This window comes from Alistipes senegalensis JC50, from assembly GCF_025145645.1.
Taxonomy (GTDB): domain Bacteria; phylum Bacteroidota; class Bacteroidia; order Bacteroidales; family Rikenellaceae; genus Alistipes; species Alistipes senegalensis.
Map to the genome: position 1 here is coordinate 3,863,114 of NZ_CP102252.1, position 115,343 is coordinate 3,978,456.

The 115,343-nt window shown below is 52.9% G+C and carries 102 protein-coding genes and 2 tRNA genes (2 of these 104 running past the window's edge); 66 read left to right on the forward strand and 38 right to left on the reverse strand.

Annotated features, from left to right (window positions below; all coding sequences use genetic code 11):
• A protein-coding gene (locus NQ519_RS15445; RefSeq protein WP_227901073.1) for a DUF4276 family protein crosses the window boundary here: on the forward strand, positions 1–349 show its 3' portion. The gene continues 143 nt to the left of window position 1, outside the view; the window shows 349 of its 492 coding nt (coding positions 144–492); its start codon lies beyond the left edge, outside the window; its stop codon occupies positions 347–349.
• On the opposite strand, the gene NQ519_RS15450 is transcribed toward NQ519_RS15445, so the two are convergent.
• Entirely contained in the window at positions 346–1,314 is a 969-nt protein-coding gene (locus NQ519_RS15450) for an IS110 family RNA-guided transposase (RefSeq protein ID WP_009597560.1), read from the reverse strand. The two genes, NQ519_RS15445 and NQ519_RS15450, sit on opposite strands and share 4 nt — an antisense overlap.
• Positions 1,315–1,528: 214 nt before the next feature.
• On the opposite strand from NQ519_RS15450, the gene NQ519_RS15455 reads away from it, so the two are divergent.
• The 16 genes from NQ519_RS15455 to NQ519_RS15530 all read left to right on the forward strand — a co-directional run bounded on the left by NQ519_RS15455 (position 1,529) and on the right by NQ519_RS15530 (position 15,050).
• Complete coding sequence (locus tag NQ519_RS15455) at positions 1,529–1,723, forward strand: hypothetical protein (protein ID WP_227901072.1); 195 nt, start codon at positions 1,529–1,531, stop codon at positions 1,721–1,723.
• Between the two features lie 167 nt (positions 1,724–1,890).
• Positions 1,891–2,823 carry a hypothetical protein gene (locus NQ519_RS15460; RefSeq protein ID WP_019150260.1) on the forward strand — a complete coding sequence of 311 codons (933 nt, stop codon included), beginning with the start codon at positions 1,891–1,893 and terminating at the stop codon, positions 2,821–2,823.
• 320 nt (positions 2,824–3,143) lie between these two features.
• On the forward strand, positions 3,144–3,497 hold the full coding sequence (locus tag NQ519_RS15465; RefSeq protein WP_019150259.1) for a hypothetical protein: 354 nt from the start codon (positions 3,144–3,146) through the stop codon (positions 3,495–3,497).
• Positions 3,498–3,501: 4 nt separating this feature from the next.
• Positions 3,502–5,283 (forward strand): hypothetical protein, encoded by a 1,782-nt coding sequence (locus tag NQ519_RS15470; protein ID WP_044118704.1) that lies wholly within the window; start codon positions 3,502–3,504, stop codon positions 5,281–5,283.
• A 726-nt stretch (positions 5,284–6,009) separates the two neighbouring features.
• Complete coding sequence (locus tag NQ519_RS15475; RefSeq protein ID WP_026076422.1) at positions 6,010–6,396, forward strand: DUF6908 domain-containing protein; 387 nt, start codon at positions 6,010–6,012, stop codon at positions 6,394–6,396.
• A complete protein-coding gene (locus tag NQ519_RS15480; protein WP_026076421.1) occupies positions 6,393–6,674 on the forward strand; it encodes a hypothetical protein in 282 nt (93 codons plus the stop codon). Before NQ519_RS15475 ends, NQ519_RS15480 begins: the two co-directional genes overlap by 4 nt.
• A 149-nt stretch (positions 6,675–6,823) precedes the next feature.
• Entirely contained in the window at positions 6,824–7,177 is a 354-nt protein-coding gene (locus NQ519_RS15485) for a hypothetical protein (RefSeq protein ID WP_130064086.1), read from the forward strand.
• 403 nt (positions 7,178–7,580) lie between these two features.
• Entirely contained in the window at positions 7,581–8,306 is a 726-nt protein-coding gene (locus NQ519_RS15490) for an NAD-dependent deacylase (protein ID WP_019150253.1), read from the forward strand.
• 136 nt (positions 8,307–8,442) lie between these two features.
• Positions 8,443–9,147, forward strand: coding sequence for a hypothetical protein (locus tag NQ519_RS15495; RefSeq protein WP_147513158.1), 705 nt, complete (start codon positions 8,443–8,445; stop codon positions 9,145–9,147).
• Between the two features lie 21 nt (positions 9,148–9,168).
• On the forward strand, positions 9,169–9,774 hold the full coding sequence (locus NQ519_RS15500; RefSeq protein WP_083870976.1) for a zinc-ribbon domain-containing protein: 606 nt from the start codon (positions 9,169–9,171) through the stop codon (positions 9,772–9,774).
• A 289-nt stretch (positions 9,775–10,063) separates the two neighbouring features.
• Positions 10,064–10,480 carry a hypothetical protein gene (locus tag NQ519_RS15505; protein ID WP_147513157.1) on the forward strand — a complete coding sequence of 139 codons (417 nt, stop codon included), beginning with the start codon at positions 10,064–10,066 and terminating at the stop codon, positions 10,478–10,480.
• 69 nt (positions 10,481–10,549) lie between these two features.
• The gene (locus tag NQ519_RS15510; protein WP_019150250.1) at positions 10,550–11,035 is read left to right on the forward strand and encodes a hypothetical protein; all 486 of its coding nucleotides are present in this window, start codon (positions 10,550–10,552) and stop codon (positions 11,033–11,035) included.
• 127 nt (positions 11,036–11,162) lie between these two features.
• Complete coding sequence (locus NQ519_RS15515) at positions 11,163–11,585, forward strand: hypothetical protein (protein WP_019150249.1); 423 nt, start codon at positions 11,163–11,165, stop codon at positions 11,583–11,585.
• A gap of 91 nt (positions 11,586–11,676) precedes the next feature.
• The gene (locus NQ519_RS15520; RefSeq protein ID WP_019150248.1) at positions 11,677–13,002 is read left to right on the forward strand and encodes an ADP-ribosylglycohydrolase family protein; all 1,326 of its coding nucleotides are present in this window, start codon (positions 11,677–11,679) and stop codon (positions 13,000–13,002) included.
• A 468-nt stretch (positions 13,003–13,470) separates the two neighbouring features.
• Positions 13,471–13,572 (forward strand) — tRNA-Gly (locus tag NQ519_RS15525).
• 254 nt (positions 13,573–13,826) lie between these two features.
• Positions 13,827–15,050 carry a site-specific integrase gene (locus NQ519_RS15530; RefSeq protein WP_019150247.1) on the forward strand — a complete coding sequence of 408 codons (1,224 nt, stop codon included), beginning with the start codon at positions 13,827–13,829 and terminating at the stop codon, positions 15,048–15,050.
• A gap of 76 nt (positions 15,051–15,126) precedes the next feature.
• Here the strand turns inward: NQ519_RS15530 and NQ519_RS15535 are convergent, their stop codons facing one another.
• Both NQ519_RS15535 and NQ519_RS15540 read right to left on the reverse strand, forming a co-directional pair.
• Positions 15,127–15,411: a helix-turn-helix domain-containing protein gene (locus NQ519_RS15535; RefSeq protein ID WP_227901071.1), complete on the reverse strand. Its 285-nt coding sequence runs from the start codon at positions 15,409–15,411 to the stop codon at positions 15,127–15,129.
• A 22-nt stretch (positions 15,412–15,433) separates the two neighbouring features.
• Entirely contained in the window at positions 15,434–15,601 is a 168-nt protein-coding gene (locus NQ519_RS15540; RefSeq protein WP_044118606.1) for a helix-turn-helix domain-containing protein, read from the reverse strand.
• Between the two features lie 1,183 nt (positions 15,602–16,784).
• Here NQ519_RS15540 and NQ519_RS15545 point away from each other — a divergent pair.
• The 3 genes from NQ519_RS15545 (at position 16,785) to NQ519_RS15555 (ending at position 19,946) form a co-directional block, all read left to right on the forward strand.
• Entirely contained in the window at positions 16,785–17,141 is a 357-nt protein-coding gene (locus NQ519_RS15545; RefSeq protein ID WP_019150245.1) for a plasmid mobilization protein, read from the forward strand.
• Positions 17,142–17,143: 2 nt separating this feature from the next.
• Positions 17,144–18,574: a relaxase/mobilization nuclease domain-containing protein gene (locus tag NQ519_RS15550; RefSeq protein WP_019150244.1), complete on the forward strand. Its 1,431-nt coding sequence runs from the start codon at positions 17,144–17,146 to the stop codon at positions 18,572–18,574.
• 163 nt (positions 18,575–18,737) lie between these two features.
• Positions 18,738–19,946 (forward strand): ATP-dependent nuclease, encoded by a 1,209-nt coding sequence (locus tag NQ519_RS15555; RefSeq protein WP_227901070.1) that lies wholly within the window; start codon positions 18,738–18,740, stop codon positions 19,944–19,946.
• A gap of 1 nt (position 19,947) precedes the next feature.
• Here the strand turns inward: NQ519_RS15555 and NQ519_RS15560 are convergent, their stop codons facing one another.
• Positions 19,948–20,925: an IS982 family transposase gene (locus NQ519_RS15560; protein WP_009598283.1), complete on the reverse strand. Its 978-nt coding sequence runs from the start codon at positions 20,923–20,925 to the stop codon at positions 19,948–19,950.
• 391 nt (positions 20,926–21,316) lie between these two features.
• On the opposite strand from NQ519_RS15560, the gene NQ519_RS15565 reads away from it, so the two are divergent.
• Complete coding sequence (locus NQ519_RS15565; protein ID WP_147513156.1) at positions 21,317–21,607, forward strand: hypothetical protein; 291 nt, start codon at positions 21,317–21,319, stop codon at positions 21,605–21,607.
• Between the two features lie 59 nt (positions 21,608–21,666).
• Here NQ519_RS15565 and NQ519_RS15570 read toward each other — a convergent pair whose 3' ends face one another.
• Both NQ519_RS15570 and NQ519_RS15575 read right to left on the reverse strand, forming a co-directional pair.
• Positions 21,667–22,947 (reverse strand): AbiH family protein, encoded by a 1,281-nt coding sequence (locus NQ519_RS15570; RefSeq protein WP_019150241.1) that lies wholly within the window; start codon positions 22,945–22,947, stop codon positions 21,667–21,669.
• Positions 22,948–22,959: 12 nt separating this feature from the next.
• Positions 22,960–23,862 carry a HEPN domain-containing protein gene (locus NQ519_RS15575; RefSeq protein WP_019150240.1) on the reverse strand — a complete coding sequence of 301 codons (903 nt, stop codon included), beginning with the start codon at positions 23,860–23,862 and terminating at the stop codon, positions 22,960–22,962.
• A gap of 702 nt (positions 23,863–24,564) precedes the next feature.
• Between NQ519_RS15575 and NQ519_RS15580 the strand changes: the two genes are divergently transcribed.
• Together NQ519_RS15580 and NQ519_RS15585 are read left to right on the forward strand one after the other, a co-directional pair.
• Complete coding sequence (locus NQ519_RS15580) at positions 24,565–25,530, forward strand: hypothetical protein (RefSeq protein WP_019150239.1); 966 nt, start codon at positions 24,565–24,567, stop codon at positions 25,528–25,530.
• A gap of 444 nt (positions 25,531–25,974) precedes the next feature.
• On the forward strand, positions 25,975–27,336 hold the full coding sequence (locus tag NQ519_RS15585) for an MATE family efflux transporter (RefSeq protein WP_019150238.1): 1,362 nt from the start codon (positions 25,975–25,977) through the stop codon (positions 27,334–27,336).
• 16 nt (positions 27,337–27,352) lie between these two features.
• Here the strand turns inward: NQ519_RS15585 and NQ519_RS15590 are convergent, their stop codons facing one another.
• Positions 27,353–28,171, reverse strand: coding sequence for a helix-turn-helix domain-containing protein (locus NQ519_RS15590; RefSeq protein WP_083870968.1), 819 nt, complete (start codon positions 28,169–28,171; stop codon positions 27,353–27,355).
• A gap of 145 nt (positions 28,172–28,316) precedes the next feature.
• Between NQ519_RS15590 and NQ519_RS15595 the strand changes: the two genes are divergently transcribed.
• The 3 genes from NQ519_RS15595 to NQ519_RS15605 are packed head-to-tail and all read left to right on the forward strand — an operon-like array spanning position 28,317 to position 33,984.
• Positions 28,317–29,432 carry an efflux RND transporter periplasmic adaptor subunit gene (locus NQ519_RS15595; protein WP_044118603.1) on the forward strand — a complete coding sequence of 372 codons (1,116 nt, stop codon included), beginning with the start codon at positions 28,317–28,319 and terminating at the stop codon, positions 29,430–29,432.
• Positions 29,429–32,614 (forward strand): efflux RND transporter permease subunit, encoded by a 3,186-nt coding sequence (locus NQ519_RS15600; RefSeq protein ID WP_019150235.1) that lies wholly within the window; start codon positions 29,429–29,431, stop codon positions 32,612–32,614. The genes NQ519_RS15595 and NQ519_RS15600 overlap by 4 nt, the downstream gene beginning before the upstream one ends.
• Entirely contained in the window at positions 32,614–33,984 is a 1,371-nt protein-coding gene (locus tag NQ519_RS15605; protein ID WP_019150234.1) for a TolC family protein, read from the forward strand. Before NQ519_RS15600 ends, NQ519_RS15605 begins: the two co-directional genes overlap by 1 nt.
• A gap of 109 nt (positions 33,985–34,093) precedes the next feature.
• Here the strand turns inward: NQ519_RS15605 and NQ519_RS15610 are convergent, their stop codons facing one another.
• On the reverse strand, positions 34,094–35,173 hold the full coding sequence (locus NQ519_RS15610; RefSeq protein ID WP_019150233.1) for a DUF2971 domain-containing protein: 1,080 nt from the start codon (positions 35,171–35,173) through the stop codon (positions 34,094–34,096).
• A gap of 698 nt (positions 35,174–35,871) precedes the next feature.
• On the opposite strand from NQ519_RS15610, the gene nusG reads away from it, so the two are divergent.
• From nusG to NQ519_RS15725, 23 genes are all read left to right on the forward strand, one after another.
• Positions 35,872–36,903 (forward strand): transcription termination/antitermination protein NusG, encoded by a 1,032-nt coding sequence (gene nusG, locus NQ519_RS15615; RefSeq protein WP_371173654.1) that lies wholly within the window; start codon positions 35,872–35,874, stop codon positions 36,901–36,903.
• Positions 36,904–36,927: 24 nt separating this feature from the next.
• Entirely contained in the window at positions 36,928–37,347 is a 420-nt protein-coding gene (locus tag NQ519_RS15620; RefSeq protein WP_044118602.1) for a hypothetical protein, read from the forward strand.
• Positions 37,348–37,437: 90 nt separating this feature from the next.
• Positions 37,438–38,604 (forward strand): MraY family glycosyltransferase, encoded by a 1,167-nt coding sequence (locus NQ519_RS15625; protein WP_019150229.1) that lies wholly within the window; start codon positions 37,438–37,440, stop codon positions 38,602–38,604.
• A gap of 40 nt (positions 38,605–38,644) precedes the next feature.
• A complete protein-coding gene (locus NQ519_RS15630) occupies positions 38,645–39,442 on the forward strand; it encodes a polysaccharide biosynthesis/export family protein (RefSeq protein ID WP_026076417.1) in 798 nt (265 codons plus the stop codon).
• Positions 39,443–39,453: 11 nt separating this feature from the next.
• Positions 39,454–41,883, forward strand: coding sequence for a GumC family protein (locus NQ519_RS15635; protein ID WP_019150227.1), 2,430 nt, complete (start codon positions 39,454–39,456; stop codon positions 41,881–41,883).
• The gene (locus NQ519_RS15640) at positions 41,876–42,595 is read left to right on the forward strand and encodes a tyrosine-protein phosphatase (protein ID WP_044118601.1); all 720 of its coding nucleotides are present in this window, start codon (positions 41,876–41,878) and stop codon (positions 42,593–42,595) included. The genes NQ519_RS15635 and NQ519_RS15640 overlap by 8 nt, the downstream gene beginning before the upstream one ends.
• 289 nt (positions 42,596–42,884) lie before the next feature.
• Positions 42,885–44,312 (forward strand): lipopolysaccharide biosynthesis protein, encoded by a 1,428-nt coding sequence (locus tag NQ519_RS15645; RefSeq protein ID WP_019150225.1) that lies wholly within the window; start codon positions 42,885–42,887, stop codon positions 44,310–44,312.
• Entirely contained in the window at positions 44,309–45,397 is a 1,089-nt protein-coding gene (locus NQ519_RS15650; RefSeq protein ID WP_019150224.1) for a glycosyltransferase family 2 protein, read from the forward strand. The genes NQ519_RS15645 and NQ519_RS15650 overlap by 4 nt, the downstream gene beginning before the upstream one ends.
• Positions 45,381–46,256: a polysaccharide pyruvyl transferase family protein gene (locus NQ519_RS15655; protein WP_019150223.1), complete on the forward strand. Its 876-nt coding sequence runs from the start codon at positions 45,381–45,383 to the stop codon at positions 46,254–46,256. The genes NQ519_RS15650 and NQ519_RS15655 overlap by 17 nt, the downstream gene beginning before the upstream one ends.
• Positions 46,257–46,262: 6 nt before the next feature.
• Positions 46,263–47,429, forward strand: a complete 1,167-nt coding sequence (locus NQ519_RS15660; protein WP_019150222.1) for a hypothetical protein — start codon at positions 46,263–46,265, stop codon at positions 47,427–47,429.
• The gene (locus NQ519_RS15665; protein WP_019150221.1) at positions 47,429–48,403 is read left to right on the forward strand and encodes an acyltransferase family protein; all 975 of its coding nucleotides are present in this window, start codon (positions 47,429–47,431) and stop codon (positions 48,401–48,403) included. The genes NQ519_RS15660 and NQ519_RS15665 overlap by 1 nt, the downstream gene beginning before the upstream one ends.
• On the forward strand, positions 48,375–49,562 hold the full coding sequence (locus tag NQ519_RS15670; protein ID WP_083870966.1) for a glycosyltransferase: 1,188 nt from the start codon (positions 48,375–48,377) through the stop codon (positions 49,560–49,562). The genes NQ519_RS15665 and NQ519_RS15670 overlap by 29 nt, the downstream gene beginning before the upstream one ends.
• On the forward strand, positions 49,541–50,779 hold the full coding sequence (locus NQ519_RS15675) for a glycosyltransferase family 4 protein (RefSeq protein WP_083870964.1): 1,239 nt from the start codon (positions 49,541–49,543) through the stop codon (positions 50,777–50,779). The genes NQ519_RS15670 and NQ519_RS15675 overlap by 22 nt, the downstream gene beginning before the upstream one ends.
• Before the next feature lie 75 nt (positions 50,780–50,854).
• Positions 50,855–51,934, forward strand: a complete 1,080-nt coding sequence (locus tag NQ519_RS15680) for an O-antigen ligase family protein (RefSeq protein WP_147513155.1) — start codon at positions 50,855–50,857, stop codon at positions 51,932–51,934.
• A gap of 72 nt (positions 51,935–52,006) precedes the next feature.
• Positions 52,007–52,990 (forward strand): acyltransferase family protein, encoded by a 984-nt coding sequence (locus tag NQ519_RS15685; protein WP_083870963.1) that lies wholly within the window; start codon positions 52,007–52,009, stop codon positions 52,988–52,990.
• A 7-nt stretch (positions 52,991–52,997) separates the two neighbouring features.
• A complete protein-coding gene (locus NQ519_RS15690) occupies positions 52,998–54,173 on the forward strand; it encodes a glycosyltransferase (RefSeq protein ID WP_026076416.1) in 1,176 nt (391 codons plus the stop codon).
• A gap of 22 nt (positions 54,174–54,195) precedes the next feature.
• The gene (locus tag NQ519_RS15695) at positions 54,196–55,020 is read left to right on the forward strand and encodes an alpha-1,2-fucosyltransferase (RefSeq protein WP_044118600.1); all 825 of its coding nucleotides are present in this window, start codon (positions 54,196–54,198) and stop codon (positions 55,018–55,020) included.
• 16 nt (positions 55,021–55,036) lie between these two features.
• Positions 55,037–56,194 (forward strand): glycosyltransferase, encoded by a 1,158-nt coding sequence (locus tag NQ519_RS15700; RefSeq protein WP_019150215.1) that lies wholly within the window; start codon positions 55,037–55,039, stop codon positions 56,192–56,194.
• Positions 56,195–56,298: 104 nt separating this feature from the next.
• Positions 56,299–56,751, forward strand: coding sequence for a serine acetyltransferase (locus NQ519_RS15705; RefSeq protein WP_227901069.1), 453 nt, complete (start codon positions 56,299–56,301; stop codon positions 56,749–56,751).
• A gap of 15 nt (positions 56,752–56,766) precedes the next feature.
• Entirely contained in the window at positions 56,767–57,327 is a 561-nt protein-coding gene (locus NQ519_RS15710; protein WP_083870960.1) for a putative colanic acid biosynthesis acetyltransferase, read from the forward strand.
• Positions 57,328–57,364: 37 nt separating this feature from the next.
• Positions 57,365–58,147: a glycosyltransferase family 2 protein gene (locus NQ519_RS15715; RefSeq protein WP_026076414.1), complete on the forward strand. Its 783-nt coding sequence runs from the start codon at positions 57,365–57,367 to the stop codon at positions 58,145–58,147.
• Positions 58,148–58,175: 28 nt separating this feature from the next.
• Complete coding sequence (gene gmd / locus NQ519_RS15720) at positions 58,176–59,264, forward strand: GDP-mannose 4,6-dehydratase (RefSeq protein WP_019150213.1); 1,089 nt, start codon at positions 58,176–58,178, stop codon at positions 59,262–59,264.
• Between the two features lie 7 nt (positions 59,265–59,271).
• Positions 59,272–60,216: a GDP-L-fucose synthase family protein gene (locus NQ519_RS15725; RefSeq protein WP_019150212.1), complete on the forward strand. Its 945-nt coding sequence runs from the start codon at positions 59,272–59,274 to the stop codon at positions 60,214–60,216.
• 144 nt (positions 60,217–60,360) lie between these two features.
• On the opposite strand, the gene NQ519_RS15730 is transcribed toward NQ519_RS15725, so the two are convergent.
• Positions 60,361–60,792: a GlcG/HbpS family heme-binding protein gene (locus NQ519_RS15730; protein ID WP_019150211.1), complete on the reverse strand. Its 432-nt coding sequence runs from the start codon at positions 60,790–60,792 to the stop codon at positions 60,361–60,363.
• Between the two features lie 175 nt (positions 60,793–60,967).
• Between NQ519_RS15730 and NQ519_RS15735 the strand changes: the two genes are divergently transcribed.
• Positions 60,968–61,327, forward strand: coding sequence for a winged helix-turn-helix transcriptional regulator (locus NQ519_RS15735; protein WP_019150210.1), 360 nt, complete (start codon positions 60,968–60,970; stop codon positions 61,325–61,327).
• Positions 61,328–61,404: 77 nt separating this feature from the next.
• Here NQ519_RS15735 and NQ519_RS15740 read toward each other — a convergent pair whose 3' ends face one another.
• The 10 genes from NQ519_RS15740 to NQ519_RS15785 form a co-directional block, all read right to left on the reverse strand.
• On the reverse strand, positions 61,405–62,220 hold the full coding sequence (locus tag NQ519_RS15740; protein WP_083870958.1) for a carboxymuconolactone decarboxylase family protein: 816 nt from the start codon (positions 62,218–62,220) through the stop codon (positions 61,405–61,407).
• Positions 62,221–62,226: 6 nt separating this feature from the next.
• Complete coding sequence (locus NQ519_RS15745) at positions 62,227–63,150, reverse strand: flavin reductase (protein ID WP_019150208.1); 924 nt, start codon at positions 63,148–63,150, stop codon at positions 62,227–62,229.
• Between the two features lie 84 nt (positions 63,151–63,234).
• Positions 63,235–64,257, reverse strand: coding sequence for an alpha/beta hydrolase (locus NQ519_RS15750; protein ID WP_371173662.1), 1,023 nt, complete (start codon positions 64,255–64,257; stop codon positions 63,235–63,237).
• Between the two features lie 59 nt (positions 64,258–64,316).
• On the reverse strand, positions 64,317–65,000 hold the full coding sequence (locus tag NQ519_RS15755) for a RibD family protein (protein ID WP_019150206.1): 684 nt from the start codon (positions 64,998–65,000) through the stop codon (positions 64,317–64,319).
• Between the two features lie 28 nt (positions 65,001–65,028).
• Positions 65,029–66,186: an aldo/keto reductase gene (locus NQ519_RS15760; protein WP_026076410.1), complete on the reverse strand. Its 1,158-nt coding sequence runs from the start codon at positions 66,184–66,186 to the stop codon at positions 65,029–65,031.
• Between the two features lie 3 nt (positions 66,187–66,189).
• Positions 66,190–66,759: a DapH/DapD/GlmU-related protein gene (locus NQ519_RS15765; protein ID WP_019150204.1), complete on the reverse strand. Its 570-nt coding sequence runs from the start codon at positions 66,757–66,759 to the stop codon at positions 66,190–66,192.
• Between the two features lie 98 nt (positions 66,760–66,857).
• The gene (locus tag NQ519_RS15770) at positions 66,858–67,673 is read right to left on the reverse strand and encodes a helix-turn-helix transcriptional regulator (RefSeq protein ID WP_019150203.1); all 816 of its coding nucleotides are present in this window, start codon (positions 67,671–67,673) and stop codon (positions 66,858–66,860) included.
• Between the two features lie 63 nt (positions 67,674–67,736).
• Positions 67,737–68,381 (reverse strand): flavodoxin, encoded by a 645-nt coding sequence (locus NQ519_RS15775; protein ID WP_019150202.1) that lies wholly within the window; start codon positions 68,379–68,381, stop codon positions 67,737–67,739.
• Positions 68,382–68,423: 42 nt separating this feature from the next.
• Positions 68,424–68,888 carry a cupin domain-containing protein gene (locus tag NQ519_RS15780; RefSeq protein ID WP_019150201.1) on the reverse strand — a complete coding sequence of 155 codons (465 nt, stop codon included), beginning with the start codon at positions 68,886–68,888 and terminating at the stop codon, positions 68,424–68,426.
• 9 nt (positions 68,889–68,897) lie between these two features.
• Positions 68,898–70,574, reverse strand: a complete 1,677-nt coding sequence (locus NQ519_RS15785; protein ID WP_044118698.1) for an alpha/beta fold hydrolase — start codon at positions 70,572–70,574, stop codon at positions 68,898–68,900.
• A 285-nt stretch (positions 70,575–70,859) separates the two neighbouring features.
• Between NQ519_RS15785 and NQ519_RS15790 the strand changes: the two genes are divergently transcribed.
• Positions 70,860–71,759 carry a helix-turn-helix domain-containing protein gene (locus NQ519_RS15790; RefSeq protein WP_019150199.1) on the forward strand — a complete coding sequence of 300 codons (900 nt, stop codon included), beginning with the start codon at positions 70,860–70,862 and terminating at the stop codon, positions 71,757–71,759.
• A 96-nt stretch (positions 71,760–71,855) separates the two neighbouring features.
• On the opposite strand, the gene NQ519_RS15795 is transcribed toward NQ519_RS15790, so the two are convergent.
• Positions 71,856–72,710, reverse strand: a complete 855-nt coding sequence (locus tag NQ519_RS15795) for a phosphodiester glycosidase family protein (protein WP_026076407.1) — start codon at positions 72,708–72,710, stop codon at positions 71,856–71,858.
• A 174-nt stretch (positions 72,711–72,884) separates the two neighbouring features.
• Here NQ519_RS15795 and NQ519_RS15800 point away from each other — a divergent pair, with 174 nt between their 5' ends.
• From NQ519_RS15800 to NQ519_RS15815, 4 genes are all read left to right on the forward strand, one after another.
• Positions 72,885–75,110 carry a glycoside hydrolase family 3 N-terminal domain-containing protein gene (locus NQ519_RS15800; protein WP_019150197.1) on the forward strand — a complete coding sequence of 742 codons (2,226 nt, stop codon included), beginning with the start codon at positions 72,885–72,887 and terminating at the stop codon, positions 75,108–75,110.
• A gap of 12 nt (positions 75,111–75,122) precedes the next feature.
• Positions 75,123–77,120, forward strand: a complete 1,998-nt coding sequence (locus NQ519_RS15805; RefSeq protein WP_019150196.1) for a glycoside hydrolase family 97 protein — start codon at positions 75,123–75,125, stop codon at positions 77,118–77,120.
• 131 nt (positions 77,121–77,251) lie between these two features.
• Positions 77,252–77,743 carry a flavodoxin gene (locus tag NQ519_RS15810; protein ID WP_019150195.1) on the forward strand — a complete coding sequence of 164 codons (492 nt, stop codon included), beginning with the start codon at positions 77,252–77,254 and terminating at the stop codon, positions 77,741–77,743.
• Between the two features lie 2 nt (positions 77,744–77,745).
• On the forward strand, positions 77,746–78,102 hold the full coding sequence (locus NQ519_RS15815; RefSeq protein WP_019150194.1) for a DUF2023 family protein: 357 nt from the start codon (positions 77,746–77,748) through the stop codon (positions 78,100–78,102).
• Positions 78,103–78,146: 44 nt separating this feature from the next.
• Here the strand turns inward: NQ519_RS15815 and NQ519_RS15820 are convergent, their stop codons facing one another.
• A complete protein-coding gene (locus NQ519_RS15820; RefSeq protein ID WP_019150193.1) occupies positions 78,147–79,223 on the reverse strand; it encodes an MBL fold metallo-hydrolase in 1,077 nt (358 codons plus the stop codon).
• 233 nt (positions 79,224–79,456) lie between these two features.
• On the opposite strand from NQ519_RS15820, the gene NQ519_RS15825 reads away from it, so the two are divergent.
• Genes NQ519_RS15825 through NQ519_RS15835 form a run of 3 tightly spaced genes read left to right on the forward strand, consistent with a single transcriptional unit; the run spans position 79,457 to position 85,221 of the window.
• Complete coding sequence (locus tag NQ519_RS15825) at positions 79,457–80,722, forward strand: efflux RND transporter periplasmic adaptor subunit (protein WP_019150192.1); 1,266 nt, start codon at positions 79,457–79,459, stop codon at positions 80,720–80,722.
• A gap of 6 nt (positions 80,723–80,728) precedes the next feature.
• Positions 80,729–83,827 carry an efflux RND transporter permease subunit gene (locus tag NQ519_RS15830; RefSeq protein ID WP_019150191.1) on the forward strand — a complete coding sequence of 1,033 codons (3,099 nt, stop codon included), beginning with the start codon at positions 80,729–80,731 and terminating at the stop codon, positions 83,825–83,827.
• Positions 83,824–85,221 (forward strand): efflux transporter outer membrane subunit, encoded by a 1,398-nt coding sequence (locus NQ519_RS15835; protein ID WP_026076406.1) that lies wholly within the window; start codon positions 83,824–83,826, stop codon positions 85,219–85,221. Before NQ519_RS15830 ends, NQ519_RS15835 begins: the two co-directional genes overlap by 4 nt.
• Positions 85,222–85,230: 9 nt before the next feature.
• Here the strand turns inward: NQ519_RS15835 and NQ519_RS15840 are convergent, their stop codons facing one another.
• From NQ519_RS15840 to NQ519_RS15890, 11 genes are all read right to left on the reverse strand, one after another.
• The gene (locus NQ519_RS15840) at positions 85,231–85,809 is read right to left on the reverse strand and encodes a Crp/Fnr family transcriptional regulator (protein WP_019150189.1); all 579 of its coding nucleotides are present in this window, start codon (positions 85,807–85,809) and stop codon (positions 85,231–85,233) included.
• An 81-nt stretch (positions 85,810–85,890) separates the two neighbouring features.
• Positions 85,891–87,243, reverse strand: a complete 1,353-nt coding sequence (locus NQ519_RS15845; RefSeq protein WP_019150188.1) for an MATE family efflux transporter — start codon at positions 87,241–87,243, stop codon at positions 85,891–85,893.
• Between the two features lie 102 nt (positions 87,244–87,345).
• On the reverse strand, positions 87,346–88,725 hold the full coding sequence (locus tag NQ519_RS15850; RefSeq protein WP_019150187.1) for an aldo/keto reductase: 1,380 nt from the start codon (positions 88,723–88,725) through the stop codon (positions 87,346–87,348).
• A gap of 11 nt (positions 88,726–88,736) precedes the next feature.
• A complete protein-coding gene (locus tag NQ519_RS15855) occupies positions 88,737–90,218 on the reverse strand; it encodes a 4Fe-4S binding protein (RefSeq protein ID WP_019150186.1) in 1,482 nt (493 codons plus the stop codon).
• 28 nt (positions 90,219–90,246) lie between these two features.
• Positions 90,247–90,786: a flavodoxin family protein gene (locus tag NQ519_RS15860; RefSeq protein WP_026076405.1), complete on the reverse strand. Its 540-nt coding sequence runs from the start codon at positions 90,784–90,786 to the stop codon at positions 90,247–90,249.
• 30 nt (positions 90,787–90,816) lie between these two features.
• Positions 90,817–91,959, reverse strand: a complete 1,143-nt coding sequence (locus tag NQ519_RS15865; protein ID WP_083871052.1) for a cupin domain-containing carboxymuconolactone decarboxylase family protein — start codon at positions 91,957–91,959, stop codon at positions 90,817–90,819.
• Between the two features lie 87 nt (positions 91,960–92,046).
• Positions 92,047–93,804 (reverse strand): 1-deoxy-D-xylulose-5-phosphate synthase, encoded by a 1,758-nt coding sequence (locus NQ519_RS15870; protein ID WP_026076403.1) that lies wholly within the window; start codon positions 93,802–93,804, stop codon positions 92,047–92,049.
• Between the two features lie 248 nt (positions 93,805–94,052).
• On the reverse strand, positions 94,053–94,796 hold the full coding sequence (gene gpmA, locus NQ519_RS15875) for a 2,3-diphosphoglycerate-dependent phosphoglycerate mutase (protein ID WP_019150182.1): 744 nt from the start codon (positions 94,794–94,796) through the stop codon (positions 94,053–94,055).
• Positions 94,797–94,798: 2 nt separating this feature from the next.
• Positions 94,799–95,818 (reverse strand): 2-hydroxyacid dehydrogenase, encoded by a 1,020-nt coding sequence (locus NQ519_RS15880; protein WP_019150181.1) that lies wholly within the window; start codon positions 95,816–95,818, stop codon positions 94,799–94,801.
• A 48-nt stretch (positions 95,819–95,866) separates the two neighbouring features.
• Entirely contained in the window at positions 95,867–96,919 is a 1,053-nt protein-coding gene (locus NQ519_RS15885; protein ID WP_019150180.1) for a class I fructose-bisphosphate aldolase, read from the reverse strand.
• A gap of 77 nt (positions 96,920–96,996) precedes the next feature.
• Complete coding sequence (locus NQ519_RS15890) at positions 96,997–97,845, reverse strand: helix-turn-helix domain-containing protein (protein WP_019150179.1); 849 nt, start codon at positions 97,843–97,845, stop codon at positions 96,997–96,999.
• A gap of 165 nt (positions 97,846–98,010) precedes the next feature.
• On the opposite strand from NQ519_RS15890, the gene NQ519_RS15895 reads away from it, so the two are divergent.
• From NQ519_RS15895 to NQ519_RS15925, 7 genes are all read left to right on the forward strand, one after another.
• Positions 98,011–99,195, forward strand: a complete 1,185-nt coding sequence (locus NQ519_RS15895; RefSeq protein ID WP_026076402.1) for an efflux RND transporter periplasmic adaptor subunit — start codon at positions 98,011–98,013, stop codon at positions 99,193–99,195.
• 3 nt (positions 99,196–99,198) lie between these two features.
• Positions 99,199–102,384 (forward strand): efflux RND transporter permease subunit, encoded by a 3,186-nt coding sequence (locus tag NQ519_RS15900; RefSeq protein WP_019150177.1) that lies wholly within the window; start codon positions 99,199–99,201, stop codon positions 102,382–102,384.
• A 3-nt stretch (positions 102,385–102,387) separates the two neighbouring features.
• Positions 102,388–103,758: an efflux transporter outer membrane subunit gene (locus NQ519_RS15905; protein WP_019150176.1), complete on the forward strand. Its 1,371-nt coding sequence runs from the start codon at positions 102,388–102,390 to the stop codon at positions 103,756–103,758.
• Positions 103,758–104,336, forward strand: a complete 579-nt coding sequence (locus tag NQ519_RS15910; RefSeq protein WP_019150175.1) for a TetR/AcrR family transcriptional regulator — start codon at positions 103,758–103,760, stop codon at positions 104,334–104,336. The genes NQ519_RS15905 and NQ519_RS15910 overlap by 1 nt, the downstream gene beginning before the upstream one ends.
• Positions 104,337–104,692: 356 nt before the next feature.
• The gene (locus NQ519_RS15915) at positions 104,693–105,979 is read left to right on the forward strand and encodes an O-acetylhomoserine aminocarboxypropyltransferase/cysteine synthase family protein (RefSeq protein WP_019150174.1); all 1,287 of its coding nucleotides are present in this window, start codon (positions 104,693–104,695) and stop codon (positions 105,977–105,979) included.
• Positions 105,979–107,013: a homoserine O-acetyltransferase family protein gene (locus tag NQ519_RS15920; protein WP_019150173.1), complete on the forward strand. Its 1,035-nt coding sequence runs from the start codon at positions 105,979–105,981 to the stop codon at positions 107,011–107,013. The genes NQ519_RS15915 and NQ519_RS15920 overlap by 1 nt, the downstream gene beginning before the upstream one ends.
• 166 nt (positions 107,014–107,179) lie before the next feature.
• The gene (locus NQ519_RS15925; RefSeq protein ID WP_019150172.1) at positions 107,180–108,388 is read left to right on the forward strand and encodes a homoserine dehydrogenase; all 1,209 of its coding nucleotides are present in this window, start codon (positions 107,180–107,182) and stop codon (positions 108,386–108,388) included.
• Between the two features lie 40 nt (positions 108,389–108,428).
• Here NQ519_RS15925 and NQ519_RS15930 read toward each other — a convergent pair whose 3' ends face one another.
• The 4 genes from NQ519_RS15930 to NQ519_RS15945 all read right to left on the reverse strand — a co-directional run bounded on the left by NQ519_RS15930 (position 108,429) and on the right by NQ519_RS15945 (position 112,979).
• Complete coding sequence (locus NQ519_RS15930; RefSeq protein ID WP_019150171.1) at positions 108,429–109,751, reverse strand: fimbrillin family protein; 1,323 nt, start codon at positions 109,749–109,751, stop codon at positions 108,429–108,431.
• Between the two features lie 245 nt (positions 109,752–109,996).
• A tRNA-Asp gene (locus tag NQ519_RS15935) sits at positions 109,997–110,070 on the reverse strand.
• A 175-nt stretch (positions 110,071–110,245) separates the two neighbouring features.
• A complete protein-coding gene (locus NQ519_RS15940) occupies positions 110,246–111,448 on the reverse strand; it encodes an MFS transporter (RefSeq protein ID WP_019150170.1) in 1,203 nt (400 codons plus the stop codon).
• A gap of 100 nt (positions 111,449–111,548) precedes the next feature.
• Positions 111,549–112,979, reverse strand: a complete 1,431-nt coding sequence (locus NQ519_RS15945) for an FISUMP domain-containing protein (protein ID WP_019150169.1) — start codon at positions 112,977–112,979, stop codon at positions 111,549–111,551.
• A gap of 237 nt (positions 112,980–113,216) precedes the next feature.
• On the opposite strand from NQ519_RS15945, the gene NQ519_RS15950 reads away from it, so the two are divergent.
• Positions 113,217–113,984: a CDGSH iron-sulfur domain-containing protein gene (locus tag NQ519_RS15950; protein WP_019150168.1), complete on the forward strand. Its 768-nt coding sequence runs from the start codon at positions 113,217–113,219 to the stop codon at positions 113,982–113,984.
• Between the two features lie 37 nt (positions 113,985–114,021).
• Here the strand turns inward: NQ519_RS15950 and NQ519_RS15955 are convergent, their stop codons facing one another.
• Together NQ519_RS15955 and floA are read right to left on the reverse strand one after the other, a co-directional pair.
• Complete coding sequence (locus NQ519_RS15955) at positions 114,022–114,840, reverse strand: alpha/beta hydrolase (protein WP_019150167.1); 819 nt, start codon at positions 114,838–114,840, stop codon at positions 114,022–114,024.
• Positions 114,841–114,907: 67 nt separating this feature from the next.
• Positions 114,908–115,343: the 3' portion of a flotillin-like protein FloA gene (floA, locus tag NQ519_RS15960; RefSeq protein ID WP_026076400.1), read on the reverse strand. Its footprint extends 536 nt past the window's final position; 436 of the gene's 972 nt are visible here — the last part of the coding sequence; its start codon lies off the right edge, out of view; its stop codon occupies positions 114,908–114,910.

Genomic DNA, 115,343 nt, shown 5'->3' on the forward strand with positions numbered 1-115,343 from the left:
ATATAATAAATTAGCTTTAAGCATCCCTGTTATATTATTAACGGATTTAGATGATACTCTATGTGCACCAATGAAAAAGCAAGAGATTTTACATGGCATAGAGCAAAATCCATTATTTATTATAAATGTCGCAGTAGAAGAAGCTGAAGCATGGTTAATGGCAGATAAAAATAATTTCATATCTTATTTTTGTGTTGAAGATAAAATTCCTAATGCAGAAATGTGTAGGATGCATGGAAGAAATGAAAGAATAGAAACTATATATGAATATAAGCCAAGTTTATATATGACGAACTATATTAAAAAATGCGGAAAAAGAGTAATAATATCGGAGAATGGTTCCTGCTAAGGTCTGTTGGAGACGAATCCGTCGACATATTCTTTATCGTGCGCAACAACAGCAAAAGCCTGCCTGACGAGTTTATTTGCGACAGCGATCATAGCGAGTTTTCCCGACTTTCCGTTTTGCCTGAGCCTCGTATAAGTCTCTTTGCATTGGGCATTGAACCTACTGGCAGGCCAAGCGGCGATATAGAGAAGTCCTCTGGTGTATGCGTCTCCGTTTCGGTTGATATGCCCTTTGATGTTTACCGAAGTTCCGGATTGTTCGTAAGTGGGACAGATACCGAGATAGCGGGACACCTGCTTGGCATTCTGGAAGTAAGTGAATCCTCCGGTAGTGATGATGAGCGCCGTGGCGAGCGTTATGCCTATACCTTTGATGGTTGTCAGGAGTGCGAGTTGCCGGCTGAACTCGACTTCGACAAGATCCGTGAGTTCCGACTGAAGCCTGTCACGCTTCTTTTCAAGGAACTTGATCGTTTCGTCTACGGTATGAGTTGCACCTTTGTCCGGGACAGGCAGACATGCGAGAGAGCCACGAAGGTTCGACATGGCGGTAATCTGCTTAGTAAGTTGGCGAATGACGGTTCTTTTCTGTCGGAGCCGCAGGATGGCCTCTCCCTGGACCTTGAAAGGACGCGGGTTCATCTTCTCTCCGTACAAGGTAATGAGTCGTGCATCGCTCTTATCGGTCTTGATCGTAGAGAGCATGGCTTTGGCGAAGTTCTTTACCTTCAGCGGATTCTCCATGCTGACAGTAATTCCGGCGACATTGAGCATATACAGCAGCAAGGCACTGTAGTTCCCTGTCGCCTCCATAACACAGTGGATACTGCCATCTTTGGGGAGAGTCCCGATAAACTGTCTGATACCAGCGGTCGTGTTGTTAAAAGTACGGATCTCCCCGCCTTTGTCGGAGGAGTAAGCTACCACGAATGTAGCCTTGCTCACGTCGATTCCAATGTACCTCATGGCCGTTCGTTTTTTGGTTCTAACGACATCGCTTACATCTTGGTCCTTCATTGCGAATGCGGGCTCAAACACCTTACGAACTATCCGGATTCTGATGTAAAGAGTATGGGGTCAGAACATAATTCCCGGTTTAGAAGACCAATGAGAGATCGGACTTATTCCATACTCTGATGTCTTTACTATTCAAATTTAATTAACTAAGTACAAATATACAATGAGAGAAATTATTTCTACATCAACAAAACTTGAAGTACAAAAACAACTCACACCAAAAGAGGGAGCAAAAAAAGGACCTGAATATAATACTGCAATGACACCATTTATTCAGGAAGTGTGGAATCCAGAAAATGCTCGTTTAAATTCTTATAGTTTAGATAAAATGATTCACCATCTTCAATCTATTCATTAACTCGGACCGACTTTTCCGAGGGGTCTTAAAATAACCCCTCGGTCAAAGTTGGTCCTACTCTTTGAGGGATTATCCGCTTGCATCGGGTAGTCCCTTTTCTTTTTTCTGCGGTCGTCAGTTGCGACAGAAAGCGGAATTTTGTAAATTCGTTGAAACAATTACCGCTTATGAACGAACTTACAGGCTCGAAAAGCTGTTTGGCTACCGATACCCGCTCCTTACGGGAAATCGCCCCGTTGCTGGAAAACTATTTCGGCATCACGCTGGGTTACTTTACCAATGAAATAGAAGTGAGTACGGGCATCTCCGCCGCCAAAGCGATCCAAGAGGAACACGAAATACGGCTGCCGACCAACCGTTTCGATTATGACGCTTATATGGAACTGTTCGGAGAAACGCCCCTTTTGACCGACCGATTGCGTGAAGCCCTCTTGTTCGTGGCTTACATCATCACCGACCGCAAATTCAACGAGGAGGAGTTATACGAACGCGGATATTGGGAAGATTGGAACACCTATAAGGGCGAGTGGGCGAAACTGATGCTTTTTATGGAGCATATGGAACAACGGGCATCCATTCCCGCCAAGAAAGATGAATTATCCCCTACCTCAATCACCCTCCGAGCCGACAATGGAATCGTGGAAAAGAGTACCATCCCGAATACCGATAACTGGCTGTTCCGTCTGATCCGAAAGGAACTCGCCGATTATTTCCCCGACATTCAGACCGCCGAAGATGCACGGCAGGAATTGGAACGACGCAAACCGTCGGCAGGAGCCAAGCGAATGAATGCTATCTATACGATTGTCGAATATGGAATCTATCGAATGCTTCATGAAGAAAACGCCATACCCGAAAAACCCGATACGCCGAACGAACTTTGTGCATTGATTCACGACTTTACGCGTCTGACAGGATGCTATCCGACCAATAAAGGCTGGGACGGAAATTATAGTCCCGATTTGATTCGAGTAGGTTTGCAATATACGGGAAAAGCCGTGCGGAAAATCGGCGAAGAGCGCATCCCGAAATTCCCACCTATTAGCTTTGGAACAGTACATATTGTAACGGATAATATCATTCGGAACGAACTTTTCTGATGCTCATATATATAAGGATGTAAGGGATGCTTCACGGCGTCCCTTTTTTGTGTTCGAACCTCCCTCATCTGCCATGTCATGACACCGTGACATGACATATCAACTGGCAGATTTTCAGCAATTTTATGTGTTTTCGCAAGCCCTTTGACAGCAGACCTAATGAATAGGTCGGTTTTCGGGGACTATTGTCTATTTTTTAAAGTCTGCCAAAGGTGGGATTTGTGTGAGTTTTCTGTTCGCAATCGAGTTGGAAATAGAATCGACGAGGTTGTGGGAGGAAGCCGAAGCCCGTAGTAAAGTAGGCATAAAATTAAAACACAATGACTATTAAAAGTCAAATTAAGCGGGCGAATCTCGCCTATTTAGAAGAAGCCGTCAAGAACGGCTACCGCATGAGCATTGCGCTCGAATACGACGGCAACTATTATTACCGAGTGCGGGTGCACGAAGCAGATGCAACGGTCATGTTCCTGATGTACCTGAACGCCGATGTTTATGCGACAGTACAGCGGATGCTGGGTTGCCAGACGATTCTGTCCGTTGCAACTGGGCGATTCAATCTTTCGCACGCCAATAGTCTGGTCGCATTTCGCGGAATGTCCCCGCTGAAAATGCGGATGTTCCATGTACTGAATCACTTTTACAAGAATGTTTCACCTGCCTATGCACGATAACAAAATGCGAACCGAAATTCTTAACATTGACAAGGGCCAATGCCTGACCGATGTTCTGCCTGCGATTCCCGCAAACACGATTTTCGACAAAACCATCACGGGATGCGGTGCGACCCACAGCGAAATCGTAAATGCGGCACGCCATTCCATCATCATCGAGCCGAACATCCCCGTAATTCTCGGCAAGAAAGCGGAGCACCCGTTTCTGTTCGCCGTGTACGAGGGCATCACGAAAGAGGATGTGAAAGCCTATCTTGCGGGCGAGCATGACGGCTATCGCAAAATCATCACGACGCCCGAAGGCTTTGACAAAAAGGTGCTCCCTGCCATGCACGAGTTGGAAATCCCCGTCTATAAGGACTATTTCCTGTTGTTCGACGAGTGCGAAAAGGCCATACAGGATGTAGGCTACCGCGGGGACATCTACCTGCCTGTCGAGGATTTTTTCAAATTCGAGAACAAGGCGATGGTTTCGGCAACGCCCATCGTTCCGTCCGACCCGCGTTTCGAGGAAAACGGGTTTAAGATACTGAAACTCGTTCCGACCTATGACAGTCGGATCGAACTGACGCTTTGCACGACCAACAACACGGTCGCAGTCATGCGGAAACTGTTGAAGCGTCTGGAAAACGAAACGGTCTGCGTGTTTCTGAACTCCACGGAAACGATTTTGAGCCTTATCTATGCACTCGGACTGCAAGGCCGAAGCAGGGTCTTTTGCAGTGAAAAAAGCGTACGGAAACTCAAACAGATGAACTTCACCGATGCCAGCGAAACGCTCGATGAATTGGCTCCCGTCAATTTTCTGACCAGCCGTTTCTATGCGGCCGTGGACATCAAATTAGACTATAAGCCCCACGTAATCCTGCTGACGGATGTAATGCGTGCTCCCTTTTCGGCAGTAGACCCGCAGACAGAGGTCGTGCAGGCCATCGGGCGGTTCCGTAACGGCGTGGCGAGAGCATACCATATCGCCAATACAAGCGACAACCTGCAATGTCAGACCCGCGAAGCCCTCGAACGCCGACTGACGGGCGAAGAAAACATCTACAATCAAATCCGCCAGATACAGCCCGACGGCGAGGATGAAGCGCAGGCCCGCTTCCAAGCCCTGAACGGCATGGCCTACAAACGGTTCGTAACCCGCGACGGAAACCGCAACCATTTCATGTGGGACAATGCGTGGACGGATGAACAGATCAAGGCATACTATCGCTATCCGTCCACGCTGACCGCGGCCTATAAATCGGCTCCGTTTCGACTGACTGTCTGCACGGCCCATTACCCGATAACGGATGCGGACCGTCTGCGTCGGGAGAAAGCGAAAATGAATACCCACGAATTGTGGCGTGAGGTGGTCGGACAGCTTGCCAAACTCCAAACGGCTCACTCCGACATGGAACCTGCATTTCTGCAAGAAGAACTGGGAAATGAATTTGCAGCAATCGTACAGGCGTTCACGATTCTCGGTGCAAAACGGATGGAAGAATTGGGGTACAACCGCAGTAAGATTGAAGCGGCTATGACCCGCACCGAAGAAAACGTGTTGCTGACAGCCCCCAAGATGCAGGAAGCCGTTTACGCGCAATACCAAACGGGCGATTTGGTGGCCTGCTCGGAAATCAACAATTTCCTGCATCGGCTGATCGTGAACAACGGCATTCCGTTCGAGGGGCGGCGGGTGGATCGTAAGGTCGTGAAACTCTTTTTCGAGATCGAGGACGACACAAAACGCCTCGGCGGTCAAAAGGCATTTCTGCTCGGAAAAAAGATGTTCGAGTTTTAAGGGCATCGGACCGACTTTGCAAAGGGGACTTATATAAACCCCTTTGCGCAAGTTGGTCCTAAATAAAAACAACAATAATCATTTAATAATCAAAAATATAATCTGCCATGACGGGCTTTATTGCATTTCTGTTCGTTGTCTTTCTGATGTTGTCGGGTAAATACATTGTTATCGGACTTTTTATGCTTATTTTTCGCATTCTGCTAACCATTTACAGCATCATAGCTGAAATCCTTTCGGCAATATTCATTCCCTCCAAACCATTCTGACTTTATTTGGAAAGGGGCGAAGCCCCTGACCTGCAAACTGAATTAAACCAATTAAATATCAAACAAATATGAAACTCTTATCCGCATTGGCTTTGCTGTTTATCGGGCCGATCGTTTTGGCCGCAGGAATCAATTTCATCGGATGGTTAGGCGAAAAAATCTGGAAAGAATAAGCTAAATACCATTCCGCAGAATTCGGACCAATTTTGTCAAGGGGTCTTAATATAGACCTTTTGAAAAAATCGGTCCGTTTTTTATGACCGAGCGGACAATCCCTATTTTTCACCCCTCCCCCTTTTCAGATGGGAAACCGAATTTTTATCTATCCCATTAATAGGATTCCACATAAAACAGACCACCACCTATTTATGCCCGAAACCATATAACAGCATAAGATTATTGATATTACATGAAGTTGAATTACTACTGATAAGCGATAAACAAAAACTTAATCGCTATGAAAACATTAGACAAACGGGCGTCAGAGATTCTGCGAGCCTTGTTAGCCCTGCAAACATCCAAAATCGACAACACGGGCGAAGCCTATATGCCCGTTTATATCGAGATCATCGACCGCTCGGAAACCTACAAGCACATTTCGCTGGCACATTACGGGGAGCAGAACGGGGATATGATGCGCGACCCCGAAATGTTGTTTGCCCTGCACAAAGAAACACGGCAATTCATTCCGTACTACTACCGTAACGATTATATGGGAGTGGAACAGTACAGCGTAAAATGGACAGACGAGGGCATTTTGCTGAACCGCCGTTTGCAGGCCGACCATACCACATTTGCGAACCAATGGCTCCGTAACATAGCCGCTCAACAGGGGATTCGATGAATGCGCAACGAGTAGTACAGAATTGTGTTTTGAAAAATCAAAGCACGGTTATCGAGGAAATGATACGGGCAAACCTTATTTCCGAAGAATATCTTTATCCGTTCGCGGATGATGTCATGGAATGGTGGCTGATTGATTCATGGCTGGCCGAACGGCTGAAACGCGAGGGACAAATCATCATCGAGGAATACGGTTGCTACTGGTGGGGCAGACAATCCAGCGGGCAGGCGATTTACATGGATTATGTAATTCAGAGAATTTGCGGGGGAATCGACTGATTCCCTTGCAAATCTGAATCCGATTATTTACTTTTGCAGAAACAACAAAATAAAGGCAAGAAAACCATGTAGCACGACATAGATTATTACGCTTCAAAACGGGTTCCCCATCCTGTCCCGACTATATCATAAATCAAAACATTCAAAAAATGGGGACAGTCAAGAATGTAGAGTTGTCGATGCAATCCGTTCGGCGGCTATTGGAGCGTAATCATCTTGCCTACACAATTGAAAAGGATTCGATTCTTTTCAACCGACGATTCAACCGCAGGACGGGACAAAAATCCTATTATTACATCGGCTTTACAGAGGGCGAGAAGAAAATCGGTCGTCAAAGCATCGTGTTCGGATGTGTAGACTACAATGTTTACGACGAAGATTTTGCAATGGGTACATGCTTTCGCCAGACGATGTGTACCGACATGGCGTTTTTCGCATTCCATTTCCACGACCTCTTTCCCGATTTCTATCCGACCGACGAATACAACGATTGGAGCGAATGACACGAACGGCAGACTTTGCAGACGGACTGACAACCGACTGCAAGGTCTGTTTTTATGTAATGACTAAATAAATAAGGCTATGCCAGCACCATAGAATCAAAAATAAGGGCAACAACCCCGAAAAGGAGTTAGGGCTATGCGTTTTTCCGAAAATGTTTCCTAAATTTGTGGAACATACGAACTACGGAAGCGTAAGTTTATTCTCGATGTTGAATCTGGTAAATTTAATTGCGATGAGAATAAGCAGACCTAATCTCCCGCCATATCCATACGGATACGGGCGTGGGGTTGTTGCTTATTTTATCGCAGGGCTTACCAGAGCCTAACATCATAAATAAGCGTACAACCCTGCGCTTTCTTTTTTAACTAATCACATCTGGGGTTGGAGGTGTGCACTTAAGATATGGCGAACAAGTCTGCAAAGCAAAAATTAGTGGTCTTGACAGGAGCAGGCATTAGTGCCGAAAGTGGTTTAGCTACATTTAGAGATACCAACGGATTGTGGAAACAATATGATGCAAAAAAGTTAGCGTCTTTGGATGGATTCAAAGAAAATCCGCAGGCCGTTTTGGATTTTTATAATTATCGCAGAAACGAACTATTAAACGTGAAACCCAATTATGCTCATTTACTTTTAGCAGAGTTGGAAAAATACTATAAAGTTACAATCATTACTCAAAATGTGGATAATTTGCATGAACGCGCAGGAAGCACGCATATTATTCATCTGCACGGGGAACTTACCAAAGTAACTTCATCCAAAGACAAACTAAATCCACGTTATATAAAAGACTATCCTTTAAATATTCCTATCCGAATAGGAGACAAGGCAGGCGATGATTCACAATTAAGACCGTTCATAGTCTGGTTTGGCGAATCTGTCTATGCTATGGAAGTTGCGATTGATTGGATAATGGAAGCGGACATATTTGTTGTCATTGGTACATCTCTGACAGTATATCCTGCGGCCAATTTGGTTGAATATGTTCGTTCGGAAGCCATCAAATTCATTATCGACCCAACTGATTTATCAGATAAACTGCCTAATGGATTTTCGCATATACAAGATTATGCGGCCTCTGGTGTAAAAAGACTTGTAAATGAATTGGTTTTAAATAGAAAACTCTAAAATACAATTTTTCTATATTTACAAATAATATCATTTTCTCTGAATGTCTTACTAACATAAGTTTTCAACCCTGCGCTTTCTTTTTACTATTAACCTGCCATTTGAGGGTTGGAATGGCAAAAAAAAATTCATACTAATGCCTGTTCCACGTTGGTCTTTAATCAAAATTGCGAATGTAGATTTGTCTATTCTACAGGATTATTTGTCGTCTAATTATGTGCCTCTTGTTGCCCGCACTCCTGATTATAATGAATCGAGAGGAGTGTTTAAATATATTCAAGACTATATGCACAATGATTTTATGATTCAAGCAGAAAACTATTATTTTATTAATATGCTTGAGAATGACCCACATATCCTTTCTGATTTTGAAAGCTATTATTATATAAACGATTTCCAAGATATAAAAAACACCTATCAGAATTTTTCCAGAGGGTCAAAAATGGGATTGCATTCTGCAATGCAGGCATTGTGTGCAAATTATGCAGAATATCAAGACTTACACGGTACTATTCTGGTTTCTGACATGACAATGAGGAATTTTTTAATATGTGCGACAAGTGGCACATATCAACCTATTGGATTGACAGATAAAACCAAGCACCTGATTGAATACCTCAAAACTAAAGGGTTGAATGAACATATCATTGGCCATTGCTTAGGTAAAAAGTACACAGAGTATATTGATTGGAAATGGCAAAGGGTAACCTTCCAACTAACGGATTATCCCAATTACATTTCGGATGATTTAGAAAGACAATCTTATATTGCATTAGGTGGTAATCCAGAGAATTACCACGAGGGTTGCCTTGATAATTACATGGATTCAATCGGTTTATAATCATTTTAAAAGAGAAAGAATATGTTTTGTCGAAATTGTGGTGCAGAAATGGCCGACAATGCAAGAATTTGCATGAAATGCGGTGTTATGGCTGGAGACGGGGATAAGTTTTGCTCGAATTGTGGTGCAGAACCAGACCCCAAAGCAGTCATTTGTGTCAAGTGCGGATATGAACTAAAACCATTTTCATTATCGATTCAAGAAAGGCCAGAACGGCCAGCAATACCCCCTAAAGGTTATGATTTTGGCAGTGCTATTCGGGCTGGATTTAATAATTATGCAATATTTCAAGGCAGATCAACCCGTACAGAATTTTGGTACTGGACTTTATTTATTTTGATTGTAAATGGCTTGTTGCTTTGTGGACTTATCTCAGGAATCAGCATTGCGGATGAAACGCAAATTGGAATTTTTGGAGTAACCTATTATATCTTCAATTTAGGAACGTTGTTACCCTCCTTGGCTGTAACAATCCGCCGATTACATGATATAGGAAAAAGCGGATGGAATTTTCTGGTTGGTTTAATTCCAATTATAGGCACATTTATTTTAATAATATGGCTTTGCATGCCCAGCGATTACTATACGATATACAGGGATGTAACATTGAAAAACAGATTTCATTAAATGATAGAGGCTTATATAATTTCACTTGTTACTTGCATTTTAGGCTCTTTGATAGCTTACGGAGTGAGTGGTGAAAAATCCTATTTCAGTTTTGTGGACGGGAGCGAATTGGCTATTATGTTTCTTCCGTTTCTGAATACAATACTTGCAATGTTCTTTATTTTTAGAATTATTGTTTTAATAACAACGGGGAAATAAAAGCTTAAATATTACCGATTATGAAATTTTCTGAACATGATGTAGATAAATGCAAAAGCATCCGTTTACCTTTAATTGAGATATTAGCAATATGGAAAAAATATCACTTTTAATCTTTGCTCTCTTATGTGTTTCTTGTGTTAGTAAACAAGAATATCAAAGATTGGAACAAGAAAATATTAGGTTTAAAAATGAGATAATACTACTTCAAAAACAAGTAAAAGATTTTCAACAGCAAGTAAAACAAAAAGAATGGCAATTCATAAGAGATGAAATCTTATATACAGTAGATGCAGATGGGCATGTTGAAGATTCGAAATCAGGCGCACTTTACGTTAAAATGCTTAATGCAAATGCATTTTATGAAATGCGATTAGCAGGAACAATCGGGACGATAATTAGAATCCCTATATATGAGAATCCAGAATACTCACAATATGCAGATAAAGAATGCAATAGGCGATTCAAATATAAATCCAAGACTGGCTATTATTTGAATATAAACTAATTTAGGACCGACTTTGTCAGAGGGTCTTAATATAGACCTTTTGGAAAAGTTGGTCCGCCATTCCATTATATGAAAAAATACATACTCACCATACTCGCCTTGCTGATTGCAGGGTGTGGCATATATCTTTGGGCTAATTCCATATCGAAAAAAGAGCGGTTGGAATTGCTTAATGGAGAATACGAATTAGTCGATTGGCAGATTCGCCCGAAATCTGCTATTCATGCGGATTCTCTTACGGTGCATGATGTTCCCCAGCGTGGCGAACGCTTAACCCTACAAACGAACGATAACGGAGATTTCCGCTTAACGGCTAAATCATCATTACCAGTCCTGCAACAGTTAGCTGATTTGGAATGGCAACTACACTATGTTCGACGCACGTGGTTTGCATGGCGGCATCGTGTCATGGGGCTATATCATGCGGGCGAACATTCGGCAGATGTTTACTGGCATCGGGCACTTATCAATCAAAAGGATGTAGGCATTGCTTTACAACTACCTGACCCGACAAATGAAAAGATTAGCTGGTTTCTGATTTTACAGAAAAAATAATTTAGGACCGACTTTGTCAAGGGGTCTTAATATAGACCTTTTGAAAAAGTTGGTCAGACTATCCACGCGATAATAATTGCGTCACAGAAAATGAAGAACTGCATACTGATACTTACATTATAATATTATGTGGCTATATACTAAAAGGCAATATAAATCTGCCATTAAAGACAAAGACAAGGAAATGGAAGAAATACTTGATACATTTAGAGATGAAATTATCAAAGATCTGAAATCTCTTGTTAGGTCTGAAGACTATAATGAAAAGTATAAATTACTCTTAAGGCACAAAGGATACTACGAAGCCATAAAGAATGATTTAAATACACAAAGGAAGAGTCTTAATGACATTTTTAAAAAATATGATTTGTGTTTTCAGTATCAGGGTTTTTGGGGGTTGCTTGATAAAATTGTATATAAAAACAACCAACTGGAGTGTTGGGTAGACTACTATCATTCATTTCCTCCTGATTATGGCTGTTTCTCTTTGGATGAAATCCCTACAAGAGTACTATATAAAGCTCTAAGAATATTCAAAGGGATATTATAATCCGCAAGTAAATAGGCTATTTATTCGAGTGACATAATCTTCAAGGGCTATATAAACAGAATATTTCATAATTGCGTCACCTATCCTTTAAATGAATTACTCCACGTTGCAAAAGGGGATTAGAGAAACTTATAATGAAGCTATGGAGCGAGATAAGACAATAAACATAGACAAAGAGAAAATAACGGCACTTCGATCATGGCTTGAAAAATACCCCGAAGATGCGGATGCTTATATGGCACTTGCGAAAATATACCAGAGACAAGGAAAGTACGCCAGCGCTTCTATTGAGATTTGCAACGCTTTTAAATATCATACAGAGGATAATCTTTTTCCAAAATCAGCTCTTTACCGATTTCGAGCGGTCGAGTTGGGTGGAGGTTATGGAGGGAACGAAGAGGATTATAATATTGCCTACCAGTTAGCAGTTAAAGAAGTAACTGATATTCTCCACAAACGTGCTCGGATGAAACGCTCTTTGAGGTGGCTCTACGGCAGAAAATCCGATGATGAAACTTTAGATCGCTTTGATGCTTATTGTCAGGATTACCGTTTGATATTAAAGCATGATGAAACGGATGAACAAGCAATGATTAGTTTATTAAGTGAACTCATAAGAAAAAGAAAAACCAGAATCTACAAAGGCGGCCTTCTTGGGGCAATAATAGGCGATATTGTCGGTTCTCGGTTTGAGTGGAATAATCATAAATCGACAATCTTCAACCTGTTTACGCCGTCCAATAAATTTACAGACGATACGGTAATGACTATTGCTATTGCTGATTGGTTATTACATGGAGAATCATTAGTCGATGCAATGAAAGATTGGGCCGCAAAATATCCGAATCGTGGTTATGGGAGCAAGTTTTGGCAATGGCTGTTTATATGGAGAAATAAAGAGCCTTACAATAGCTATGGCAACGGTAGCGCAATGAGGGTCAGTCCTTGTGGATATTTTGCACAAACACTCGATGAAGCGTTGGATTTAGCAAAGCAATCGGCAGAATTGACACACAATCATCCCGAAGGAATCAAAGGAGCGCAAGCTATCGCCGCATCTGTTTTTTTGGCACGTCAACAAATAGCCAAAACGGAAATACGCGATTATATCGAATCTACTTTCGATTATAACCTACATCGAACCTGCAATGAAATACGACCGATTTATGAGTTTAACATGACGTGTCAAGGTTCATGTCCCGAAGCGATAATCGCCTTTTTGGAAAGTTCGGATTACGAATCGGCAATTCGTCTGGCAGTTTCTTTAGGAGGGGATAGTGATACCATTGCTTGCATGACAGGCGGCATCGCGGCGGCATACTATGGCATCCCTGATGAGATTGTTTATAATGCCAAAGAATATCTACCCGATGATATATTAACGATTATACTTGAGTTTGATAATCACATTCGATGATACGATGAAAACCTATCTACTCCCCATATTTGCCTTACTGATTGTTGGGTGAAGAAAAAGGACCGACTTTGACAAGGGGGCTTATAATAGACCCTTTGAAAAAGTTGGTCCGATTTTATCAAACAATGAATGAGATAGAATTAAAAATAGATAGCAATTAGTTTGGAGTTAAATTGCGTCGTATCTTAAAGAATAGGGAAAGAGGGCCGAAAAAATGCGGCGTTTTCCTTTGCTTTCAGTAGACAAACACAAATTCTCGGCTTAACGGTCGGGAATTTTTATTTGAAAACTATAAATTCACTATGCCAATGAATAACAAGAAAGAACGTGTTACAGAACTTATTTAGCCCATTAAACAATTCTTTAATTAACAATCATTTACAAACCAGTAGACAGACGCAAATGTTTAACCATCCGTTTAACCAATGCGAAAAACATGGTAAAACACATTCGAGAAAATCGTCGTAAAAGGAAATAGCTCAGTTGGTTACCCCTAAACGCGTAGCGTTTTGGGGGCTTGAGAGCGCAACCTTGCCAAGGTTGAGGTCGCGGGTCCGAGTCCCGTTTTCCGCTCTTGGGGCCTTGAGAAAGAGGCGGAAATAAAGAGCAAAAACCTTATGTATCAATGATATGTAAGGTTTTTTCGTTTTCAGGTCGAAGCTGAAAAAAGCAACGGAATGCAGGTTTTTACGACCTTATCGGTGACCTGTTTCGCTCACACCTAAAATAGGTCACTAATGTAAGTTATTGCATTAATTATCAGCTTTTTGCCCCGCAACAATTCTATGCTGTAAACGTATTACTCACAAACCATTTACAGCAGTATGGAAAGAAAGACTTTTAACGTGGTTTTCTTCTGCAAGAAGACCAAAGTAACGAAAAAGGGTAAGGCTCCGATCTATGTGCGCATCAAGACCTGCGGCACGGCTACGGAGATTTACACGCGATGCCAAATCGAACCGGAGCGTTGGAACCAACGGCTTGAACGGTCTCTCTATAAGGACGAGATAGACCAACAGATCAACAGCATCGTCGCCAGCTACCGGGCCAATGTCCTCGCGGCCTATGACCAGTTAATCAAGGAGGGCAAAGAGGCGACGTGCTTTGCTATCAAACACCGGCTTGAAAACCCCGCGGGCAATGCACGTCTGTTTCTTGCCGAGTTCGGGAAGTATTGCGACAAACGGCAGAAAGAGGTCGGAACACGTATCACCCAACTCACGGCGAACAAGTATCACCGCCTGCTTCGCTACCTGAAAGAGTATATGCAGGCGCAGTATAAAAAGGAAGATATTCCGCTGGACAGGGTGAATTACGAATACCTCGACGGACTGAACACCTTTATCCAGACGGCCCATAACTGCAAGACCAACGGTGCGGTCAATCTGTTGTGTTGCCTGAAAAACTTTATGCTGTACGCTATCCGCAACGAGTGGATCGAAAAGAATCCGTTTCAGTACTACAAACTGAAACCCGAACACAACAAGTCGAAAGACCATCTGACCAAAGCGGAATTGGATGTTTTGATAACCAAACCGATGCCCAACGAGCGGATAGAACGCATCCGGGACGTGTTCGCGTTCTGCTGTCTGACGGGACTTGCCTTTACGGATGCCGACCACCTGCGCCCGGAACATATCAGCGCGGATGATAGCGGGCAGTTGTGGATTCACAAGCCCCGCGAGAAAACCGCCGTAATGAGCCGCATCCCTTTGTTGCCGCACCCGGTGAAACTTCTGCGAAAGTACGAACACGACCCGAATTGCAGACAGCGCGGAAAGATGCTGCCCGTACCGAGCAATTCGAAGATGAACGCCTATCTGAAAGAACTGGCGGGCATCTGCAATATCGACAAGACGCTGACGACGCACGTCGCCCGGCATACGTTCGCCTGCCTTGCCGTGGAGTATGGGATGCCGATAGATGTGCTGGCGAAGATTTTAGGCCATACCAATACGAATATGACCCGGCATTACGCGAAATTCTCGGAGGGCTTGATCGGCCGGGAGATGCAGAAGATCGGCAGTATCTTCGCTAATCCGGCATGATAATACACGAAGAAAGGCGGGGCGCACGGGATTCGGAATGATCCCTGATGCGCCCCGCCTTTTCATTTACACCAACCTAAAATGGGTCTTGAGCAGGTCTGTAATTCTTTGTCAGCGTTTCCCGAATCGCTGATTCGGGATAGAGGATGTTACGCTCGCTTATTGCGACAAACGGTATCTGCCGCGTATCGCGGAGCGTCTGCAAGGTTCGGGGAGAGATGTGCAGCAGATCGCAAACCTCGCTGCCCGTCAGGTTGTTCTCCGCCCCGACCGGAGGATGATAGTTCTTATCGGCCAGTTGCAGGGTTTCTTCGGCCCGGTCGATCATAGCGAGCAACTCCCGGACTTCCTCGCTCTCCATCGTTAAATAGTCCGATTTCATGTTACACCCCTTTTCTGATTGTCCGCGTCCGCAGAAACCCGGTTACATCAGCTTCCCGGTAGAAGAACTTACCGCCGACATTCGAATAGGGCAGTACCCGCTTGTCGCGGTAGCTTTGGAGCGTGCGTTTGGAAATCCGCAATCGCTGACAAACCTCCGCCCCGTCCAGTCAGCCGTCGGGCGACGGCGGGTTATAACGCTTCCCGGTTCGTTGTGATTGAGCAGCCAATGTTTTCAGCCGTTCCGTGAGCGCTTTTCATACGCGCTCGTCCATACAAATACTTGTCATAAAAATTTGAATTAAATAGGTTAATAATAAATTTCATTTGCAAGGTAATACCGAACCGAAGGTTTCCGGATATATGGCCGCTCCATGCCGCCCAGACCGTCTGCCTTCGATGCTCCTGCAAATCCGACGGCAATATAAGGGACGCCCCGTTGTTTTGATGCTGTTTACGCCCTCGTTCTCCCTCAATCGCCCTAATTGGCCCCATGAATCGGGCGGATTCCGCAGCATAACTCCCCGGACTCTCTCCTCGGTACTCCTGCAAACTTGGCGGCAAGATAAGGGCAGCGTCCCGACTTGGTGCTGTCCGGGGAGTGAACGGTTATGAACGGTGCTAATTGACCCCGAAAACCGGACAAAATCAGCCGCAGTTTCGGGGTATCAGTGCCAAAATCAAACATCCGGAGGTTTTGTCCATACTACGGAGCAGTTCCGCGCAGCAGGGCGCAATAATATCAGGCATGTAACAGATTGGAAAATTGTGTATTATCTTCGCCGCAAATCTTAAAATCCGACACATTTATGACTACCCGAACCATCCATTCCACTCCGGCGATCTTCCGCCCGTCGTGAAGAGCCGCCCGCCCTGAAATCAGCTCTCCGATCTCCCGCCTTTCGGGGTACTGACTTTCCCGCTCTGTCCGCCTGCGCCTTTGCGTGAGCGTCGATGCGATACGTCCCGCCTTTGCCGCCCTAAGCCTCCGCCGACTATATCCGGCGGGTCTTGCGGGCCAGCTTCGGCGTGCCGTGTCCGGGGCTTCGGCCCCGGCATCGACCGCTCCCGAAACGGGAGGAAGCAAGGTTGTGTTTTCGTGCCACAAAAATCCGTCTCCGACGTTTTTTGCGACCACTTCAAACAACCTTGCTCTGCGAGGCCATCCCATTCGGACTGCTCCCGGTGCGGGTCGCATTCCGAAACGCCCGCCGCTCCCTGCGGTCGCCGCGGGCTTGGGATTCGGGGCGTCTGCGACGCGGGTTTACAACCGTGCCCGCTTCACGGGTTTTACCCGGTCATCCGGCAGCGGTCGGACGTGCGGCCATGCGCTGAACTAACACGGGTTCGCACATGGCCGAGAACCGAAAGAACAAGGGCGGCAGACCGCCCAAAACCGCCGCCGCAAAACACTCCGAAACCGTCCGTTTCCGCGTAACGGCCGCCCAGATGCAAACCCTGCAACAAAGCGCAGCGAAAAGCAGGCTGACCCTGTCGGAATACGCCCGGCAAATGGTGCTTGCCGGAAAAGTCATCGCCCCGGCCAGCCCCGAAGAACTGGGCCTGATTGCCGAGCTGACCCGCGAGAAGAACAACCTGAATCAACTTGCCAAAGTCCAGAACGCCGCAGGAGCCGCAACGCGGGAAGCGGAACTGATCCGGATCATCCGGTTTTACAATCGGATGATTGCCAAACTGAAAAGAGAGTAGCAATGATAGGAAAAATCGTAACGGGCAAATCGTTCGGCGGAGCCGTCGAGTATGTCCTCAGGAAAGAGAAAGTCCGCCTGCTGGATAGCGACGGGGTAGATACCGAAAGCATCCGGTCGATAATCGACGACTTCAATTTCCAGCGCAAGGCCCGCCGGGAGATCGCAAAGGTCGTGGGGCATATCTCGCTCTCGTTCCACCGGGACGATGCGCCGACGCTGACCGACGATCGGATGCGGGAACTGGCGGCGGCCTACATGGTGTGCATGGGAATCGCCGATACGCAGTATATCGTCGCCCGGCACAACGACACGGAACATCCCCACCTGCATATTATCTACAACCGGGTGAAATACGACCGGACGCTTGTGGCGGATAAGAACGAACGCCGCCGGAACGTCAAAGTCTGCAAACAGCTTAAACGCCGATACGGGCTGACATTCTCCAACGGCAGGCAGAACATAAAGACCGAACGGCTCCACGGCCCCGACAGAGTGCGGCAGGAGGTGTTCGACGCCATAACCCGCATCCTGCCCAAATGCGACCGGATCGCCGACCTGTCGGCCAAGCTGAAACGGCAGAGGATCGGCATGCAGTTCATCCACCGGGGCAACGACCCGAAGAAAGCGGTTCAGGGCGTAACCTTTACCAAAGACGGACTGACATTCAAAGGCTCGCAGGTAGACCGCAAATTTAGCTATGCCGGATTGTCGAAGACGATCCGCGAACGGGTCGAGACGTTGGCACGGGAAGCGGCCGACGAGGAGATCAAATACATGCGGGAAAGACGGCGGGAGCAGGAACGCAACACAACGCCGAAGCCGCGGAAAGAAGAAAAGCCGCAACCGCCGCAGGTCAAACGGGAAGAAGCGCCCCGCCTGCAACCTGCTACACAACAGCCGGAGCAAAGGCAATCAGCCCCGGCCATGCCGCAACCCTCCGCACCGCAGCAGGTCGAAATCGGCGGTACACGATTTACGCAGGAGCAATGGCGGAAGTTGCAGGAGAACCGGACGCTGCGGATAATCGTTCGCCGCAGCGATGCAAATATGCTGCGCGAATACTGGTTCGACAATGCAGGAGGGGTGCAATACACCCTTATCGCCCTGCGGCGCAGGGATGAAGCCTTTATCCGTGAATTGGTTACGGCGATAAAAGGCTGTCGGCTGACGGTGCAGGAACAGAAACAGTTGTATTCCGAGCAGGGGTTGATTAAGGCGTTCCGCAAGCAGGACGGAACGGTTTACCGATCCCGGTTCGGGGTGGAATCAAAGCCCGGACAGAAAGATATGCTGACCGAGTGCGTATTATCCGTGCAACAGCTGCAAGAGGTGAAGCCCGACACAAAGCCGCAGATGAAACCGGGACAGCAACAAAAACCGAGGCCGCAGGTCAAAACCTATTCACCGAGAAAACGGAGAAAAATATTATAATAATCATAAAATGCTGAGGGATGCAAATTATTTTACGTAAAAAATATCTTAGAACGCTACGATATATGATCTGGGGGTAAATGTTTATCTTTCGCATCATATCATTTTGTGTATTTGTATTTTTTATTATATTTTTGTTATAATCTTAAACAATTATTTACCCATGACGAATATCCTAAATCTACAGATTCAGAATTTGAGAGGCATTAAATCATTAACTATTGATTTAAACCTTAAGCCTGGAATTTATGCTATTACAGGTAAAAATGCAACAGGAAAGAGTACAATTATGGCTGCAATATCAACTATTTTTTATAGAAATACGATACATATGTATTTTCAAAGTAGCACTGCAGACTCTATTATTGAATGTAAATGTGACGATAAAGTATTAAAAATTACTAGACGAGATGAATCTCATTGGAATTTTGATGGTGATTTTGATTTGCATGGATTTTATGAGGGTAGTATTATTCACGGCAATAGATTTAGAGATACAAATTATTCTGCTTTAAATAATGCATTAAAAGTTACTATTGAGGATTTAACATTAGCAGATCCTTTTGTTAAAGAACATTTAGGCATTATTCTTCAGAATGATGCTAAATTCTATTCGTCGCTATATCGACTAAAAAGTAATAATAGTCGTTTTAAAAATAAATTTAAAGGTGGGTCACCATATTTCATTAAAGATGGTGATGAATTGATCAGTCAATTTAGTCTAAGTACTGGTGAAAATTTATTAATCCCATTATTGCATTCTATACACTACCAACTTGTGAAAAAAGCGCGAGAAGCTGGGTTTATTGTTCTTTTAGATGAAATAGAGTTGGCTTTACACCCGCAAGCATTGGTAAGATTGATCCAATTTCTTGAACAAATGTCTAGAGATCGAGGAATTGCTATTTATTTTTCGACTCACTCAACTGATTTAATTAAACATATAGCTCCTGCAAATATCTATTATCTACAAAAACATCCAAATGGAAGTGTTGAAGTTGTAAATCCATGCTATCCTTGTTATGCAACACGTAATATTTCCATGTTTGATGGATATGATTTACTCATTTTAGTTGAAGATAATCTTGCAAAAGGTATTGTAGAATGGGTGCAAAGAAAATATAATTTATGCAAATCTAAACTTATTTGCATTGTTCCCTGTGGCGGTTGGGAAAATACCCTTGCATTACAGTCAGAAATGTTCCATTCAGGGTTGCTAGGATATAATAAATCTATTATCAGTATTTTAGATGGTGATATAGCAGATGTATGCAATGAAAAATACATCCGAAAAGGGAAATATAAAGATTTGAATATTGCTTTTACCCCCATATCAAGCATTGAAAAATTCTTACTTGAACCCGTTGGTTGAATTAAAATAAAGCATCTTTAACAAGACCAATTTTACGATGGTTACAGAAGTTGATGTATTGCAGCACGGTCATAGCAGCGATTTTTGCGGCAGTACGTGTAAACAGTCCGCCTGTCTGCTTTGCATAATTGCGTACCATCATGAATTGGTCGTTAAGTTGAGAGAAAACGGTTTCGATTCGCTTCCTGAAACGCCTGTAAGCCCACGAAGGATTTCTCCAATTCTTTTGGTTCAAGCGATACGGGACTTCAAGCTTGATATGAGCCGTTTCGAAAAGGTCTTGTTGCACCTCAGCACTTAAATACCCCTTATCTCCAAGCATAAGACAGTCGTGATAATCCCACTTTGCATCATCCAGATAATGTATATCATGAACATTTGCAGCCGTTATATCATAAGAGTGAATAACACCACTTATTCCACAGATAGCGTGGAGCTTATACCCATAGTAATACATTTGTTGGGAGGCGCAAAAGCCTTTGGAAGGTGCGCTTTGCGGATTATCATTTCCCATAACGCAACGCTTGGCTCGTGCCAGCTGGCATACTTTGACAGGCTTGGAGTCTATCACAAAGACATTTTCCCCACCGTCTATGCTCTTGGCAATATCCCTGCGGATGTCTTCTGCAAGACAAGCCGTGAGTTTGCGACGGACGTTGAACTGTCTTCTGGATATAAGGTTAGGGATATGTTCGGGAGATTCAGCCAATCTCTTAAAGAGGTTGTTCTCGCTGTCATAACCGAATGCTTCGGCTGTAAGAGAAAGAGCTATAACTTCCAAATCAGAAAAGGTGGGAATAACTCCACGGCGAGATACATTGCCATGTTCATTTACACGATTTCCTGCAAATTTCTTGCAGATGTCGTTGATTTTTGTGAATTTTTCGATGAAGTTGTGCATACGACGGTTTGAACTCAATAGTTTGGATGCTATTAAGTTACTAAAAACCAGAAATATGCACAACCTTTCATTTGTCATTTTACTAACTTTTTAATTCAACCAACGGGTTACTAACTAAGAATTTCTATCATCTGTTATAATGAATCAGTATTCGCGCAGCATATTTGCATCGCTGCGGCGAACGCTTATTCGCAGCGTCCGGTTCTCCTGCAACTGCCGCCATTGCTCCTGCGTCAATCGCGTACCGCCGATTTCGACCTGCTGCGGCGCGCCTATCTAGAAGTCCGCTATAACAAATAGAATTTCATCGTCACCAAAGCCGACATCGACGCCCTCATCTCCAAGATCGAACTACTCCGCGATCTCACAAAAAAATATGCGCAAAGCAACTGGTTCTACAATGCAGGAGGGTTGCAATACACCCTTATCGCCCTGCGGCGCAGGAATGAAGCCTTTACACGTCTTGGTTATGGCAATCAAAGGCTGTCGGCTGACGGTGCAGGAACAGAAACAGTTGTATTCCGAACAGGGGTTGATTAAGGCGTTCCGCAAGCAGGACGGAACGGTTTACTGCTCCCGGTTCGGGGTGGAACCAAAGCCCGGACAGAAAGATATGCTGACCGAGTGCGTATTATCCGTGCAACAGCCGCAAGAGGTGAAACCCGACACAAGGCCGCTGGTGAAACCGGAACAGCAACAGAAAGAACGGCCGCAGGTCAGAAGCTACCCGACGAGAAAACGAGGACGGGGAATTCGTTAATGCAATGAACTCCTTGTTTTTGCTCTATCGACAGATTGTTTGATTTTTATGATAAAATTCTAAGTTAAAACTTCTTGATTGGTAATAGGAACTAATGGCGAACAATCCTCCCAATTTACTACCGTATCACGCATTCTTGCTTTGTCGTTGAAGTTACGGGAGATATTCCGTATTATATTGCTGTAATCATCTTTACCGGCTTCTATTTGGTGATAAAAGACCTTAACAGACACGCAATTATCATGTTCGAAAAGTGTGTTTAGCAAAGTCCGGTCGGAATTGCCGCAGGAATGCCCCATTACAAACACTTGATATAGCCCAGAGTGTATGAAATCTAATAATCGTCGATAGTTTCTTGTCTTATGATAGTTGATCGACTTGATATTCTCTAAAAAATCATTGTCCTGCAATTTTTCGATTGTCTTATAGTCATCATCCAACTCATCGCCATATCCAAAAATTATGGGATTATTTTTATTGTTCAGCTCTCCGTGGATATTGATAACTTCATAAGCTCCACCTTTAACATATAATTTTTCAGCTGTATTGGTGTAGTTGAAATTTAGTAATAATATCTTGTCAGGCACAAAGTCCGTGCCCATTGACTGCCTGATTTTTTTTCTCTCGATTTCCTTTACTGTTTCAAGCATATGTGGATAATATGTTTGTGGGTGTGTAGAAACAGGTTGATGAGATAGAGCAGATTCTACAACCGACTCTCGAAACAAGTCGCTTTTAGTAACCGCTATATTATCAAGACTTATTTTCGACTTAAACACATCTGTAATCGACTCTTTTGCCTCGATTACGGATTTGGATACCTCCGTAAGATATTTTTCCAGAAGTCCTTTAACAGCATCAAATTCTTTATTAAGTTTCTTGACACTTATGCTTCGCGTTTGAGCATCTTCCACTAAAAGCAATTTCTTTAATGCTTCATAATATTCATTTTCAATGTCAACCCAATTTACTAACGAACACTGATTCGATATATGCTCAAAGAAGTTATTTTTGAATTTTAACTCGGCGGAAAACGGTCGTTTATTACTCTTGTTCAATTTGTTGATAGATGAGCATAATACACCATATCGATTATGGGATTCACAAGATGAAATAACTCTGTCCGGGATCGAGGCTTTCCCATTGTATATTCGAATACTGATTAAATTGTCATTATAGGAATCTGGGATAGTTACAACCGATTTTCTGAAATAGTCCACATATTTATCATAGGTTGTAACGGCAACCTCACCCCAATACGAATCGATAAAATCCTTATAGCCAGTCTTCAAGCCATGCGCTAAGTCAAAACCATTACCTATAAGTATAATTCTATTCATAAAAAATGATTTCTACCGATGGGACGATCCTGCAAAACTGCAATATTCGGCGATCCGCTCTTTGCAGACCTTTTCCACAATGTCGCGCAATAGTTCGATCTTGGGGACGAGGGCGTCGATGTCGGCTTTGGTGACGATGAAGTTCTTTTTGTTGTAGCGTGCCTCCAGATAGGCGCGGCGCAGCAGGTCGAACAGGCGTTTTTCTTCGTCCGTGTCGCAGGGGAATACCTTTGCCAGTTCCAGCGTATAGGGCTTGCACTTCTCGATCAGGAATTGCAGGTCGTGTTCTTTATAACCGTAAAGAATATAAACCAACGGGATAGTTTTTAGAAAACTTTCTGTTGCTTGGTGCAACATGAAAGCAGTCATGTGATAATTTTCCTCTTGGTAGTAAAAATTTGCTCCTTTAAAGAAATCAAGGCCATCGGAAAACTTATCATCATAATACTCTTCCGCCATTTTCTTTATCTCGGCATAATCCAACTCTCCGGGTGTGGCTAACTGACATTCGCCCGAATCGTAGAGCATGATTCCCTTTGCGACGATCTCGACGTAGAAATAACGTCCCATCGTCAGGGCGTCGTTCAGCTTGGAGATGCTTTCGTTGATAATCTGGGGTCGGGGCAGGTTCTCGTCGTTCTTCCCGGCTGCAAACCGCTCCCTTATGCGGGCCTCTACCGTGCTTTCCCGTTCTCCCAGCCGACGCTTGGTAACGACCAGCAGATCGTAGTCGCTCATGTAGATTGTCCGCACGCCATAGTCGCGCCGTTCGTCGCGTTCGACATAGGTATTCGCCGCATAACTTCCGTATAGGATAATCATAACGACATCTTTCACCTCGTCGCGGATCAGTGCGGCCAATTCGCGTAAATCCCGCTGTTTGCGTTCGGGCAGAAAGTCGATGGAGTTCTTCATACCCACAAAATTAGCAAGATTTTTCCAAAAACACACGGCCCGTTGGTATTAGATTCGAAATTGTTCGTATATTTGTTTCACGATTCCTTGAAGCAGTTTCGTTGTATAGGGGCGGCAGAAGCCGTCCGGGAACAAACTGGCAAGCAACTACTATGCAAACTTTAAGGAATTATCTCGACTCGGCATAGCCGACGGACATAACATATAAAGGGTAAACAACTCTTTATACTCTTTGCAAACTTGGGAGCCTCTTCGGAGGTTGTTTAATTCGGGTATAATAGTTGTCAGTCCTTGTTATGTCCTGCCCTTTACGGGCGGGGCAGACAAGGGCGCAGGACAGCTTCCGAATTAAGGTTCCCAAGACCTGCGAAGAGGGCTGCAAATGCGCCCCTTTTTTATTTCCATCCGGGGCGCCTCACCACAACTCAACCCCGGTATTATGTCACGGCAAATCAATCGAAAAGAGGCGTTTTTGGCATCCGTCGGCCCTTGGTCGGCGGGCATTTCCGTGTCTGCCGGGGGCTTCACAAGGACGGCGGACATGGCCCTGAAATCTGGTAGTAACACGCAAGTAATCCCGTGCCCGGCCGTCCTTTTTATTTTGCGGATGCGGGCGGCCGAAACGAATTCTTCAATCTGTGAAGTTGCGTCACTTGATTGTTTCGGCTCCGCATCCGCTTTTTAATCCGACAACCACAAACTATGGAACCAGCCTTTACCCTCGGCATCCTGTACGGCTGCGGCTGCGGTTTCCGCACGGCGCAGTATTTCGAACAACTCGCCGCATACTATCTGAAATCCATGTCGCGCGTCCGGGTGCTGATCGCCCTGACGGGCAAAGCCGAGCGGTCGGTTGCGTCCTGCCTTTTGGAACAACGGGCGAAGCACTCCGGGTTGGAGGTAGCCGTCGTGCTGACGGCCCGGCAATGGCGGGAATATCTGCAAAACGTTTCGTACGGCAAAGCCGCCGAATGCAACCCGATTATCGACGCGGCGGATCGTCGGGAGGTGATGGAGCGGTGCGCGGAGCGTTTTTCGCCCCCGGATCTGTTCCGGCTGTTTATCGAGCGTTGCGACCTGCTTGTTTTTCAAGAACACCATGCCGGGGCGCAGATGGTCGGACTGCTGCGCGAACTGCTGACGGATATGGCCGTGCCGCTGCCCGTGCAATACGAACTGCTCCATCCCGGCTATGCGAGCCTGCATTATCCGGCCGACCGGAAGCAGTACCGAATATACGGAGGCCCTTATTACGATCCCTATCAGGAGATTCGGCAAAGCGTTGCCTACCTGCGGCGCAACAATTTCGTGATCCGGGCGGAACACCTGCCGACGGTCTTCGTGCGCAAATGGCGGTCCGAGCCGCCGCCGGGGTGGTATCATTACCTGACGACCCCGGACGATACGGACCTGATATTCCGCCTGCGGGAAACGCCGCGCCACGATCACCTTTCGCTCAAGGTGTTCGCATACGCCTATGCCGTAAGGCATGATATGTGGGCGGGAGGCCGGGCAACCCCGTCGGGGGCCGACGCGATAAGACGGTTCCGGCAATTCCGGCAACTGTTGGAGATCATAGCCGCCCGGCGGGAAGCGGGGGAGCGGGTGGAATCGTTCGACCTGATGGATTTCGACGGGTACGATAAATTACTCCGCCAACGCATATAGAATAAAAGATTTGTTTTTGTCTAAAAGATTGTGTATCTTTGTATTGACGCATAGAAATGCAGCAAGGTGCAAAAGGTGAGCTACTTATCGGTGACCTGAAAAACCAAAGAACGCCGTAACATATTGATACATAACGGAAAGAAACCCAAGGTTCGGTTTCCGTTTTCCGCTCACGAAAATCAACGAAGTGCGATTGATTCGCACTTCGTTGATTTTTTATTTACACACAATTTGCACACAACATGCGGATAAGTCAAGATAAAAAGAGAATCCAACATTTGATTATTTATGGGAAACATCCTACTTTTGCAACGTAAAAACAAAAAAGGAGTTTTGTAATCCTCATCGGAGGGCAAAGTTATAAAATGCCGGATAAGATGACTGGGTAAAACCAATCACTTATCCGGCATTTTTTGTCGTGCAGGAATATTAAAATTATGGAATATGAAAAGAGATGCCATTGATTTAGGAAATGCAAATGTGTTCAAGTTATTTAACCGATATTTCATTCCCACATTGCTGGGAATGCTTTGTATGTCGGCAGTAACGGCTATCGACGGTATTTTCGTAGGACATGGTGTCGGAAGCGACGGCATTGCCGCCATCAACATCTGTATTCCTCTATTGATGTTCTTCACGGGTGTGGGACTGATGGTCGGTGCCGGATGCTCCGTGGTCGCGTCCATACACATATCGCGTGGCAAGGAAAAAATAGCGAGAATGAATGTAACGCAAGCCTTGCTGTTTGCCACGCTGGTAACGTCGGTGCCATCGATCATCATCCTGTTGTTTCCCGATGCTACGGGCCGTCTGCTCGGTTCGTCAGAGCATCTGTTGCCATTTGTAAAAGACTATTTGCGGTGGTTCGTGCCTTCGCTGCTGTTCCAGATATGGGTTTCCATTGCGCTTTTTGTTATTCGGCTGGACGGTGCGCCACGATTGGCGATGTGGTGCAACATTATTCCGGCAGCTGTCAATATCGTATTGGACTGGCTGTTCGTGTTCCCATTGGGATTAGGGGTGATGGGTGCTGCGGCGGCTACGACAATAAGTCTGTTTATCGGAGGGTGCATCAGCATGGGTTATCTGCTCTTTCGCGCCAGACATTTGCGGCCTGTCATGCCCAAATGGAGCCGAAAAAGTTTGCGTCTGTCGCTGCGCAACATCGGTTACCAGTGCCGCATCGGTTCATCGGCACTACTAGGAGAAAGTACTATGGCCATATTGATGTTCATTGGCAATCAGGTATTCATGCGCTATCTGGGCGATGATGGCGTGGGCGCATTCGGCATCACATGCTACTATACCCCCTTTGTTTTCATGGTAGGTAATGCCATCGCCCAATCCGCACAACCTATTATCAGTTATAACTTCGGCGCCGGACTGCACAATCGTGTAGCGGCGACAGAGCGCATCGCCTTGCTCACTGCCATAGCATGCGGGACGGTGGTTACACTGCTTTTTACATACTGTCCGCAATATTTGGTCGGTCTGTTTATAGACCCTACGGTTCCTGCGGCACGAATCGCCATCAACGGGTTCCCGCTTTTCTCAACTGCGTTTGTCTTCTTCATTCTGAATCTGACCGCCGTAGGATACTATCAAAGCGTAGAGCGCATTCGCCCGGCCACCGCTTTTGCCTTGCTGCGCGGTATGCTCTTCCTCGTTCCGAGTTTTGTACTACTACCCAAAGTATTAGGCATTGAAGGCATCTGGTTGGCCTTGTCGCTTTCGGAGGCTACAACTACGATCTGTATCGCCGTGTTTTACCTCTACCCAAAAAGACGAAGCAAAGTGAAAAAATAATATACCAATATACCTCTTACCGTTTCCGAAACTCGCTGGGTGTCATGCCCGTATGACGGCGGAAATAGCGCCCCAGATAGGAGGTCGAATCGAAGTGGAACATGTTGGCGATCTCCTTGATCGTCATGTCCGTCGAGGTGAGCAGATGCTTGATCTCCATCACGATCTGCCAGTCGATGAGCTGCTTGGGAGTCGCCTCCGTGATTCGGGCGGTTATCTTCGAAAGGTAGTAGGGTGTGATGCAGAGCTTGTCGGCATAGAATTTCACCTCGTGCTGCGAATAGCAGTTCTCCGTCACCAGTTTGCAGAAGCAGTTGAAAAGGCGGCGCGAAGAGGGGATGGATTCGATATTCCCGGGCGGGGCATCGAAAACCAGCTTGACCTCCATTGCGAGAAACAGATTTTGCAGCTGATTCCGTATCATCATACGGGCCGACTTCGCGGCCGAGCATTGCGCGCAATGGTCGATATGGGCGTTCCATGTCTCCGACAATATCCGGTCCTCCCCGGTGGTCGGCAATATCGGCTGGTTGTAGATGCGTTCGAAAAATACCGACGAGAGAGGCAGGATGACTTCATCGGTGAGCGCGGAGGAAATTTCGATCAGCCGCACCCGAAAATCGCCGCCGGTTCCGTGTACGACGAACAGCGTGTCGGGAAAGATGACCGCAATGTCGCCGCGACGGAACACCCGTCGTTCGAGATTGGCCGAAACGATCGCCCGGCCTTGCAGGCAAAAGAGCAGCAAGCACCCCTTTGTCCGAATCGCGGAGCCGAGCGACCCGCTCAAATCCGACACTCCGATTCTATACTCCGCCTCCCGGTTTCGCTCCATAGTTTTTATTTTTCACGTACAAAGATAGCACAATTCGGCGAAACGACCCGATGTTGTTTCCAAAAGTCTCCTTGTTGTTTGGATTTGTATGCCGTCCGAACGTCGGGGAAACCGTAATTTTGCCCCGGAAAAACAAAAAGCAACCATGAAACAGAAACTATCGGGTGCGGCACTCTTATTGGCCGCGTGTATGGGATCGTGCCGGGAGGCCGCCGCTCCGCAGCAGCAGGTCGGCTATTCGGTGCTAACGGTCGAACCGACGAACGTAACGCTTACCGAATCCTACTCCGCCTCGGTGCGCGGACGGCAGGACATCGAAATCTATCCGCAGGTATCGGGAACGATTCAGCGCGTCTGCGTCAAAGAGGGCGAAAAAGTGCAACGCGGGCAATCGCTCTTCGTCATCGACCGGGTGCCCTACGAAGCGGCCCTGCGCACGGCCGTGGCCAATGTCCACGCCGCCGAAGCGCAGGTCGAAACGGCGCGAATCACTTACGAAAGCAAGCAGGAACTGTTCCGGCGGAATGTCGTTTCGGAGTTCGACCTTTCGACCGCCCGCAACGCGCTGGCCGTTGCCGAAGCCTCGCTCGAGCAGGCGCGGGCCGAGGAGACCAACGCCCGCAACAGCCTCTCCTATACGGAGGTGAAGAGTCCGGCCGACGGCGTGGTCGGCACGATTCCCTACCGGGTGGGCGCACTGGTCGGTCCGACGTCGGCACAGCCCCTCACGACCGTGGCCGACAATTCGGAGATGTACGTCTACTTCTCGATGTCCGAAAACCGCTTGCAGGAACTGGTCATGCGCTACGGTTCGCTCGACCGGACGCTCGAAGAGATGCCCACCGTGCAGCTGCGGCTGAACGACGGAAGCATTTATGCCGAGGAGGGGCGCATCGAAAGCATCAGCGGCGTGCTGAACCCCGAAACGGGCAGCGGATCGCTGCGCGCCGTATTCCCCAACCCGAACCGAGTGCTGTTCAGCGGCGGCACGGGCAACGTGGTGATTCCGCAGCAGGTGGAAAATGCCATTTCGATTCCGCAGGAAGCGACCTATGAATTGCAGGACAAAATCTTCGTCTATCGCGTCATCGACGGCCGGGCCGTCGCCACGCGCGTGGAGGTCAGCCCGATACACGACGGCGTGAACTACACCGTGACGAAAGGTCTCTCGGCAGGCGACCGGATCGTCACGACGGGCGTGGGCCTGCTCAACGACGGAGACGAAATCACGATAACCGATAACGCGGGAGGTGAGGTATGAATCTGCGATTTTTCATAGACCGTCCGGTCTTCTCGATCGTCATCTCCGTGACGATCGTCCTGCTGGGCATCATCGCCCTGACGACCCTTTCGGTCGAACAGTATCCCGACATTGCGCCGCCGACGGTACAGGTGACGACCTCCTATCCCGGAGCCAACGCCGAGACGGTGCAGAAGGCCGTCATCGTGCCGCTCGAAGAGGCGATCAACGGGGTCGAGAATATGTCGTACATCCACTCCGAAGCCTCCAACACGGGCGAGGTGACGGTGAACGTCTATTTCCGTCAGGGCGTCGATGCCGACATGGCCGCCGTGAACGTGCAGAACCGCGTGTCGAAGGCACAGGGCCTGCTGCCCGCCGAGGTGACGAAAATCGGCGTGCAGACCCTCAAGCAACAGAAGTCGCTGCTGAAGGTGGTGGCTTTGTACAGCCCCGATGACTCGTACGACATGCAGTTCATCAACAACTACATGAAGATCAACGTCGAGCCGCGCATGAAGCGTATCGCGGGAGTGGGGGAGTTCAACGTGCTGGCGTCGAACTACTCGATGCGCATCTGGCTCAAACCCGATGTCATGGCGCAGTACAAGCTGATACCCTCCGACGTGACTGCCGCCCTCGAAAAGCAGAACCTCGAATCGGCGACGGGCGCATTCGGCGAGAACCACGCGAACGCCTACGAATATACGATCAAATGGAGCGGCCGTCTTTCGACACCCGAGCAGTTCGAGCAGATCGTCATCCGCTCGCTGCCGAACGGCGATATTCTGCGTCTGAAGGACATCGCCCGCGTGGAGATGGGCGACGAGGCATACACCTATCGGGCCCTCACGGACGGACATGCCGGCTGTATCGGCGAGGCGTACCAGAGCGCAGGGTCGAACGCCACGGAGGTGGTGGAGAACATCGACGCCCTCATTGCCGAGCTGACCGAGGAGCTGCCCGACGGGCTGACGTTCGCCGACCTGCTGAGCGTCAACCGTTTCCTCTACGCCTCGATGGAGAACGTCCTGTGGACGCTCGTCGAAGCGATTCTGCTGGTCGTGCTGGTGGTCTATGTCTTCTTACAGGACATCCGTTCGACGCTGATTCCGACCATCGCCATCGTCGTCTCGCTGGTCGGCACGTTCGCCGTCATGTCGCTGCTGGGATTCTCGATCAACCTCTTAACGTTGTTCGCCCTCGTGCTGGCCATCGGTACGGTGGTCGATAACGCCATCGTGGTGGTCGAGGCCGTGCAGGCGCATTTCGACGTGGGCTACAAATCGGCCTACATGGCCACGAACGACGCCATGCAGGGCATCACGGGCGCGATCATCACCTCGACGCTAGTTTTCATGGCCGTCTTCATTCCCGTTTCGATGATGGGCGGCACGTCGGGTGTCTTCTACACGCAGTTCGGCATCACGATGGCCGTTGCCGTCGGTCTTTCGGCCGTCAACGCCCTGACGCTTTCGCCCGCGCTGTGCGCCCTGATGCTGCAACCCTATGTGGACGAGGAGGGCAACGTGCGCAAGAACTTCGCCGCGCGGTTCCGCAAGGCATTCAACGCCGCCTTCTCGGTCATGGTGCAGCGCTATGTGCGCGGCGTCATCTGGTTCGTGCGCCACCGCTTCGTGGCGTGGGGAATGCTCGCAGCGGCCGTCGTGCTGCTCGTCGTCCTGATGAAGAACACGCAGACGGGACTGGTTCCCGACGAGGACACCGGATCGGTCATGGTCAGCGTCACCACCAAGCCCGGCACGTCGCTCTACGCCACGACCCGCGTGCTGTCGCAGCTCGAAAAGGAGATTCAGCAAATGCCGCAGGTCGAGCACTACGCCACCGTGAGCGGCTATTCGTTCAGCGGTTCGGGTGCGAGCGCGGGCATGATCATCCTTTCGCTCCGCGACTGGTCGGAACGCTCCGGCGAGGGCGACGACGTGCAGTCGGTCATCGACCGCATCAACGCGCTCTCGACCAGGATTCCCGATGCGCAGATCTTCGCTGCGGCACCGCCCATGATTACGGGTTACGGCATGGTGAACGGCTTCGAGCTGCACGTGCAGGACAAGGCGGGCAAACCCGTCGCCGAGTTGGACGAGGCCACGCGCGGATTCATCGCGGCACTCTCCGCGCGTCCCGAAATCGGTGCGGCTTATTCGTCGTTCTCGTCGGGATACCCGCAATATACGCTCGACATCGACGCCGCGCGGTGCGAGCGGTCGGGCATCTCGCCGTCGGACGTGCTGGCAACCATATCGGGCTATTACGGAGGACAATACGTCTCGAACTTCAACCGTTTCTCGAAGCTCTACCGCGTGATGATCCAGGCCGACCCGTCGTACCGCGTGACGCCCGAGTCGCTGAACCACATCTACGTCCGCACATCCAACGGCGAAATGGCCCCGGTCGGGCAGTTCGCGCGGCTGACCAAGACCTACGGCCCCCAGTCGCTCAACCGTTTCAACCTCTACGGCTCGATCGCCGTGAACGGCGCGGCAGCCGACGGCTACTCGTCGGGCGATGCCATCCGCGCCATCGGCGAGACGGCGGCCGCGGCGCTGCCCAAAGGGTACAGCTACGAGTTCGGCGGCATCACGCGCGAGGAAAGCACCTCGACGAGCAACACGGTCGTGATTTTCGCCATCTGCTTCGTGCTGGTCTACCTGATTCTGAGCGCGCTGTACGAAAGTTTCCTTATCCCGCTGGCCGTCGTGCTGTCGCTGCCGTTCGGGCTGTTCGGCTCGTTCCTCTTCGCGCAGCTGATGGGACTGGAGAACAACATCTACATGCAAACGGGTATCATCATGCTGATCGGTCTGCTGGCCAAAACGGCGATTCTCATTACCGAATACGCCGTCAAACGCCGCGAGGCAGGCATGTCGCTCATCCAGGCCGCTGTCGGGGCTGCGAAAGTGCGTCTGCGCCCAATTCTGATGACCGCCCTGACGATGATCTTCGGTCTGCTGCCGCTGATGGTATCGACGGGCGTCGGCGCCAACGGCAACCGCACGCTCGGTTCGGGAGCCGTCGGAGGCATGCTCGTAGGAACGCTCGCCCTGCTGTTCATCGTGCCCGTGCTGTTCGTCGCTTTCCAATGGTTGCAGGAGAAGATTCGCCCCATGCAGTTCGAGCGGGCCGGCGAGTGGTCGATACGGGCCGAAATGGAGGATTTGCAAAACCGGAAAGAGGAGAAGTAATGAAAAAGATCATATTCATCGGAATCGCCGCATCGCTGTTCACGGCCTGCGGCATCTACAAACCCTACACCCGCCCCGAAGTGCGGACCGACGACCTCTACGGCGCAGAGTATGCGACAGCCGACACTGCATCCATTGCCGACATCGGGTGGCGCGAGCTATTCACCGACCGACTGCTGCAACGATTGATCGACACGGCGCTGGTTCACAACACCGATTTGCAGGTGGCGCGGCTGCGCATCACGGAGGCCGAAGCGACATTGAAAGCGGCGCGGCTGGCCTATCTGCCGTCGTTCAGCTTCGCGCCGACGGGCGGTACGAGCAGCTTCGACGGCGCGAAAGCCGCGTGGACGTACAACGTTCCCGTCACGGCGAGCTGGGAGGTCGATATTTTCAGTCGCCTGACCAACGCCAAACGACGTTCGCGTGCGGCTTTGCTGCAAAGCGAAGCCTACTGCGATGCGGTGCAGACGCAACTGATAGCCAATGTGGCCGACTACTACTATCGGTTGCTGAGCCTCGACGCGCAGGTGGCCGTCACGGAGCAAGCCGTGGAGCGTTACCGGGAACAGGTGCACGTCATGCGGGCGTTGAAAGCGGCCGGCAATGCCAATGAAGCCGCCGTCGTCCAGACCGAAGCGACGCTCTATGCCGCCGAAACATCGCTGCACGATCTGCGCAACTCGATCCGGCAAACGGAAAATTCGCTGACGCTTTTGCTGGGCGACACGCCGCATACGATCGAACGCAGCTGGCTGGAGGTGCAGTCGGTTCCGACGGAACTGGCCGTCGGCGTTCCGCTGCAACTTTTGGCCCGCCGTCCGGATATTCGCCAGAGCGAGCAGGCGCTCGTGCAGGCATACTATGCGACGGCCGAGGTCCGGGCCGCACTCTATCCGTCGCTGACGCTGAGCGGCTCGGCCGGCTGGACGAACAGCGCGGGGGCTATCGTCGCCAATCCGGGAAAACTGTTGCTCTCGGCGGCAGGTTCGCTGCTGCAACCGATTTTCAATGCGGGCCAGAACCGCGCCCGCGTGAAGATTGCCAAGGCGCAGCAGGAGGAGGCGCGCCTTGCGTTCCAGCAAGCCCTGCTCAACGCCGGCGCGGAGGTGAACAACGCCTTGACGCAGGTACAAACCGCACGCGCCAAAACGGACACCCGCCGCGAACAGCTCCGCTCGCTCGAACGGGCGGTCGAGAGTACGCAGCTCCTGATGCGGCACGGTTCGACGACCTATCTCGAAGTGCTGACGGCACAACAAGCCCTGCTTTCGGCCCGGCTCTCCGCCATCGCCGACCGCCTCTCCGAATTGCAGGGCATCGTCTCGCTCTACCATGCGTTGGGCGGAGAAAATAGATTATCTAAATAAGATAAATTTCCTCTATCTTGAATCCAAAATCAACGAGGTGCTGGAACGAAACTATTATAAGCCAAGTCTGTGAATGAATATAAACAAGAGTCGCAAATGCGACTCTTGTTTATATCGGTTTTATACTTAATTCAAAACTTCGGCTGTTATCATCCAATGCGACATCGTATTCCTTAATTTTATGTCGCTTAGCCCATATACTCAAATGTTCTTTTGTATCTGCGGCGATATACGGGCCATAATAGATTGCTTTCATCCTGTTTCCCGAAGTGATTTCCATGAACTTTGAATTATGGGACTTTTTACAGGTGCACATAAACCGCCATTCCCGTTCATGGCCATAACTGGCTGCATCCTTATACAAGAATGCTTTACGCCAGTATAATATGTCAGGAAATGAAGGCGATGACAGTCCTGTTGCCGTGGAAAATTCATTGACCAAGTTCCAGCTTGCAATTTCCGTTGCGTCGTATTTCGTATCGGAATAGATAACGGGATATAATGCCGGATAAACTTTCTCGTCCTGCTCTTCGGTTTCTTCTCCGACAATCGGGCCTCGTAAGTCATATTCCAACGCAAAACCTCTATACCCATCGGCATATCTGTCCCACATATGGGCCGAATGGACGTCCTCGGTAAAGCAGGCTATTTTTGTTTCCGTATTTTGACGGGCCGCACTGATTTGTTGAGTGGCAAGAGGTGAAATATTATCTAAAATCTGTTGTTGAATATGTTCTTTGCTGTATTCCCAACCAGCAATTATTTCCTCGTCAGAAGCAGTAGTATATAAGGACACCAGCTGTGCGGCATTGGCTTCGCCGTAAAGATGAACCAATGCTTCAGGGAAACGTCCTGTTTGTCGGACTTCATCTATGATGCTTTTTTGAAATTCCCAGTTGAAACCGAGATTGACATCGTTGCGAATTTTGTTTTTGTTTACATATACGACCGAATCGAACCTATCCGGAAATAAATCGGCAGAACAAAGCGTTATGGTATTGTGCTCGAAAGACATGACACTGTGCAAATTCGCACTTCGGAACCGAAACAATCGCTCCGGGACATTGGGTTTAACCAAGTTCTCGATTGTTTGGAGTTGTCGCTGAATTTCTTCTGGCGGTGTCCTTTGAGGTAACACCGTATCTTCCAATATTTGTTTGAATCGTTCGTTTAATTCAGTCCTGTCCATACCTCAAAGATATGGAAATTCTTGAGAAAATTACGTTGGATATCCGAAAACAATATCTGCAAGAGAATCTGCCGAGAACAATGGCCAACTTTTTTCCGACTGGATGGTTTCTTCCTAAGAGACCATATTTGTTGTACAAAAGTACAGATTATTGTCCAAAGGGCCAAATAAAATTCGGTATTTTTTATGCGCCAAAATCCCCCCCCCTCCGAAAAACGATTTGTAAATTAAACACTTGCATCATAATATATATTATTGGATCGGACAAAATCATCCTTAATGAATCAGGCGATCCGTTTTAGAAAAAAAGCGGAATTGTTGACAACGAATAATAATTATTCCGGTCTATAAAACAGATAATCACGATTTATGGTCTCTTAGGAAGAAACCATAAGATGAAATTGCGTTTTTCTCCTTAAAATCAAGGGGATTTTTAATTGCGAGGCAGGGTCAAATGATGGGAACACGAATTTGACCTTGTTTATTTTAGAAACACAGTAGAGAATAGATGATATTTTCGGAATTCTCTCGCATTTTGGGTACAATCTATTGTATATCAGCGCATTCGACAACAGCGCCGATATGGCTTTGAATTGTCTATGGGAAAGAGTGGCTCACCGGTGCAGCCGATGCAAATCGATTCTCGCTCCTTCGGAAAATCCCAATCCGTTTCCGCCGCTCCGGCATATCCGGAACGCATGAGGGATACGCACGTCGTCAGATGGTACGTGCTGGTGCTCCCTTCATGCCACAAAGGTCCGGCCAAGGGGCTGCAAGAGGAGCTCGAACGCCGCCGCAGAAACGGAGAGCCATCATTCGAATATTTCGCACCTTCGTATGTGGAGGTGAAAAAGAGAGACGGCAGGTTTGTCGAGACCCGTCGCCCGTTGTTGTATAACTACGTATTCATCCACGCTTCGGAGCACGAAATATACCGGATGAAACAATGGCTGCCCCTATACAATTTCCTGCCCCGCATCAAGGACGGGAAATGCGAATACCATCCCTATCTCTCCGAGGAGGCGATGACGAACCTGCAATGGGTAGCCGATTCCTATTCCAACGTGATCCCCGTCTACACGCCGCAACCGGAGCAACTTATCAAAGGCGACCGGATACGCATCACCGAAGGGCGGTTCAAAGGAGCCGAAGCCAGCGTCATCATTCAGCCCGGCGCCGGGAAGCGGGATATTATGGTTTGCGTGGAGAACTACATGTGGGTCCCGCTGCTGCGCGTACAACCCGGCCAATATGAGGTCATCGCCCTGAACGACGACGGCAAACACGTCTATACCCGTCTGGGAAACGATCGGCAGCTCTTAAAACTGCACGAGGCATTAGGGCGTTTCCACCGCCCGGGAGACGGAATAACCGAAGCCGACCGCAAGCTGGCCGCCGAAACAGTGCAACAATACGGCAGCCTACGCATGGATTCCGACATCATGCGCAGCAAACTCTACGCAATGCTGCTGCCGGCCTACACGATAACGGGGAACCGGCAGGAATCCGAAAAACTGATCGGAACTCTCCGAGCGATGCTGCCCCTCGTCAAGGCGGAGCAATCCCGGGCACTTCTTCTCACCACGCTCTACGGATGCACGAACAGTTGCCTTTACCACGCCCAGGCACACGAGATCATCGACAAATGGCGGCAGGAGGAGAATCCCAAAAAGAGCAAACAACAACTCATCCGGCGGCTGGAAGACTATGACCGCTGGCTGGGGCACTGACACCCCCGCAACAGAATCCGATCTATGAAAAGCACCGAAATCGCCGGAATTCCGGACAGTCAGCAGCCTGTTCGGGACGCAGAAGCGCCGGGATTACGCCTGATGGCTTTTCTTTCAGCCCATCAGGCCGAAATCATGGCCCGGGAAAAAGACAATGAACGATATGCCTATCTCTATGGTTTCGAGAGCTATTGGGTGGCTTTCGAACACTCGGCCTATCAGTTGTGCCGGTTGTTTCCCCGAAGCGATACGTCGATCATCCGCTTCGTCACCTATCCATTCCCCGTCGTGATGGCCTCAATCACGGATACCGAACTGTGCGCCTACTCCCGCCGCCATCTCCTGAAGGCCGCCGAACCGGACCGCCGGGTGCTGACGGCGGAAAAACTCTCGTTCGAACATTACCGGGAATGGCACCGGACAGAAGTGGAAGAACTGACATAGGCATCCGCACCTCCATACGAACATACGGATTCGACCGTTCCGTCCGAATCCGGTGAACAGACCGCCATTCCACAAGATCATTTCAAACATATGTCGCCGCTTTACAGCCTTTTAGTCTCCTTCTTCCTCTCGCTGCTGGTCGTCAGTTGGATTCATCCCCGTCTGGTCAAGATCGCCCTGCTGAAAAACATCGTGGACAATCCGGACGCGCGCAAATTGCAGCGCACTCCGGTTCCGGTTCTGGGAGGCGTCGCCGTCTTCTTCGGCATCGTGATCGGCATCGGAAGCGTCGAAAGCGCCGTGAACAGCTCGGGACTGCTGATCGTCATCATGGCCATGATGGCGATGCTCTACACCGGGACGATGGACGACATTCTGAACCTCTCCCCGGCCCTGCGGTTCCTGATCGAAATCCTCGTCGTACTGTTGCTGATCCATGCGGGAGGCTACTGCATCGACGATTTTCACGGATTATGGGGCATCGGCCGAATTCCCCGATGGATAGCCGTTCCGCTGACTGTCGTCGCGTCCGTGGGGATCATCAACGCCATCAACCTGATCGACGGCGTGAACGGACTCTCTTCGGGATTCTGCATCCTGGCCTGCATGATGTTCGGCACGCTGTTCTATCTGTCGGGCGATATGAAAATGACACTTCTGGCCGTGGTGTCGGTCGGAGCGCTGATCCCTTTCTTTTTCCACAACGTCTTCGGCAAAACATCGAAGATGTTCATCGGCGACGGCGGCACGCTGGTGATGGGCATCATCATGTCGATTTTCGTCATCGAAATATTGCAAAGCGGCTCGCTCTGCGCCGCCTACGTAGGGGAGAGTATCGGGCTGATCCCTTTCGCGCTCGCCGTCCTGTGCATTCCCGTGTTCGATACGCTGCGCGTCATGTCAACCCGCATCCTGAAAGGCACGTCGCCCTTTCATCCCGATAAGACGCACCTGCATCACATGTTCATCGAATTGGGCGCCTCGCATATGGCGACGACTCTGGCGATTCTGTCCCTGAACGTGTCTGTGGTCCTGTGCTGGTGGTTGCTGGCCGTGTCGGGCGCCCCGATCGACGTACAGCTGTATGCCGTCGCAGGAATGAGTCTGCTGGCCACATTCGGACTGTATCATTTCATGCAATGGCATCTGGACCGCAATACGGAATTGCTGCGCAAAATCCGCCGGATAGGGTACGGAATCCACATCAGCCGCACCCGAGGGTTTATCTGGCTGCAAAAGACGATCGACCGGATTTGACGCCGCCATCGTAATGGAAACAAATCATTCAATCGCAAATATGAGAATCACAAACATCCTACGGGTATCGGTCGCAGCTGCGCTGCTCAGTTCATGCGCCACACCGAAAATCGCTTATTTTCAGGATATACAGCCGGGGACAGCGGAGGAGGTGTCGAGCGCCACGGAGATCCGGGTGCGGCCGGAAGACAAGATCTCCATATTGGTCAACAGCAAAGATCCGCTGCTGGCCAATCTGTTCAATCTCCCCATCGTATCCCGGCAGATCGGCACGGTCTCGTCCGCCTCGTCTTCGAATAGCCAGGGCATATCCGGATATACGGTAAACAAGGAGGGCGACATCGACTTTCCGGTATTGGGTCCGGTCCATGTGGCCGGCATGACCCGCGAAGAGATCGCCGCCCACATCAAGCACGAGCTGATCTCGCAGGACCTGGTCAAAGACCCTGTCGTAACGGTCGAGTTCATGAACCTGACGGTCTCGGTTTTAGGCGAGGTCGTCCACCCCGGACGTTTCAGCATCGACAAGGACCGGCTGACGCTGCTGGATGCCATCAGCATGGCCGGGGACCTCACGGTCTACGGCAAACGGGACAACGTGCTGGTCCAGCGCGACGAAAACGGGAAAAAGGTGCTTTACAAAGTCAACCTGAATTCGGGGCACGACCTCTACGCATCTCCGGTCTACTACCTGCAACAGAACGACATCGTATACGTCGAACCCAATTCCGTACGGGCGCGGCAGGCCACCGTGAACGGGAACAACGTCCGTTCCGCGTCTTTCTGGATGTCGCTGGCCTCGCTGCTGACAACCATCACCGTATTAATCGTGAAATAAGAAAATAGAATATGTCCACCAATCAAAAAAGACCGACGCAGGCCGATGATTTCATCCGAATACAGGATTTGCTATATCTGTGCCTGGCCAAATGGAAATGGTTCGTGCTGTCATTGGCGGTGACGGTAGGCATCGCCGTCTTCTACCTGCTGCGAACCCCTGCGGTTTATACCCGGACGGCATCGGTCCTGATCAAAGACGATTCGAAGGGCAAATCGGTCTCTTCGGACCTGGAATCCTTCTCGGAATTCGGGCTGTTCCAGTCGAGCACCAACGTAAACAACGAACTGGTGGCGCTCCAGTCTCCGGCCGTGATGACCGAGGTCGTGAAACGCCTGCATCTGGATATGAACTACACCGTTCCCGGCCGGTTCCACCGGCGGGTCGCCTATGGTCCGACCCTGCCGGTCAGCGTCTCGATAAACGATCTGTCCGAAAACGAATCCGCCGGCTTCACCTTACGCATACTGCCGGACAGCACCGTCCGGCTGTCCGATTTCACCCGCAACGGCAATGAGTTCGACGACGAAATCTCCGGGAGGTTGTCCGACACGGTAACGACACCCCTGGGAATCCTGAAAATAGAGACCACGCCCCACTACAAAAGCCAAGAGCCGTATACGCTGTATGTCGTTCGCAGCAGCCTGCACGGAACGGTGGGGCAGTACTCCTCGAACCTGTCCGTAGCCCTGAGCAGCGAAAAGACATCGATCGTCAACCTCACATTCCGGGATCATTCCATCCAGCGCGCCGAAGACATTCTCAACACGCTGATCTCCGTTTACAACGAAAACTGGGTGAAGGATAAAAACCAAATCGCCGTCAGCACCTCGATGTTCATCAACGAGCGTCTGAGGGTGATCGAGCGGGAGCTCGGAAACGTGGACGAGGACATATCGTCGTACAAGAGCGAACATCTGCTGCCGGACGTGCAGGCGGCCTCCAGCATGTACATGGCGCAGAGCAACCAGACGAACGCCCTGATACTCACGCTGAACAACCAGCTCTACATGACGCGATACATCCGGAACTACCTGACTAACGACGCCAACAGGAACCAGCTGCTGCCGGCCAACTCGGGCATCGAGAGCGCCAACATCGAATCGCAGATCGCAGAATACAACAAACAGCTGTTGCAGCGCAACAGTCTGGTCGCCAACAGCAGCACGCAAAACCCGCTGGTCGTGGATATGGATCAGGCGCTGACCGCCATGCGGCATGCCATAGTCCAGTCCATCGACAATCAGATCGTGACGTTGAATGCACAGATCGAGAGTTTGCAGCAGAGCGAACAGCAGACGACATCCCGTATTGCGGCCAATCCCACCCAGGCGAAATACCTGCTTTCGGTGGAACGCCAGCAGAAGGTAAAGGAAGCACTGTATCTGTTCCTGCTCCAAAAACGCGAGGAAAACGAATTGTCGCAGGCATTCACGGCCTACAACACCCGCATCGTCACCCCGCCGGGAGGCAGTATGCTGCCGACATCCCCGGTACGGAAAAACATCCTGCTGGCGGCAATCGCATTGGGACTGCTTATCCCGGTGGTCGTCATCTTCCTGAGGGAGAATATGAATACGAAAATCCGGGGACGCAAGGACCTGGAAGGCGTGGCCGTGCCGTTCATCGGCGAAATTCCGCTCTTCGCACGCCGAAAAAAGGGGGTGTTCCGGGACAAAACGACCGATGTGAAAGCCGTCGTGGTCCGGGAGGGGTGCCGCGACATCATCAACGAGGCTTTTCGGGTGCTGCGCACCAATCTGGAATTCATGACCGGCAAAGACCGGAAGTCGAATGTCATCGTCATGACCTCGTTCAATCCGGGCAGCGGCAAATCGTTCCTGACGATGAACATCGCCGTGAGCCTTGCCATCAAGGGCAAGAAAGTGCTGGTTATCGATGGCGATCTGCGCCACGGCTCCAGCTCGGCCTATGTCGGTTCGCCCAAACCGGGACTGAGCGACTATCTGAGCGGGCGCGTGGAGCGTCTTGCCGACATCATCGTGACCGACAAGAGCCATAAGCATCTGGACATCCTGCCCGTGGGCACCATACCGCCCAATCCGACCGAACTGCTGTTCGACGAGCGGCTGAAACAAGCGATCGACGCCGCAAGGGAGCAATACGACTACGTGCTGATCGACTGTCCGCCGATCGAACTGGTCGCCGATACGCAGATCATCGAGAAACTGGCCGACCGGACTATCTTCGTGATCCGCGCCGGGCTGCTCGAACGGAGCATGCTCGTTGAACTGGAAAAGATCTACGACGAGAAAAAGTACAAGAATATGTCCATGATCCTGAACGGCACCGAAGAAAGCGGCGGCCGCTACGGATACGGCTATCGCTATGGTTATCACTACGGTTACGGCTCAGGATACCACTATGGCTCCGACGAGAAGCCGAGGGGGGGGGAAAATGGCTGGTCGTTAAATGATTGAAACCATGAATCTCTGGCCGTTCAGAAAGCGCGTTTCATTGCAGGACAGCGGTATTTTCAGCGGATTCACCGACTGGCACTCGCACATTCTGCCGGGTGTGGACGACGGCGTGCGGACGATGGGGGAGTCTTTGGAGATTCTGCGTCTGTACGAAAAGCTGGGAGTAAGATCCGTATGGCTCACGCCGCACATCATGGAGGACATTCCCAATACCACCGCTCATCTGCGGGAGCGGTTCGCGGAACTGCAAGCCTCTTATTCGGGGAGTGTCGAACTGCACCTCGCAGCCGAAAACATGCTCGATGGTCTTTTCGAGGAGAGGCTGGAAAAGAACGACCTGCTGCCATTGGGCGAAAACGGCGACCATCTGCTGGTGGAAACCAGTTGTTTTAGTCCGCCGATGGACTTGTACGGCATATTGGAGCGGATCAAGGCCAAAGGCTACTATCCGGTTCTCGCACACCCCGAACGATATGGCTATATGGAGAAAGAAGAGTACCGACGGATAAAAGACATGGGCGTGAAGTTGCAACTCAATCTCTTCTCAATAGTCGGCGCATATGGAAAACAGATCCAAGAAAAAGCCGAACAACTTCTGAAATTCGGGGTGTATGATTTAATCGGAAGTGATTTACACTCGGAAAAATCAGGCACGACTTATTCCCGGAAACGGTGTTGTATTAACATAAATAAATTAGTGCGAAAGCAATGAAGGTAACTAACATTGCATCGGGTCCTTCGTTCTATTAAATATCTTTCGAAGCCGTTTAACTTTTCGAAACAGCTTACAGCTTCGTTATCCGCTGTTTATTTGTGTATAGATGGGTATTACAACTTGTTCTTTTGTGATTTTCATAATGAAAAAATTATATAAAAATCAATCAACAACCAAATTAACATTAACACAAACTTATATTTGTCAGGTATCAGATTATATCCCTGTTCGGTACTCTATGATACTCTTATAATACGAAATTGAATCTATTAAATAACAAACAGCCATGCTTGAAAAACAAGTTGCTGTGAAAAGCACATTTTGGGCTGGAATAGAGCAATACACCACACAGGGTGTGCAATTCCTTTCAAGCATTGTAATGGCTCGATTACTACTACCTGAAGATTATGGCATTTTGGCAATGCTTTTTATCTTTATGGATTTGTCTGCGATGATTACGGATATGGGCTTTACCACTTCATTAATCCGAAAGCAGAATTGCACGAAAACAGATTACTCCACCGTATTTTACATTAACGTTGGCATCTCCATTCTATTATATGGCATTTTTTGCTTAAGTTCTTCAGCAATCGCCAAATTTTATTCACAAACCGTTCTACAGCAGATTATTCCAATAATTGGGACAACCTTTGTCTTAAACGCATTATATGCCATACCGTCAACGCTACTCACTAAAAATCTAAGGTTTAATGTCAGAGCTCAAATAGTGATTTTAGAATCCATTCTATCTGCCATATGCGGCATCACTCTTGCGTATATGGGCTATGGACTATGGGCTTTAGTCATTCAAATTCTTATCAAATCTTTTCTCCGTTTATCTCTGTTCTCTATTGCGGCCAGCTGGAAACCGGGGCTGATATTTTCGATCCAATCCTTGAAAGGATTGTACGGTTTTGGTTCTAAGGTGTTTGGCGCAAATATTTTGTTTACGATTTATCAGAATGTTTATAGCGTAACTATTGGCAGATTCCTCTCCCCGGCAGCATTGGGATATTTTACAAGGGCCGACGGCTATAGTAAATTAATCCCCATAAACATAAGTACTGTGTTGATGAAAGTCATGTTACCCTTGATATCCAAAATTCAAAATAACAATGAAGAATTAGTTTCAATAAATAAACAAACGATCGTTGTCACATCATTTGTTATTTTCCCATTATCCATGTTCCTGGCAGGTGCGGCGTCGCCATTGATTTCTGTAATTATCACAGATAAATGGCTTCCTTGCGCTCCGATACTACAAATTTTATGTTTAGCTATTATGACTGAACATATAGCATGGATAAACTGGGATTTCATTTTAGCAAAAGGGCATTCAAGCCTTGTGTTAAGAAATAGAATCATGGTCTGCGTGTTCAGTATAGTTGCATTATTCATTGCCATAAAATTTGGTATTATATGGATAGCAGTTGCAAAAGTGGTGAGTTCCTTATTTACTGTAGCTGTCAGTATTTTTTACTTGAGGAAAGTCTTACCTATTAAATACAGAACATTAGCAAAAGAGTTGACAACAATGCTTTTGACCTCAATGCTTTTGGGCGCAATTATATATTTAGCGTTCATGCACTTATCTTATACTATACTGAATCTTCTGATTGTCTTGGCCACGGTGTCAATCTTGTACATAGGTATTTCTAAAATCCTGTTTTGTGAGCCATTAACTACCATACTAAACTTGTTGAAACAAAAATGAGTTATCCGAAAGTCAGTATCATCATTCCTATCTATGGAGTTGCTGATTACATTAGCAACTGCTTAGATTCAGTAATCGCACAAGATTATAAGAATATGGAAGTGTTATTGATTAACGATTGCACTCCTGATGACAGCATACTTATAGCCAAACAAATCATTGCTATATATGAAGGCCCCATAGAGTTCAAAATAATAAATCATCAAACCAATCAGAAACTAGCCGCAGCACGCAACACAGGAATCCGTAATGCGAGCGGAGAATTTCTTTTCTTCTTGGACAGCGATGACAAACTATCCCCTAATGCTATCAGCAGCCTTGTCAATGAGGCTATCGCTTCGGGAGCAGATGTTACTACTGCTAACCGTAAAGCCATAGATTGGGAGACTGGAAAAACATATAAAATGCTTGAGGGTGATTACCCCCGTTTGAGAGTTACACATATCGACCGGGCAAAGAATATCCAAATTCATGGTACTGCATGGAATAAGTTGATACGGCGCGATTTTGTTATCAAGAACAAACTGTATTTTAAGGAAAGAATTGTCTATGAAGACGATTTGTGGATGTTCCAACTCTATTGCTGCCGTCCAAGTTTCAGTTGTATCACAGACGTCACTTATACATATTATATTAGGCATTCATCAATAATGCAAACATATTCAGAACACCATTTGTTGTCAAGAATTGTCGTAGCGCAAGAAGCAATTGCATACCTGCCACAAGTGAATAGAGAAATGCTTGCTTACGCTTGTTGGTCGGCTGAAAATTTTCGCCAAGGTGCACTTATCTCATGCTTAACCAATGTCAAGGGCCTTGCCTCCTATGGTCGCATATACGAATATCTATATCGATACGATATCGATTACAAGAACTATATGTCGTCGAAATATATAACATGGACAGCCAAATTAAGGTTTTTGGGCAACACCATGCCATCGAGTATTGGGAAATGGTGGAATCTCCTATTTATCAGGATAATGCTTTGGAAAGATCGCCACAATTACCCCTATTTAATAAAAAATAAAATTCATTTGAGCTCTTCATTTTGGAATAATCTACGAGAAAATGGCATTGGGAGATAAAATACAGAAATTGCTTCGACTGATCGTCAATGATATAAAAGTCATATTCGGTAAGCGTATTTTAATTACTGCTTCTGTCAATATCGACTATAATGGAGAATTGTTTCATTCTAACATAGGAGATGACTTAAATTATTATTTCCTCCGTGAGATATCTGTCCGCCCTATAGTAATAGCGAGCGAAACACTTTTAGCAAAATACTTATGTAAAAATTATCTTGTCATTGGCTCGACAATAGCCATGCTGAGCAATAAGAAAACTGTTATTTGGGGTGCAGGTATGATCGACAAGGTTTTGCCTGTCAATATACGGATAGGCGATATTAAAGCAGTAAGAGGCCCCTTGACACAAGAAGCCTTAAATAAAAAAGGATTTAATTGCCCTTCTTGTAACGGCGACCCTGCTTTGCTTTTACCACTTCATTACCAGCCTATTGACATAAAGAAAAAATATGAGATCGGAATTATTCCACACTATGCAGACCTTAACTTACTAAACCATTTGAGCAAATTAAAGGATATTCATATCATTCCTACACGGGGATACGATGACTGGCATTGCTTTATAGATGAGATACTCCAATGTCGTTGTATTGTATCGTCATCCTTGCATGGATTAATCATCGCCGAAGCATATAATGTCCCTTCACAATGGATAGAATTTGATGAGGCTGAAGATCGCGACCACTTCAAATACCATGATTTTTACTTCTCAATAGGTAAAGAACAGACACCATTGCATATCAACACCAATACGACAAAAGAGGATTTAATAGCCGAATGTAATAAGTGGGAAGCAGGCACAATGGATTTGAAGAGTTTGATCGCCTCATGCCCATTTCCTATCAATATACATTAAGCGGGAATGAAAACAGTTACTATCCTGGAAATTGCCAATAACGGCAATTCAGTTTCCATCTCATTGGATATAGACGGGAACAAAGAAATAATATCCACAACTTTCTCTGAAAATGTCACACAATACATAACCACGGACCGTATTGATTCGGTGATTATGGGCTTAATATTGTTTGCCATTAAACGTGGATATGATTTCAAATCCGACATCCCTATATCGGAAAGCCTATATTACAATCTCACCAATCATTTTATCGATGCAATCGCATCAACAAATGACCTGCATCACCCTCGGATAATTGCCCCAATAATCCCTGATATTGATGTTACAGGCAATATAATCGCAACAGGCATATCGTGCGGAGTAGATTCACTATACACAATCTATACGCATACGAATATGGTACCAGACAACCATAAACTCAATCATCTGGTTTTCCTGAATGTGGGTTCCCACCATTCAGGGAAAAAAGAAAAAGATTCTCAAAAATTGTTCTTAGGTCGCAGGGATTTATGCCGCAATTTTTCGAATGAAGCCAATCTGCCATTAATCGAAATAAGTTCTGATTTGTATGCTATATTTGACAAATACGATGACGGATATTCTCATGTCGAAGAGCATACATATATGGCTCTCTTTTGTATGCTATTGGTACAAAAAGGTTTGATGATTTATTATTACTCATCAGGGTTACTCTATTCGGATTTTAATTGTAAATATATACCCAACAACACTTTTGACGCTGCTTTATATGATCTTTTGATTCTGCAATGTGCATCTGTCGGAAATATCAAGTTCATTTCTGCTGGCGGCAATATCAACCGGATCGAGAAATTGAGATCTATCTGCAGCTATAGTCTCGCTCATAAATATTTAAATGTGTGTGTGGCCGATGTGAATAATTGCGGTACATGTTTCAAATGCGTCAGAACAATGCTCGAATTAGATGCTATAGGTAAATTACACTTGTTCAAGGAAGCATTCGATGTGAATGGCTATATGTCAAACAAGCCTCATTATCTGGAACAATGCTATATAGGAAGTCTTCGGAAAAACAGATTTATGGTAGAACTAATTCCATATTTTGAAAACAACCTGACATTTGCATTCAAGTTAAGAGCCATCTCAAAAAAAATAATTCAAGTTTTACACAACAGGTTAAATCGGAAGTAATGGCACGACAAAGAGCGCTGAATGAATATGACTTATTAAAGGTTTTTGCTACATTTCTTGTCGTGATAGGTCATGTTACAATAAGATATAACACCACATCATATCCAGCGCTCAATACGACCGTCCCACAAATCATCACGCAAAGTATATACCTGTTCCACATGCCATTATTCATGGCTCTAAGTGGAGCAGTATACAAATTAGGCGAACTAAAATATAATCAGTTCCTTTCTTTTGTCAGAAACAAAGCACAACGATTGATTATTCCCTATTTTTTTGTTGGGTTATTCTTTTTAATCCCATCTATTTGTTTATTTCAAGTTCAAAATAACAGTGAAATCTTCAAGCTAATAGGTAATCTTCTATTGGGACGAGATTGTCGCCATTTATGGTATTTACTAGCTTTATTTGAAATACTTGTGGCGCATTACATCCTTACAAAATGGAGTAAAATAGATTTGGCTTTTTTGTTGGTTGGAAGTATAATTATGTCAACATTTTATTCGAATTATTTCGACGATGGTCTGTTTTCCATAAATATGGCAGTCAGGTATTATCCTTACTTCATTACAGGAGCATTGATAGCGCAAAGAAAAGCAATCCCGACACCTTGCTTTTATGCACTATCAGCTATGCTGATTGCCTTAATAATTAAAATAAACCACTATGCGCAGATCGATATACTGTTGAGCATTATCTTGCCTATTCCCATAATCGTCCTTTTCATTGTAGAAGCCCGTCTTGTTATGAATAAATACACATTCGACAAGACATGGTTCAGAATCATTCTGGAATACAGTTTTTCCATATACTTATTTCATGTGCCAATCATCTACATATTTGACAAAGTCGTACCATTTGTAAATCTACCGGTGTCAATAACAACTACTATCATAGTTGCGATACTTGCATCAATGTTTATTGCTGTAATCATAAGATTGTTACATGGAAGACGTTTTATTGGAGAAAAGTGATCATAGACATCCCGATGTTATAATCTTCATCCATAATATCAATCTATGCGGCGGTACAGAAATTATGGCTTTGAATCTGATGGAAGCCATGAATTCATCAGATTTGAAGTGTCGAATACTATCGCTTATTCCTTATAAGGGGGACAATGAAAATATATTATCATTTCATCAATCCGCAGTAAAGCAATATCTACAAATAGCAAAGTCGCCAATATATAAACTGCTTGCACCACAGAAACATTCACACATATTAAAGAACCTATTAAGTAATGTAGTAGAAACAATACAGCCCAAATTACTCATTAACTTTACATATGACCTTTTACCCGCCACTCCTGAAAACAATGGAAAAACTCAAATGTGCGGAATTTTTCATTGGTCTGTATATGGATATGAACAATCAATTATTAAACAAATTAAACATAAACCATTTTTTCAACGATACTTATCTTCAGCATTGTTTACTTATAACACAAGGGAAATCCATCATAGTTTGCTCCGTTTAGATAAATTGATAGTTCTTACCCATGCAGGGAAAAGGGAAGCATTAAGTCTCACGCCCAAGATATGTGCTAAACGGATTCATGTAATTCCCAATTTTATTCCATACGATAAACCATGCCAAAATATTTCTGCCCTAAACAACAAGATTGCCATATTCGTAGGCAGATTGAGCAACGAAAAAGGTTGTTATCGTCTTTTAGATATTTGGGAGGCAATATCCCATAAGAACCCTGATTGGCATTTGAATATATACGGCGAGGGAAATGAACAGAGAGGAATGGAGTATATAATCAAACAAAAGAAACTTCCCAATATTCATTTCTGCGGATTTCAAAAAGATATTGCCAATATATATAAAAATGCTGATATACTATTGTGCACTTCCGACTCGGAAGGGTTCGGATTAGTATTGGTCGAGGCAATGTATTATGGAGTCATCCCATTTTCATTTGACTGTCCTGTTTCCCCCCGAGAACTAATTAACAATGCAGGAGTATTAGTCAGATGCTATGATTGTCAAGAGTATGCGCATCTTGTCAATGATTTAATAGCATCACCAGATAGAATGAAACAACTACAGTTTAATGCCATAACGCAAGCCATAAAATTCTACCAATCAACAATCATTGAGCAATGGAAAAGGCTTATCAGCTAAAGTATTATGTCATAATAACGCCATTTTTCCCTACAGACTCCAAGTTTCAAGGGCCATTTATATACGACCTCGTTAGGGCTATCGAAAAGTCTGGAAAGTATAAAGGAGTACTTGTGTTCAAGCCTAAAAGCAACCATGATAAAAGGTCATTTTATACCTACCAAGGCATAAAGGTTCACTTGTTTAAAATGGTTAACTTGCCTTCATACATCTTTAATGGCTCATTAAATTGGCTAAATGCCAAGCTATTCATTAGGGCTCTAATGAAGAGCAAAATCAAGGCAGACGAAATTGCAGTAGCACATGGGCATACATCATCATTCGGGGCTTTATGCCTTGCTTTGAAACGATTTAACAACAATATAACGACTATATTACATCACCATGACCCAGATCCTTTCACAATCAGAAATGGTAGATATGCAAGCAATTTGCTTAACCTATATATACGAGCGTCTATTAACATTAAACTATTTGAGAATATAGATTTGCATATAGCTATTAGTAATTATGTAAAAGACAACCTGCTCGCATTTCCACTATGTGCAGACTATGAAATGTTTCCTTCTTATTTGAAACAAATCAGACTATTAAGTAAGCTGCATTTGCCGAAATGTAGAATCAAGAATACATATGTGCTTTACAATGGCGTTGATCTTGAAAAATTTCATCCTGCTCACAAAGATATTAATCGTAATGACTTTGTGATTGGATGTGTTGCAAACTTTGTTGATTGGAAAAATCAAATTACCATACTTAAAGCTTTGAATATATTGGTCAAACAAAAACAAATCACCAATCTAAAAGTCTTATTCGTTGGTAGTGGTCCGGAATTAAAAAACTGCATCAATTATGTATCCGAAAATAATTTAATAAAACAAGTTGATTTTTTAAGCGAAGTAGATCACTCTTGTTTACCATCATTCTATCATCACCTTGACCTGTTTGTCTTACCAAGTTATTTCGAGGGTTTTGGGTGTGTTTATACCGAGGCATATGCTTGTGGAGTTCCATTTATGTGTTGTGAACACCAAGGTGCTGCAGAATGTATAAAACCAAGTGAACGGGATAAATGGCAATTTCCTCCTCACAACTATAATGCATTGGCAGGGTTGATTGAGCGTCAATATAAGGAACGGAATACGCAACACCTATGTAAGGATTATGATATCAATATTCTCGTAGGGCGTTACCTCGCAACAATAGAAAAGTTATAGCATATGCCATTTCTACAAAAAAGATTGTTGCTATTATTCCTTATAGCAAACATGACCGCCGAATACATATTGCTGATGCCTGTATCCAAGTTCTTATTCTTTAGTGTATTGGGATTATCTGTATGTTTCTTGTTACAGCGATTTTTATACGCGGAAGCCATTGCAATGTGCCCGCATATTTACGCATTAGCAGCAATTCTAATAGTATACCAATTATTATTCGGCTATCAGAGTACTTCTGAAGAATCGTTGACATACTTCGTAGGAAAACTTGCCTCTTTTGCAATAATGATCTTGTCCATAGGGACAGACTTCGAATTTTATCTAAGGAGATCAACTTTGCCATTCTCATACGTAATCTTAGCTTTGGTTATATTAGGCTGGTTTGTTCACCGCACATCATCCATATCAGTAAATTACTATCTTTTTGGTTTCGCTAACAGAAATGCAGCTTGCACATTGTCAGCCATCGGATTTGCCGGTTTTCTTTTCGCAAAAGATAGTCATTCCAAAATAGACTATTTGTGGATGAGCATTTTGCTGGTCACAGTATTAGTAGGAGGAAGCCGTAACGCTTTGGCGATGTGCGTTATTTTTATTTTTGTTCGTTATGGCATATCTATGCGCTTAATTGCTGTTATGCTGACGTTGGCAGTAATAATTGCCTTTGTCCTACCTGAACTTGGCATAAGAGTTACTGCATTTGAACGCTTGTTAGGCACAATCTCAGGCGAAGTGCCGCTTGATAGGATAGCACAACGTCAAGGAACCATGATGATGATCCAAGAGAGACCATGGACAGGCTGGGGATTAGCCTCGCCAATACAAGGCAAAGCGTTGAATATTTCTCAATTTGGGGCACATAATGGTTACTTGACTTTAATAATGTATATAGGCCTCCCATTGGGCATCACATTCATAACTGTCATAATTCATGGAGTAATTAAAAGATTAAGGCTCTTAAGGTTCAAAGATAATGCACTAAATTATCATATAGCCGTGATATTCTGCATACTATTTGGAGCCAACCAAGAAGATTATCTTGTCGGTGTCAACCAAATTTCCACCAATCTGTTTTTTGTTTCATTTGTGGTTACAGGTGTCTATAGTTATTATTTGAGAAACGATTTGATTGAATTCAATGATGAAAAATGATATACGTCTGCTTAATTGTAAGGAAAAGAGTAAAAAATAGTCATCATAACAACCAATTAAAACCAAGCGAGAATGACACCAACAGCAAAAGCCCTTTTGTTTTTAATTATCACTTTTTTACCTGTTTTACTAACTATTAGAAAACAGACTGAAGGGGGGGGGAATTGCCAACTGTTAGATTTTAACTATACAAATTGCCTGCGAGGCGTGGCTATCTTGTTGATTATGACAGGTCACATAGTAGGCACGATGGGGTTCAGATACATCAATCCGTTTGGAGGAACAGGTGTTGCATTATTCTTATTTTTATCTGGATTTGGGTGCAACGAATCCTACAAACACAAAGGCTTAAATGGCTTCTGGCGAAAAAAAGTGAAAAGGGTATTATTACCATATGGCATAGTCATAACGCTGATATATGCTTTTTTGCAGAAATCCATTTGGGACCTTTCATATTTGCTTGAAATCTATGGTTTGCAGACAACTTACTGGTTTATTGCATTTCTAATAAAATGGTACATTGTTTTTTGGGCAACCACAAAATTTATATTGAGATGGCGGGTGATTACCATGTGTTTCTGCGGACTTCTGATGCTGGTGTTTTTACCTGAGATAGAGGCTGAGCAATCTCTATCTTTTCTGCTTGGTGTAGTTTGTTCTGAGAAACTTAAAAGCGTGAAATCACTTTCAAAGAGTAGATTGGCTGTAATAACAATTTTGGGGCTCGTGATCGGGGGTTTATTTTTAGCCATCAAACAATTACCAGAGGTGCGCCAATATGAAGGAGAATCTGTTTATGCAATTGTTCAAATGATGATTAAGGTGCCTTTTGCGATTTCATTAGTAGCAGTGCTGACATTTCTACCTTCATTGCTGAAAAGTCACTATTTAATGCTTGCCGGCATCATATCATACGAGTTGTACTTAGTCCATTTCCCATTTTACATCTATTTAGAAGGAAGATTGATGTGGGCCATACTATTGTTCGTCTGTTCCTTTATTGTGGCGTATGTCTTTAATCGATTCAATGTAAAGATTTCAAAACTAATAGGATAGACAATCTATGAAATTAGTGTTTTATTCGCTGATACTTAATAACCATCAGGCGAATGTAGCAGATGAATTGTGGGAATTGACGAGACATAGCTATTGCTTTGTAGAACTTGCCAATTTACAAGCTGAACATCGAAAAGGAGATTCGCATGATTATAGCGATCGGCCTTATTTATTGCAGGCCTGGCAATCGAAAGAGAATTACAGCAAAGCTATGAAGTTGGCACAAACAGCTGAATGTTGTGTGTTCTCAGGAGTGCATGCTTTGCCTTTTCAAAAGGCACGAATGAAGCGAGGGCTGCTATCGTTCGACATGAGCGAGCGATGGCTGAAGCGGGGTGTTTTGAATTTATTCTCACCAACTATCTTGAAAATGTCACTCGCCTATCATTTCGGAGGTTGGGGTAGAAAACCGTTGTATAAACTTTGTTGTAGTGCATTTGCAGCAGCAGACCAATACAAAGTAGGTACTTATCATGGACGTTGCTACAAATGGGGTTATTTCACCCGGGTGGAAAAAGTTAACGTTGAAGCATTCCCGGATGTTTCCACATTAAATATCACACCACTTATGTGGTGTTCAAGATATTTAATGTGGAAACATCCGGAACTACCCATATTGATGGCCCGCCGACTCAAAAACAAGGGATATCGTTTTATACTTGACATGTATGGAAACGGAGAGTATGAAATCCAGACACGGCGACTTGCCAAAGAATTAGAGGTGGAAGATGTCGTTCGTTTCATTGGAGTCAAGCCCAATAACGAATTATTGGATGACATGCGAAGACATAGCATATTCCTTTTCACAAGTGACAGGAACGAAGGCTGGGGGGCTGTGGCCAATGAAAGCATGTCCAATGGTTGTGTGTTGGTGGCGAGCGATGGAATAGGAAGTTCTCCATATTTGATCAATGATGGGCAGACGGGGTTGTTATTTACCAGTCCCAAGCAATCAAGTAGTTTCAACCGCCCAGATATTGTAGCGTTGGATTCCTTATGCGACAAAGTGGAGTACCTGCTTGCCAATCCTCGTAAATGGCAAGACATGCGAAATCGCTCTACCGCCCTGATGCAGGGCCTATGGAATCCCCATATCGCAGCCGAAAGGCTGTTGATCCTAATCGACTGTCTGGAAAAAGGGAAAGATACTCCTTTTGTCGAAGGACCTTGTTCAAAAGCATAATATTTTCAATACATATTTTCAGATGAAAACATATGCATACCCAAAACTCTCGGAGGGGGGGGGAGACTATTGTTGGTTCCGTATAGGAGGTCCGGGATTGGCTAACTGCCTGTTTTTTGCAGCAAAGGCATACATTTATGCACATACCGTACCATATACACAATTTGTGGATCCCACTTGGCGCAAGTTTAGTATAGGCCCATGGCTAAGAAAGGAAAAAGACAAGCGCATTTATGGTAATCTATTTTACCATCATGGGATACAAGGCTTTCGTAAATTTTGGATACTCAAAGTTTCGCGTAAATCCAATATCGTTACGTTTTCGAAATTAGGAAATTATTTCCATGACATAAATCAGCATCACGATTTGATCGTAGAAATGTTTGAGAAAATAGTTCGCCCCAAGTCTATTGCTAAGGTAGATACCGCTTGGCTAGCCGATAAAATAGCTATCCATGTGCGCCTTGGAGACTATATCCCTCAATTAAGAATAAGCATAGAATGGTACAAACAAGTAATTTATAATATTCTAAATATCAACCCAACAGCGCAATTCGTGCTTTTCTCGGATGGGAAAGATGATGAACTTGTAGAATTACTAACGATCGACAATTTGAAACGAGTCTTCTATGGAAACGCTCTTGCCGACATCTACGCAATATCTCGATGCAAAATGGTGATAGCATCAGACTCCACATTCTCGGCATGGGGTGCTTTCCTTGGTCAAAAGCCAATCATTTTCAGTCGCCGTGGCTTTCCTTCATTATATAGTGGTGACATTCTCGAGGCAGTATTAGGGGAACAAACTACAATACCCGATGAGTTTAGAGCGATAATTCTCAGATAACAAATTTCTCAAACGAATGAAAGTATTACAGACCATCGCCGGATTTGGTATGCTGTACGGAGGGATTGCTACTTGTACATACGACCTGATTCGAGCCATGCACAATATTGGGTTCCCTCTTGACTTACTAACCTTGGACGTAAGGAATCCAGCAGACAAACTGATGGGCAAAGGCGAAGATTGGATTAAGACTTTGCCCAATGACACGGTTACACCTTACGAGTATTCTAAGGGCATAGCCCAATATCTCAAAAGTAAGGAATATGACCTATACCACACCAACGGATTATGGATGTATTGCAATCACATCACCTGCTCCATGGCAAGACGCAAAGGCAGGCCTTACATAATCACTCCGCATGGAATGCTTTATCCCAATGCCCTGCACCGCTCTTATTGGAAAAAATGGCCATTGATACAACTCTGCTTTCGCAAGGACATCAATCAAGCCGATTGCCTGCATGTAACTTGCAAAGCAGAGATGGAACATATACGGAACTTTGGCTATCACGGAGCAATAGCCATCATCCCCAACCCTGCGAACTTACCCGATTATTTGGAAGAGATTGCATCGGCAAAGTCAATCTTTCTTAAATGTAATCTACCCAAAAAGTTCGGTTTCCTTGGCAGGCTACACCCTATAAAAAAAGTGGAGAACCTGCTTTACGGAATGGCCATGTTATCCCATCCACAGGATTGCGGACTCGTAATAATGGGCAAGGGAGATGACAATTATGAGCAATTCCTACGCAATGAAGTTAAACGGCTTGAACTGAAAAACGTGACATTCAAAGGTTTTGTGTCTGGACGTGAGAAATATGAGCAATTGGCACGACTATCATGTCTATTCTTGCCCAGCGACTCTGAAAATTTCGGCATGATCGTCACAGAGGCTTTGTCCGTAGGGACACCAGTAATGGCAAGTCTTGGTACACCGTGGGAGGAATTGAACACAACAGGTTGTGGCTGGTGGATAGATCGCTCACCTGAAAACATTGCCCATGTAATGCAGAATGTAATAGAAACGCCAGTCCCTAAACTACTTGCTATGGGCGAAAAAGGACGGCAACTTGTGCAAGAGAAATTTACTTCTATCCAAGTGGCTCGGCAGATGCAGCAGTTATACGAATGGCTGGGCGGATATGAAAAGAAACCTGAATTTATATATGAGTAAGTTTCACATAAAAAGGAATATGCTTAAAAATTCATTCTCCATATTAAAATACATCAGATACCGTATGACTGTTTTCTTATGTGAATACATTGTAGATTGGCAATATGGAGGCTTCTTCAAATTTAGGGAAGTATGCTTGTCTTCCCCCCCGTTTAACAAAGAAAAACATTTATTATAGATATTTGGAAAAACATTGCGCCTTTATTGGGCTACACACACACTTTGAAACTCCACCCACTCTACCTCATGGATTGCATGGGATACATATTTCCGAAAAAGCCCATATAGGTAAATTTTGCGTTATTTTACAGTCTGTTACAATAGGCTCCAATACAATCGATGGGCATCCAAGATACGGTTCTCCCCACATAGGCGACAATGTCTTTATCGGAGCAGGAGCGAAAATCATTGGTAATGTAACAATAGGTAATAATTGTAGAATCGGTGCAAATTGTGTTGTGGTTAAAGATATGCCAGAAAACACAACAGCAGTACTTGGAAATATAAGATTTATTAATAAAGGAGGGAATACGGACAACCATTTCTATGGGATTTAACCGCAGCTTATTTTAATGAAGAGTCAAACTAATTTGTCGCACTACGACAATTCATGGTATAACCCCAGTAGAGGAACTTTAAAACAACTATTTTGGTATTTTACTAACGTACTGTTTTTTATCAATCCGCTCAATCCATTTTCAGGTATCAAAATTTGTTTGTTACGAATATTCGGAGCAAAGGTCGGCACAGGTGTGAACATCAAGCCTCACGTCAATATAAAGTACCCGTGGCTGCTAGAAATAGGCAATTACACATGGATTGGTGAAAATGTGTGGATAGACAACCTTGCAATGGTAAGTATCGGCAGCAACGTGTGCATCAGCCAAGGAGCCATGTTATTATGTGGCAATCATGATTACAAACGCCCGACATTTGACCTCATGATAAAACCTATTGTTATTGAAGATGGTGCATGGATTGGTGCTCAATCCACTGTTTGTCCCGGAGTAACAATGCATTCGCATAGTGTTCTCGCTGTCGGTTCTGTCGCATCTAAAGATCTTATGCCGTTCTCTATATATCGAGGGAATCCTGCTGTTAAAGTCGCAGAACGGGTAATGTTTGAATCGTAATCAAACTCTTCACCCAAAATCAATTCAAGTTAATCTGATGAAAATATCAATTGTCACCGCTACATGGAATAGCGGTGCGACTTTGCGTCACACAATGCGAAGCTTGTTGTCACAATCCTATTCCAATATAGAGCATATCATCGTGGATGGCGGCTCAACAGACAATACAATGGAAATCGTACATGAATTGGAACCTGAATATCAAGGTAGATTACGTCATATCAGCGAACGGGACAAGGGGATTTACGATGCCATGAACAAAGGTATCGCAATGGCAACAGGCGATGTGATTGGTATCTTAAACTCGGACGATTTCTATACCTCTCCGGATGTGCTGGAACAAGTGGCGAAAGTGATGGCAGACTCAGAAATAGATGCTGTTTACGGCGATATACATTATGTCAATGACGATGATTTGAATAAATGCGTACGTTACTATTCTTCAAGGATTTTTTCCCGGAAATTAATGCAGCTCGGGTTCATGCCTGCCCATCCGTCATTCTATTGTAGGAAAAGCGTATATGACCGATTCGGAACTTTCAGTCTCGATTACAAAATCGGAGCGGATTTCGAGAATCTACTTCGGCTGATTTTCGTGAATCATATTCGTACAAAATATATCAAAAAGGATTTTGTAACCATGCGCACAGGGGGAGCATCGACAAGCGGGATCGCCAGCCATAAACAGATTTTGCAGGATCATCAGCGGGCGTTCAAAGAGAATGGAGTATACAGCAATATTGCATTCGAATCATTGAGATATGTCTATAAGATTTGCGAGCTCATAGGAACCAAGATCTCAAGAAAGGAAAAACATTGAATCTCAATATTCACTTAAATATCATTTGATGAAAACAGCATTAATTACCGGTATCACCGGACAGGACGGTTCTTACCTCGCCGAATTTCTATTGGAAAAGGGTTATGACGTACATGGCACCATACGACGATCCTCCGTAGATTACCGCGAGCGTATCGCCCACTTGGAAGGGCATCCGAACTTCCACCTCCATTACGCTGACCTCGGCGATTCGATGAGCATTCTGCAAGTGGTTAGGAAAATAGAACCGAACGAAATCTACAACCTTGCCGCACAGAGCCATGTGCAGGTTTCGTTTGATGCTCCGGAGTTTACTGCCGACGTTGATGCAACAGGCGTGCTGCGTATCCTTGAGGCTGTACGCCAGTGTGGTCTCACTGAAACCTGCCGTATCTATCAGGCTTCGACCTCGGAACTCTACGGCAAGGTGGAGGAGGTTCCTCAGAATGAAAACACCCCGTTCCATCCCTATTCGCCTTATGCCGTGGCGAAACTCTACGGCTACTGGATCATCAAGGAGTACCGCGAAGCCTACGACATGTTTTGCTGCTCGGGCATCCTGTTCAACCATGAATCGGAGCGCCGCGGAGAAACATTCGTGACCCGCAAGATCACCCTCGCCGCTGCACGCATCGCCCAAGGCAAGCAGGATAAATTGTATTTAGGCAATCTGTCGTCGCTCCGCGACTGGGGCTACGCCAAGGACTATGTAGAATGTATGTGGCTGATTCTCCAGAACGACAAACCGGAAGATTTCGTCATCGCCACCGGTGAGCAGCACTCTGTGCGTGAATTTTGCTATCTTGCATTCAAATACGTAGGTATCGAATTGGAATTTGTCGGAGAGGGCGAGAACGAGAAAGGTGTCGATAAGGCGACGGGCAAGGTGTTGGTCGAGGTTTCTCCGGATTTCTACCGTCCGACGGATGTGGTGAATCTCTGGGGAGACCCCACCAAAGCCAAGACGAAACTGGGCTGGAACCCGGCAAAAACTCCGTTCGGGGAATTGGTACGTATCATGGTCGAAGCGGATGTGGCGAAAGTGGCCGTGGAACGTGCCGGAGAACAAGTAAAAACGAACCTTGCCGAGTATCTTGAAAAAGGCATCGTAAAATAGGGGAGTCATGATGGACAAAAATGCAAAAATATATGTGGCTGGACACCGGGGCATGGTCGGTTCGGCCATCGTGCGCGAATTGCAGCGTCAGGGATATGCCAATATCGTCACCCGCACGCACAAGGAACTCAATCTGACCCGCCAGGAGGCCGTCGAGCGTTTCTTCGCCGAAGAACAGCCGGAATATGTCTTTTTGGCCGCCGCGAAAGTCGGGGGCATCGAAGCGAACCAAAGTGCCCTGGCCGACTTCATGTACGAGAACATGATCCTGGAGATGAACGTGATCCATTCGGCATGGCAGAACGGGTGCAAGAAGCTGGAATTCCTGGGTTCGTCGTGCATTTACCCGCGTATGGCACCCCAACCCATGAAAGAAGAGTGTTTGTTGACATCCGAGCTGGAAAAGACCAATGAAGCCTACGCTCTGGCGAAGATTTCCGGACTGAAATACTGCGAATACCTGAACCGTCAGTACGGCACGGATTATATCAGCGTAATGCCCACGAATCTCTACGGTCCGAACGACAACTATCATCCGACCCACAGCCACGTGCTGCCTGCGCTGATCCGCCGCTTCCACGAAGCGAAAGAACAGCATCTGCCTTTCGTGACCTGCTGGGGCGACGGAAGTCCGCTGCGCGAGTTCCTCTATGTGGATGACCTCGCCGACCTGTGCGTGTTCCTGATGAACAATTACAGCGGCAACGAGACGGTCAATGCCGGTACGGGCAAGGAACTTTCGATCAGGGAACTGACGGAACTCGTGGCGAAAACGGTCGGCTATGAAGGTGAAATCCGCTGGGACCCCTCCAAACCCAACGGCACACCCCGCAAATTGCTCGATGTGTCGAAAGCCGCGGCACTCGGATGGACTTATAAGACGGAATTGGAGGAGGGAATCCGGCTTTCATATCGGGATTTTCTGGAAAACCCCATGCGAGCTGAACGGTAAACTTCGCCCAACGGTCCCTGCATTTCGGAAGAAAACCACAACGCCGAAACACAACCCGTTCTTGCAACCCAAGGCAGGAAGCAAAGCCCCGCAACGTATTTGTTGCGAGGCTTAATTCATTTTATCCGGAAAGTCCCGAACCGTTCAGTCGCCGAAACTCTCGAACACGCTCACCACATGTTCGGCGATCTCACAGTCCTGCGCTTCCGTACCGCCGCCAACGCCGATGGCCCCGACAATCTTTCCATCCACAAACAGCGGATAACCGCCTGCAACGAGCGTAATGCGCGGATCGTTGGTCTGAATACCCATCAAGGGTGCACTTTCGGCGGCGGCCGAAGCCACATCTTTCGTCTTGCATTGCGTTACGGCCGCCGTGTACGCTTTGCCCGGCACGAGCGTGATACTCAATACCAGCGCATCGCCGTAACGACGGTAGACACGCGGCAGACCGTGCCGGTCCGCAACGGCGAAACTGATGTCGATACCCAATTCCTTACTCTTCTCGCGCGCCGCGGCGCACAGTTTGTCGCACAGTTCGTCCGACAGAATCTCTTTTTCATTGATTCGAGCCATACAGATCGTTGTTGTGAGGATTGCAAACAATCCTGCGGTTAATAATCGTTTCATACGTTCGCAGTTCTTATCGGCTGCAAAGTTAGATAAAGCACTATACGACTGCAATATGTGATAAATTTATCACAGTGTGATTCTTTTCCCGTATCGCGGGATTTATGTACATTTGCAGCGTATGTACGAATATAAGATACCCCCAATAGATCTCGACTGCGGCGTGACGATTACGCAGTATGTCATGGGAGCGAAATGGAAGCCCTATCTGATTAATTGCATGACCAAGGGCATCCACCGGCCCGTGGAGTTTCAGCACGCGATAAAGGGTGCGACGAGGCGCGTACTGGTGCAGCAGCTCGGCGAACTGGAATCCGTCGGGATCGTGCGTCGCGTAGTATACGATACGATTCCGATGAAAACGGAATATTTTCTGACACCGCTCGGCGAATCGCTCGTCCCCATTATCCGCATGATGGACGCATGGGGCAACGAACACCGGGAGATGTTCGATGAGATGGGAAACCTGAATACGAAATAGAAATAAGCAAGCCCCGCAACATATTTGCTGCGAGGCTCAACTTACTTTGTTCTGAGGCTCTGTATCCGATTTGCAGATTATTTCAGCTTATCGTACTCCTCGTCGGAGACTGGTTCGAGCCACTCGTTGGAGGCGTTTTCGCCCGGGATTTCGAACGCCAGGTGCGCGAACCAACTGTCGGCCGCCGCACCATGCCAGTGCTTCACGTTCGCCGGAATGTGGATGACCGTGCCGGGCAGAATCTCTACGGCAGGCTTACCTTCTTCCTGATACCAGCCGCGACCTGCTACGCCGATAAGCATCTGACCGCCGCCTTTCGTCGCACGGTGGATATGCCAGTTGTTGCGGCAGCGGGGCTCGAACGTGACATTGGCGATCGGAACCTGTTCCGACGAAATGCGGGCGAGGTAGCTGTTGCCGATGAAATACTCCGCATAAGCCGTGTTCGGTTCGCCGATGGGGAAAATCATTTCGCGTTGGAATGCGGACTTGTCGTCCTCGGCGGCCGTATCATCCGCCCACACCTCTTTTGCGATGCGGAAACCGGCCCATGCGTTGGGCCATCCGGCATAAAAGGCGGCCTGCGTCAGCAGTGCGGCAATCTCCCGGCGTGTAATGCCGTGCTTGCGGCCCAGCTCCAAGTGCGAGCGGAACGAGGAGTCCACGCTTCCCTTGCCGAGCAGGATGGAGATGGTAATCATGCTGTGGTCGTGAAGCGAGAATGTCGAATCGTTCCAAACGGCATCGCCGAAGAGGACGTCGTCGTTGAGCTCCGCGAATTTGGGAGCGAACTCGCCGAGCTGTGTGCGCCCGGCCGTCTGTACTATCTTTTCCTGTGCCATAACATTGAATGTTAGAATGCTGAATAGGGAAATTAAAATGATTTTGTTCATGATCTCTTATTGAATGAAGTTATTGATTCGGTTGGCCGGATTGAGCGGCGTCTGGTCGGACAATACCAACGATTTTACCATGTGCAGCGTTCCCCGCTTGTATTTCTGAAAATGCTCCGAGGCGATATGCTTCTCGTAAGCCGCCTTGCTCGCGTAGGTTTCCAATATGGTGATCTTGCAGGGATTCTCCTTTTCGCCGACAGCGTACATGGTCAGCACGCCCGACTCGGTGCGCAGCGAAATTTCGCCCACCTCGGTTGCGTATTTCATATACTCGTCGAGGTACTGCGGATAAACCTCCACTTTCGACAGCCGCACGATGCCGTCGGCCGTCATCGGTTCCTTGGCGCACATGGATGGTTCCTTGTCCAAATTCAGGCATTTGCCGATAATCTCTCCGGTGGCAATGTAGGAATAGGTCGGGAACTCGAATAATACAGGTCTCAACCGCGTATAGTCGAGCTTTCCGTCGCTGTCGAGCACCTCGGGAGTGGCGTAGGTATTGGCAATCGAGCAGATGAAGTTGTCGAAGCCCTCGGTTTCGTAGATGTCCACCACGTCGCACTCCATCGTCAGCGGCGAAGCGTCGATCACGGGCGTACCGTTTTCGCCCCAGTGAAAGTCGAACACCTCCGACTTATCGACCGATGCACCGCTCACGCTGCCCACGTAGTCGGCTTTCGGCAGCATCTCGCGACTCACGAGGTTGATAGAAAGTTTCTTGGACTTCCGTATCCCTTGATTGGTATAGTGATTCTTGTTCATGCTGACCAATATCCGGTCGTGGCCGATAATGCCCGTATGCCCGACGACAAGCCAGTTCACCTTGCCCTCGACCTCCGCGCCGACGACTGTCATCGGTTTGGGATAGAGCGCCAGCAGGCTGCCGAGATTTCGCTTTTCCGTTTCCATGATATTGGGTTGATTCATTTTATTTTCGGTTGTTGTGCTGCACGACAGTAACCCGAACAAAAGCAATACATTGAATAATATTCTTATCATATTCTTCCTGTCTTAATTGTTTCCGTCCAGATACTTTTTGAAGAACGTGTCTATCTTATCGAACGGAATCATATCGAGGTTGTCATAGAGGTCGGTATGGTTCGCTCCGGGAACGATCAGCAGTTCTTTGTTGTCGTCCGTCAACCGTTTGTAGGCGTCCTCGCTGAAGTAGCACGAATGGGCCTTCTCGCCATGCACCAGCAGTACGGCGCTGCGTATTTCGCCGATATAGGTAAGCAAGGGCATATTGATGAACGACAGTACCGCCGTCTTATTGATACCTCCGTTGGAGTTTGGCGAACGGCGGTGGTAGCCGCGTTCCGTTTTGTAATAATCGTGGTATTGCTTGACGAAAAGCGGCATATCGTCGGTCACAGTCTCCACTACGCCGCCGTCACGTTCGTAACTGCCGTTCAGGTAATCTTTCGTGCGCTGTTCGCCGAGGGCGACGCGCTTGGCGTAACGTGCTTCCGCACTATTCTCTGCATCGAAGTAGCCGTTGGCATTCACCCGGCTCATGTCGTACATAGTAGAGGCAACGGTAGCCTTGATACGCGGGTCGTTGGCGGCAGCGTTCAGGGCGAAACCGCCCCAGCCGCAGATGCCAAGAATCCCGATACGCTGCGCATCCACATCGTCGCGCGTGAGCAGGTAATCGACCGCTACGCTGAAATCCTCCGTGCTGATTTCCGGCAATGTCAGGTTGCGCGGTTCTCCGCCGCTCTCGCCGGTGAACGAGGGGTCGAACGCCAGGGTCAGAAAGCCGTGCTCGGCGAGCGTCTGGGCATAGCGGCCCGATACCTGTTCCTTGACGGCCCCGTAAGGTCCGCTTACGGCGATGGCGGCTAAGGTTCCCTGTGCGTTTTTCGGTTTATAGACATCGGCGGCAAGCGTGATGCCGTAGCGGTTGTGGAATGTTATCTTTGAGTGTTCCACCTTATCACTCTGCGGGAAGGTCTTGTCCCATTCCTGTGTCAATTCGATAGTTTTCATATCCGTAGATTTTTTATTTTCTGTCATACATGAGGTCATCATACCTGAAATCCATAACAGCATGACAAAGGCGAGCATATTCGTTTTCATAATCATATACTTTACTTTTCCACCTTGTAGCGCAGCCAGACAATGTCCGTGTCCCATTTTTCCACGCTTTCCAGTTCCAGTTTATAGGGATTGCAGTTTTCCTTTCTTATGCCGTCGAACATGGCGGTCTGTCCCTCGCGCCCATCTATACCTGGAGCCACCATGACGCTCACTTCATCCACCAGTCCGGCTTCTGCGAATCCGCCGCAGATATGGCCGCCACCGACGATAGCCAGACGCTCCACACCGAACTCTTCGCAGAGTATTTCCACAGCACGCCGAAGGTCTATGTGTCCTTTGCCGGAGGCTATCCACGATATGCCTTGAGCCGTCAACGAATCAAGGTATTCTTCCGACACGTCTTCCGTGACAATCGAAATTAGAGGATGGCCGTCGGCTTCATTGGATTTCCATAGAATCTTACCGTGCGTATCGACGGTAATCGTATATTCGTCCGCTTTCCTGCAAACGGAAAAGGCTTCATGTCCGACAGGCGTACCGGTTGTACCGGCTGTTGTTTCCTCTTTCACTGCCGGACATTCCAACACGGTCGTAACGCGCCCGGATAACTTCGAGCATTTGCCAAGCCGGTCCAATGCGATATAATACTCGTCGGTACTGAGTTGCCCCACCATAGGGCAGTCGATTCGTCCGTCAACGGACGTCATCATGTGAGTTATGATATAGGGTTTCATGAGATCATCTTTTTATGGTAACATTGCATTATCGTCCGACCTGCCGCTGCTGCTCGGCGTTGTAGCGGTTGCCTACGACGGGAATGGCCGCGACGGTCGTTTCAAGCGCGCGCCACTCCTCGGCGGCGAGGTTGAAATCGAGCGAGCGCAGGTTCTCTTCCAAATGCGAAAGTTTCGTCGTTCCGGGAATCGGCACGATCCACGGCTCTTTCTGCAATAGCCATCCGAGCGCCACCTGCGCAGAAGTCATGCCGTGCGTGCGTCCGAACTGTTGCAGCACATTCACGATGCGCGTGTTGGCCCGTATCGCCTCCGGCTGGAAACGCGGCAGGGTCTGGCGGTTGTCGTTCGTCGGGTCGAAGACCGTGTATTCGTTGATGCAGCCGCCCAAGAATCCCCGGTTGATCGGACTGTACGGCACGAATCCGATCCCCAGCTCGCGGCAGACATCCAGCACGCCGTTCGTCTCCACGTCGCGGTGCATCAGGTGGTATTCGCTCTGTATGGCCGTCAGCGGACATACGGCATGCGCCCGGCGGATGGTCTCGGCACTCACTTCGCACATGCCCCAATGCTGCACCTTGCCCTCCTTCATCAGCTCGGCGATGGTCTGCGCCACCTCCTCGGCAGGAGTATCGGGGTCGGCGCGGTGCTGGTAGAACATCGGCAGCGTTTCGAGCCGCAGACGGCGGAGCGAGTCCTCGCAGTATCGACGTACCGTTTTGCGGCTGCTGTCCTGACGCCCCGTGCCCTTGCCGTCGATGACCTCGTGTCCGAATTTGGTCGTTACGTTGATTCTGCCCTTGAACTCCGACAATGCTTCTCCGGCAAGGTTTTCATTGGTCAGCGGCCCGTAGATGATCGCCGTGTCGAAAAGCGTCACGCCACGCTCCACGGCTTCGTGCAGCAGGCGGATACACTGTTTCTTGTCCGGGTGCTGGCTGCGGTTGTAGGTCATGCCCATCACGCCGAAACCGAGGGCGAAAACCTCGAAAGCCGCTTTGCCCGACCCCAATATGCGATGTCCTTGGATACGGGCAACTTCGGTGTCGTTTCGGGATGTATCCGCCTTTGCCGGTCTAACTGCAAAAACCTTATCCAGTCCGGCAGGCATAGCCAATGCGGCTCCTGCCAATGCCGCCGTTTTCAGAAAACCGCGGCGGCTGATTCCTTTTTTCTCTTCCATAGTTTATTTGTTTTCGATTGTTTTGATGATTCTTGCAGGATTGCCTGCCACGACGGTCATGGCCGGAACGTCTTTCGTCACCACGCTGCCGGCGCCGACGATAGCTCCGTAACCGATCCTGACACCCGGCAATATCGTAGAGTTGATACCGATCCATACCTTGTCCTCGATGACGATAGGGCGTCCGTAGGTGGCGCTGCGGTTGTCGGGGTTCATGTCGTGATTGATGGTTATCAGATTCACTTTCGGACCGATGAATACGTCATCGCCGATGGTGATGCCACCGCGTCCGAAGAAGGTGCAGCACTGCTGGATGAAACATCCTCGGCCGATAGTCACAGGCTTGCCATAGTCGATATAGAGCGGCGGCAGCAGGGTGGTGCTCCCGTCGAGCGGCTTGCCGAGGATGCGCCCCATAAATTCGTGCACCTCTTCGGGCGTGCGGTAGCCCGTATTCATCTCCGCGGCCGTCTTCATCGTGGCGAAGATGTCGGCAATCAGCTCTTCATAACCTGCGTCATTGGGCGAAACCATCTCGCCGCTCAAATCCCTTGCGAAAATATCGTTTTCCATGATGTTTTTTCGCAAAGGTAAAGAAAGAGCCCCGCAGCGGCTTTGCTGCGAGGCTCAAACTATTTTGCTGTGAGGTTCATTGCGGATTTTCTCCCGGCTCAAATCATACTGGGCGCATAACCGTAGGTCTCCTTATAGACTTTCGAGAAGTGCGACAGGTTCTTGAATCCGACATCGAAGCAGGCTTCCGTCACTTTTTTCTTGCCGGACTTTATCAACTCGTGCGCCGCCTCCAGCCGTCGCTTGATAAGCCATTTCTGCGGCGTCAGGTCGCTCACCTTGGCGAAATCGCGTTTGAACGTCGCCAGGCTGCGGCCCGTATAGCTTGCGATCTCCTCCATCGACAAGTCGTACATGTAGTTCTCATTCAGATAGTCGATGATGTCTATTTTCCACGGATCGACGAAATCGAACAGCGAGGCGTAGAGGTTCTTATCCGTATTGAGCAGTACATAAGCCCCCTCGATCATCTTGAGCTTCAGCACCTCGTCGGAGGGCTGCACGCCCGCGTCGAAATAGGGAACGACCGATTCGAACAGGCTGCGGATGTCGGGGCGGTTATTAGGCAATACGCGCAGGCTCACTTTTTCACGTTTCGATTCCACGGGAATCTCTTTCCGGTCGAGCGTCCGGTAGAACTCCCGCAGAAACGGTTTCGTGAATTTCAACACGACAGAACGGTACGGATGCTCGGCATCGGCATGTTTCTGCAACCACATCCGGTTGTCGCGCCGCATGAAAGCGCATTCGCCCGGATGCAACACCGTTTTCCTGCCGCGCTCCTCGATTTCGAGCTCGCCGGAACACAGATAGATAAGCGTGTGCTCCCGGTTCTCGTGCGCGCAACCCCGGTCGTCGGTGAAAAAACTCGCTATCAGGACGTTCGAACAGTCGAATACATGCAATCGTTCCATATCGTCAACCTCTGTTTTTTGCAAAGATAACGATTTATCTCGCCTTGCGCTTTGCCGTGAGGCTCAAATTCCGATTCTTTTCAGCCACGCTTCCACTCCGCCGGCACTCCCCGGCATGTCGATCCCCGCATCGTCCGGACGCCCGGGCGTGGTAATATCGTCCGGATCGAGGTCCTCCGGAAGAGTTGCCGGAATGTGCTTCGACTCCGGAGTAAGGCGGTAGATCTTCTGCATCGACTCGTTCAGATAGGTCGTCGCTCCGTAGGTGAAGAACGGAACGATGGTCTTGCCGCTCAGATCGTAGGCTTCGAGAAAGGTGCAGACGACCATCGCAGGCTGGTGCCACCAGCAGGGCGAACCGACGAAAATCGTGTCGTACCGTGCGATTGTCTCCGCAGCGGGCAGATTCGCCACACCGGGCCGCAGGTCGCCGTACGCCTCGCGTTGAACACGGTCGCTGTCATCGTAGGGATCCGCAGCATACGGATCGGCCGCTTCGATACGGTACACATCGGCTCCGGTCAGCGCTGCAATGCGTTCGGCCACGCGCTGCGTATTACCCGTCGCAGAGAAATAGGCGACCAGGATATTGCTGTTCCCGGCCGGCTGATCGGGTGTTTCCGGGTCGGAAGTCTTTTCGTCCGCCGAGCAGGCGCCCATCGCCGCCAGCGAAAAAAACAAAAACGGAATCAAAAGAATCTTTTTCATACTTCGTACATTATTTATCCGATTCGTCGAACGGATGGTTTTCTATTCGTTGCCGGCCTCCGGACCGAACCATTCGGCCGGGCCTTTCGACACCTGCGTGCCGATGGCGATATGCGTGAACTCGCTGCCGGGGGCCGCACCGTGCCAGTGCACCACGCCGGGGGCGATTTTCACCACGTCGCCGGGGCGCAGCTCGCGGACCGCTCCGCCCTTTTCCTGATACAGTCCCCGGCCGGAAGTGCAGAGCAGAATCTGACCGCCTGGATGCGCATGCCAGCCGTTGCGCACGCCGGGAGCGAAAGTCACGTTGCCGACCGTGCAGTCCATCGAATCGGCCGCCGTGACGAACATTTCGAGCCAGGCATCGCCCGTGAAATTCGGGTTGTTCTCCAGCAGCGAACCTTTGGCAAAAACATCCTCCGCCAGCTGCGTTTGCGCTGTTTCGGCCGCTCGGTTGCAGCAGGCACCCGACAGGGCTGCGGCCGCAACGATAAGTATCCATTTCATATCGGTTCGTTATTTGAGGTATTGCCTGAAATAGCCGTCCAGTTTGGGCAGCGTGATTGCCAGATATTCCGGACGGTCGTAGAGATCGACGTGCGTGGCCCCTTCGACAACGAACAGCTCCTTGGGCTCGGCAGCCTTCGCATAGGCGTCTTCCGAAAAGTAGGCCGACACGGCATGCTCGCCCACGATGAAGAGCAGCGGACGCGGAGAGATGGTCCCGATCTGCACGAACGGAAAGAAATTCATCATCGGCGCGAGGCTCGTATAGGAATAATAGCCCGTCGAATTGGGATGCTTGCCGCGCTCCGGATTGTCGTAATAGTCCAAAAACTCGCGGGCGTACTGCGGCGTCGAGGCATCGACCTTTTCCGGCAGGGCGCGAATGTCCTTGCGGGCGGCTCCGCCGTATTCCGCTGTGCGCTGTGCACCGACGGCATCGAGCGTCGCCATGCGCTGTTCATAGGTCATCGAGTCTCCCACGCCCTGACGGCGGGCACGGCCCATGTCGTACATGCTGACCGTCGCCACGGCTTTGATCCGGTGGTCGATCTGCGCGGCGCTCACCGAGTAGCACCCGCCGCCGCAGATGCCGACGACTCCGATCCTGTCCGCATCGACCGCCGGGTGGTTCGACAGGAAATCGACCGCCGCGCTGAAATCCTCGACACGCACTTCGGGCGATTCGATCCGGCGCGGATAGCCGCCGCTTTCGCCGTAATAAGAGGCATCGAAAGCCAAGGTAACATAGCCCCGCTCCGCCAGGCTGCGGGCATAGAGCCCCGAGGTCTGCTCCTTCACGCCTCCGAACGGATGGCCGACGATGATGGCGGCATATTTTTGGGCCGGATCGTAATCCGCCGGGAGATAAAGATCGCCGACCACGTCGATGCGAAAGCGGTTTCGGAACGAGACCTTCCGCACCTGCACTCCGTTCTCCGTCGACACGGCCGGCGTTACGGAGTCGGCGAGCAGCCCTTTGCTCTGCAACACTTCGTCCAGCGCCACACGTCCGGCATCGGCTTCGCGGCGGCCGATCCGCCGTTCGACGATTGCCAGCAGGTGGCGCAGTTCATCGGGTGCGACTCCCGTGTTCAGGGCAATGCCCATGTGTCCCTTCATCATCGGCTCCACGCCTCCGACAGCGGCCAGTATCGCCACCGTGGCGATCTCCCGCTCGGCATGGGTCAGCACGTCGCGCTCGAAAAGGTCGGCGAAGAGATGCTCTTTGAGAAACACTTCGATTTCGGGAGCCAGCACGGCGTAATCGGCTTTCGGCGCATCCGCAGGGATACCGGAGATCTCCGCGAGAATGTCGCGTCCCCGTTCGTATTTCGGGCGGGCGTCGGTGACCGGCGACGCCTCGCGGCCCCAATTCACTTCGACACCGGCGGCCTTGCGCCCGTCGAGCACGCCGACCAGAGTTTGCAATCCGCGCAGAGCCCGCGGAAATCCGCAGTAGGCGTAGGCGTGCACCATCACCTCTTTCAGTTCGTTGACGGTCATGCCGTCGTCCAGCCCCGCAGCGAGGGCGGATTCCAGTCCGGCGAGGTCGCCCCGTCCCGTCAGGGCGGCGACCGCCGCGATGTGCTGTCGTTTCGTGTCCATAGCTTGTTCCGCTTTCGGGGTCTGTGCTGCGGCGAGCGAAGCGGCGCAGAGCATCCCCATTCCCAACATGTACTTTTTCATGGCTTTTTTCACTATTTCCGGGATTTCAGCGTTCCGCCCGCACTGTGGCCGCGGACCGCAACCCCGGTTCGTCTTTTCCGACAATGCAAAAGTAGGAAGCGGATGAAGGCGCATCCATAGACGGATTACGGATTCAAGCACCAATTTTACGGTTCGTGCAAAGAGTGTCCACGACGGACCAACCCGTATTACGGATTCAAGAACCGATATTACGGATTCCGCCGAAACAGGGTTGTGCGTATCTGAAAATCGGTTACCTTTGTCCCGGAAAAACGAATGAATACTATGGGAACGATCGTAAAATTGGATTCGGTGCAGGACTACAACGAACTGCTGGGCGTGGAGACGCTGCATCCGCTGGTAAGCGTCGTCGATTTTTCGGAACTGGAATCCGTGCGCCACTGTCTCAAAAACTTCGGGTTCTACTGCATTTTCCTCAAGCACCTCGACTGCGGGCCGTTGCTCTACGGGCGCAACCGGTACGACTACCGGGAAGGAACGCTGGTCTTCATCGCTCCGGGACAGGTCTTCGGCATCGACGACGGCAAAATCCTGTACGGATACAAGGGATGGTGTCTGATGTTCCATCCCGATCTGCTGCGCGGAACATCGCTCGCCCGGCGCATGGCCGACTACTCGTTCTTTTCCTATTCGTCGAACGAAGCGCTGCACATGTCCGAACGCGAGCAGCAGATCATCATCAACTGCTTCCGCGAAATCCGGGAAGAGTTGCAGCACGCCATCGACAAGCACTCGAAACAGATCATCGCGGCCAATATCGAGGTGCTGCTCAACCATTGCGTCCGTTTTTACGACCGACAGTTCGTTACGCGCGAAAACGTGAATAAGGACCTGCTGACCCGTTTCGAAGAGTTGCTGCGGGACTATTTCACGTCGGACAAGCCTCAGTCGCTGGGTCTGCCTTCGGTGGCGTGGTGCGCCGACCGGCTGCACCTGTCGGCCAACTATTTCGGCGATCTGATCAAGAAGGAGACCGGAAAATCGGCACAGGAGTACATCCAGCTGACCACCATCGACCGCGCCAAAGAGCTGCTGACCGAAGGCGGCAGGTCGGTCAGCGAAATCGCCTACGAACTGGGATTCAAATACCCGCACCATCTGAGCCGACTGTTCAAAAAGGTGGTCGGCTATACGCCCAACGAATACAAAACCCTCTCGGCCTGAGAGGGTTTTATTTTTTCCGGGCGGACACTCGCCGTGAACCTGCACGCCCAGTCCTTCTGCCTGCCATGAAAACGGGGCCGGATTCCCGTCTTCCTTTCACCGTTTTTTACTGCGCACTACGATGCAGTTGGGCACGGCCCGTTCGCCGGCATGGTCGAAGCGGTGGTTGTCGTAGGGATGGTTGAGCACGCCTTTCCGGGCGGTCCAGAGCGTCGAGGAGCCTCCTCCGTCGAGGTTCAGGGCTTCGACGAGCCCCAGCAGACGGGCGATATAGGCCGTTTCGGCGATGGTGGCGCCTTCGCCCTCGCCCCGGAAACGACCGTCGATGACGGCCATCACCACCTCGCCGTCGGCCCGCTTGCCGATCAGCGTGCGGGGATGACGGCCGGTGTAGAAAGTCTTGTCGGAATCGTATTCGACGATCCGGCCGCTGTCGATCAGCACGGGGCCCGCGGCCAGCACCGAACGGTAACGGCGCGCTACCTGCCGGTATTCCGACGTGTCGCAGAAGAAAATATCCATCTTGCGGCCTTTTTTGTCCTTGAAAGCGACAACGCCGTTGGTGCGGACCAGCTCCCTGGGGGTGGTGCGTCCCACGATCTTTCTATCGACCGACACGAACGTCACCGGCTCGAACGTCCTGACATCGAAATAACTGCCGTTGACGGCCATGTCCGCCCCGGCGGCCCTGCCCAGTTCGCTCACAGCCTCGGCCCGACGGTCGAGATGAACGATCCGCGTTTCAAATCCCCGCCGGGGATAACTGACGACGGAGATGCTCTGCCGGGAGCCGAACATATCGACCTGAGCATAGCGGCATCGGGCCCCTCCGCCGAGGTCGGAGACACGCCATTCGGCAGTCACGAAAGCAATCGAATCGGCAGGGGAGGTCTGGGCCGCCGCTGCAAAGGCATACAGGGAGAGCAATGCGCCGAGTGTAAATCTGATCATAACGGTCATTAAAAGCGAGGTTAAAACTAACCATTAAAAATCAATTTACCAAATCGGTACGATGACGGCCGGCACGCAGCCCCCGAAAAAACGGTCCGGACGGCAAATTCCGTCAAAAATTCGTATCTTTATCCGCCGGGCGCGCCCCGGAACACGAAACACAATACACACCGAATGATGAAAACTCACAGAATCCTATGGCTCGGCTGCTGTCTGGCGGTCGCAGGCTGCGGCGGCGACAAGTCCCCCGGCCGTAATTACGACAAGGAAATCGACCGGCTCATGGGCCGCATGACGCTCGCCGAGAAGATCGGCCAGATGAACCAGGTATCGGGCAAGAGCAATCCCACCGGCGTCCTGAAACAGTACTCGTCGCTCGAAGGACGTGTCCGCGAAGGCAAGATCGGTACCGTGCTCAATGTCACGGGAGCCGTCACGACGCGGGAACTCCAGCGGATCGCCGTCGAGGAGACCCGTTTGGGAATCCCCCTGATCTTCGCGCTGGACGTGATCCACGGCTACAAGACCATTTCGCCCGTACCCCTTGCTGAAAGTTGTTCGTGGGACATGGAAACGATCGAAGCCTCGGCCCGGATGGCCGCCGTCGAAGCCTCGGCAGCGGGTCTGCAATGGACTTTCGCCCCGATGGTTGACATCGCCCGCGACCCGCGCTGGGGCCGCGTCATGGAGGGAGCGGGGGAGGACCCCTACCTCGGATCGTGCATCGCCCGGGCCCGCGTCCGGGGATTCCAGGGCGGCGATCTCTCGGCATCGAACACCATCCTCGCCTGCGCGAAGCATTTCGCGGGCTACGGAGCCTCCGAAGGAGGCCGCGACTACAACACGGTGGACATCTCCGACCAGCGGCTGCGCGAACTCTACCTGCCGCCGTTCAAAGCCGCCGCAGATGCAGGCGCCGCGACTTTCATGAACTCGTTCAACGAACTCTCGGGCGTTCCTGCCACCGGCAACCGCTTCCTCGTGAAACAGATCCTGCGCGGCGAGTGGGGCTGGGACGGCGTCATCGTCTCCGACTGGGGGTCCGTGGCCGAAATGATTCCCCACGGCGTCGCCGAGGACAAGAAACAGGCCGCGTTGCTGGCCGTAAAGAACGAATGCGACATCGACATGGAGGGCGGCTGTTATCCGAGTTCGCTCGAAGAACTGGTGAAGGAGGGCAAGGTCTCCGAAAAGGAGATCGACCGCTCCGTCCGCCGCATCCTCCGGCTGAAATACGAGCTGGGACTCTTCGACGATCCCTACCGCTACTGCGACGAGCAACGTGAAAAAGAGGTGACCCTCTCGGCGGCTCACCGCGAAACGACGCGCGACATGGCCCGCAAGTCGATCGTGCTGCTCGAAAACCGCAAGTCCGTGCTGCCCCTCGGCAAACCCCGTTCCATCGCCGTCGTCGGGCCGCTGGCCGACAGTCCGGTGGACATGCTGGGCGAATGGAGGGCCAAAGGCGACCCGAAGGAGGTCGTGACGATCCTCCGGGGCATCGAAAAGGCCGCCGGGGCCGGCACACGCATCGTCCATGCCAAAGGCTGCAACGTCACGGGCAGCGACCGGAGCGGCTTCGCGGAGGCCGTCCGCGCGGCACGCGGCGCCGACGTGGTGATCGCCTGCCTGGGCGAGAGCGCCGACATGAGCGGCGAAGGCTACTGCCGCTCGGAACTGGGACTTCCGGGTGTCCAGCAAGAGTTGCTGAAAGAGCTTAAAAAGACCGGAAAACCCGTCGTCCTGCTGCTGAGCAACGGCCGTCCGCTGACGCTGGCGTGGGAGAAGGAGAACATCGAAACGATCGTCGAAACGTGGTTCCTGGGCACCGAGGCCGGAAACGCCGTCGCCGACGTGCTGTTCGGCAAATACAACCCCTCGGGCAAACTGGTCATGTCGTTTCCCTACAACGTCGGCCAAATCCCGGTCTACTACAACCACAAGCACACGGGGCGCCCGTTCGAGCCGAACCAGCGCTATGTGATGCACTATATCGACGCTCCGGTCGATGCCCTCTATCCGTTCGGCTACGGACTGAGCTATACGACGTTCGAATACGGCGTCCCGACGCTCAACAGCGACCGGATGGCTGCCGACGGCCGCATCACGGCGACGGTGAAAGTCGCCAACACCGGCGACTATGACGGCGAAGAGGTCGTACAGCTCTACATCCGCGACATCAAGGCGCAGATCACCCGTCCGGTGAAAGAGCTGAAAGGCTTCCGGAAAATCTTCCTCAAAAAGGGCGAATCCGCCGACGTGACCTTCGACATCACGCGCTCCGAACTGGAATACGTGCTGGCCGACGGCTCCGTCGTTTCCGATCCCGGCGAGTTCGAACTCTTCATCGGCGGCAGCTCCGCAGACCTCCGTCCCGTCCGATTCACAGTACTTCAATAAGCAATGATAACGATGAAAAAAACGCTTCTGCTGCTTGCAGCCTCCGTCGCCTGCGCCTTTCCCGCTCTGGCGCAGAAAACCTACACGCTCACCTCTCCCGACGGGCGTCTCCGGACGACCGTCGCGGCGGGCGATGCACTGGCCTATGCCGTCACGCTCGACGGACGACCGATACTGGACGCTTCGCCGCTCTCGCTGACACTGGACAACGGCACGACGTGGGGCATAGCCCCGCGTGTGGCAGGCGTCTCGCGCACGAGCGTCGATACCGCGATTCCGTCGCCGTTCTACCGCTCGGCAGAGGTCCGCGACCGCTACAACGGCCTTACGCTGAAGATGCGGGGTGACTGGTCGGTGGAATTCCGGGCCTACGACGACGGCGTTGCCTACCGCTTCGTGAGCCGTGCGAAAAAGCCTTTCAACATCGTGAGCGAACAGGCGGAATACCGTTTCCCCGCCGACTGCGCCGTGACGGTACCCTATGTACGCGACCATGCCGGCAACATCGACGCCCAATGGCGCAATTCGTTCGAGAATACCTACACCGAGACGACCCTTTCGAAGCTCGACGCCGGACGGCTGATCTTCCTGCCGCTGGTCGTGGACGCCGGCGACGGGATGAAGGTCTGCATCACCGAAACCGATCTGAACGACTATCCGGGCATGTATCTGTGGAACGGCGACGGCGGGCAGCACCTCACGGCACGTTTCGCGCCCTATCCCAAACGCACGGAGCAAGGCGGATACAACAATCTGCAAATGGTGGTCAAAGAGCGCGAGGCGTTCATCGCCAAGGTCGAGGCTCCGCGCACGTTCCCGTGGCGCGTGGCCATCGTCGGCACGGACCCCGACCTCGCCGCCAGCGACCTGAGCTTCCTGCTGGCCGCACCTTCGAAAATCGACGACACGTCGTGGATCAAGCCCGGCAAGGTGGCCTGGGACTGGTGGAACGCCTGGAACATCTCGGGCGTGGACTTCCGGGCGGGAATCAACACCGAGACCTATAAGTATTACATCGACTTCGCTGCTGCGAAGGGTATCGAATACGTGATTCTCGACGAAGGGTGGGCCGTAAACAAAAAGGCCGACCTGATGCAGATAGTCCCGGAGATCGACCTGCCTGCGATCGTGGAGTACGGACGGCAGAAAGGCGTGGGCATCATCCTCTGGGCCGGCTACTGGGCCTTCGACCGCGACATGGATAATGTCTGCAAACACTATTCGGAGATGGGCGTCAAGGGCTTCAAGGTCGATTTCATGGACCGCGACGACCAACAGATGACCGCCTTCAACCACCGCGCGGCGGAGACGGCGGCCCGATACGGACTGATTCTCGACCTGCACGGCACACACAAACCCGCGGGTCTGAACCGCACGTGGCCCAATGTGCTGAACTTCGAGGGCGTGCACGGTCTGGAGCAGATGAAGTGGAGCCCCGAATCGGTGGATCAGATGAAGTACGACGCGACGATCCCGTTCATCCGTCAGGCCGCAGGTCCGATGGACTACACGCAGGGGGCCATGCGCAACGCCACACGGAAGAACTACCGTCCCGTCAACTCGGAGCCGATGAGCCAGGGCACGCGCTGCCACCAGCTGGCGTTGTACGTCGTGCTCGACTCGCCGCTGAACATGCTGTGCGACTCGCCGACGAACTACCTGCGCGAGGCGGAATGCACGGAGTTCATCGCCGCGATTCCGACCGTGTGGGACGAGACGCGCATTCTCGGCGGACGCATGGGCGAGTACATCGTCTCGGCGCGCCGCAGCGGAGATACGTGGTACGTCGGCGCCATCACGGACTGGACGCCGCGCGACGTGGAGGTCGATCTCGCGCCGCTGGGCATCGGCGGCACGGTCGAGGCGACGATCTTCCGCGACGGTGTGAACGCCGACCGAAAAGCCTCGGACTACAAGCGCGAAACGATCCGTATCGACACCGTCGAACCCCTGAAGATACACCTCGCACCCGGAGGCGGATTCGTCGCCGTACTCGCTCCCGTCCGATAGCCGCCGCCGCTTCCGCCGTCCGTCGCATCGCTTAATAACGGTATCCGGATGCTCCGAAAACCCCGAAAAATAGGTATTGCCCCGCGCCGGAGAATGTCGTTACTTTGCGAAAAACCAAAAAACCGAAAGAGATGACTGGAATTTTTTACGGAAGTACGACCGGCACGACGGAGGCCGTCGCACAGGACATTGCCAAACAGCTCGGCGTAGCGTCCGCCGACGTTCACAACGTGGCGGACGCCTCGGCCGACGAGGCGAACAAATACGACCTGCTGGTGCTGGGTTCCTCGACATGGGGCAGCGGCGAACTGCAAGACGACTGGTATCCTTTCCTCGACGCCCTGAAAGCCAAGGACCTCGCCGGCAAGAAAGTCGCCCTGTTCGGCTGCGGCGACAGCGGCTCCTATCCCGACACCTTCTGCGACGCCATCGGGCTGATCTACGAAGGATTGCAGGACACGGGCTGCACGTTCGTCGGCTCCTATGCGCCCGAAGGCTACGACGTCACCGACTCGCTGGTGTGCAGCGACGGCCGGTTCGTCGGACTGGCCATCGACGAGAGCGACCCGGGCAAGACCGACGCCCGCCTCGCCGCCTGGTGTGAGAACCTCAGAAACGTCTGACGATGAGTGCCGAGGATTTCAGCCGCCACGGTTCGATGAAACTCTTCATGCACCACATCTACGAGTTTCAGAAGGGTGTGCGCAGTCTGGTGCTGTGTACGATGTGCCGCACGTGCGCCGTGCTGGTCTGCGAACGGCTCGACCGGCTGGGGATCGAACACCTCACCCAGCCCGTCACCGACAGCAAGGTCAACCTCTATTTCGGCAACCGGCTGTGCCTGAACGCGGTGCGAACGTTCGTCCACAAGCCGCTCAACGAACTGACGCCCGAGGAGGACTTCATGCTCGGCGCCATGCTGGGGTACGACATCGCCCGGCAGTGCGAACGCTTCTGCAAGCGCAAACGCCTGCTGGCATGAGATGGAGAAGCCGCCGGAGATTCCGGCGGCTTCTCTTTTTTTCGTCAGAGTCCGACGACCTCCCCGATGACGGGTTGCAGAACCGCGGGCGGCTCGTGCCCGGCCATCGCCGCAGCGGTCCTCAGCGGCTCGTCCCACGGATGCCGCGCCAGAGCGTATTTCGAATGGTGGACCGTCAGCACCTTCCGGGCTCCCAGGTCGGCCACGGCCTGCGGCAGATGATCGGGCAGCGTATGTATATAGCGCCAGTCGGCATCGTACTGCCCGTTTTCGAGAACGGCGAGGTCGATCTCCGGGAAGCGCTCTCCGATCTGCGCGAAATGGCTTCCGTAACCGCCGTCGCCGCCGATATAGATCTTCCGCGCGGAGGTCTCCAGCAGGAAGGAGGCCCACAGCGACTTATTGGGATTCAGCCCCCGGCCCGAGAAGTGACGCGATGTCAGGCAGAAGACCCGGATTCCCTCCACGGGGCTGGCATCCTCGTCCCAGTCCAGTTCGACGATCCGCTCCGGAGCGAATCCCCAGCGTTCGAAATGTTCGCCGACACCCAGCGGACAGACGACCTTTCCGATGCGGTCTTTCAGTTCGCGGACCGTACGGTAATCGAGATGGTCCCAATGGTCGTGGGTGATGACGAGCAGATCTACCGCAGGCATATCCTCCGGGCGGTAGAGGTCGCTGCCCGGAAAGGCCCTGTTCAGAAACCCCAGCGGAGCGGCGCTCCGGAAAACCGGGTCCACGAGAATCCGCCGCCCGCCCGAAAGGATCAGGTAGGAGGAGTGTCCGAACCAGACCAGTTGCTCCCGCGCGGGGTCGAGCTCCCGCAAATCGGTCCTGACAGCAGCCACGGGCACCGCCGGACGCAGGTTCTCCGTCGAACGGAACAGGAATCCCAGCATGGTCCGCACACGTCCCCGGTCCGCGGTGATCTGCGGGGTGCGCTCCCGGTTGCGGAACTGCCCGTCGCGGTAGTTGGGCGAGCGTTCGATCCGGACCAGCCGCTCCCCGCGGGGCAGCCGTCCGAACGAAGGTCGATGGATGAAGAGCGCGACCGCAGCGGCCAGCAGACAGACGATTCCGAGAAGCAGAAGCATGACACGTTTTGTTTTTCGGCGGAACATTCGTAATAGCGTTTTGACAATGTACAAATATAAACCCGTTTTTCCGGTCTTTCGGTATACGGATTCCGGATTTTATTACCGTTATTACACCTTTTCTTAACAAAAACAGGCATTTCGGCATCATATTCGCCCGATTTGCACCGGGAGGAGAGGCAGATTGACAAAAAATCCTAATTTTGCAATCCAAATACCGGACATCCGAACCAGGCAATCAATACACACGATGTCAAGCAATGAAAATATCCCGTGATAAAATCAGGCAGCAGGCACTCCTGACAGGACGCCGCACGCTGGAACTGGGCAAAGAGGCAGGCGGCAGGGTCCGCCGCTTTTCCAAACGCACCTGGATCATCCTCGGCGGAGCCGCCGTCGTGGCGGCCGGAGGGCTGTGGTGGTGGCTGCGTCCCGAGCCCGCAAAACCCGTCTGGCCGGTGGTCGAGGTCGAACCCGTCCAGACCGACGATATAGAACTTTACGGCGAATACGTCGGACGCATCCGCGCCCAGCAGTTCGTCGAAATCCGCGCCCGCGTCGAGGGCTTCCTCGAAAAGATGATGTTCGAAGAGGGCACCTATGTCCGCAAGGGACAGCCTCTGTTCATCATCGACCCCAAACTCTATCGGGCGCACGCCAACAAGGCCCGGGCCCAGCTGAACAAGGACAAGGCCATGGCCCTCAAAGCCGAGCGCGACTTGCAGCGCATCCGTCCGCTCTACGAGCAGAACGCCGCGAGCCAACTGGACCTCGACAACGCCATCGCTTCCTACGAAAGCGCCACGGCGGCCGTGGCGATGAGCGAGGCCGACCTCACGCAGACCGAAACGGCCCTGAGCTACACCACCGTCAGTTCGCCGATCTCGGGCTACATCTCCGAGCGCAGCGTGGACATCGGGACGCTCGTGGGTCCCAACGGCAAATCGCTGCTGGCGACGGTGGTCAAGAGCGACACCGTGCGCGTGGATTTCAGCATGACGGGTCTCGACTACCTCAAAAGCAGGGCCCGCAACGTCAACCTGGGCCAGAAAGACTCCACACGCAAGTGGGACCCCTACATCACCATCACGCTGGCCGACAACACGCAGTATCCGCTGCGCGGGCTCGTGGACTTCGCCGATCCGCAGGTAGATCCCGAAACGGGAACCTTCTCCGTGCGGGCCGAGATGGCCAACCCCGACCGCATCCTGCTTCCGGGGCAGATCACCAAGGTGCGCCTGCTGCTGGACGTACGCGAAGACGCCACGGTCGTTCCGACCAAATCCGTCGTCATCGAGAAGGGCGGCGCCTATGTCTTCGTCATACGGCCCGACAGCATCGCCGAGCGCCGCATGATCGAACTCGGCCCCGAGGTCGATAACCGGGTGATCGTCGAACGGGGCGTCGTTCCCGGCGAGAAGATCGTCGTGGAGGGCTTCCACAAGCTCACCCACGGCGACAAGGTGGACCCCGTGCCGGCCCCTGCAAAGAGTCGCGTAACCGAGACGGAGGCGTCTGAAAAATAGCGAGCCATGAAATCGGATTTCTTTATCGACCGGCCCGTATTCTCGACCGTTCTCTCCATCATCATCGTCATCGTCGGCCTGCTGGGACTGGTATTGCTGCCCGTGGACCAGTATCCGCGCATCGTGCCCCCGGTGGTGAAGGTTTCGGCATCGTATCCCGGCGCCAGCGCCCAGACCGTGACTCAGGCCGTCGCCACGCCCATCGAACAGGAACTCAACGGAACGCCCGGCATGCTCTACATGGAATCGACGAGCAGCAACTCGGGCGGTTTCTCCGCCACCGTCACGTTCGACATCGACACGGACGCCGACCTGGCGGCCGTCGAGATTCAGAACCGCGTGAAGCAGGCCGAGGCGCGTCTTCCGGCCGAAGTCATCCAGAACGGCATTTCGGTCGAGAAGCAGGCTTCGAGCCGCCTGATGACCATCACGCTGCTGTCGAACGACCCCAAGTTCGACGAGATATACCTTTCGAACTACGCCACGCTCAACGTGCTGGACATGCTGCGCCGCGTGAAGGGGGTCGGCAGCGTCTCGAACGTCGGCAGCCGCTACTACGCCATGCAGATCTGGGTGCAGCCCGACCGGCTGGCCAACCTCGGACTGACGGTCCAGGACCTGCAAAAGGTACTCAAAGACCAGAACCGCGAATCGGCGGCGGGCGTACTGGGCCAGCAGCCCATCACGGACCTCGATGTCACGATCCCGATCACCGCCCGCGGACGCCTTTCGTCGGTCCGCGAGTTCGAGGAGATCGTCATCCGCGCCAACCCCGACGGATCGCTCATCCGCCTCAGGGACGTGGCCCGCATCTCGCTCGAAGCCTCGTCGTACAGCACCGAGAGCGGCATCAACGGCGGCAATGCGGCCGTGATGAATATCAACATGCTGCCGGGCGCCAACGCCATGGAGGTGGCGCACTCGGTGCGCGAGACGATGGAGGAGATCAGCCGCAGCTTCCCCGAGGGCATCTCCTACAAGATTCCGTTCGACATGACCTCCTACATCTCGCAGTCGATCAAGGAGGTCTACCACACATTGTTCGAAGCCTTGCTGCTGGTGATCCTCGTGGTCTTCCTCTCGCTGCAAAACTGGCGCGCGACGCTCATCCCGACGATAGCCGTGCCGATCTCGCTGATCGGTACGTTCGGCGTGATGCTGGCCTTCGGATTCTCGCTCAACATGATGACCCTGCTGGGACTTATCCTCGCCATCGGCATCGTCGTGGACGACGCCATCGTGGTCGTCGAAGCCGTGGAACGCACGATGGACGAAGAGGGGCTCTCCCCGTACGAAGCCACGAAGAAAGCCATGAGCGGACTGGGCAGCGCCATCGTCGCCACGTCGCTGGTGCTGTGCGCCGTGTTCGTTCCCGTGAGCTTCCTCTCGGGCATCACCGGCCAGCTCTACCGCCAGTTCACCATCACCATCGCCGTTTCGGTGCTGATCTCGACGTTCGTGGCCCTGACGCTTTCGCCGGCCCTCTGCGCCCTGATCCTGCGCCCCGATCCGGGCAAAAAGAAAAACCGTCTTTTCCGCCGCATCAACATCTGGCTGGCCAACGGAACGAAGTTCTACGAACGGATGATCCGCGGCGGCGTGCACCATTCGAAACGCATGCTGGCGCTCTTCGGGCTGACGCTCGCGGCGCTGTGGGCGCTCAACCGGATCGTTCCCCAGAGCTTCATGCCGCAGGAGGACCAAGGCTATTTCACCGTCGAACTGGAACTTCCGGAAGGGGCCACGCTCGAACGTACGCGCCGCGTGACGGACCGCGCTATGGAGTACCTGATGTCGCTCGAAGAGGTGGAATACGTGCTCAACGTCACCGGATCGAGCCCCCGCGTGGGCACCAACCAGTCGCGCAGCCAGCTGACGGTGATCCTCAAACCGTGGGAGGAGCGCAAAAATTCGGACATCCGCCGGCTGATGAACGACATCCGCGAGGAGATGCGCCGTTATCCCGAAAGCAAGGTCTACCTCTCGACGCCGCCCGTCATTCCGGGACTGGGCGCCTCGGGCGGTTTCGAAATGGTGCTCGAAGCCCGCGGCAACGCCTCGTACGGCGACCTCCAGCGGGCCGTGGACACGCTGCTGCACTACGCTTCGAAGCGCAAGGAGCTGACGGGCCTCTCGTCGTCGATGCAGAGCGACATCCCGCAGCTCTATTTCGACGTGGACCGCGACAAGGCCCAGATGCTCGGCGTTCCGATGGCCGACATCTTCTCGACGATGAAGACCTTCACCGGATCGGTCTACGTCAACGACTTCAACATGTTCAACCGCATCTACCGCGTCTACATCCAGGCCGAAGCCCCGTACCGGGCCCAGCGGGAGAATTTGGGTCTCTTCTTCGTGCGGGGCGCCGACAAGGCGATGATCCCCATCACGGCCCTCGGTACGACCTCCTACACCACGGGACCGGGCACCATCCGGCGTTTCAACATGTTCAACGCGGCGACCGTCTCGGGCGAGGCGGCTCAGGGATACAGCTCGGGGCAGGCTATGGCCATCCTCGAACAGATCGCCCGCCGCCACCTGCCGCAGTCGATCGGCGTCGAGTGGAGCGGCCTTTCCTATCAGGAAAAACACGTCAGCGGCCAGACCGGGTACGTGCTGGCGCTGGCTTTCCTCTTCGTCTTCCTGTTCCTCGCGGCGCAGTACGAAAGCTGGCTGATCCCCGTGGCGGTGATCCTCTCGCTGCCGATCGCAGGCATCGGCGCCTATCTGGGCAACTGGGCCTGCGGGCTGGAGAACAACATCTACTTCCAGATCGGACTGGTGATGCTGGTGGGGCTGGTGGCCAAGAACGCCATCCTGATCGTCGAGTTCGCCAAGGATGAAGTCGAAAAGGGCCGCGACATCCTCACGGCCGTCATTCTGGCCGCACGCCTGCGCTTCCGGCCCATCGTCATGACTTCGCTGGCCTTCATCCTCGGCATGCTGCCGCTGGTCTTCGCCAGCGGTCCCGGATCGGCCAGCCGGCAGGGCATCGGCACGGGCGTCTTCTTCGGCATGCTGGTGGCCATCACCGTCGGCATCGTCTTCGTGCCGTTGTTCTTCGTCTGGGTGTATAAACTGAAGGAAAAATGGAGTACGCGATGAAACGAAGCACTTTATATATCTTCGGAGCCCTGCTGCTGACTCTGGCGGGAGGCTGCTCCGTGCAGAAGAAATGCCCGGCCCCGGAACTGAACCTCCCCGCCGAGATCGTCGCCGGACGCACCGATTCGCTGACCATCGGCGACATGGCCTGGTGGGAGGTCTACACCGATACGACGCTCTGCCGGCTGATCGGCCGCACGCTCGACCGCAACCGCAACATGCAGTCCGCCGAAGCGCGCATCCGCCAGCTGGAGGAGCTCTACCGGGTGAGCAAGGCGGCCCGGCTGCCGTCGCTCGGAGGGTTGGTGCTCGCCGACAACGAGACCAACGACTATTACGGCGAGGCCCACAAGAGCGACGCCGAATTCAGCGTCAAGGCGACCCTGAGCTGGGAAGCCGACCTGTGGGGCAACCTGCGGTGGGCCAAACGCAAGGGCGCGGCGGAATACCTCGCCTCGGTCGAGGCGGCCCGGGCCATGCAAATGACGCTCGTCGCCGAAGTGGCCACGGCCTATTTCGAGCTGACGGCGCTGGATCACGAACTGGACGTGGTGCGCCGCACGGTGGAGACCCGCGAGGAGAGCATGCGGCAGGCCCGGCTGCGTTTCGAAGGCGGCCTGACCTCCGAGACAGCCTACCAGCAGGCGAAAGTCGAGCTGGCGAGCGCCTCGGCGCTGATTCCCGACCTCGAACTGAAAATCGCCCAAAAGGAAAATCAGATCTCGGTGCTCGCGGGAGGCTATCCCGCCCGCGTGTCGCGCAGCAAGATGAACCTGAATGTCACGATGCCCGACTCGCTGGCCATAGGAGTGCCCTCGACGCTGTTGCAGCGCCGTCCCGACGTGCGGCAGGCCGAGCAGAATCTGAAAGCCGCAATGGCCGCAGCCGGCATGGCCTATGCCGACCGGTTCCCGCGGCTGACGATCTCGCTGACGGGAGGGCTCGAAAACGACGCCCTCAAAGGACTCATCGAATCCCCGTTCTCCTATGCCGTCGGCAACCTCACGGCGCCGCTGTTCGCCTTCGGATCGAAACGGGCGAAATACCGCGCGGCGCTGGCGGCCTACGACCAGGCGCGGCTAGCTTACGAACAGAAGGTGCTGGAGGTCTTCCGGGAGGTTAACGACGCCGTGGTCGCCTATCGCAACATGCGCAGGACCGCCGAACTGAAATTCAACCTCAAAGAGGCGGCCCGGCAGTATGTCGTGCTGGCCAAGTTGCAGTACATAAACGGGGTGATCCGCTACATCGACGTACTCGACGCCCAGCGGAAATTCTTCGACGCGCAGGTCGAGGAGAGCAAGGCCGTGCGCAACGAACATCTGGCGCTGGTCGGGCTCTACAAGGCCCTCGGCGGCGGATGGGATACCCCGGAGCACGAAAAGAAAGGCTGACCCCGACGGTCAGCCTTTTTTCTTCCCCAGTTTGGCCCGGATGCGGCTCAGCGACTGCGGCGTGATCCAGAGGTAGGAGGCGATGTGTTTCAACGGCACGACCTGCAACAGTTCAGGGCTCTCGGCCATCAGCGTCCGGTAACGCTCCTCGGCCCGCGGGGCCCCACCCGAAAGAATCCAGTTTTCAAGCGCCATAAACTGCTCCTCGAAGAGCCGCCGTCCGAAATTGGCCGCCCCGACCGACGAGGCGAAAAACTCCTCCAGATCGGCTTTGGCGATGCCGTACAGCTCGGCGTCGCACATCGCCTCGATGGTGATCTGCGAAGGAGCGTTGCCGACATATCCCCACGTCGAAAAGAGCGCCTCGCCCTCGCCGGCGAACCACACCGAAACATCTGCGCCGTCGTTGCAGTAGCGGCCCAGCCAGATGCCGCGGCTCACGACGTAGAAATCGGAATTGCGTTCGCCCTCGCGGACCACACATTCGCCCTTCCGGAAAGTCCGTCGCTCCATCCGTTCCACGAGCCGCCGGCACTCCTCAGGGGGAAGGTTGTATTTCCGGCTGAATTTTTCGATAAAAGCCTCCATGCCTTACAGATTTGAGAAGACAAAGATAGCACAAAATCGAACAACCGGCCCCTTTTCAGCCGCAAGCCATCCTGCAACCCTCTAAAACCTGCTTTTCAAGCGGGTCCGATAGTAGATCGCCATGACGACCCCGAAGGTAAGCACCTCGGCCAGCGGCACGGCCAGCCAGATGCCCTCGACATCCAGCAACAGGGGCAGTCCGAAGAAGCAGAGCACCATGAAGACGAATCCGCGCAGGAGGGTGACCAACATGGCCGGACGCGCCCGCTCGACGCTCTGGAAATAACTGATCGCCACGATGTTCACGGCAAAAAAGACGAATCCCGACGCGAACAGCGGAAGCCCCCGGACGGCGATGTCGTAAGCAGGGTAGGCGCTGTCGATGAACATGGCCACGATTTCGCGGCTGAAAAGCGCCGTCACGCCGAAGAAACCCAGTCCGGCCGTCAGGGCCGTCATCAGCGCCAGCCGGAACGCCTTGCGCACACGTGCGTCGTTGCCCGCGCCGAAATTGTAGCTCAAGATCGGCTGTGCCGACTGGCCGATGGCATTGTAGACCATGAAGATAATCGGAAAGAAATAGCAGGCGATGCTGAACGCCGCCACGCCGTCCTCGCCCAGATAGCGGATAAAGACGTAGTTCCCGGCGAACATCATCGTCGCAATGGCTCCTTCGCACAGGAAGGTCGAGAGCCCCAGCCGGCACATGTACTCCACATTGCGCAAGGTCAGGCGCATGCTTTTGCGGCTCAGTTTCACACGGCAGAAACGCACGACCCGCCGGCGGCCGCTCAGATAGACGAGGATCATCCCCGCACCCACGATATAGCCCAGGCTCGTGGCCAGCGCGGCGCCCGTCATTCCCCAGCCGAAGATGAAGATGAACACGTAGTCCAGCGCGATATTGATGACCGCCGGAACGGCGTTGCAAAGCATAGCGTAATTGGGCGACCCGTCGAGGCGGATGAAGAACATCCCCGAGCTGAGCAGGGCGCTGAAAGGCAGGAAAGGCGCGAACCAGTGCATGTACTCCACGGCCAGCGGCAGCAGGCGGTCCGAGCTGCCCAGCAACCGGGCAACTGCGGGAGCGTACCAGGTAATGAGGAAGCTGTATGTCGCCAGCAGCAGCGACGAAACCACCACGGCCTGCGTCACGTTGATACGCGCGACCTTGACTTTCCCCTGCGAGAGGTGGATCGAGGCCACGACCGAGGCCCCGACGCCGAACATCAGTCCGACGCCTGTGCTGATGAGGAACAGCGGGGCGGTGATGTTAACCGCGGCCAGAGCGTCGCTGCCGATGCCGCGGCCCACGAAAATCCCGTCCGTGATGACGAACACGGCCGAGAAAATCATCCCCAGCACGGTAGGAATCAGCAGTTTGCGGAACAATTTCGAAATGTCCATGCTGCCGAAATCAATACTGTCTTTCATAAGGCTCGTTTTTCGGTGTGCAAAGATACGCGCTTGCGGCCGGGCAAAAATTAACATTTGGTAAAAAAAGCCCCTCCAAGGGGAGGGGCCGTATGCGGGGCGTCAGAGAGTTCCCCGTTTGAGCTGCTCGACGAAACGGTCGATGCGGCGCAGCTGCTGCGGGATTTTGATCGACTGCGGGCAGTGCGACACGCATTGGTCGCAGCCGATGCAATGGCTCGCCTGCCGGAGCTTCGGCACCGAACGGTCGTAGCCGACGAGAAACGCCCGCCGGGCCTTCCGGTAAGCAGGGTCCTGCCGGTCTTTCGGGACGTTGCCCTCGTTCACACAGCGGTTGTAGTGGGCGAAAATCCCCGGAATGTCCAGTCCGTAGGGGCAGGGCATGCAGTACTGACACTCGGTGCAGGGCACGGTGGGGTATTTCAGCATCACCTGCGCCGTGTCCTCCAGCAGCGCCAGTTCGTCGTCGGTGCAGGGTTCGAGCGGCGAATAGGTGCGGATATTGTCCTGCAAATGCTCCATGTAGGTCATGCCGCTCAGCACGGTCAGCACCCCGGGGTAGGACCCCGCGAAGCGGAACGCCCACGAAGCGGTGCTCTGCGTCGGACGGCGTTCTTTGAGCCGTTCGCTCAGATGGTCGTTCAGCCGCGAGAGACGGCCGCCCAGCAGCGGCTCCATGATCACGGCCGGAATGCCGCGCTTCTCCAACTCGCCGTACAGGTAGTCGGCATTGACGTTGCGGCCCCCGGCATGCTTCCAATCGACGTAGTTCATCTGTATCTGCACGAAGTCCCACACGGCCTCGCCCCGGTCGTGCATCGCCAGCAGATGGTCGAAGACCTTCCGGTCGCCGTGGAACGACCACCCGAGGTTGCGGATGCGCCCCGCCTCGCGTTCGCGCAGAAGAAAGTCGAGCACGCCGTTGTCGATGAACCGCTCGTTGAAGGTCTCCACGCCTTTGCCGCCGCCCACCGAGTGCAGCAGGTAGTAGTCCAGATAATCGACCTGCAATTCGGCCATCGACCGGCGGTACATGGCCAACGAATTTTCGCGCGTGAAATTCGAGAAATTGGACATCTTCGTGGCGACGAACACCTTCTCGCGCGGATGGCGTTTGAGGGCGATGCCCGTGGATTTTTCGGAAAAGCCCTGCACGTAGACGGGCGCCGTATCGAAATAGTTGACCCCGTGGGCAACGGCATAATCGACCAGCTCGTTGACGGCCTCTTGGTCGATCGGATTCCCGTCGGCCGCAGGCGTCTCCAGCAGCGGCCAGCGCATGCAGCCGTATCCCAGCAGCGACACCCGGTCGCCGGTCGCTGGCGTCGTCCGGAAAGTCATCCGGTCGGTCGGGACTTCACCGACAGCGGCGGCAGCCCCCGGGCCCCGCTTTCCGCAGCCGTAAATCCCCGCGGTCGCGGCGGCGGCCCCGGCACCGAAGAGTTTCAGAAACTCGCGGCGGTCTATCTTTCTCTTCTCCATCTCTTCGCTTTTTAGATGATTCGCTGACGTTGGTGGCCTTCGACATAGATTGCGCTGAACGGACGCGCCGGGCAGAGGTTCTCGCAGGCTCCGCAGCCGATGCAACGCTCTTCGAGCACGGCCGGAATGCGCGGCGACTGCGGATCGCCGGGGTCGCGGGGCACCATCTTGATCGCCCCCGCGGGACAATGGCGGGAGCAGTTGTTGCAGTGCACGCCGTCGGTGTTGACCACGCAGTTTTCGGCGATCCACACCGCATGGCCTATCTGCGTCGCCGACTTCTCCGCGAGGTCCGCGAGGCGGATGGCGTCCGTGGGGCACACTTCGGCGCAGCGGGCGCACTCCGGACGGCAATAGCCGCGCTCATACGACATCTCGGGCTTCATCAGCATCGACAGCCGCCCCGAAGGACGCAGCACCTGATTCGGGCAGGCCGACACGCACAACTGGCACGAGGTGCAATGCGTCGTGAAGCGGCGCAGATTCTGCGCTCCCGGAGGCAGGATCGGCACGGCACGGTCCGGGATCTTCTTCTCCTCAATCACGGCCAGTCCGCCATCGACCTTTTTCTCCTGCGCACGCAGGGCGGTATAGGCGAAGAGCCCCAGCACGCCGAAGAACCGGCGCCGCGAAGCGTCGGTCCGAGGTTCCCCGGCAGGGGAAGCCGACGGCCGTTCCGGCCGCCGCAAGGTATAGGTGATGGCTCCCTGATGACAGGATTCGAGACAGTCCATGCAAGCCACGCAGCGGCTGTAATCAATCGTATGGTTCGCCGGGTCGATGCACGACGCCTTGCAGCTGCGGGCGCAGAGTTTGCAGCCGTTGCATTTCAACACGTCGAAACGCGGCCGGAACAGCGAGCGGCGGGACAACACGCCCAGCAGCGTTCCCACCGGACAGACCGTATTGCACCACGTGCGTCCGCTGCGCCAGGCGAGGAAGGAGAGCCCCGCGAACGTCACGACGGCGATGAGGAACATCCCGAGGCTCTTCATCCACACCTCCACCGAATAGAAAGCGTAGCTGTCCATCCGCTCGGCGATCCAGGCCAGCCCGTTGTTGCCCCACGCATAGATCGGTGCGAAAAGATTCGATGCGATCCGGCCGTAGGCGCTGTACGGAGCGATCAGCCAGCCGACGCCCGCCAGCATCGCCGCGACGAACACCGCCAGCATCGTCCAGCGCAGCCACGTGAGCGCGGGGGAGTAGCTGAAGCGGTAGCGGTGCTTTTTACGCCGCCCCGCGAACCACGACACGATGTCCTGCATCACCCCCAGCGGGCAGATGACCGAACAATAGACCCGTCCGAAAAGCAGGGTCAGCGCCACGAGCGCCAGCACCACGCCGACGTTCACGGCCAGCAGGGCGGGCAGGAACTGGATTTTCGCCATCCACCCGAACCACGCATGGAGCGTCCCCGTAAAGTCGAGGAACAGCAGGGTAATCAGCAGAAAGAAGAGGACCGCCGCAACGATCCGGATTTTTCGCAGCATCTCTATTTAAGTTTGTTATACGGCATTTTCACGCCCGCAGGCCCAGTTCGTACGCCTCCTGCATCGCGGGCGAGGATTCGATCTCCCCGACGTGCCAGGCCCCGACACCGTAGACCACGCCGCGCTCCACGGGCCCTTCGAGACAGTCGAGGAATCCGCGGAAACACTCCACCGTGCGCTCCATCATCGGAATGCTCTCCTCGGCGGCCGTCAGGATAAAGTAGAACTCCTTGTCGGTCATCTCGGTATAGCGGGCGCAGCAGCGGTCGATCAGCGTCTTCATCTGGCCGCACACCGTGTAGAAATAGACCGGCGTGGCCATCACGATCACATCCGCGGCGACCATCTTCTCCAACACCCCGGCGGCATCGTCCCGCTGGGGGCAGGGATGCTCGCCGTTGTAGCAGCGGTTGCACCCCGTACAATAATTGATCTTCAGGTCTTTGAGAAACACCTTCTCGACTTCGAGACCCGCTTCGCGGGCTCCCTCCATGAAACGGTCGCACAGCAGGTCGGAATTTCCGCCGCGCCGCGGACTGGATGAGATTATCAAAACTTTTCTGGCCATATCGTCAATGCAGGTTATTCACGTCATTCGTCATTCAGGCAGCACTTCGTTCAGGCATCCGATGGCGTTCAGCGTCCGCGGATAGCCTATGTAGGGCAGAAGCTGCGTCACGACGGCCAGCAGGACAGCCTTGTCGTTGCCGAGGTTCACGTTGCCGGCGATGTGCCCCTTCACCTGCGGTTCGCAGCCGCCGAGCGACACGAGCAGCGAGAAGGTCACCAGCTCGCGCGTCTTCACGTCCAGTCCCCCGCGGGTCAGGAAATCCCCGAAGCAGTTGTCCGACAGATATTGCTGGATATGCTTCTGATTCTCGGGAGCCGCCTCCCGCATCGCGTCGATGTGCCCGGCGCCGAAAATCGACCGCTGCACGGCCAGTCCCTTTTCGAAACGGTCCGCAGGGGTCGTCGTTGACTGTCCTTCGAGAGGCAGGCCGACGCCGCGGGCCTCCAACACGTCGTTGGCCGCCCCGATGAAATCAGCAACCTTCGCCATGCCGACATAAGGAACCGCCTGATAAAGAACCTCTTTCACCTCAACGGGCGTAACGCCCGCCCCGAGCGCCGCATCGAGCGTCGCCCGGAATGCGGCGCGGCCCTGCGAAGCGACGTTCGACGCCAGAATGCACATCAGCCGCGTCCGGGCGTCGAGTCCGCCGTGTCCGAGCACCTCGCCGAGCGCAAAGTTATCAAAAATTTCGAATAATTCGGGATCTTTCGCCCCGTCCACCGGAATTCCTTCGGAAAAAACCGGACGCGAAGCCGTCGCCGCATCATACTGCGCATCATCGACGGGTTCCAGCCACGTGTTCACATTGGTCGCAGGGTTGCACTCGACGGCCAGATGGGAGAACCAGCTGTCGGGAGCCGCCCCGTGCCAGTGCACCACGTCGGGAGCGATCTCCACCACGTCGCCCGGCAGCAGCTCCCGGGCCGGCCGGCCCTTTTCCTGATAGTAGCCCCGTCCGCCGACGGCGATCAGAAGCTGACCGCCCGTATGGCTGTGCCAGTTGTTGCGGCATCCGGGCGAGAAGGTGACGTTCGACACGGGGACGTTCAGCGCCGCGTCCGTCGTCAGGCGGGCCAGCCAGGCCTGCCCGGTAAAATACTTCGAAAACTGTTCCGGAAGCGGTTCGCCCTGCGGAAACATCTGTTGAAAAGTCTTTTCGTTTTCCATACGTCTCTCTTGTGCCGGCAGCGTGCCCGCCGCCAGGACGGACACGACACCGAACACGGTTAAAATCCATAATTTCCGTTTCATAGCTCAATTCATGACTGTGACGACATCCTCTACGATCTGTCCGGGCGTGAGCCGGTTTTCGCGCAGGAACTCTTCGGGATCGAAGCGGTCTGCGAACTCCTTCCGGGCCCCGCAGTTGAGCACCTTCATCTCCGACGTGCCGTAGAAGCGTGCGATCTTCTCGCCGAAACCGCCGTCCAGCACGCCGTCTTCCAGCGTCACCACCAGCCGGTGATCGGCTTTCAGTTCCGACAGCAGCGCTTCGTCGATGCCGGTAATGTAGCGCGGATTGATCAGCGTGGCTTCGATTCCCGTCCGCTCTTTCAGCAGCTCCGCAACCTCCTCGCCGAGCCCGAAGAAGGAACCCAGCGCCACGACGGCCACGCCGCTTCCCCGACGGACGACCTCGTAGCGGTTCAGCTCGCCGTAATCCGCCGCGACGAACCCCTCGCGCGAGGAAACCTCCGCGGCCGGAACGCGGATGGCCACGGGGTGTTCCGTCTGGCGCATGCTCCAATCCAACATGGCGAAATACTCCTCCCGGCAGGTCGGAGCCAGATAGACCAGATTCGGAATGTTCCCCAGCAGCGGAATGTCGAAGAAACAGAGGTGCGTAACGTCGTTCATCGCCGTCAGTGAGCCCCAGAAAACCAGCAGCACGGCCGGATTGCCGTTGATGCAAAGGTCCTGCGAAAGCTGGTCGTACGCCCGCTGAATGAACGTGCTGTAAACCCCGTAGACGGGTTTGCCGCCGCCCCTGGCAATTCCGGAGGCCAGTGCCACGGCATGCTCCTCGGCGATGCCGACATCCACGAACTGCGCCCCGGCCTCCCGGCGGCGCTCCGGCGTGAAGCCCATCACCGAGGGGGTTCCCGACGTAATGGCCACCACGCGCGGGTCCTGCTTCATCCGTTCGAGCAGATAGCGCGCCGTCAGCGCATCGTACCCCTCCGCTCCGGCCGGAGCCGTCGGTTCGCCCGTCGCCAGGTCGAACGGCGCCCGCCAATGGTAGGTCTCCCGGTCCTGCTCGGCACGGGCGTATCCCTTGCCTTTCAGCGTATTGATATGCACGACGACGGGATGCGCCGTATCCTTCACGGCGGAGAACGCCCCGATCAGAGCCCCCACGTCGTTGCCGTCGGCGACATAGCGATAATCGAAACCCATCGCCCGGAAGAAGTTGCAGGCGCAGTTTCCGCCGCTTTCGCGCAGCTCTTGCAGATTGCCGTAGAGCCCGCCGTGATTCTCGGCAATGGACATCTGGTTGTCGTTCACGACGACGATGAAATTCGTGCCCAGTTCGGCGGCGTAGTCCAGCCCCTCGAACGCCTCGCCTCCGCTCAGCGATCCGTCGCCGATGACGGCCACGACATTCCCTTCGCCGCCCTGCAAGTCGCGGGCTTTGGCCAGTCCTCCCGCCAGACTGACCGACGTGGAGGTGTGGCCGATGACGAAGTGGTCGTGTTCGCTCTCCGACGGTTCGGAATAACCCGAAACCCCGTCGTATTCCGCAGGATCGAGGAACGCCCGGCGGCGTCCGGTCAGCATCTTGTGCACGTAACTCTGGTGCGAAACGTCGAAGACGAGCTTGTCTTTCGGCGAATCGAAAACATAGTGCAGGGCCACGGTCGCCTCGACCATGCCCAGATTGGGCCCGAAGTGCCCGCCGTGCGCGCTGACCTTGTGCAGCAGCGCTTCACGGATCTCACCGCTCAGCAGGGTGAGTTCCCCGACGGAAAGCCGTTTCACATCTGCCGGGGAGTCGATTTTCTCCAAATACATATCGTTTCTGTTTTTATCAGGTTCGTTCCGTCCGCCCGTCGGCGGGTTCACGATGCAAAAATAGGGTGGTTCGTGCAATAAATTCGTACCCGGATTACGGTTCGGCATACCAATTTTACACATTTCGGGCCGTCGGCGTAAGACGCCGATTCGAAGAGCGGTACAAAAAAGCCCGCTCAGAGAGCGGGCGGGAGCAGAAAACCGGTTCAAAAGCGACCGAACCGACAAGTGCCACTAAAAGGGGCGTCTTACGCCTTGCCCTGGTTGGCGACGGCCTCCATCAGTTTGGCGATCTCGGCGGGATCGCCCAGGAAATAGTCCTTCACATAGCCCAACCCCTCGTCGAATTCGAAGACGTAGGGCACGGCCGTCGGGAGGTTGAATTCCGAAATGGCCTCGTCCGAAATGCCTTTCAGGTTCTTGATGATGCCGCGCAGGCTGTTGCCGTGGGCCACGACCAGCACCTGATCGTAACGGGCCAGCGCCGGGAGTATCTCGCACTCCCAATAGGGCATCGTGCGGGCCACGGTGTCGCAGAGCGACTCGGTGCGGGGCAGTTCGGCATCGGGAATCCCTGCATAACGGGGATCGAGGCGCGGATTGCGCGGATCATCCTCGGCCAAGGGCGCGGGAGCCACGTCGTAGCTGCGGCGCCAGACATGCACCTGCTCGTCGCCGTACTTCTCGGCCGTCTCGCGCTTGTTCAGCCCCTGCAACATGCCGTAGTGCTTCTCGTTGAGCCGCCACGTCTTCGTCACCGGAATCCAGTCCAGATCCATCCGATCGAGCACGACATCGAGGGTCTTCACGGCCCGTTTCAAATAAGAGGTATAGGCGCATCCGAAATGAAACCCCTCCTTGCGGAGCGTCTCCCCGGCTTTCACCGCCTCGGCGACGCCCTTTTCGCTCAAATCCACATCGGTCCACCCCGTGAACCGGTTCTCCCTGTTCCATACGCTCTCGCCGTGGCGGAGCAAAACGATCTTTTTCATGGCTATTTTACGACTGCGTTTTCGGGTTCGGCGCGCACCTCGTTCACCAGCTCCCGGTGTTCCGAAAAATCGCTGATATTCTGCAACGTAGTATGCGCTATATTATCCAATGCTTCACGTGTGAAAAATCCCTGATGCGAGGTGACGATCACGTTGTTGAACGACAGCAGGCGCGCCAGCACGTCGTCGTCCATGATCCGGTCCGAGGTGTCCTCGTAGAAGTAGTCGGCCTCCTCCTCGTAGACATCCAGCCCCGCGGCCCCGATCTTCTTCTCCTTCAGCCCGTCGATCAGCGCCTCGGTGTGGATCAGCTGGCCGCGGCCCGTGTTGATGAGGATCACGCCCGGCTTCATGTGCGAGATGGCCACGTCGCCGATCATGTAGCGCGTCCTGTCGGTCAGGGGGCAGTGCAGCGAGATGATGTCCGCACGGCTGTACAACTCGTCGAGCGACACGTAGGTAATGCCTGCCTCGGCGGCGTAGCGCCGGTCGGGGTAGGGATCGTAGGCCACGACCGTCATGCCGAAGCCCTTGAGGATGCGGATCAGCTCGCGGGCGATCTTGCCCGTGCCGACGATGCCGGCGGTCTTGCCGTACATGTCGAATCCCAGCAGGCCGTGGAGCGAGAAATTGCCGTCGCGCGTGCGCCAGTAGGCGCGGTGGACCTTGCGGTTGAGCGCCAGCATCAGCGCCACGGCGTGTTCGGCCACGGCATGCGGCGAATAGGCCGGAACCCGCACCACGGGAATCCCGTAGCGGGCCGCGGCATTCAGGTCCACGTTGTTGAAGCCCGCACAGCGCAGCGCGATCAGCTTCACGTTCAGATCGGCCAGCTGGCGGATGGTTTCGGCGTCGGCCGTGTCGTTGACGAAGATGCAGACCGCATCGGAGCCCCTGGCAAGAGCTACGTTATTGGCGTTCAGATGGCTGCGGTGGTAGCATATATCGAATCCGTAAGCGTCGCGGATGCGCTCGAAAGACTCCTTGTCGTAAGGCTGTGTTCCGAAAAGCGTTATTTTCATAATTGCACGTTTGATTACTGTATAAGAACGTTTTCCACGGCCGCAATATTATGCGATCGTCACCTCGTCGTCGAGATAAACGTCCTGAACGGCGTGCAGCAGCGCGATGCCCTCCTTCATCGGACGCTGAAAGGCTTTGCGGCCGCTGATGAGCCCCATGCCGCCGGCGCGCTTGTTGACGACGGCCGTCGTGACCGCCTCTTTCAGATCGGACTCCCCGTGCGACTCGCCGCCCGAGTTGATAAGCCCCACGCGGCCCATGTAGCCGTTGGCCACCTGATAACGGCAAAGGTCGATAGGGTGGTCGGAGGTCAGTTCCGTGTAGACCTTGTCGCCGGTCTTGCCGAAGCCGACGGCCCGGAAGCCGCCGTTGTTCGACGGGAGTTTCTGCTTCACGATGTCGGCCTTGATCGTCACGCCCAGATGGTCGGCCTGCCCAGTGAGGTCGGCCGAGGCATGGTAATCGACGCCCTCCTTTTTGAATCCCTCGTTGCGCAGGTAACACCACAGGATCGTCGCCATGCCCAGTTCATGCGCCTCGTCGAAGGCGCGGGCGATCTCGACCAGCTGCCGGCGGCTCTGCTCCGAACCGAAATAGATCGTAGCCCCGACGGCCGCGGCGCCCATGTTCCACGCATCGCGCACCGAGCCGAACAGGACCTGGTCGTAGGAGTTGGGATAGGAAAGCAGCTCGTTGTGGTTGAGCTTGACGATGAACGGTATCCTGTGCGCATATTTCCGGGCCACGGCCCCGAGCACGCCGAAGGTCGAAGCCACGGCATTGCAGCCGCCCTCGAGGGCCAGCTTCACGATGTTCTCCGGATCGAAATAGGCGGGATTCGGGGCGAACGAGGCCCCCGCGGAGTGCTCGATGCCCTGATCCACGGGCAGGATCGAGACATAGCCCGTGCCGCCCAGGCGGCCGTTCGAGAGAATCCACCGGAGGCTGCCCAGCGTGCGGATGTTGCGGTCGGAATCCGTCCAGATGCGCTCCACGGTGTCGGGTCCCGGCAGGTACAGCGACTTCTTGTCGATCGTGCGGCATACGTGGGAGAGGTAATAACCGGCCTGCTCCCCGAGAATTTCAACAGTCTTGCTCATATCATCACTTTTTTAGGATTGATATTTCACTGCAATTCCGATTCCAAAAGCGCAGCACACTCCACCCCTCCCGGGCGTTATTTCCGCATATTCCGGTACTCGGTGGGCGACTCCCCGGTGTGTTTCTTGAAAAAGCGCCCCAGATACGACTGGTCGGGGAACCGAAGCCGGTAGGCGATCTCCTGCACCGAAAGGTCGGTCGATTGAAGCATCATCTTGATTTCGAGGATCACCGCCCGGTCGATGAACTCCTTGGCCGAACTCCTCGCCACGCTCCGCACGATGGTCGAGAGGTAACGGGTCGATATGCAGAGTTTGTCGGCATAGAACGCGACCTCGCGTTCCTGCGAGCAGTATTCGTGCACGAGGGCCACGAAACGCTGGAAAAGATCGGTCTGCCGCGTGGTGACCTCGGGCGTCCGCGGCTGCCGTGCGGCGAAGCGCTGCATCTTGTCGTAACTCTCCAGCAGCACGTTTTGCAGACGGTTTTTGATGATCGTATTGCGGAACACGTTGTTCCGGTCGCGGTAGGTGTAGGCCGCCATCTGGAACCAGATCGCAGCCCCTTCGACGACCCGCGCCGGAGGGTAGGAGATCGGCCGCTCGCCCAGGGTACGGAAGAACGAAGGGTCCAGACGGAACGCCGCCTCGGCGAAAAGATCGCGCGAAAAAGCGCAGAATGTCACCCTGAAATCCTCCGTGCGGTCGGTGAGCAGCAGAATCGAACCGGGCAGCAGCAGCACCATCGTATTGCGCCGCACCTCGCCCTGATACTGGTTGACGGATGCCTGCGCGCTGCCGCTGCGGCAGAACAGAAACGCCCCGCCTTCGATACGGCATGCGTAGTTGTCGAAGAAGGCGAAATCGGACTCTCCGACGACGAACTGCTCTTCCGGGGTGGTAATTATCGGATTCACCTGAGACATAATCATTTCTTTTTTCGAACAAAAATAATGAATTATTCGATAAATCCCCCGAATTTATTCCGAAAAGTACCAATTCTGTTCGCAATAAAAGGCATATCGGCACCGTTTTTAGAATACTTTTGCACCTGAAAAAGTTTTTTAGTTCAAAAAGTTAAAGGAAAAGTTATGAAGCAAACATTTGTGAAGGCTGCCTTAGCGGCATACTGCATGGCAGCCGTCGCCTGTGGGCAGGCGCCTACGGCAATGGGTCCCGGCGAATACGCCGTGATGACCGTAGCCACCACCGACCGCGAGATCCAGAGCAACTACTCGGCGAGCATCCGCGGCCGTCAGGACATCGCAATCTATCCGCAGGTGGCGGGCACGATCTCGGAACTCTGCGTCACGGAAGGCCAGCAGGTATCGAAAGGCCAGACCCTTTTCATCATCGACCAGGTGCCCTACAAAGCCGCCCTGCAAACCGCCGAAGCCAACGTCGCGGCCGCCAAAGCCAGCGTAGCCACGGCTCAGCTCACTTATGACAGCAAGAAAGAACTTTTCGCCAAGAACGTCGTTTCGCAGTACGACCTGTCAACGGCCAACAACAACCTGCTGACGGCCAAGGCTCAGCTCGCACAGGCCGAGGCACAGCGCGTGAACGCCGCCAACAACCTCTCCTATACGGTCGTGAAGGCCCCGGCCAACGGCGTGGTCGGCACGCTGCCGTACCGTGTCGGCGCACTGGTGAGCGCTTCGATCCCGCAGCCGCTGACCACCGTGTCGGACAACTCGGAGATGTACGTTTACTTCTCGATGAACGAAAACCAGCTGCTGAACCTCACGCGCCGCTACGGCTCGGTCGCCGAAACGCTCAAAAACATGTCGGCCGTGCAGTTGCAGCTCAGCGACGGTTCGATCTATGACCTGCCGGGCCGCGTGGAGTCGATCAGCGGCGTCATCGACACCTCGACGGGCAGCGTGTCGCTGCGCGCGGCGTTCCCCAACCCGAACGGACTGCTGCACAGCGGCGGCGCAGGCAACATCATCCTGCCGAGCATCTACAAGGATTGCATCGCCGTTCCGCAGGCCGCGACGTTCGAACTGCAAGACAAAGTGTATGTATATAAGGTAGTGGACGGCAAGGCATCCTCGTCGATCATCGACGTTGAGAAACTCTCGAACGGCCGCGAGTACATCGTGCGTTCGGGACTCACGCCGGGCGACGTGATCGTAGCCGAAGGCGTCGGCCTGCTGCGCGAAGGCACGCCCATCGTACCGAAGGGACAAAGTGGTGCCGTACAGGCTGCTCCGGCCGAGCAGGCTCACGCAACCGAAGCTGCCGAGGAAACTGAAACCGCAAAGGAGGAATAATCTATGACACTCAAACATTTTATCGAACGACCCGTACTGGCGTCGGTCATATCAATCGTAATCGTAATCGCCGGTATCATCGGCCTTGCGACGCTGCCCGTCGAGCAGTATCCGGACATCGCTCCCCCGACGGTCATGGTACGCGCCTCGTATCCGGGCGCCAGCGCCGAAACGATCCAGAAGTCGGTCATCGTACCGCTCGAACAGGCCATCAACGGCGTGGAGGACATGACCTACATGACTTCGAGCGCAGCCGTCGGCAGCGCTTCCGTAACGGTCTATTTCCGTCAGGGCATCAACGCCGACATGGCGGCCGTCAACGTACAGAACAAGGTATCGCGCGCCACCGGCCAGCTGCCCTCCGAGGTCACGCAGATCGGTATCATGACCATGAAGCGCCAGACCTCCATGGTGAAGATCTTCTCGCTGTACAGCCCCGACGACTCCTACGACGAATTCTTCCTGGCGAACTACTCGAAGATCAACATCGAGCCGCGTATCCAGCGTATCCACGGCGTCGGCGAGGTATTCACCCTCGGCGCCGACTACTCGATGCGCGTCTGGCTGAAACCCGACATCATGGCCCAGTACAAGCTCATTCCGTCGGACGTGACGGCCGCGCTTGCCGAGCAGAACATCGAGTCGGCGACCGGTACGCTGGGCGAAAACTCGCAGAACACGTTCCAGTACACGATGAAATACCGCGGGCGTCACCAGACGCCCGAAGAGTTCGGTGAGATCGTGATCCTGGCGAAATCCGACGGCACGATCCTGCGCCTGAAAGACATCGCCGACATCGAGCTGGGCAGCGAATCCTATGCCTACAAAGGCTACACCAACGGCCATCCGGGCGTCAGCACGATGATCTTCCAGACGGCCGGTTCGAACGCCACGCAGGTCGTGAACGATGTCAACGCGCTGCTGGACGAAGTGCAGGCCGAACTGCCGAAAGGCGTCGCCATCGCACACCTGCAAAGTGTGAACGACTTCCTCTACGCCTCGATGAAAGAGGTGGTCAAGACCCTCTTCGAGGCTATTCTCCTCGTGATTCTGGTGGTATACGTCTTCTTGCAGGACATCCGCTCGACGCTCATCCCGACCGCCTCGATCCTCGTGTCGCTGATCGGTACGTTCGGCTTCCTCGCATTCGCCGGATTCTCGATCAACCTGCTGACCCTCTTCGCGCTGGTTCTTGCGATCGGTACGGTCGTCGATGACGCCATTATCGTGGTGGAGGCTGTCCAGGCACGCTTCGACGTGGGATATAAGTCCTCTTTCATGGCCACCGTCGATGCCATGTCGGGCATCACGTCGGCCATCGTAACCTCGACGCTGGTCTTCATGGCCGTGTTTATCCCCGTCGCCATGATGGGCGGAACGTCGGGTGTGTTCTACACGCAGTTCGGTATCACGATGGCCGTGGCCGTAGGTATCTCGGCCATCAACGCACTTACGCTCTCGCCGGCCCTCTGCGCCATGATCCTGAAACCCTATCTCGACGAAAACGGCGAGATGCGCGACAACTTCGCGGCACGCTTCCGCAAGGCTTTCAACACGGCGTTCAGCGTACTGATCGGCAAATACAAGCACGGCGTACTGCTCTTCATCAAGCACAAGTGGCTGATGTGGTCAACGCTCGGCCTGGCTTTCGCGGCGCTGGTGCTGCTGATGAACTCCACCAAGACGGGTCTGGTTCCCGACGAGGACCAGGGTACGATCATGGTCAACGTCACCACGGCCCCCGGTTCCTCGCTCGCCGAGACCCACAAGGTCATGGAACAGGTTTCGGCACGTATCAACGGCATTCCGCAGATCCGCGACTACATGCAGGTGGCCGGTTACGGTATGATCGCCGGACAGGGATCGTCGTACGGTATGGCCATCATCAAGCTCAAAGACTGGGACGAGCGTCCGAACAAGGAGGACGACGTGAACGCCGTGATCGGTCAGATCTACGGACGCACCGCCGACATCAAGGACGCACAGATCTTCGCCGTGGCACCGCCGATGATCTCGGGTTACGGTACCTCGACCGGTTTCTCCATGAACCTCCAGGACAAGGCCGGCGGCGAGCTGAGCGACTTCTATAACGTCTATCTGCAATTCATCGGCGCGCTGAACCAACGTCCGGAGATCGCCCGCGCATACTCGACCTTCAACATCAACTTCCCGCAGTACATGGTGGACATCGACGCTGCGAAGGCCAAGCGTGCCGGCATATCGCCGACTTCGATCCTCTCGACGCTGGCAGGCTACTACGGCGGCCAGTACGTTTCGAACATCAACCGCTTCTCGAAGATGTACTACGTGACGATGCAGGCCGACCCGAAATACCGTCTCGACACCGAGTCGCTGAACAACGTCTTCGTGCGCTCGAACAGCGGCGAGATGGCTCCCTTGAGCCAGTTCGTAACCCTGAAGCGCGTATATAGCTCCGAAGTGCTGAACCGCTTCAACATGTACAGTTCGATCGCCGTGAACGGTATGGCCGCCGACGGCTATTCGTCGGGCGACGCCATCAAGGCCATTCAGGAGGTCGCCGCACAGGTTCTGCCCAAGGGTTACGGCTACGAGTTCGACGGCATCACGCGCGAGGAGGCGCAGACGGGCAGCAACACCGTTATCATCTTCGGTATCTGTATCCTGCTGATCTACCTCATCCTGAGCGCCCTGTACGAGAGCTTCCTCATTCCGTTCGCCGTCATTCTGTCAGTTCCGTGCGGTCTGATGGGTTCGTTCCTGCTGGCCAAGATGATGGGTCTGGAAAACAACATCTACCTCCAAACGGGTATCATCATGCTGATCGGTCTGCTGTCGAAGACGGCCATTCTGATCACCGAGTACGCCGCCGACCGCCGCGCCGCAGGCATGAGCCTCACGCAGGCCGCCGTATCGGCCGCCAAGGCCCGTCTGCGTCCTATTCTGATGACCGTCCTCACCTGCGTGTTCGGTATGATCCCGCTGGTACTCTCGCACGGCGTAGGTGCCAACGGTAACTCGACCCTCGGTGCGGGAGTCATCGGCGGTATGATCGTCGGAACGTTGGCGCTGCTGTTCATCGTACCGACGCTGTTCATCGTCTTCCAGACGTTGCAGGAGAAGGTCAAACCCCTGGAATTCGATCCCGATCCCCAGTGGGCCGTACGCGCAGAGCTGGAAGAGTGTAAAAACGAGAAAGAGGAGGAGTAACCCATGAAAAAGATCCTGATAATATGCGCTGCGGCGGCGCTGACCGGCTGCGGCATCTATAAACCCTACACCCGCCCCGAGGTGAACACCGCAGGGCTCTACGGCACGGCGGAGACCGCCGACACGACGACCCTGGGCGACATCCGCTGGCAGGAGATGTTCACCGATCCCCAGTTGCAGGCGCTGATCGCGCTGGCGCTGGAAAACAACACCGACCTGCAATCGGCAGGCTGGCGCGTGAAGGAGGCCGAAGCGACGCTCAAATCGGCACGCCTGGCTTACCTGCCGTCGTTCAACTTCGCTCCGCAGGGCAGTCTGAGCAGCTTCGACGGCTCGCCGACGGCGAAAACCTACTCGATTCCCGTGACGGCCAGCTGGCAGATCGACATCTTCAACGGCCTGACGAACGCCAAGCGCAAAGCCAAGGCGCTCTATCTCCAAAGCAAGGAGTACGAGCAGGCGGTGAAGACCCAGCTCATTTCGAGCGTGGCGAACCTCTACTACACGCTGCTGATGCTCGACAGCCAGTATGCCGTGACGGAGGAGACGGCCGCCAAATGGCGTCAGAGCGTCGAGACGATGCGCGCCATGAAGGATGCCGGCATGACCAACGAAGCCGGCGTAGCCCAGTACGAAGGCAACACGCTTTCGATCGAGGCGTCGTTGCACGACATCGCATACCAGCGCACGCAGATCGAGAATTCGCTCTGCTCGCTGCTGGGCGAGGCCCCGCACACCATCGGCCGCGGCAGTCTCGACAATCAGCAGCTGCCCGATGACCTGACGGTCGGCGTGCCCCTGCAAATGCTTTCGAACCGCCCCGACATTCGTTCGGCCGAATACTCGCTGATGCAGTCCTACTACGCCACGGCGAGCGCCCGTTCGGCTCTCTATCCGTCGATCACGCTGAGCGGCTCGCTGGGCTGGACCAACAGCAGCGGCGCAGGTATCGTCAATCCCGGCAAACTGCTCTGGAGTGCCGCAGGATCGCTCCTGCAACCGATCTTCAACGCCAACGCCAACCGCGCCCGTGTGAAGATCGCCAAGGCACAGCAGGAGGAGTCGCTGCTGGCGTTCCAGCAGGCGCTGCTCAACGCCGGCGCCGAGGTCAACAACGCTCTCGTGCAGAGCCAGTCGGCCCGCGCGAAGACGGACCTCCGGGCCCGCCAGATCGCCGCGATGGAGCGCGCCGTGGAATCGACCGAACTGCTGATGCAGCACGGTTCGACCACCTACCTCGAAGTGCTGACCGCACAGCAGTCGCTGCTGTCGGCCCGTTTGTCGCAGATTTCCGACCGGTTCGACGAGATCCAGGGCATCGTGAACCTTTACCAGGCTCTCGGCGGAGGCCGTGACATCACGGAGGAAAAATAATGAAACGGGGAGCGACCAAAGAGGAGATCATCCGCATCACGCGGGAACTCATCGCCCGGAACGGCATCCGTGCCGTCCGGGTCGATGAGATCGCGCAGACGCTGGGTATCTCGAAGCGCACCCTCTACGAAATGTTCGCCGACAAGAACGATCTGGTAGGCGCCTGTCTCGACTACATGAGCCACCAGCAGCGGGAACGCATCGTCGCTTGCAGCAAACGGCGCGGCGGCAATTCGCTGCAAAAGGTGCTCAAGCTGGCCAACGAGTATATGGACAACCTGTACACGGTGGACCCTCGTTTCCTGTCGGACATCCGCCACAAGATCATCTTCGCCGAACATTACGACGAACACCGGGAATTCTGGCACCGGGAGATCACGCGCTGGCTCGAAGCCAGCCGCGACGAAGAGCTGCTGCTTCCGGAGATCGACGCTCCGGCATTCGCAGACCGGCTGATGAACACGCTCTACGAACTGCGCCTGACGGGCACGGTCCGGGAGGAGCTCTACCTCTTCTGCCGCACCATTCTCCGCGGAGCGGCCACCCGGAAAGGCATCGAGCTGATCGACCGCCGGTAAAGCCGGACGCCACCGAACGAACGATCCGCAGGTTTTGTCCTGCGGATCGTTTTTTTATCGCATTATGCAAAGTTTCCGACAGCCCCGTCCGAGGCCGCAAAATCCCGCATTCGTCCGGACGATAAAATTTCCGCCGAAAAATGGCCGTTTCGAAAATTTTTTATATATTTGCGCCATAAGAGTTATGCAAGCGAAATGAACGCACGGAAAACATACGCATCCCACGACCGCGAAATGCTTCGCGGTATGATGATGGACATGATGATGTGCAGCCGTTCTCGCCGGGTGTAGCTCGATCATGCACTGAACAGATACAATCCGGCTTCTCTGAGGTCGGATTTTTTTATGAACAAATTATGGAAGCGAAAAACTACCGATTCGAAACCCTCCAAATCCATGCGGGCCTGCAACCCGACGAAGCGACCGGAGCCCGGGGCGTGGCGATCTATCCCACGGCGGCCTACCGGTTCAAAAGCTGCGACCGCGCGGCCCGGCTCTTCGACCTGAGCGAGGCGGGCAACATCTACACCCGCCTGCAAAACCCCACCACGACGGCTTACGAACAGCGCATAGCCGCCTTGTACGGCGCAGTGGGGGCGCTGGCTGTGTCGTCGGGCATGTCGGCCATCCTGGTCACGGTGCTCTCGCTGGCCTCCGAGGGCGACAACATCGTCGCCTCGCCGTTCCTTTACGGAGGCACCTACAACCAATTCCGCATCACGCTGCGCAAACTCGGCATCGACTGCCGCATCGCTTCCAGCGAACGTCCCGAGGATTTCGAGGCGCTGATCGACGAACGCACCAAGGCGCTCTACGCCGAGAGCATGGGCAACCCGACCTGCGCCGTGCCCGACCTCGAAGCGCTGGGCGAACTGGCCCGGCGGCGCGACGTGCCGCTGGTCATCGACAACACGTTCGGCGCCGCCGGCTACCTCTGCAACCCCTTCGAGTGGGGTGCGAACATCGTCGTGGACTCCGCGACCAAGTGGATCAACGGCCACGGCACGGGGCTGGGCGGCGTCATCGTGGACGGCGGCAACTACAACTGGTCGAACGGCAAATTCCCGCAGATCGACGGCCCTTCGGAAGGGTATCACGGGCTGAATTTCCACGAGGCGTTCGGCCCGGCGGCGTTCATCGTGAAATGCCGCGTGGACGGACTGCGCGACATGGGCTGCGCCCCCTCGCCGTTCGACTCCTATCTGATGCTGATCGGCCTCGAAACCCTTTCGCTGCGCGTGAAGCACGAGGTGGAATCGGCGCGGAAACTGGCCGAATACTGCCGCTGCCACCCCAAGGTGGAGCGCGTGAGCTTCGTGGGATTCGACACCCATCCGAGCCACGAGAACGCCCGCAAATACTATCGCTTCGGCTCTTCGGCGGTCTTCAACGTCGAGCTGAAAGGCACGCTCGAAAGCACCGTTCGCTTCGTCGAGTCGCTCCGGCTGGCGGCCAACATGGTCATGATCGGCGACTCGATCACGGTAGTGACCCATCCGGCATCCACGACCCATAAACAGCTCAGCGACGCCGACCTCGCAGCGGCGGGCGTGACGCCCACACTGCTGCGCATCTCGCTCGGGTTGGAGAATGCCGACGACATCATCGAGGATTTCGAACAGGCTTTTTCCAAAATAGACTGATGGAACCGCAGATATACATAGCCCCCGGACCTTTCGAACTGGAAACAGGCCACACGCTGCCGGAACTGCGGATCGCCTACCACACCTACGGCACGATGAACGCCGCGAAGGACAACGTGGTGTGGGTCTGCCACGCGCTGACGGCCAATTCGAACGTCGCCGACTGGTGGCCCCACACGGTCGAGGCGGGGCGTTTTCTCGACCCCGCGCGGTATTTCGTCGTTTGCGCCAACATCATCGGTTCGCATTACGGCACGACGGGCCCGCTGCACGTCAATCCCGCCACGGGAAAGCCCTGGTACCGGGATTTTCCGCCCTTCACCATCCGCGACATCGTCCGGGCGCACCGGCTGCTGGCCGAAGCCCTCGGCATCGGGCGCATCGCAACGCTCGTGGGCAGTTCGGTCGGAGGGTTTCAGGCCGTGGAATGGGCCGTCACGGAACCTAAGCGGATCGAGCGGCTGGCGCTGATCGCCACCGACGCCAAAGCCTCGCCCTGGACCATCGCCATCGACGAAACGCAGCGCATGGCCATCGAGGCCGACACGACCTTCGGGGAGCCGCGCGACGATGCCGGAATGAAGGGGCTTGCAACAGCCCGGGCCATCGGCCTGCTGAGCTACCGCGGCCCCGAGGGCTACAACCTCACCCAGCAGGACCGCGAAGAGGCTCCCGCGGTGCACCGGGCCTGCACCTACCAGCAGTATCAGGGCGAAAAGCTCTGCCGCCGCTACAACGCCTATTCCTACTACGCAATCCTCAATGCGTTCGACACCCACGACGCAGGGCGCGGACGGGGCGGTGTGGAACGGGCGCTGGCGGGCATCGAAGCCCGCACGCTGGTCGTCGGCATCACCACCGACATCATCTTCACACCGGCCGAGATGCGGCGCCTGCACGCGATGATCCCCGGCAGCACGTACCACGAGATCGACTCGCCGTTCGGCCACGACGGCTTCCTCGTGGAGTACAAACAGCTGAACGAGATACTTCTCCCCTTCATGCAAGGTGAAAGTTTTCACGTAACACAATAAACTCACACGGATCGAGAACGCTCACTTTGCCGCGAAGCGGCATATAAGCCCCCGCCTGGGGCGGGGGTTTGGGGGTGGGTCGGATTTGCAAACGCAGCGGAACGCTGCGACAACAGCCGTCCGAAGAGGAAAATGGAACAAAAACTGATAACAAACCTATACGCTTATGACCAAGATTAAAATCGGACTGTTCGGATTCGGCGTCGTCGGACAGGGCATCTATGAAGTGGTGCGCAAATCGAAGAACGCCCACGCCGAGATCGTGAAGATCTGCGTCCGCGATCCCAAAAAGCCGCGGAAGATCGAAGCGGACCCGTCGCTTTTCACCACCTCGGTCGATGAAATCCTCGACAACCCCAACATCAATCTGGTCGTCGAGGTCATCGACGACGCCCGGGCGGCCTACGACATCGTGAAACGGGCCCTGCTGCGGGGCATTCCGGTCGTGTCGGGAAACAAGACGATGCTGGCCCGGAACCTCCCGGAGCTGATCGACATTCAGAAAACGCGCAACGTGGCGCTGCTCTACGACGCCTCGTCGTGCGGTTCGATTCCGGTGATCCGCAACCTCGAAGAGTACTACGACAACGACCTGCTGTTGGAGGTGAAGGGCATTCTGAACGGCTCGTCGAACTACATTCTCTCGCGCGTTTTCGACCACAAGGACTCCTACGCCAACGCACTGGCGCAGGCGCAGGCGCTGGGTTTCGCCGAGAGCGACCCCTCGTTCGACATCGAGGGCTACGATTCGCTGTTCAAGCTGGTCATCATCACGGTGCACGCCCTGGGGACCTACGTCGCCCCGGACCGCATCTTCACCTACGGCATCTCGACGATCCACGATTCGGACATCCGGTACGCCCGCGAAAAGAACGTGAAGATCAAACTCGTGGCCCAGGTGGTGAAGGTGAGCGACCGGCACTTCACGATGTTCGTCATGCCGGAGTTCGTGACACCCTCCAAGTACATTTACAGCGTGGACGACGAATACAACGGCGTGGTGATCCGCGGCGAGTGCTACGACCGCCAGTTCATGTTCGGCAAGGGGGCGGGAAGCCTGCCCACGGCCTCGTCGATTCTGAGCGACATCATGGCGCGGCTGAACAACTACCGCTACGAATACAAGAAGATGAACTACATCGAGAAACCCGACTACACGACGGACATCACGCTGAAAATCTACGCCCGCTACAAGGAGACGGAGGTGCAGAAAATCCTGAATTTCTCGAAGATCCACGAGCAGTTCACGAGCGAGGAGAGCAACTACGTGATCGGCGACATTCTGCTGAGCGAGCTGATCGAAAAACGGTCGCAGCTCTCGGGCAAGGATGTCTTCCTGGCCAACATCCCGATCTTCTTCCTGAACCGCGACTGAAAACAAGCAGGTCCCGCTCTCAGAGCGGGACCTGCCGTTTTCAATCCTTCACGCAGCGGAGCGGAAAATAATATCCGATCGGCATATCCTTAACGGCAGGCGCCGAATCGCCCGAGTAGAAAAGACAGCAAACCCGGCCTTCGTCGAAAAGACTGCAACTAAGCAGATAGCCTTTGGTCTTATCGCCATAGTCCGTCCCCTTATGAAACCCGGCGTAACTGAGGAAACCGTCCGGAAGTTCGGCGCTCTTACCCATCGCGTCGAGTTCCGCAGCGGTGGGAATATGCCATCCGGCGGGGCAGATGCCCTGCACGGGCGCATCCCCGGCGGTCACGGCGCTGCCCGTCGCCGTCGCATAATTGTAGAGCATCCCTGCGGACAATCCGTCCTCGGAGGGCCACATATCCGTTCCTTCCGACGCACCCGCAGGCTTATAGCGCAGGTTCTCGGCCATCCACACCTGTCCGCCGATCGTCGCCGTAGGGTAGGTGTCGCCCCCGTAGTTCAATTCTCCGGTATCACCGCCGGTATCGTCACCGCCATCGCCATCGTCACCGTCGAGCGAACCGCCCTCGCCCCAGTCGTTGATGTCGCCGCTCAGCGAAACCGACATGTCGATCTTGGTCAACGTGACCGACATATCGTACTGTTTGCCGCTGACGAGCTGCGCCGACGCGACGGTCTTGCTGTGGCTCTTGCCGTCGGATGTTCCGACCGTGACGGTCAGCGCCGCCTGCTGGGGAACCAAGATCACGCGGTAGGAAGTGCCGGACTCCTCCTTGAAAGCCCTGATCTCCGCGACAGCGGCGTCCGCCTTCGCCGCAGCCGTCGGGACAGTCAGATCCACGGTCGCCGTCGGCACGAGCCCGCCCACGGAAACGGAAGTGACCGTTGCGCCGGAGTTATTCGTCAGAAAAATGGTAAGCTGCGACATCAGGTGGTAGAAAACCATACCTACCGGAGCGCTCCCGGGCTTCACGTCGCGCTTCACGGCTCCCAGCAGGTCCGACGAGGCGCAACCGCCGGTCTGGTCCGCCGCCACGGTAAATTCCGCCGGCACGCCCGCCGAAGAGTAGGGATGATAGGCCGTGAGCGTAGAGGTTTCGTTCAGGTCGTCGTACCACAGCAGTCCCGACCCCGAGAAGGCCGAACCCTCGTAGGTCATGGGATGATTCTCGGCATAGGGTTGCTCCCCTTGGAGGATGGTCAGCCCGATCTGATCCCCGTTATCGAAATGGAGGCCCGAAACACGGGTTTTGATCGTCGGCACGATTTTCACGGAAGGATGTGCGTCCTGTTTTTCGGTGCAGCCGGATATGACGGCACTTGCAGCCAAAACGGCTGCGAGTAAAATTTTGTTCATAATAATATAAAGAATTGCATTCTGTTGCGACCTTTCAGAACAAAATTAACGATAAAAAATGAGAAGCGGAAATATCAGGTCGATAATGATTCTTCGCCAGCTAAATTTGGAGCCTGAAAATCAAGGATGATGAAGTGCAATTCATATCCATTTCCCGCCGATTCCGGCAGTAAGATTCAGCAGCACATTTAGAATAGAAAAAAAGGGTACAAATCTTGCAAATGCTTGATTTATACCCTTTCTTGCGGTGCGTAGGGGACTCGAACCCCTGACCCCGTGCGTGACAGGCACGTATTCTAACCAGCTGAACTAACGCACCATTCCGGTTATTGCGAGTGCAAAGATACCGTTTTTTCTGAAATCCGCAAATATTTACGGTACATTTTTTTGTTTTTACTGTGCCGGAGTTCCCGTTTCATCGGTTTTGCACCCCGCCCAAACGTCCCGCGGACAAGCCTTTTTCAAATTGGATTGGTCCAAAAAGAAACTTTTCGTCAACTTTTATAATACGATTCGTCGAGCCCGAGCGTGAAATTCCCGCGGCGGCGCCACGTGACGAGAGCCACGACAAACACCAATGCGGCGTTGAAAAAGAACGGAAACCGGTCGCTGTGGGTGTGAAACAAGTGCCGGAACAGATCCACGATAAAGGGGCAAACCATCACGGCCAGGTAGTTCATCGCCATAACGAACGACAGCGCCAAGGTCGCCGAGCGGGGCGGGGCGATGGTGGCGGCCTTGTCGTAAACGACGGGCTGCATCACCCCGTAACCGAATCCCGCGAGCAGAGCCCCGATGACGAGCATCGCCTTGCCGTGAAAAATCCCGACGCACAACAACCCCGCGCAGACCAATCCCAGCGATACGAGGTTGACATTCCGTTTCAACCGGTCGATGATCCGGTCGATGAAGAACCCCGGAAGCATGATAGCCAGGAAAAACAGCGCGATCAGCACCCCCGAAAAGGAACTGTCGATCTTGTAGTCGTCGATCAGGAACGAGGCGTAGAACGCCACGGCAAGCACGGCATAGGTGACGAAGAAATAGAACAGCATCAGCCCCGCCAGTTTGCCGCGGTCGATGCGCTTGTGGCGCAGCTGGATACTCTGCTCGGGCTCGGGGTCCGAACGCTGCCGTTTGAGGAAGAAAGAGAGCGCCAACGAGATGCCCGGCAGCGTGTAGACCAGAAAGGGCAGGTGCCAGTTAACGTCGGCCAGATAGCCCGTGACCACGGTGGCTATCACGAGCGTCAGATTGTTGATCGCCGAGCTGTAACCCAGCTGCCGGACGCGGTAGTCGCCCGTGAAATAATCGACAATCAGACCCGTCGAAAGGGGAATGACCATACCGGCCCCGATGCCGAGGATGCAGCTGATGACAATCAGCCACGTCATACTGCGGGCGAACAGGCACGCCACGCCGCTCAGAAAGAAAATCGAGAGTCCGACGACCAGAATCGTGAGTTTGTCGCGGCCTTCGGAGAGCCTTCCCGAGAGCAGTACGAAGGGGATTATCAGCAACGACGGCAGCGACGTGAGCATCTGGATTTCGAGGTCCGTAACCTTGGGAAACACCTTATTCAAGTCGCCCAGAATGGGGGATATGGCCAGTCCGGGCAGCGAGGCAATAGCCGACACGGACCAGATTGCCAGCAGGACGACGAGCGATACGGAACCTTTTCCTGTATTGATTTTCATAGCCTGGGATTTTTAGCATCCCGCCCCGCAACAGTTATACCAAACAAAACGGGCCGGCGACAAGGCCGGCCCGACGGTTGGGTTTCTTCGTAAGTTTGCGTTACTCCGCTTTCACGCAGCGCACCGGCATGCCGTTGGCACGGGCATAGGGCACTCCGTTCTCAATGCCTTTGGAGGTGCTTTTCTTCTCGAACCAGAAATGCAGCGCCGACGACTGCGTACCGGTCCCTGCATCGGCCGACCAATAAAGTCCCTCCCAGGGCTGCGCCTCGTCCGCCGTGCTCCGCACGTCGAACGTCTGGACAGGAGCAGGGGCATACAGGTTCTGAATCGAACCGTTGTCGTAACGGCGGCGGCCCGCACCGATAAACAACGACTCGGAGTCGTTCCAGCCCAGCGTCCAGCCGTATTTGTCGGCATCGCCCGCCTCGGGAGTATTTTTGACAAGCAAATCGTTGAAAGCCGCCGAAGGAGCCACGCGCCAGCCGTAGGGGCAGGGGTCGTTGGCGGTCTTGGTGTCGTCCCACAGATCGTCGGAATGGGCGCTCCACAGCCAGTCGTACTCCGAACCGGAAACGCCCGTGATAAACGTCAGCGGGTTCCGCACGGCGTAGTCCATCGTTCCGGATTCGGCACTCGATGTCTCGGTCTTCATGTAGACGCGGCTGCCGCTGCCGTTATACATGCTGGCCGACGCGCCGTTGGCGGCGTTGTACGAAGCCGGACCGATGAACGGGTCCTTGCGGCCCCATTGATAATAAAGCCCGTAGGAGGCGAAAATATTCTCTACCGACGAATTGTCGTTGGCCAGCGCTCCGAGGTTGCGGTCCATCATCTTAAAACCGTTGAAATCGACCGCCGACGCTTCGGGATCGTAATTCACAGCCCAAATGTGCCAACTCCACATCAGCGTGCCGCCGGCGTCGTAGGCTCCGATCACGGCGTTGCCCTCCTTGATCTTTTTCTCGTCGTCGCTGTCAGCCCCCACGTAGAACGACACCATGCCGTCCTCCCGGAGTTCCGCGTACTGAATCAGCCCCGACTTGCTCTGCCACACGACATCCACCGACGCCGGAAGCACCGCCATAAGGTCGCCCCGGAACATGGAACTGATCAGATAGTTGGTCTCGGGTTTGCTGACGATGTAACTGTTGGCAGGCTTGCCGCTCAGATCCTCGGAGTTGACCACCCCCACGAAAAGCGTCGCCGAAACCGACGAACCGCCCTTGGGCGAACCTGCCAGCACCAGCGAACCGGTCTTCGCCTCGTCGTCTTCGAAGGATACGGGAGCCGTGATCGTCAGGGTCTGTGCCGCGAGGTCGATCGCCGGCTCGACCCAGCCCGTAGGTTTGTTGGTCACCGAGAGATTTTGGAGGTTGACAGCCTTGAAGCCCACCTTTACGGTCTGGCCAGCCGACAGGAACACCGCCGGAGAGTCGAACGAAAGAGTGCCCGACTCCTTGTCCTTGCTGCACGAAGCGAAAAATGCGATGGCCGCGACGGCGCAAACCAGCCCTGCGAATCTTTTCATATAATCTTTACTTTATTTCAGTTTCAAAATCCGTCACAAAGGTAATAAAAATCAGCCGGGAGCAAAACCGAATCGCGGACAATTCTCGTAAAACCCTCCAATAAATAGAAAGGTCGTTGCGACCCCGGCACCCAAAACAGTGAAAAGCGGGACAATTCCCATAAGCACCTCCCGAATAATTGCATTTGGGAACAATTATTGCTTTCGGTTCTCTAACGAATCAGAAACGCATATAGTATGTCGAAATTGAAAATCGAGACGGGAAGTTCCCCCGCCGGGGAAGGTTTCAGCATCACCGTGACCGAAAAAGGGCCCTATCTGGTCTACGGGCGTCCGCCGCTGGCCGAGCAGTTCATCATGCCCAACGAGAACAACGAAAGCTGGTATTTTCAGGAGGGGCGCCACTTCTCGACCGAAGCCGAACCCACGGCGCTATGCCGCTGCGGGGCGTCGAAGCGCAATCCCTACTGCGACGGAAGCCACGAAAGAGCCAAATGGGACCCGACCCTCACGGCGCAATCCGAACCGCTGCTCGACAAGGCCGAGGTGATCGAAGGGGGCACGCTCGACATGACCGATAATCCCGAATACTGCGTTTTCGCGCGCTTCTGTCACCCGGCGGGCGACGCATGGGCGCTCACCGAACAGTCGTCCGACCCCGAAGCGCGCCGGATGGCGATCCGCGAAACGTCGATGTGCCCCAGCGGCCGGCTCACGGCATGGGACAAAAGTTCGGGAAAGCCTTTCGAATTCCGCTTCGAGCCCAGTCTCGGGCTGATCGAGGACGTCACCATCGGCAGCAGCGGCGGACTGTGGATTCGCGGCGGCATCCCCCTGCGGCGCGAGACGGGCAAGACCTACGAAATCCGCAACCGCGTGGTCGTCTGCCGCTGCGGACAGTCGGCGAACAAACCCTATTGCGACGGCACGCACGCCGCGATCAAGTGGCGCGACGACCTCGAAGGGGAACCCGTCGGCGAAACGCTTCCCGAAGAGGTCTACTGAAACGAACGAGAGAGCCCGCAAGGCTCTCTCGTTCGTTTCAGTTCCGAGGCGTCTGCCGCTGGAAATAGCGGTGGAAAAAGAGCACCTGATAGGGGAGCGAGTTGGACCAATAAGCGAAGTTGTGTTCTCCGGGGCGCGTCAGAAAATCGTGCCCCACGCCGCGCTGCATCAGCTTCTCGTGCAGATTCATATTCACCCGATAAAAGAAATCCCGATAACCGCAGTCGATCACGAGGGCCAGCTCGCCGTCGCGGAGTCCGTCGATCTGGTTGATGACCGTATGCGCATCCCAGCGTTCGGGATTCTCTTTCAGTTCGCCCAGCTGCTTTTTCATCTCCCACGAATCGGGGAAAGGGCGTATGTCCACACCTCCGGAGGTCGAACCTGCGGCCCCGAAGCGGTCCTTATGGCGCAGAGCGGTCCACAAGGCCCCGTGACCGCCCATGCTGAGGCCTGTGACGGCGCGCCCTTCGCGCGAGGGGATCGTCGGGTAGTGCGCGTCGATCCAGTCGGGAAACTCCTGCGAGACGAAGGTCTCGAACTGCGACGCAGGATCGAGGGGGCTGTCCCAATACCAACTGTTCTCGCCGTCGGGGCAGGCGATGATCATGCCGTAGGCGTCGGCCAGCGGACGCAGGTCCGTGATGTTGCGCTGCCAGGTCATGTACGAACCGCTGTAACCGTGCAGCAGGTAGAGGACGGGCATGCGCCGCCCCGCACCGGCGTCGGGAACCACGACCAGCGCCGGAATGTCGCGCTGCATCTTCGCGCTGAAAACCGCCACGGTATCGATCCTTGCCGCAGAGGCGGTCGCCGCGGCGAGGAGGAAGCAAAGGATCAGAGTGTATTTTCTCATAGCGTTCGGAATATTTCACAAAAAAGGGTACGCACGACGCGCACCCCCGATAACAAATCCCTCGGAGTTATTTCTTCTCCGGTTTCGCAATGGTCTCGCGCATCTGCGTGTCGGCCATGATATTCTTCATCTTGTAGTAGTCCATGACCCCCAGATTGCCGCTGCGGAAGGCTTCGGCCATGGCCAGCGGCACCTCGGCCTCGGCCAGAATCACCTTGGCGCGGGCGTCCTGCGCCTTGGCCTTGTTCTCCTGTTCGAGGGCCACGGCCATTGCGCGGCGCTCCTCGGCCTTCGCCTGGGCGATGTTCTTGTCGGCCTGCGCCTGATCCATCTGCAACTGGGCGCCGATGTTCTTGCCCACGTCAATGTCGGCGATGTCGATCGATAGGATTTCGAAAGCCGTTCCGGCATCGAGGCCCTTTTCGAGCACCACGCGCGAAATCGAATCGGGATTTTCGAGCACGATCTTGTGCGACGCCGCCGAACCGATCGACGAAACGATG

Excerpts from the sequence above, each read along its gene's own strand:
- NQ519_RS15450 (WP_009597560.1), bottom strand. The coding sequence starts at position 1,314 with ATGAGGTACATTGGAATCGACGTGAGCAAGGCTACATTCGTGGTAGCT.
- NQ519_RS15455 (WP_227901072.1), top strand. The coding sequence starts at position 1,529 with ATGAGAGAAATTATTTCTACATCAACAAAACTTGAAGTACAAAAACAA.
- NQ519_RS15460 (WP_019150260.1), top strand. The coding sequence starts at position 1,891 with ATGAACGAACTTACAGGCTCGAAAAGCTGTTTGGCTACCGATACCCGC.
- NQ519_RS15465 (WP_019150259.1), top strand. The coding sequence starts at position 3,144 with ATGACTATTAAAAGTCAAATTAAGCGGGCGAATCTCGCCTATTTAGAA.
- NQ519_RS15470 (WP_044118704.1), top strand. The coding sequence starts at position 3,502 with ATGCGAACCGAAATTCTTAACATTGACAAGGGCCAATGCCTGACCGAT.
- NQ519_RS15475 (WP_026076422.1), top strand. The coding sequence starts at position 6,010 with ATGAAAACATTAGACAAACGGGCGTCAGAGATTCTGCGAGCCTTGTTA.
- NQ519_RS15480 (WP_026076421.1), top strand. The coding sequence starts at position 6,393 with ATGAATGCGCAACGAGTAGTACAGAATTGTGTTTTGAAAAATCAAAGC.
- NQ519_RS15485 (WP_130064086.1), top strand. The coding sequence starts at position 6,824 with ATGGGGACAGTCAAGAATGTAGAGTTGTCGATGCAATCCGTTCGGCGG.
- NQ519_RS15490 (WP_019150253.1), top strand. The coding sequence starts at position 7,581 with ATGGCGAACAAGTCTGCAAAGCAAAAATTAGTGGTCTTGACAGGAGCA.
- NQ519_RS15495 (WP_147513158.1), top strand. The coding sequence starts at position 8,443 with ATGCCTGTTCCACGTTGGTCTTTAATCAAAATTGCGAATGTAGATTTG.
- NQ519_RS15500 (WP_083870976.1), top strand. The coding sequence starts at position 9,169 with ATGTTTTGTCGAAATTGTGGTGCAGAAATGGCCGACAATGCAAGAATT.
- NQ519_RS15505 (WP_147513157.1), top strand. The coding sequence starts at position 10,064 with ATGGAAAAAATATCACTTTTAATCTTTGCTCTCTTATGTGTTTCTTGT.
- NQ519_RS15510 (WP_019150250.1), top strand. The coding sequence starts at position 10,550 with ATGAAAAAATACATACTCACCATACTCGCCTTGCTGATTGCAGGGTGT.
- NQ519_RS15515 (WP_019150249.1), top strand. The coding sequence starts at position 11,163 with ATGTGGCTATATACTAAAAGGCAATATAAATCTGCCATTAAAGACAAA.
- NQ519_RS15520 (WP_019150248.1), top strand. The coding sequence starts at position 11,677 with ATGAATTACTCCACGTTGCAAAAGGGGATTAGAGAAACTTATAATGAA.
- NQ519_RS15530 (WP_019150247.1), top strand. The coding sequence starts at position 13,827 with ATGGAAAGAAAGACTTTTAACGTGGTTTTCTTCTGCAAGAAGACCAAA.
- NQ519_RS15535 (WP_227901071.1), bottom strand. The coding sequence starts at position 15,411 with ATGGAGAGCGAGGAAGTCCGGGAGTTGCTCGCTATGATCGACCGGGCC.
- NQ519_RS15545 (WP_019150245.1), top strand. The coding sequence starts at position 16,785 with ATGGCCGAGAACCGAAAGAACAAGGGCGGCAGACCGCCCAAAACCGCC.
- NQ519_RS15550 (WP_019150244.1), top strand. The coding sequence starts at position 17,144 with ATGATAGGAAAAATCGTAACGGGCAAATCGTTCGGCGGAGCCGTCGAG.
- NQ519_RS15555 (WP_227901070.1), top strand. The coding sequence starts at position 18,738 with ATGACGAATATCCTAAATCTACAGATTCAGAATTTGAGAGGCATTAAA.
- NQ519_RS15560 (WP_009598283.1), bottom strand. The coding sequence starts at position 20,925 with ATGACAAATGAAAGGTTGTGCATATTTCTGGTTTTTAGTAACTTAATA.
- NQ519_RS15565 (WP_147513156.1), top strand. The coding sequence starts at position 21,317 with ATGGCAATCAAAGGCTGTCGGCTGACGGTGCAGGAACAGAAACAGTTG.
- NQ519_RS15570 (WP_019150241.1), bottom strand. The coding sequence starts at position 22,947 with ATGAATAGAATTATACTTATAGGTAATGGTTTTGACTTAGCGCATGGC.
- NQ519_RS15575 (WP_019150240.1), bottom strand. The coding sequence starts at position 23,862 with ATGAAGAACTCCATCGACTTTCTGCCCGAACGCAAACAGCGGGATTTA.
- NQ519_RS15580 (WP_019150239.1), top strand. The coding sequence starts at position 24,565 with ATGGAACCAGCCTTTACCCTCGGCATCCTGTACGGCTGCGGCTGCGGT.
- NQ519_RS15585 (WP_019150238.1), top strand. The coding sequence starts at position 25,975 with ATGAAAAGAGATGCCATTGATTTAGGAAATGCAAATGTGTTCAAGTTA.
- NQ519_RS15590 (WP_083870968.1), bottom strand. The coding sequence starts at position 28,171 with ATGGAGCGAAACCGGGAGGCGGAGTATAGAATCGGAGTGTCGGATTTG.
- NQ519_RS15595 (WP_044118603.1), top strand. The coding sequence starts at position 28,317 with ATGAAACAGAAACTATCGGGTGCGGCACTCTTATTGGCCGCGTGTATG.
- NQ519_RS15600 (WP_019150235.1), top strand. The coding sequence starts at position 29,429 with ATGAATCTGCGATTTTTCATAGACCGTCCGGTCTTCTCGATCGTCATC.
- NQ519_RS15605 (WP_019150234.1), top strand. The coding sequence starts at position 32,614 with ATGAAAAAGATCATATTCATCGGAATCGCCGCATCGCTGTTCACGGCC.
- NQ519_RS15610 (WP_019150233.1), bottom strand. The coding sequence starts at position 35,173 with ATGGACAGGACTGAATTAAACGAACGATTCAAACAAATATTGGAAGAT.
- nusG (WP_371173654.1), top strand. The coding sequence starts at position 35,872 with ATGAGGGATACGCACGTCGTCAGATGGTACGTGCTGGTGCTCCCTTCA.
- NQ519_RS15620 (WP_044118602.1), top strand. The coding sequence starts at position 36,928 with ATGAAAAGCACCGAAATCGCCGGAATTCCGGACAGTCAGCAGCCTGTT.
- NQ519_RS15625 (WP_019150229.1), top strand. The coding sequence starts at position 37,438 with ATGTCGCCGCTTTACAGCCTTTTAGTCTCCTTCTTCCTCTCGCTGCTG.
- NQ519_RS15630 (WP_026076417.1), top strand. The coding sequence starts at position 38,645 with ATGAGAATCACAAACATCCTACGGGTATCGGTCGCAGCTGCGCTGCTC.
- NQ519_RS15635 (WP_019150227.1), top strand. The coding sequence starts at position 39,454 with ATGTCCACCAATCAAAAAAGACCGACGCAGGCCGATGATTTCATCCGA.
- NQ519_RS15640 (WP_044118601.1), top strand. The coding sequence starts at position 41,876 with ATGATTGAAACCATGAATCTCTGGCCGTTCAGAAAGCGCGTTTCATTG.
- NQ519_RS15645 (WP_019150225.1), top strand. The coding sequence starts at position 42,885 with ATGCTTGAAAAACAAGTTGCTGTGAAAAGCACATTTTGGGCTGGAATA.
- NQ519_RS15650 (WP_019150224.1), top strand. The coding sequence starts at position 44,309 with ATGAGTTATCCGAAAGTCAGTATCATCATTCCTATCTATGGAGTTGCT.
- NQ519_RS15655 (WP_019150223.1), top strand. The coding sequence starts at position 45,381 with ATGGCATTGGGAGATAAAATACAGAAATTGCTTCGACTGATCGTCAAT.
- NQ519_RS15660 (WP_019150222.1), top strand. The coding sequence starts at position 46,263 with ATGAAAACAGTTACTATCCTGGAAATTGCCAATAACGGCAATTCAGTT.
- NQ519_RS15665 (WP_019150221.1), top strand. The coding sequence starts at position 47,429 with ATGGCACGACAAAGAGCGCTGAATGAATATGACTTATTAAAGGTTTTT.
- NQ519_RS15670 (WP_083870966.1), top strand. The coding sequence starts at position 48,375 with ATGGAAGACGTTTTATTGGAGAAAAGTGATCATAGACATCCCGATGTT.
- NQ519_RS15675 (WP_083870964.1), top strand. The coding sequence starts at position 49,541 with ATGGAAAAGGCTTATCAGCTAAAGTATTATGTCATAATAACGCCATTT.
- NQ519_RS15680 (WP_147513155.1), top strand. The coding sequence starts at position 50,855 with ATGCCTGTATCCAAGTTCTTATTCTTTAGTGTATTGGGATTATCTGTA.
- NQ519_RS15685 (WP_083870963.1), top strand. The coding sequence starts at position 52,007 with ATGACACCAACAGCAAAAGCCCTTTTGTTTTTAATTATCACTTTTTTA.
- NQ519_RS15690 (WP_026076416.1), top strand. The coding sequence starts at position 52,998 with ATGAAATTAGTGTTTTATTCGCTGATACTTAATAACCATCAGGCGAAT.
- NQ519_RS15695 (WP_044118600.1), top strand. The coding sequence starts at position 54,196 with ATGAAAACATATGCATACCCAAAACTCTCGGAGGGGGGGGGAGACTAT.
- NQ519_RS15700 (WP_019150215.1), top strand. The coding sequence starts at position 55,037 with ATGAAAGTATTACAGACCATCGCCGGATTTGGTATGCTGTACGGAGGG.
- NQ519_RS15705 (WP_227901069.1), top strand. The coding sequence starts at position 56,299 with ATGGAGGCTTCTTCAAATTTAGGGAAGTATGCTTGTCTTCCCCCCCGT.
- NQ519_RS15710 (WP_083870960.1), top strand. The coding sequence starts at position 56,767 with ATGAAGAGTCAAACTAATTTGTCGCACTACGACAATTCATGGTATAAC.
- NQ519_RS15715 (WP_026076414.1), top strand. The coding sequence starts at position 57,365 with ATGAAAATATCAATTGTCACCGCTACATGGAATAGCGGTGCGACTTTG.
- gmd (WP_019150213.1), top strand. The coding sequence starts at position 58,176 with ATGAAAACAGCATTAATTACCGGTATCACCGGACAGGACGGTTCTTAC.
- NQ519_RS15725 (WP_019150212.1), top strand. The coding sequence starts at position 59,272 with ATGATGGACAAAAATGCAAAAATATATGTGGCTGGACACCGGGGCATG.
- NQ519_RS15730 (WP_019150211.1), bottom strand. The coding sequence starts at position 60,792 with ATGGCTCGAATCAATGAAAAAGAGATTCTGTCGGACGAACTGTGCGAC.
- NQ519_RS15735 (WP_019150210.1), top strand. The coding sequence starts at position 60,968 with ATGTACGAATATAAGATACCCCCAATAGATCTCGACTGCGGCGTGACG.
- NQ519_RS15740 (WP_083870958.1), bottom strand. The coding sequence starts at position 62,220 with ATGAACAAAATCATTTTAATTTCCCTATTCAGCATTCTAACATTCAAT.
- NQ519_RS15745 (WP_019150208.1), bottom strand. The coding sequence starts at position 63,150 with ATGAATCAACCCAATATCATGGAAACGGAAAAGCGAAATCTCGGCAGC.
- NQ519_RS15750 (WP_371173662.1), bottom strand. The coding sequence starts at position 64,257 with ATGATGACCTCATGTATGACAGAAAATAAAAAATCTACGGATATGAAA.
- NQ519_RS15755 (WP_019150206.1), bottom strand. The coding sequence starts at position 65,000 with ATGAAACCCTATATCATAACTCACATGATGACGTCCGTTGACGGACGA.
- NQ519_RS15760 (WP_026076410.1), bottom strand. The coding sequence starts at position 66,186 with ATGGAAGAGAAAAAAGGAATCAGCCGCCGCGGTTTTCTGAAAACGGCG.
- NQ519_RS15765 (WP_019150204.1), bottom strand. The coding sequence starts at position 66,759 with ATGGAAAACGATATTTTCGCAAGGGATTTGAGCGGCGAGATGGTTTCG.
- NQ519_RS15770 (WP_019150203.1), bottom strand. The coding sequence starts at position 67,673 with ATGGAACGATTGCATGTATTCGACTGTTCGAACGTCCTGATAGCGAGT.
- NQ519_RS15775 (WP_019150202.1), bottom strand. The coding sequence starts at position 68,381 with ATGAAAAAGATTCTTTTGATTCCGTTTTTGTTTTTTTCGCTGGCGGCG.
- NQ519_RS15780 (WP_019150201.1), bottom strand. The coding sequence starts at position 68,888 with ATGAAATGGATACTTATCGTTGCGGCCGCAGCCCTGTCGGGTGCCTGC.
- NQ519_RS15785 (WP_044118698.1), bottom strand. The coding sequence starts at position 70,574 with ATGAAAAAGTACATGTTGGGAATGGGGATGCTCTGCGCCGCTTCGCTC.
- NQ519_RS15790 (WP_019150199.1), top strand. The coding sequence starts at position 70,860 with ATGGGAACGATCGTAAAATTGGATTCGGTGCAGGACTACAACGAACTG.
- NQ519_RS15795 (WP_026076407.1), bottom strand. The coding sequence starts at position 72,710 with ATGATCAGATTTACACTCGGCGCATTGCTCTCCCTGTATGCCTTTGCA.
- NQ519_RS15800 (WP_019150197.1), top strand. The coding sequence starts at position 72,885 with ATGATGAAAACTCACAGAATCCTATGGCTCGGCTGCTGTCTGGCGGTC.
- NQ519_RS15805 (WP_019150196.1), top strand. The coding sequence starts at position 75,123 with ATGAAAAAAACGCTTCTGCTGCTTGCAGCCTCCGTCGCCTGCGCCTTT.
- NQ519_RS15810 (WP_019150195.1), top strand. The coding sequence starts at position 77,252 with ATGACTGGAATTTTTTACGGAAGTACGACCGGCACGACGGAGGCCGTC.
- NQ519_RS15815 (WP_019150194.1), top strand. The coding sequence starts at position 77,746 with ATGAGTGCCGAGGATTTCAGCCGCCACGGTTCGATGAAACTCTTCATG.
- NQ519_RS15820 (WP_019150193.1), bottom strand. The coding sequence starts at position 79,223 with ATGTTCCGCCGAAAAACAAAACGTGTCATGCTTCTGCTTCTCGGAATC.
- NQ519_RS15825 (WP_019150192.1), top strand. The coding sequence starts at position 79,457 with ATGAAAATATCCCGTGATAAAATCAGGCAGCAGGCACTCCTGACAGGA.
- NQ519_RS15830 (WP_019150191.1), top strand. The coding sequence starts at position 80,729 with ATGAAATCGGATTTCTTTATCGACCGGCCCGTATTCTCGACCGTTCTC.
- NQ519_RS15835 (WP_026076406.1), top strand. The coding sequence starts at position 83,824 with ATGAAACGAAGCACTTTATATATCTTCGGAGCCCTGCTGCTGACTCTG.
- NQ519_RS15840 (WP_019150189.1), bottom strand. The coding sequence starts at position 85,809 with ATGGAGGCTTTTATCGAAAAATTCAGCCGGAAATACAACCTTCCCCCT.
- NQ519_RS15845 (WP_019150188.1), bottom strand. The coding sequence starts at position 87,243 with ATGAAAGACAGTATTGATTTCGGCAGCATGGACATTTCGAAATTGTTC.
- NQ519_RS15850 (WP_019150187.1), bottom strand. The coding sequence starts at position 88,725 with ATGGAGAAGAGAAAGATAGACCGCCGCGAGTTTCTGAAACTCTTCGGT.
- NQ519_RS15855 (WP_019150186.1), bottom strand. The coding sequence starts at position 90,218 with ATGCTGCGAAAAATCCGGATCGTTGCGGCGGTCCTCTTCTTTCTGCTG.
- NQ519_RS15860 (WP_026076405.1), bottom strand. The coding sequence starts at position 90,786 with ATGGCCAGAAAAGTTTTGATAATCTCATCCAGTCCGCGGCGCGGCGGA.
- NQ519_RS15865 (WP_083871052.1), bottom strand. The coding sequence starts at position 91,959 with ATGGAAAACGAAAAGACTTTTCAACAGATGTTTCCGCAGGGCGAACCG.
- NQ519_RS15870 (WP_026076403.1), bottom strand. The coding sequence starts at position 93,804 with ATGTATTTGGAGAAAATCGACTCCCCGGCAGATGTGAAACGGCTTTCC.
- gpmA (WP_019150182.1), bottom strand. The coding sequence starts at position 94,796 with ATGAAAAAGATCGTTTTGCTCCGCCACGGCGAGAGCGTATGGAACAGG.
- NQ519_RS15880 (WP_019150181.1), bottom strand. The coding sequence starts at position 95,818 with ATGAAAATAACGCTTTTCGGAACACAGCCTTACGACAAGGAGTCTTTC.
- NQ519_RS15885 (WP_019150180.1), bottom strand. The coding sequence starts at position 96,919 with ATGAGCAAGACTGTTGAAATTCTCGGGGAGCAGGCCGGTTATTACCTC.
- NQ519_RS15890 (WP_019150179.1), bottom strand. The coding sequence starts at position 97,845 with ATGTCTCAGGTGAATCCGATAATTACCACCCCGGAAGAGCAGTTCGTC.
- NQ519_RS15895 (WP_026076402.1), top strand. The coding sequence starts at position 98,011 with ATGAAGCAAACATTTGTGAAGGCTGCCTTAGCGGCATACTGCATGGCA.
- NQ519_RS15900 (WP_019150177.1), top strand. The coding sequence starts at position 99,199 with ATGACACTCAAACATTTTATCGAACGACCCGTACTGGCGTCGGTCATA.
- NQ519_RS15905 (WP_019150176.1), top strand. The coding sequence starts at position 102,388 with ATGAAAAAGATCCTGATAATATGCGCTGCGGCGGCGCTGACCGGCTGC.
- NQ519_RS15910 (WP_019150175.1), top strand. The coding sequence starts at position 103,758 with ATGAAACGGGGAGCGACCAAAGAGGAGATCATCCGCATCACGCGGGAA.
- NQ519_RS15915 (WP_019150174.1), top strand. The coding sequence starts at position 104,693 with ATGGAAGCGAAAAACTACCGATTCGAAACCCTCCAAATCCATGCGGGC.
- NQ519_RS15920 (WP_019150173.1), top strand. The coding sequence starts at position 105,979 with ATGGAACCGCAGATATACATAGCCCCCGGACCTTTCGAACTGGAAACA.
- NQ519_RS15925 (WP_019150172.1), top strand. The coding sequence starts at position 107,180 with ATGACCAAGATTAAAATCGGACTGTTCGGATTCGGCGTCGTCGGACAG.
- NQ519_RS15930 (WP_019150171.1), bottom strand. The coding sequence starts at position 109,751 with ATGAACAAAATTTTACTCGCAGCCGTTTTGGCTGCAAGTGCCGTCATA.
- NQ519_RS15940 (WP_019150170.1), bottom strand. The coding sequence starts at position 111,448 with ATGAAAATCAATACAGGAAAAGGTTCCGTATCGCTCGTCGTCCTGCTG.
- NQ519_RS15945 (WP_019150169.1), bottom strand. The coding sequence starts at position 112,979 with ATGAAAAGATTCGCAGGGCTGGTTTGCGCCGTCGCGGCCATCGCATTT.
- NQ519_RS15950 (WP_019150168.1), top strand. The coding sequence starts at position 113,217 with ATGTCGAAATTGAAAATCGAGACGGGAAGTTCCCCCGCCGGGGAAGGT.
- NQ519_RS15955 (WP_019150167.1), bottom strand. The coding sequence starts at position 114,840 with ATGAGAAAATACACTCTGATCCTTTGCTTCCTCCTCGCCGCGGCGACC.